The 86,976-nt window shown below is 67.7% G+C and carries 118 protein-coding genes, 33 tRNA genes and 1 other RNA gene; 129 read left to right on the plus strand and 23 right to left on the minus strand.

The features are described 5' to 3' along the window. The 35 genes from BLR68_RS18055 to BLR68_RS16620 form a co-directional block, all read left to right on the plus strand. Positions 1–250, plus strand: a 250-nt coding sequence (locus BLR68_RS18055; RefSeq protein WP_176770698.1) for a hypothetical protein, incomplete at its 5' end; no start/stop codon positions are given. Between the two features lie 41 nt (positions 251–291). Then, positions 292–1,344 carry a hypothetical protein gene (locus BLR68_RS16460; protein WP_018186170.1) on the plus strand — a complete coding sequence of 351 codons (1,053 nt, stop codon included), beginning with the start codon at positions 292–294 and terminating at the stop codon, positions 1,342–1,344. Between the two features lie 51 nt (positions 1,345–1,395). Further along, positions 1,396–2,397, plus strand: coding sequence for a hypothetical protein (locus BLR68_RS16465; RefSeq protein WP_018186171.1), 1,002 nt, complete (start codon positions 1,396–1,398; stop codon positions 2,395–2,397). A gap of 41 nt (positions 2,398–2,438) precedes the next feature. Continuing rightward, a complete protein-coding gene (locus BLR68_RS18060; protein WP_018186172.1) occupies positions 2,439–3,221 on the plus strand; it encodes a PA14 domain-containing protein in 783 nt (260 codons plus the stop codon). 42 nt (positions 3,222–3,263) lie between these two features. Further along, positions 3,264–4,346, plus strand: coding sequence for a hypothetical protein (locus BLR68_RS18065; protein ID WP_018186173.1), 1,083 nt, complete (start codon positions 3,264–3,266; stop codon positions 4,344–4,346). 306 nt (positions 4,347–4,652) lie between these two features. Next, entirely contained in the window at positions 4,653–4,796 is a 144-nt protein-coding gene (locus tag BLR68_RS18070; RefSeq protein WP_018186174.1) for a hypothetical protein, read from the plus strand. 88 nt (positions 4,797–4,884) lie between these two features. Further along, positions 4,885–4,957 (plus strand) — tRNA-Trp (locus BLR68_RS16480). A gap of 174 nt (positions 4,958–5,131) precedes the next feature. After that, positions 5,132–5,213, plus strand: a tRNA-Tyr gene (locus tag BLR68_RS16485). Positions 5,214–5,217: 4 nt separating this feature from the next. Continuing rightward, positions 5,218–5,292, plus strand: a tRNA-Lys gene (locus tag BLR68_RS16490). A 52-nt stretch (positions 5,293–5,344) separates the two neighbouring features. Continuing rightward, a tRNA-Asp gene (locus BLR68_RS16495) sits at positions 5,345–5,417 on the plus strand. A gap of 23 nt (positions 5,418–5,440) precedes the next feature. Continuing rightward, positions 5,441–5,513: transfer RNA gene (locus BLR68_RS16500), tRNA-Gly, on the plus strand. 68 nt (positions 5,514–5,581) lie between these two features. Then, a tRNA-Ser gene (locus tag BLR68_RS18075) sits at positions 5,582–5,677 on the plus strand. A gap of 136 nt (positions 5,678–5,813) precedes the next feature. Beyond that, a tRNA-Leu gene (locus BLR68_RS16505) sits at positions 5,814–5,896 on the plus strand. A 161-nt stretch (positions 5,897–6,057) separates the two neighbouring features. Beyond that, positions 6,058–6,130: transfer RNA gene (locus BLR68_RS16510), tRNA-Asn, on the plus strand. A gap of 109 nt (positions 6,131–6,239) precedes the next feature. Continuing rightward, positions 6,240–6,311: transfer RNA gene (locus BLR68_RS16515), tRNA-Thr, on the plus strand. Between the two features lie 91 nt (positions 6,312–6,402). Further along, positions 6,403–6,474, plus strand: a tRNA-Thr gene (locus tag BLR68_RS16520). Positions 6,475–6,505: 31 nt separating this feature from the next. Further along, positions 6,506–6,874, plus strand: a transfer-messenger RNA (tmRNA) gene (gene ssrA, locus BLR68_RS16525). Between the two features lie 192 nt (positions 6,875–7,066). Continuing rightward, positions 7,067–7,139 (plus strand) — tRNA-Ala (locus BLR68_RS16530). Between the two features lie 63 nt (positions 7,140–7,202). Then, positions 7,203–7,278, plus strand: a tRNA-Ala gene (locus BLR68_RS16535). 25 nt (positions 7,279–7,303) lie between these two features. Next, positions 7,304–7,377, plus strand: a tRNA-Pro gene (locus tag BLR68_RS16540). A gap of 208 nt (positions 7,378–7,585) precedes the next feature. After that, a tRNA-Val gene (locus tag BLR68_RS16545) sits at positions 7,586–7,660 on the plus strand. Between the two features lie 38 nt (positions 7,661–7,698). Then, a tRNA-Val gene (locus BLR68_RS16550) sits at positions 7,699–7,770 on the plus strand. Positions 7,771–7,841: 71 nt separating this feature from the next. After that, a tRNA-Ser gene (locus tag BLR68_RS16555) sits at positions 7,842–7,925 on the plus strand. Between the two features lie 277 nt (positions 7,926–8,202). Beyond that, positions 8,203–8,287 (plus strand) — tRNA-Leu (locus BLR68_RS16560). A 166-nt stretch (positions 8,288–8,453) separates the two neighbouring features. Further along, positions 8,454–8,525, plus strand: a tRNA-Ile gene (locus tag BLR68_RS16565). 14 nt (positions 8,526–8,539) lie between these two features. Continuing rightward, positions 8,540–9,094 (plus strand): HD domain-containing protein, encoded by a 555-nt coding sequence (locus tag BLR68_RS16570; RefSeq protein WP_018186175.1) that lies wholly within the window; start codon positions 8,540–8,542, stop codon positions 9,092–9,094. 711 nt (positions 9,095–9,805) lie between these two features. Further along, positions 9,806–9,877, plus strand: a tRNA-Gln gene (locus BLR68_RS16580). A 176-nt stretch (positions 9,878–10,053) separates the two neighbouring features. Next, positions 10,054–10,126, plus strand: a tRNA-His gene (locus BLR68_RS16585). Positions 10,127–10,291: 165 nt separating this feature from the next. After that, positions 10,292–10,366, plus strand: a tRNA-Glu gene (locus tag BLR68_RS16590). A 37-nt stretch (positions 10,367–10,403) separates the two neighbouring features. Then, positions 10,404–10,483: transfer RNA gene (locus BLR68_RS16595), tRNA-Glu, on the plus strand. A gap of 29 nt (positions 10,484–10,512) precedes the next feature. After that, positions 10,513–10,586: transfer RNA gene (locus tag BLR68_RS16600), tRNA-Met, on the plus strand. 58 nt (positions 10,587–10,644) lie between these two features. Continuing rightward, complete coding sequence (locus BLR68_RS16605) at positions 10,645–10,956, plus strand: hypothetical protein (protein ID WP_018186177.1); 312 nt, start codon at positions 10,645–10,647, stop codon at positions 10,954–10,956. A 74-nt stretch (positions 10,957–11,030) separates the two neighbouring features. Further along, a tRNA-Phe gene (locus tag BLR68_RS16610) sits at positions 11,031–11,103 on the plus strand. 21 nt (positions 11,104–11,124) lie between these two features. Then, positions 11,125–11,196: transfer RNA gene (locus tag BLR68_RS16615), tRNA-Pro, on the plus strand. A 65-nt stretch (positions 11,197–11,261) separates the two neighbouring features. Next, positions 11,262–11,336, plus strand: a tRNA-Thr gene (locus BLR68_RS16620). A gap of 21 nt (positions 11,337–11,357) precedes the next feature. Here the strand turns inward: BLR68_RS16620 and BLR68_RS16625 are convergent. Next, a complete protein-coding gene (locus tag BLR68_RS16625; RefSeq protein WP_018186178.1) occupies positions 11,358–11,579 on the minus strand; it encodes a hypothetical protein in 222 nt (73 codons plus the stop codon). 47 nt (positions 11,580–11,626) lie between these two features. Between BLR68_RS16625 and BLR68_RS16630 the strand changes: the two genes are divergently transcribed. From BLR68_RS16630 to BLR68_RS16720, 21 genes are all read left to right on the plus strand, one after another. Beyond that, positions 11,627–11,698, plus strand: a tRNA-Lys gene (locus BLR68_RS16630). Between the two features lie 29 nt (positions 11,699–11,727). Beyond that, positions 11,728–11,800: transfer RNA gene (locus BLR68_RS16635), tRNA-Gly, on the plus strand. A gap of 27 nt (positions 11,801–11,827) precedes the next feature. Further along, positions 11,828–11,904: transfer RNA gene (locus tag BLR68_RS16640), tRNA-Arg, on the plus strand. A gap of 22 nt (positions 11,905–11,926) precedes the next feature. Continuing rightward, positions 11,927–12,001: transfer RNA gene (locus tag BLR68_RS16645), tRNA-Gln, on the plus strand. 60 nt (positions 12,002–12,061) lie between these two features. Next, complete coding sequence (locus BLR68_RS16650) at positions 12,062–13,288, plus strand: RtcB family protein (RefSeq protein ID WP_018186179.1); 1,227 nt, start codon at positions 12,062–12,064, stop codon at positions 13,286–13,288. Between the two features lie 40 nt (positions 13,289–13,328). After that, positions 13,329–13,400, plus strand: a tRNA-Arg gene (locus BLR68_RS16655). 57 nt (positions 13,401–13,457) lie between these two features. Next, positions 13,458–13,775 carry a hypothetical protein gene (locus BLR68_RS16660; RefSeq protein WP_026302798.1) on the plus strand — a complete coding sequence of 106 codons (318 nt, stop codon included), beginning with the start codon at positions 13,458–13,460 and terminating at the stop codon, positions 13,773–13,775. Between the two features lie 5 nt (positions 13,776–13,780). After that, positions 13,781–14,254, plus strand: coding sequence for a hypothetical protein (locus BLR68_RS16665; RefSeq protein WP_026302799.1), 474 nt, complete (start codon positions 13,781–13,783; stop codon positions 14,252–14,254). Continuing rightward, positions 14,251–14,436 (plus strand): hypothetical protein, encoded by a 186-nt coding sequence (locus tag BLR68_RS16670; RefSeq protein WP_018186181.1) that lies wholly within the window; start codon positions 14,251–14,253, stop codon positions 14,434–14,436. Before BLR68_RS16665 ends, BLR68_RS16670 begins: the two co-directional genes overlap by 4 nt. A gap of 53 nt (positions 14,437–14,489) precedes the next feature. Beyond that, positions 14,490–14,566, plus strand: a tRNA-Arg gene (locus tag BLR68_RS16675). A 28-nt stretch (positions 14,567–14,594) separates the two neighbouring features. Beyond that, entirely contained in the window at positions 14,595–14,927 is a 333-nt protein-coding gene (locus BLR68_RS16680) for a hypothetical protein (protein WP_018186182.1), read from the plus strand. A gap of 26 nt (positions 14,928–14,953) precedes the next feature. Beyond that, positions 14,954–15,027 (plus strand) — tRNA-Cys (locus BLR68_RS16685). Between the two features lie 153 nt (positions 15,028–15,180). Next, positions 15,181–15,717 (plus strand): HNH endonuclease, encoded by a 537-nt coding sequence (locus BLR68_RS16690; RefSeq protein WP_018186183.1) that lies wholly within the window; start codon positions 15,181–15,183, stop codon positions 15,715–15,717. A gap of 73 nt (positions 15,718–15,790) precedes the next feature. Then, a complete protein-coding gene (locus tag BLR68_RS16695) occupies positions 15,791–15,943 on the plus strand; it encodes a hypothetical protein (RefSeq protein WP_176770699.1) in 153 nt (50 codons plus the stop codon). Positions 15,944–16,119: 176 nt separating this feature from the next. After that, positions 16,120–16,533 (plus strand): hypothetical protein, encoded by a 414-nt coding sequence (locus tag BLR68_RS16700; protein ID WP_018186185.1) that lies wholly within the window; start codon positions 16,120–16,122, stop codon positions 16,531–16,533. Positions 16,534–16,551: 18 nt separating this feature from the next. Continuing rightward, positions 16,552–16,971 (plus strand): hypothetical protein, encoded by a 420-nt coding sequence (locus BLR68_RS16705; RefSeq protein WP_018186186.1) that lies wholly within the window; start codon positions 16,552–16,554, stop codon positions 16,969–16,971. A gap of 20 nt (positions 16,972–16,991) precedes the next feature. Next, positions 16,992–17,441, plus strand: a complete 450-nt coding sequence (locus BLR68_RS16710) for a hypothetical protein (RefSeq protein WP_018186187.1) — start codon at positions 16,992–16,994, stop codon at positions 17,439–17,441. A 20-nt stretch (positions 17,442–17,461) separates the two neighbouring features. After that, a complete protein-coding gene (locus tag BLR68_RS16715) occupies positions 17,462–17,908 on the plus strand; it encodes a hypothetical protein (protein WP_018186188.1) in 447 nt (148 codons plus the stop codon). A 1-nt stretch (position 17,909) separates the two neighbouring features. After that, complete coding sequence (locus tag BLR68_RS18080) at positions 17,910–18,053, plus strand: hypothetical protein (RefSeq protein WP_018186189.1); 144 nt, start codon at positions 17,910–17,912, stop codon at positions 18,051–18,053. A gap of 2 nt (positions 18,054–18,055) precedes the next feature. Beyond that, positions 18,056–18,232: a hypothetical protein gene (locus BLR68_RS18085; RefSeq protein ID WP_018186190.1), complete on the plus strand. Its 177-nt coding sequence runs from the start codon at positions 18,056–18,058 to the stop codon at positions 18,230–18,232. 3 nt (positions 18,233–18,235) lie between these two features. Further along, positions 18,236–18,592: a hypothetical protein gene (locus tag BLR68_RS16720; RefSeq protein WP_018186191.1), complete on the plus strand. Its 357-nt coding sequence runs from the start codon at positions 18,236–18,238 to the stop codon at positions 18,590–18,592. Between the two features lies 1 nt (position 18,593). Here the strand turns inward: BLR68_RS16720 and BLR68_RS18240 are convergent, their stop codons facing one another. From BLR68_RS18240 to BLR68_RS16730, 3 genes are all read right to left on the minus strand, one after another. Next, positions 18,594–18,722, minus strand: a complete 129-nt coding sequence (locus BLR68_RS18240) for a hypothetical protein (protein WP_256335413.1) — start codon at positions 18,720–18,722, stop codon at positions 18,594–18,596. 62 nt (positions 18,723–18,784) lie between these two features. Beyond that, positions 18,785–20,437: a hypothetical protein gene (locus tag BLR68_RS16725; protein WP_026302800.1), complete on the minus strand. Its 1,653-nt coding sequence runs from the start codon at positions 20,435–20,437 to the stop codon at positions 18,785–18,787. A gap of 63 nt (positions 20,438–20,500) precedes the next feature. Beyond that, the gene (locus tag BLR68_RS16730; protein ID WP_143015821.1) at positions 20,501–21,715 is read right to left on the minus strand and encodes a hypothetical protein; all 1,215 of its coding nucleotides are present in this window, start codon (positions 21,713–21,715) and stop codon (positions 20,501–20,503) included. 142 nt (positions 21,716–21,857) lie between these two features. On the opposite strand from BLR68_RS16730, the gene BLR68_RS16735 reads away from it, so the two are divergent. The 12 genes from BLR68_RS16735 to BLR68_RS16790 all read left to right on the plus strand — a co-directional run bounded on the left by BLR68_RS16735 (position 21,858) and on the right by BLR68_RS16790 (position 27,943). Next, positions 21,858–22,088, plus strand: a complete 231-nt coding sequence (locus BLR68_RS16735) for a hypothetical protein (protein WP_018186194.1) — start codon at positions 21,858–21,860, stop codon at positions 22,086–22,088. A 143-nt stretch (positions 22,089–22,231) separates the two neighbouring features. Further along, positions 22,232–22,759: a hypothetical protein gene (locus BLR68_RS16740; protein WP_018186195.1), complete on the plus strand. Its 528-nt coding sequence runs from the start codon at positions 22,232–22,234 to the stop codon at positions 22,757–22,759. 62 nt (positions 22,760–22,821) lie between these two features. Continuing rightward, positions 22,822–23,067: a hypothetical protein gene (locus tag BLR68_RS16745; RefSeq protein WP_018186196.1), complete on the plus strand. Its 246-nt coding sequence runs from the start codon at positions 22,822–22,824 to the stop codon at positions 23,065–23,067. Beyond that, entirely contained in the window at positions 23,064–23,435 is a 372-nt protein-coding gene (locus BLR68_RS17795; protein ID WP_040570489.1) for a hypothetical protein, read from the plus strand. Before BLR68_RS16745 ends, BLR68_RS17795 begins: the two co-directional genes overlap by 4 nt. A gap of 23 nt (positions 23,436–23,458) precedes the next feature. Then, positions 23,459–23,851 carry a hypothetical protein gene (locus BLR68_RS16755; RefSeq protein ID WP_018186198.1) on the plus strand — a complete coding sequence of 131 codons (393 nt, stop codon included), beginning with the start codon at positions 23,459–23,461 and terminating at the stop codon, positions 23,849–23,851. Further along, on the plus strand, positions 23,844–24,137 hold the full coding sequence (locus tag BLR68_RS16760; RefSeq protein ID WP_018186199.1) for a hypothetical protein: 294 nt from the start codon (positions 23,844–23,846) through the stop codon (positions 24,135–24,137). Before BLR68_RS16755 ends, BLR68_RS16760 begins: the two co-directional genes overlap by 8 nt. A 69-nt stretch (positions 24,138–24,206) precedes the next feature. Next, positions 24,207–24,608 (plus strand): hypothetical protein, encoded by a 402-nt coding sequence (locus BLR68_RS16765; RefSeq protein ID WP_018186200.1) that lies wholly within the window; start codon positions 24,207–24,209, stop codon positions 24,606–24,608. Between the two features lie 14 nt (positions 24,609–24,622). Continuing rightward, a complete protein-coding gene (locus BLR68_RS16770) occupies positions 24,623–25,213 on the plus strand; it encodes a hypothetical protein (RefSeq protein WP_018186201.1) in 591 nt (196 codons plus the stop codon). A 7-nt stretch (positions 25,214–25,220) separates the two neighbouring features. Continuing rightward, positions 25,221–25,652, plus strand: coding sequence for a hypothetical protein (locus BLR68_RS16775; RefSeq protein WP_018186202.1), 432 nt, complete (start codon positions 25,221–25,223; stop codon positions 25,650–25,652). 2 nt (positions 25,653–25,654) lie between these two features. Next, the gene (locus BLR68_RS16780; RefSeq protein ID WP_018186203.1) at positions 25,655–26,200 is read left to right on the plus strand and encodes an NUDIX domain-containing protein; all 546 of its coding nucleotides are present in this window, start codon (positions 25,655–25,657) and stop codon (positions 26,198–26,200) included. A 46-nt stretch (positions 26,201–26,246) separates the two neighbouring features. Further along, complete coding sequence (locus BLR68_RS16785) at positions 26,247–27,101, plus strand: endonuclease/exonuclease/phosphatase family protein (protein WP_018186204.1); 855 nt, start codon at positions 26,247–26,249, stop codon at positions 27,099–27,101. Beyond that, entirely contained in the window at positions 27,098–27,943 is an 846-nt protein-coding gene (locus BLR68_RS16790) for an endonuclease/exonuclease/phosphatase family protein (RefSeq protein WP_018186205.1), read from the plus strand. The genes BLR68_RS16785 and BLR68_RS16790 overlap by 4 nt, the downstream gene beginning before the upstream one ends. A 54-nt stretch (positions 27,944–27,997) precedes the next feature. Here BLR68_RS16790 and BLR68_RS16795 read toward each other — a convergent pair whose 3' ends face one another. Next, entirely contained in the window at positions 27,998–28,192 is a 195-nt protein-coding gene (locus tag BLR68_RS16795) for a hypothetical protein (RefSeq protein ID WP_176770700.1), read from the minus strand. 182 nt (positions 28,193–28,374) lie between these two features. On the opposite strand from BLR68_RS16795, the gene nrdF reads away from it, so the two are divergent. From nrdF to BLR68_RS16810, 3 genes are all read left to right on the plus strand, one after another. Continuing rightward, a complete protein-coding gene (nrdF, locus tag BLR68_RS16800) occupies positions 28,375–29,331 on the plus strand; it encodes a class 1b ribonucleoside-diphosphate reductase subunit beta (RefSeq protein WP_018186207.1) in 957 nt (318 codons plus the stop codon). 152 nt (positions 29,332–29,483) lie between these two features. Beyond that, positions 29,484–30,023: a hypothetical protein gene (locus BLR68_RS16805; protein ID WP_018186208.1), complete on the plus strand. Its 540-nt coding sequence runs from the start codon at positions 29,484–29,486 to the stop codon at positions 30,021–30,023. After that, positions 30,023–30,493 (plus strand): hypothetical protein, encoded by a 471-nt coding sequence (locus BLR68_RS16810; protein ID WP_018186209.1) that lies wholly within the window; start codon positions 30,023–30,025, stop codon positions 30,491–30,493. Before BLR68_RS16805 ends, BLR68_RS16810 begins: the two co-directional genes overlap by 1 nt. A 51-nt stretch (positions 30,494–30,544) precedes the next feature. Here the strand turns inward: BLR68_RS16810 and BLR68_RS16815 are convergent, their stop codons facing one another. Continuing rightward, complete coding sequence (locus BLR68_RS16815; protein ID WP_018186210.1) at positions 30,545–32,014, minus strand: hypothetical protein; 1,470 nt, start codon at positions 32,012–32,014, stop codon at positions 30,545–30,547. Positions 32,015–32,197: 183 nt separating this feature from the next. Continuing rightward, complete coding sequence (locus BLR68_RS16820) at positions 32,198–32,464, minus strand: hypothetical protein (RefSeq protein ID WP_143015822.1); 267 nt, start codon at positions 32,462–32,464, stop codon at positions 32,198–32,200. A gap of 123 nt (positions 32,465–32,587) precedes the next feature. Here BLR68_RS16820 and BLR68_RS16825 point away from each other — a divergent pair, with 123 nt between their 5' ends. The 9 genes from BLR68_RS16825 to BLR68_RS16860 all read left to right on the plus strand — a co-directional run bounded on the left by BLR68_RS16825 (position 32,588) and on the right by BLR68_RS16860 (position 41,091). Next, on the plus strand, positions 32,588–33,670 hold the full coding sequence (locus BLR68_RS16825) for a DUF475 domain-containing protein (RefSeq protein ID WP_018186212.1): 1,083 nt from the start codon (positions 32,588–32,590) through the stop codon (positions 33,668–33,670). 63 nt (positions 33,671–33,733) lie between these two features. Next, entirely contained in the window at positions 33,734–34,318 is a 585-nt protein-coding gene (locus tag BLR68_RS16830) for a TerD family protein (RefSeq protein WP_018186213.1), read from the plus strand. 31 nt (positions 34,319–34,349) lie between these two features. Beyond that, positions 34,350–34,994, plus strand: a complete 645-nt coding sequence (locus BLR68_RS16835) for a TerD family protein (RefSeq protein ID WP_018186214.1) — start codon at positions 34,350–34,352, stop codon at positions 34,992–34,994. A 66-nt stretch (positions 34,995–35,060) separates the two neighbouring features. After that, entirely contained in the window at positions 35,061–36,218 is a 1,158-nt protein-coding gene (locus tag BLR68_RS16840) for a toxic anion resistance protein (protein ID WP_018186215.1), read from the plus strand. Next, positions 36,215–36,679, plus strand: a complete 465-nt coding sequence (locus tag BLR68_RS18090; RefSeq protein ID WP_018186216.1) for a hypothetical protein — start codon at positions 36,215–36,217, stop codon at positions 36,677–36,679. The genes BLR68_RS16840 and BLR68_RS18090 overlap by 4 nt, the downstream gene beginning before the upstream one ends. Positions 36,680–36,732: 53 nt before the next feature. After that, positions 36,733–37,290 carry a TerD family protein gene (locus BLR68_RS18095; RefSeq protein WP_018186217.1) on the plus strand — a complete coding sequence of 186 codons (558 nt, stop codon included), beginning with the start codon at positions 36,733–36,735 and terminating at the stop codon, positions 37,288–37,290. 131 nt (positions 37,291–37,421) lie between these two features. After that, a complete protein-coding gene (locus tag BLR68_RS16850) occupies positions 37,422–37,886 on the plus strand; it encodes a hypothetical protein (protein ID WP_018186218.1) in 465 nt (154 codons plus the stop codon). Between the two features lie 32 nt (positions 37,887–37,918). Further along, positions 37,919–40,318, plus strand: coding sequence for a phosphoribosyltransferase domain-containing protein (locus tag BLR68_RS16855; RefSeq protein ID WP_018186219.1), 2,400 nt, complete (start codon positions 37,919–37,921; stop codon positions 40,316–40,318). Further along, complete coding sequence (locus tag BLR68_RS16860) at positions 40,315–41,091, plus strand: HAD family hydrolase (RefSeq protein ID WP_018186220.1); 777 nt, start codon at positions 40,315–40,317, stop codon at positions 41,089–41,091. Before BLR68_RS16855 ends, BLR68_RS16860 begins: the two co-directional genes overlap by 4 nt. Positions 41,092–41,093: 2 nt before the next feature. Here BLR68_RS16860 and BLR68_RS16865 read toward each other — a convergent pair whose 3' ends face one another. Then, complete coding sequence (locus BLR68_RS16865) at positions 41,094–41,414, minus strand: helix-turn-helix domain-containing protein (RefSeq protein ID WP_018186221.1); 321 nt, start codon at positions 41,412–41,414, stop codon at positions 41,094–41,096. An 88-nt stretch (positions 41,415–41,502) separates the two neighbouring features. On the opposite strand from BLR68_RS16865, the gene BLR68_RS16870 reads away from it, so the two are divergent. The 3 genes from BLR68_RS16870 to BLR68_RS16880 are packed head-to-tail and all read left to right on the plus strand — an operon-like array spanning position 41,503 to position 42,718. Beyond that, on the plus strand, positions 41,503–42,045 hold the full coding sequence (locus BLR68_RS16870) for a PH domain-containing protein (RefSeq protein ID WP_018186222.1): 543 nt from the start codon (positions 41,503–41,505) through the stop codon (positions 42,043–42,045). 4 nt (positions 42,046–42,049) lie between these two features. Beyond that, positions 42,050–42,211 (plus strand): DUF4236 domain-containing protein, encoded by a 162-nt coding sequence (locus tag BLR68_RS16875; protein ID WP_018186223.1) that lies wholly within the window; start codon positions 42,050–42,052, stop codon positions 42,209–42,211. Positions 42,212–42,271: 60 nt separating this feature from the next. After that, complete coding sequence (locus BLR68_RS16880) at positions 42,272–42,718, plus strand: hypothetical protein (RefSeq protein WP_018186224.1); 447 nt, start codon at positions 42,272–42,274, stop codon at positions 42,716–42,718. Between the two features lies 1 nt (position 42,719). On the opposite strand, the gene BLR68_RS16885 is transcribed toward BLR68_RS16880, so the two are convergent. Both BLR68_RS16885 and BLR68_RS17800 read right to left on the minus strand, forming a co-directional pair. Beyond that, a complete protein-coding gene (locus tag BLR68_RS16885; RefSeq protein ID WP_026302805.1) occupies positions 42,720–43,613 on the minus strand; it encodes a hypothetical protein in 894 nt (297 codons plus the stop codon). Further along, positions 43,610–43,912 (minus strand): hypothetical protein, encoded by a 303-nt coding sequence (locus tag BLR68_RS17800; protein WP_143015824.1) that lies wholly within the window; start codon positions 43,910–43,912, stop codon positions 43,610–43,612. Before BLR68_RS17800 ends, BLR68_RS16885 begins: the two co-directional genes overlap by 4 nt. Before the next feature lie 59 nt (positions 43,913–43,971). Here BLR68_RS17800 and BLR68_RS16895 point away from each other — a divergent pair, with 59 nt between their 5' ends. The 8 genes from BLR68_RS16895 (at position 43,972) to BLR68_RS16930 (ending at position 49,112) form a co-directional block, all read left to right on the plus strand. Further along, complete coding sequence (locus tag BLR68_RS16895) at positions 43,972–44,529, plus strand: hypothetical protein (protein ID WP_018186226.1); 558 nt, start codon at positions 43,972–43,974, stop codon at positions 44,527–44,529. 8 nt (positions 44,530–44,537) lie between these two features. Next, a complete protein-coding gene (locus BLR68_RS16900; protein WP_018186227.1) occupies positions 44,538–45,107 on the plus strand; it encodes an exonuclease domain-containing protein in 570 nt (189 codons plus the stop codon). Beyond that, a complete protein-coding gene (locus tag BLR68_RS16905; protein WP_018186228.1) occupies positions 45,104–45,391 on the plus strand; it encodes a hypothetical protein in 288 nt (95 codons plus the stop codon). Before BLR68_RS16900 ends, BLR68_RS16905 begins: the two co-directional genes overlap by 4 nt. 1 nt (position 45,392) lies before the next feature. Beyond that, positions 45,393–45,746, plus strand: a complete 354-nt coding sequence (locus tag BLR68_RS16910; RefSeq protein ID WP_018186229.1) for a Clp protease N-terminal domain-containing protein — start codon at positions 45,393–45,395, stop codon at positions 45,744–45,746. A gap of 44 nt (positions 45,747–45,790) precedes the next feature. Continuing rightward, complete coding sequence (locus BLR68_RS16915; RefSeq protein WP_018186230.1) at positions 45,791–46,327, plus strand: class I SAM-dependent methyltransferase; 537 nt, start codon at positions 45,791–45,793, stop codon at positions 46,325–46,327. Positions 46,328–46,389: 62 nt separating this feature from the next. Further along, positions 46,390–47,448, plus strand: a complete 1,059-nt coding sequence (locus BLR68_RS18100; protein ID WP_018186231.1) for a hypothetical protein — start codon at positions 46,390–46,392, stop codon at positions 47,446–47,448. Positions 47,449–47,460: 12 nt separating this feature from the next. Then, positions 47,461–48,507 (plus strand): hypothetical protein, encoded by a 1,047-nt coding sequence (locus BLR68_RS16925; RefSeq protein WP_018186232.1) that lies wholly within the window; start codon positions 47,461–47,463, stop codon positions 48,505–48,507. Positions 48,508–48,569: 62 nt separating this feature from the next. Next, positions 48,570–49,112 (plus strand): hypothetical protein, encoded by a 543-nt coding sequence (locus BLR68_RS16930; RefSeq protein WP_018186233.1) that lies wholly within the window; start codon positions 48,570–48,572, stop codon positions 49,110–49,112. Between the two features lie 21 nt (positions 49,113–49,133). Here the strand turns inward: BLR68_RS16930 and BLR68_RS16935 are convergent, their stop codons facing one another. Together BLR68_RS16935 and BLR68_RS16940 are read right to left on the minus strand one after the other, a co-directional pair. Further along, a complete protein-coding gene (locus BLR68_RS16935; RefSeq protein WP_018186234.1) occupies positions 49,134–49,625 on the minus strand; it encodes a dihydrofolate reductase in 492 nt (163 codons plus the stop codon). Then, the gene (locus BLR68_RS16940; RefSeq protein WP_018186235.1) at positions 49,625–50,437 is read right to left on the minus strand and encodes a thymidylate synthase; all 813 of its coding nucleotides are present in this window, start codon (positions 50,435–50,437) and stop codon (positions 49,625–49,627) included. The genes BLR68_RS16935 and BLR68_RS16940 overlap by 1 nt, the downstream gene beginning before the upstream one ends. A gap of 38 nt (positions 50,438–50,475) precedes the next feature. Between BLR68_RS16940 and BLR68_RS16945 the strand changes: the two genes are divergently transcribed. Further along, positions 50,476–51,135 carry a SprT-like domain-containing protein gene (locus BLR68_RS16945; RefSeq protein WP_176770701.1) on the plus strand — a complete coding sequence of 220 codons (660 nt, stop codon included), beginning with the start codon at positions 50,476–50,478 and terminating at the stop codon, positions 51,133–51,135. Positions 51,136–51,138: 3 nt separating this feature from the next. Here BLR68_RS16945 and BLR68_RS16950 read toward each other — a convergent pair whose 3' ends face one another. Further along, positions 51,139–51,951 carry a hypothetical protein gene (locus BLR68_RS16950; RefSeq protein WP_018186236.1) on the minus strand — a complete coding sequence of 271 codons (813 nt, stop codon included), beginning with the start codon at positions 51,949–51,951 and terminating at the stop codon, positions 51,139–51,141. Positions 51,952–52,036: 85 nt separating this feature from the next. On the opposite strand from BLR68_RS16950, the gene BLR68_RS16955 reads away from it, so the two are divergent. The 3 genes from BLR68_RS16955 to BLR68_RS16965 all read left to right on the plus strand — a co-directional run bounded on the left by BLR68_RS16955 (position 52,037) and on the right by BLR68_RS16965 (position 53,630). Beyond that, complete coding sequence (locus BLR68_RS16955) at positions 52,037–52,849, plus strand: GIY-YIG nuclease family protein (RefSeq protein WP_018186237.1); 813 nt, start codon at positions 52,037–52,039, stop codon at positions 52,847–52,849. Between the two features lie 64 nt (positions 52,850–52,913). Next, positions 52,914–53,282: a hypothetical protein gene (locus BLR68_RS16960; protein ID WP_018186238.1), complete on the plus strand. Its 369-nt coding sequence runs from the start codon at positions 52,914–52,916 to the stop codon at positions 53,280–53,282. 63 nt (positions 53,283–53,345) lie between these two features. Continuing rightward, a complete protein-coding gene (locus BLR68_RS16965) occupies positions 53,346–53,630 on the plus strand; it encodes a hypothetical protein (protein WP_143015825.1) in 285 nt (94 codons plus the stop codon). Positions 53,631–53,640: 10 nt separating this feature from the next. Here the strand turns inward: BLR68_RS16965 and BLR68_RS16970 are convergent, their stop codons facing one another. The 3 genes from BLR68_RS16970 to BLR68_RS16980 all read right to left on the minus strand — a co-directional run bounded on the left by BLR68_RS16970 (position 53,641) and on the right by BLR68_RS16980 (position 55,074). Beyond that, positions 53,641–53,958, minus strand: a complete 318-nt coding sequence (locus BLR68_RS16970) for a hypothetical protein (protein WP_018186240.1) — start codon at positions 53,956–53,958, stop codon at positions 53,641–53,643. 75 nt (positions 53,959–54,033) lie between these two features. After that, positions 54,034–54,285 (minus strand): hypothetical protein, encoded by a 252-nt coding sequence (locus BLR68_RS18105; protein ID WP_018186241.1) that lies wholly within the window; start codon positions 54,283–54,285, stop codon positions 54,034–54,036. Between the two features lie 69 nt (positions 54,286–54,354). Further along, positions 54,355–55,074: a hypothetical protein gene (locus BLR68_RS16980; protein WP_018186242.1), complete on the minus strand. Its 720-nt coding sequence runs from the start codon at positions 55,072–55,074 to the stop codon at positions 54,355–54,357. Between the two features lie 32 nt (positions 55,075–55,106). On the opposite strand from BLR68_RS16980, the gene BLR68_RS16985 reads away from it, so the two are divergent. Further along, a complete protein-coding gene (locus BLR68_RS16985; protein WP_018186243.1) occupies positions 55,107–57,836 on the plus strand; it encodes a CRISPR-associated helicase/endonuclease Cas3 in 2,730 nt (909 codons plus the stop codon). Here the strand turns inward: BLR68_RS16985 and BLR68_RS17805 are convergent. After that, a complete protein-coding gene (locus tag BLR68_RS17805) occupies positions 57,759–58,247 on the minus strand; it encodes a hypothetical protein (protein ID WP_143015826.1) in 489 nt (162 codons plus the stop codon). The genes BLR68_RS16985 and BLR68_RS17805 overlap by 78 nt on opposite strands. Before the next feature lie 86 nt (positions 58,248–58,333). Between BLR68_RS17805 and BLR68_RS16990 the strand changes: the two genes are divergently transcribed. The 10 genes from BLR68_RS16990 to BLR68_RS18110 are packed head-to-tail and all read left to right on the plus strand — an operon-like array spanning position 58,334 to position 65,180. Then, on the plus strand, positions 58,334–59,854 hold the full coding sequence (locus BLR68_RS16990; RefSeq protein ID WP_018186245.1) for a type I-E CRISPR-associated protein Cse1/CasA: 1,521 nt from the start codon (positions 58,334–58,336) through the stop codon (positions 59,852–59,854). 8 nt (positions 59,855–59,862) lie between these two features. Then, positions 59,863–60,078, plus strand: a complete 216-nt coding sequence (locus BLR68_RS16995; RefSeq protein ID WP_018186246.1) for a hypothetical protein — start codon at positions 59,863–59,865, stop codon at positions 60,076–60,078. Beyond that, entirely contained in the window at positions 60,075–60,683 is a 609-nt protein-coding gene (locus tag BLR68_RS17000; RefSeq protein WP_143015827.1) for a hypothetical protein, read from the plus strand. Before BLR68_RS16995 ends, BLR68_RS17000 begins: the two co-directional genes overlap by 4 nt. After that, positions 60,680–61,180 carry a hypothetical protein gene (locus tag BLR68_RS17005; protein ID WP_018186248.1) on the plus strand — a complete coding sequence of 167 codons (501 nt, stop codon included), beginning with the start codon at positions 60,680–60,682 and terminating at the stop codon, positions 61,178–61,180. The genes BLR68_RS17000 and BLR68_RS17005 overlap by 4 nt, the downstream gene beginning before the upstream one ends. Continuing rightward, on the plus strand, positions 61,177–62,232 hold the full coding sequence (locus tag BLR68_RS17010; RefSeq protein WP_018186249.1) for a type I-E CRISPR-associated protein Cas7/Cse4/CasC: 1,056 nt from the start codon (positions 61,177–61,179) through the stop codon (positions 62,230–62,232). The genes BLR68_RS17005 and BLR68_RS17010 overlap by 4 nt, the downstream gene beginning before the upstream one ends. Further along, complete coding sequence (gene cas5e / locus BLR68_RS17015; protein ID WP_018186250.1) at positions 62,229–62,927, plus strand: type I-E CRISPR-associated protein Cas5/CasD; 699 nt, start codon at positions 62,229–62,231, stop codon at positions 62,925–62,927. Before BLR68_RS17010 ends, cas5e begins: the two co-directional genes overlap by 4 nt. Beyond that, on the plus strand, positions 62,924–63,475 hold the full coding sequence (locus tag BLR68_RS17020) for a type I-E CRISPR-associated protein Cas6/Cse3/CasE (protein WP_018186251.1): 552 nt from the start codon (positions 62,924–62,926) through the stop codon (positions 63,473–63,475). The genes cas5e and BLR68_RS17020 overlap by 4 nt, the downstream gene beginning before the upstream one ends. Then, a complete protein-coding gene (locus BLR68_RS17025; RefSeq protein ID WP_018186252.1) occupies positions 63,468–64,511 on the plus strand; it encodes a Fic family protein in 1,044 nt (347 codons plus the stop codon). The genes BLR68_RS17020 and BLR68_RS17025 overlap by 8 nt, the downstream gene beginning before the upstream one ends. After that, positions 64,504–65,007: a hypothetical protein gene (locus tag BLR68_RS17030; protein WP_143015828.1), complete on the plus strand. Its 504-nt coding sequence runs from the start codon at positions 64,504–64,506 to the stop codon at positions 65,005–65,007. Before BLR68_RS17025 ends, BLR68_RS17030 begins: the two co-directional genes overlap by 8 nt. Further along, a complete protein-coding gene (locus BLR68_RS18110) occupies positions 65,004–65,180 on the plus strand; it encodes a hypothetical protein (RefSeq protein WP_155904710.1) in 177 nt (58 codons plus the stop codon). The genes BLR68_RS17030 and BLR68_RS18110 overlap by 4 nt, the downstream gene beginning before the upstream one ends. Positions 65,181–65,655: 475 nt before the next feature. On the opposite strand, the gene BLR68_RS17035 is transcribed toward BLR68_RS18110, so the two are convergent. Continuing rightward, the gene (locus BLR68_RS17035; RefSeq protein WP_143015829.1) at positions 65,656–66,618 is read right to left on the minus strand and encodes a hypothetical protein; all 963 of its coding nucleotides are present in this window, start codon (positions 66,616–66,618) and stop codon (positions 65,656–65,658) included. Positions 66,619–66,757: 139 nt separating this feature from the next. Here BLR68_RS17035 and BLR68_RS17040 point away from each other — a divergent pair, with 139 nt between their 5' ends. Then, positions 66,758–67,051 (plus strand): hypothetical protein, encoded by a 294-nt coding sequence (locus tag BLR68_RS17040; protein ID WP_018186256.1) that lies wholly within the window; start codon positions 66,758–66,760, stop codon positions 67,049–67,051. A 53-nt stretch (positions 67,052–67,104) separates the two neighbouring features. On the opposite strand, the gene BLR68_RS17045 is transcribed toward BLR68_RS17040, so the two are convergent. Continuing rightward, on the minus strand, positions 67,105–67,959 hold the full coding sequence (locus BLR68_RS17045) for a hypothetical protein (RefSeq protein ID WP_018186257.1): 855 nt from the start codon (positions 67,957–67,959) through the stop codon (positions 67,105–67,107). A 140-nt stretch (positions 67,960–68,099) separates the two neighbouring features. On the opposite strand from BLR68_RS17045, the gene BLR68_RS17050 reads away from it, so the two are divergent. Genes BLR68_RS17050 through BLR68_RS17060 form a run of 3 tightly spaced genes read left to right on the plus strand, consistent with a single transcriptional unit; the run spans position 68,100 to position 69,326 of the window. Then, positions 68,100–68,411, plus strand: coding sequence for a hypothetical protein (locus BLR68_RS17050; RefSeq protein WP_018186258.1), 312 nt, complete (start codon positions 68,100–68,102; stop codon positions 68,409–68,411). Then, a complete protein-coding gene (locus BLR68_RS17055; protein ID WP_018186259.1) occupies positions 68,408–69,025 on the plus strand; it encodes a hypothetical protein in 618 nt (205 codons plus the stop codon). The genes BLR68_RS17050 and BLR68_RS17055 overlap by 4 nt, the downstream gene beginning before the upstream one ends. 40 nt (positions 69,026–69,065) lie before the next feature. Beyond that, a complete protein-coding gene (locus tag BLR68_RS17060; RefSeq protein ID WP_018186260.1) occupies positions 69,066–69,326 on the plus strand; it encodes a hypothetical protein in 261 nt (86 codons plus the stop codon). Here BLR68_RS17060 and BLR68_RS17065 read toward each other — a convergent pair. Together BLR68_RS17065 and BLR68_RS17070 are read right to left on the minus strand one after the other, a co-directional pair. Then, positions 69,323–69,700 (minus strand): hypothetical protein, encoded by a 378-nt coding sequence (locus BLR68_RS17065; RefSeq protein ID WP_143015830.1) that lies wholly within the window; start codon positions 69,698–69,700, stop codon positions 69,323–69,325. The genes BLR68_RS17060 and BLR68_RS17065 overlap by 4 nt on opposite strands. 43 nt (positions 69,701–69,743) lie before the next feature. Further along, positions 69,744–69,989, minus strand: a complete 246-nt coding sequence (locus BLR68_RS17070; protein ID WP_018186262.1) for a hypothetical protein — start codon at positions 69,987–69,989, stop codon at positions 69,744–69,746. 495 nt (positions 69,990–70,484) lie between these two features. On the opposite strand from BLR68_RS17070, the gene BLR68_RS17075 reads away from it, so the two are divergent. The 13 genes from BLR68_RS17075 to BLR68_RS17135 all read left to right on the plus strand — a co-directional run bounded on the left by BLR68_RS17075 (position 70,485) and on the right by BLR68_RS17135 (position 81,290). Continuing rightward, the gene (locus tag BLR68_RS17075; RefSeq protein WP_018186263.1) at positions 70,485–71,234 is read left to right on the plus strand and encodes a hypothetical protein; all 750 of its coding nucleotides are present in this window, start codon (positions 70,485–70,487) and stop codon (positions 71,232–71,234) included. Continuing rightward, positions 71,231–72,208, plus strand: coding sequence for a ParB/RepB/Spo0J family partition protein (locus BLR68_RS17080; protein WP_143015831.1), 978 nt, complete (start codon positions 71,231–71,233; stop codon positions 72,206–72,208). Before BLR68_RS17075 ends, BLR68_RS17080 begins: the two co-directional genes overlap by 4 nt. Beyond that, complete coding sequence (locus BLR68_RS17085) at positions 72,205–72,645, plus strand: hypothetical protein (protein WP_018186265.1); 441 nt, start codon at positions 72,205–72,207, stop codon at positions 72,643–72,645. Before BLR68_RS17080 ends, BLR68_RS17085 begins: the two co-directional genes overlap by 4 nt. After that, complete coding sequence (locus BLR68_RS17090; RefSeq protein ID WP_018186266.1) at positions 72,638–73,804, plus strand: GspE/PulE family protein; 1,167 nt, start codon at positions 72,638–72,640, stop codon at positions 73,802–73,804. Before BLR68_RS17085 ends, BLR68_RS17090 begins: the two co-directional genes overlap by 8 nt. Beyond that, on the plus strand, positions 73,797–74,978 hold the full coding sequence (locus tag BLR68_RS17095; RefSeq protein ID WP_018186267.1) for a type IV pilus twitching motility protein PilT: 1,182 nt from the start codon (positions 73,797–73,799) through the stop codon (positions 74,976–74,978). The genes BLR68_RS17090 and BLR68_RS17095 overlap by 8 nt, the downstream gene beginning before the upstream one ends. Then, positions 74,975–77,428: a type II secretion system F family protein gene (locus BLR68_RS17100; protein ID WP_018186268.1), complete on the plus strand. Its 2,454-nt coding sequence runs from the start codon at positions 74,975–74,977 to the stop codon at positions 77,426–77,428. The genes BLR68_RS17095 and BLR68_RS17100 overlap by 4 nt, the downstream gene beginning before the upstream one ends. Beyond that, entirely contained in the window at positions 77,425–77,904 is a 480-nt protein-coding gene (locus BLR68_RS17105) for a prepilin peptidase (RefSeq protein ID WP_018186269.1), read from the plus strand. The genes BLR68_RS17100 and BLR68_RS17105 overlap by 4 nt, the downstream gene beginning before the upstream one ends. Before the next feature lie 84 nt (positions 77,905–77,988). Next, complete coding sequence (locus tag BLR68_RS17110) at positions 77,989–78,468, plus strand: hypothetical protein (protein ID WP_018186270.1); 480 nt, start codon at positions 77,989–77,991, stop codon at positions 78,466–78,468. Between the two features lie 96 nt (positions 78,469–78,564). Beyond that, a complete protein-coding gene (locus tag BLR68_RS17115; RefSeq protein WP_018186271.1) occupies positions 78,565–78,990 on the plus strand; it encodes a hypothetical protein in 426 nt (141 codons plus the stop codon). Positions 78,991–79,139: 149 nt separating this feature from the next. Beyond that, positions 79,140–79,586, plus strand: a complete 447-nt coding sequence (locus BLR68_RS17120; protein ID WP_018186272.1) for a hypothetical protein — start codon at positions 79,140–79,142, stop codon at positions 79,584–79,586. After that, complete coding sequence (locus BLR68_RS17125; protein WP_018186273.1) at positions 79,583–80,113, plus strand: hypothetical protein; 531 nt, start codon at positions 79,583–79,585, stop codon at positions 80,111–80,113. Before BLR68_RS17120 ends, BLR68_RS17125 begins: the two co-directional genes overlap by 4 nt. Further along, positions 80,113–80,775, plus strand: a complete 663-nt coding sequence (locus tag BLR68_RS17130; protein WP_018186274.1) for a hypothetical protein — start codon at positions 80,113–80,115, stop codon at positions 80,773–80,775. The genes BLR68_RS17125 and BLR68_RS17130 overlap by 1 nt, the downstream gene beginning before the upstream one ends. 56 nt (positions 80,776–80,831) lie before the next feature. Further along, a complete protein-coding gene (locus BLR68_RS17135) occupies positions 80,832–81,290 on the plus strand; it encodes a hypothetical protein (protein ID WP_018186275.1) in 459 nt (152 codons plus the stop codon). Here BLR68_RS17135 and BLR68_RS17140 read toward each other — a convergent pair. Continuing rightward, positions 81,280–82,308: a sugar-transfer associated ATP-grasp domain-containing protein gene (locus tag BLR68_RS17140; protein ID WP_018186276.1), complete on the minus strand. Its 1,029-nt coding sequence runs from the start codon at positions 82,306–82,308 to the stop codon at positions 81,280–81,282. The genes BLR68_RS17135 and BLR68_RS17140 overlap by 11 nt on opposite strands. Positions 82,309–82,409: 101 nt before the next feature. Here BLR68_RS17140 and BLR68_RS17145 point away from each other — a divergent pair, with 101 nt between their 5' ends. Further along, positions 82,410–83,048 (plus strand): metallophosphoesterase, encoded by a 639-nt coding sequence (locus BLR68_RS17145; protein ID WP_018186277.1) that lies wholly within the window; start codon positions 82,410–82,412, stop codon positions 83,046–83,048. Positions 83,049–83,294: 246 nt separating this feature from the next. Here BLR68_RS17145 and BLR68_RS17150 read toward each other — a convergent pair whose 3' ends face one another. After that, positions 83,295–84,086 carry a hypothetical protein gene (locus tag BLR68_RS17150; RefSeq protein WP_018186278.1) on the minus strand — a complete coding sequence of 264 codons (792 nt, stop codon included), beginning with the start codon at positions 84,084–84,086 and terminating at the stop codon, positions 83,295–83,297. Between the two features lie 151 nt (positions 84,087–84,237). On the opposite strand from BLR68_RS17150, the gene BLR68_RS17155 reads away from it, so the two are divergent. Genes BLR68_RS17155 through BLR68_RS17175 form a run of 5 tightly spaced genes read left to right on the plus strand, consistent with a single transcriptional unit; the run spans position 84,238 to position 86,737 of the window. Then, positions 84,238–84,981, plus strand: coding sequence for an exonuclease domain-containing protein (locus BLR68_RS17155; RefSeq protein ID WP_018186279.1), 744 nt, complete (start codon positions 84,238–84,240; stop codon positions 84,979–84,981). After that, the gene (locus BLR68_RS17160; RefSeq protein WP_018186280.1) at positions 84,981–85,319 is read left to right on the plus strand and encodes a hypothetical protein; all 339 of its coding nucleotides are present in this window, start codon (positions 84,981–84,983) and stop codon (positions 85,317–85,319) included. The genes BLR68_RS17155 and BLR68_RS17160 overlap by 1 nt, the downstream gene beginning before the upstream one ends. Beyond that, entirely contained in the window at positions 85,319–85,501 is a 183-nt protein-coding gene (locus BLR68_RS17165) for a hypothetical protein (RefSeq protein WP_018186281.1), read from the plus strand. The genes BLR68_RS17160 and BLR68_RS17165 overlap by 1 nt, the downstream gene beginning before the upstream one ends. Further along, positions 85,498–85,821 (plus strand): hypothetical protein, encoded by a 324-nt coding sequence (locus BLR68_RS17170; RefSeq protein ID WP_018186282.1) that lies wholly within the window; start codon positions 85,498–85,500, stop codon positions 85,819–85,821. The genes BLR68_RS17165 and BLR68_RS17170 overlap by 4 nt, the downstream gene beginning before the upstream one ends. A 49-nt stretch (positions 85,822–85,870) precedes the next feature. After that, the gene (locus BLR68_RS17175) at positions 85,871–86,737 is read left to right on the plus strand and encodes a hypothetical protein (RefSeq protein WP_018186283.1); all 867 of its coding nucleotides are present in this window, start codon (positions 85,871–85,873) and stop codon (positions 86,735–86,737) included. The last annotated feature ends 239 nt before the right edge of the window (positions 86,738–86,976 follow it).

Consider the following 86,976-nt stretch of genomic DNA (forward strand, 5'->3'; position numbering starts at 1 on the left):
CACCGAGACCCCCTCCCAGGTCACAGCAAGCTTCAACCCGGACACAGGGTCGACCCGTGTCGCCGCGTACTTCATCTCAACCGTGTCCCCCGGGCAGTACATCGAAGCGACGGACCTCGTTGTGGAACGTTCGAAGACGCCCGGCCCGTTCTTCTACGGCGACACGGCACCGGCAAACTCGAGGCAGCAGATCACCTGGGCAGGAGAGCCCGGCAAGAGCGAGAGCATCCTCTCCACTCGCCCGCGCTGACCGCAGGGTAACCGGAAGACCCGACTACTCAGCGAGGACCCATGGCCAACCCCTTCATGGTGCTCGGCGGCATCGCCGTCGGCATCATCACCGCCACATTCGGTGTGCTCGCCGTCCCCGGCTGGGTCGCCTCCGCGCAAGACGCCTCCACCCTCAACGACCTCAGCAGCATCCGCGCAGCACAGTCCGCCTCCGTCTCCCAGAGCGGCAGCTACTTCACCGACCTCACCGCCCTCACAGCCGGTACGAACGGCGTGAAGGGACAGCTCGCCACCAGCACGGACATCCTCGGCATCACCGCCGACGGGGCGAACGCCTGGTGCGCTGCGGCCCAGTCCGGATCCGGCAGCTACCTCGCCGCCAGCAACCGAGGCATCACCCGCGCGGTGGACACCGACCCCGCCACAGCGATGACCGCCGCGCGCTGCAGCCCGGCCAGCATCGAAGGCATCCTCGATCGCGCCTACGGAGCGCCCACCGAAGCTCGACGGAACCTCGCCACCCACACCGACGGCACCAGCTTCAAGGACTACCGCCGCTCGGGGTTCGGCATCGAGCTCAGCCGTTACCCCGCGCAGGGCACGTACTCCCTCGTCGGCGGGTGGGCTCGGTACGACATTAGGGACACTCAGCGCGGCTACGGCTTCCACCTGGCGCACAACCCCGAGAACGCGGAAGCCACCCTCAGCCAGATGGCACCCGTCACCGCCGGGGCAACGTACTCGATCAGCCTGTCGATGCGATCCGACTACCCCGGTGCAGCGAAGATCTGCTTCCGCTTCGGGAACGCCTCCGGGTGGTCATCCACCAACGACTGCAACGTCCCCCCAGTGGTGCTGACCACGGACAGTCAGCGGCTGAGCCGGACCTTCACGGTCCCGGCGGGGAGCACCCACGTCGCCGCGTACGCGACCGCGCAGACCCCGCAGGACAAGTACCTCGAGGCGAAAGACCTCCTGGTCGAGGAGTCCGCCACGGTCGGCACCTACTTCGACGGCAACACCACGCCCGCGAACGCGTTCGAACGGTTCCGCTTCGTAGGTACCCCGGGCCAGTCCGAAAGCATCATGCTCATCAGGCCGCGCGCTCGCTGACGCCGCAGGGTAACGGGAGCACCGCCCGAAGCACCGAAGGACCTCCACGACATGGCCAACCCCTTCCTCGTCCTCGGTGGGATCGCCGTCGGCATCATCACCGCCGCGTTCGGGGTGATCGCTGTACCCGGCTGGGTCGCATCCGCGCAGGACGCATCGGCGACGAACGACGTCAGCCAGGTGTCTCTCGTGCAGGCAGCCCTGAGCGCTGAATCGGGCCGGTACGCCGCCTCCATCACCGCGCTCGAGACGGCACCTGCGACGAGGGTCACCGTCGCCTCCGCGCAGAACATCGCGACCGCCACGGACCGCACCGGGAAGCATTCCATCACCGTCGCACGCTCCGACTCAGGCCGCTACTTCGCGCGCCTCAGTGGGAAAGCAGCCATCGCCACGGGCGCCACCGCCGAAGCTGCAGTGGCGTCCGCCGGAACAACTGTCACCGGTGGCGTCACAGCAGAGGGCGTCACTATCCCACCCCTCGGGCCGGGCATCGTCGCCAGGAACCTCTTCAAGAACCCGACGGCGACGAGTCTGTACGCCGTCAGCGCATCGCCATGGTCAGAGCTCGCGCTCGTCAACGACTTCCCCGGCGAGGTCAAGACCGCCATCAGGGCGACCCGCACCTCCGACGAGAACACCCGCGACCTCGACCTCATCACCGGACTCGACACCCCCTTCGGCAAGGACACCCGGGTCACCCTTGCCATCCGGGTCAGTCAAACCACGAAGGTGCAGCTCTCGCTCCGCCGACAGGTACACGACTACGTCGCCATCGGCGCTCCTGACCAGTCGTTCACGCTCAGTCCCGGCGTGAACGAGATCGACCTCGTCTTCCGGGACACCGCCCCGCTCGTGCCCACCATCACGTCCGGGGTCACCATCCGCAGCGACAGCGACTGGGTCGGCCGGACGATGGAGGTGACCCGCATCAGCATCACCGAAGCCAGCGACGGCATCGGTTTCTTCCACGGCGGCTCCGGGAAGGTCGGGAACGCAACCTCGAGCTGGCTCGGCGCACCCGGGGAGTCCATGTCCGTCCTCCGCCGCTGACCGCAGGGTATCCGGCGTACTGACCTGCCCGGAGGACTTCGATGGCTAACCCGTTCCTGGTGCTCGGCGGTATCGCCGTCGGCATCATCACCGCAGCGTTCGGTGTGCTCGCCGTCCCCGGATGGGTGGAGAGCGCTCAGGACGCCTCGACGATGAACGACCTCGCCAACGTCCGTATCGCGCAGGCGGCGACGGTGAGCGACACCGGCAAGTATGCCTCGTCCCTCTCCGCGCTCCGCGATGCCTCCGACGTCCGGCTGAGCGGGAGCGGACTGGACACCGTCGCCGTCGATACGCGCGGGGATGGGTGGTGCGCGACAGCACTGTCCGACTCCGGCTCGGTGTACGCCGTCTCTAACCGTGTTTCCGCCGCGCAGAAGGGCACCACGCGCCTCACCGCGGAAGCTGCCGCGAGCTGCGCGCCCGTCCAATGCCCGACGACCTCATGGGATGCGACCTACTACGACGGCATCTCCTGGGCGGGGGCGCCCATCCTCCGCGGCTGCCTTCCCGAACTCAACTGGTCCTGGTCGGTCCCGTCGACCAAGACGAACCCTGTCGTCGGCCTCCCGATGAGCAACTACTCCGCCGTCTACAAGCGGACCATCAACGCCGGCGCCGGCACGTACACCTTCACGCTCCGCCGTGATGACATCGCCTTCGTCTACATCGACGGTGTCAACGTCCCCTACGAGCCGGTGAACCACACCGTGGACGTCACCCTCACCGTGCCCCTCAGTGCAGGACCCCACGACATCGAAGTTCGCTACGCCCAAGGCGGCGGGGGAGCGCGCCTCAACCTCAGCTGGACGATCGCCCCCTGACCGCAGGGTATCCGGCGTACGCTCGACCGAAGTGAGACCACCATGGCCAACCCGTTCCTCGTTCTCGGAGGCATCGCTGTAGGCATCGCCACGGCCGCCTTCGGGATCCTCGCCGTCCCCGGCTGGGTCGCCTCCGCGCAGGACGCGGCCGCGACCAACGACATCGCCCAGGTCACTGCCGCACAGAACATCTCGCTCAGCGAGTCGGGCCGGTACGCCACCTCACTTGCCACCCTCGTCAGCGACTCCGCTCGCATCGTCACCAGCGGCGGGGTGAAGAACTTCACTGCGACCGACCCCACCGGCAAGCACCAGCTCACGGTCTCACGTTCTGCCAGTGGCACCTACTTCGCCCGCACCAGCGACAGCGCGAAGATCGGCTCCGGGAAGACCATCGAGGCCGCCGTCACCGACAGCGGAGCCACCGTCACCGGCCCAAGCGCCGCCCGTGTCACCGACCGCGGCGTTCGCCTCCCCGACGTCGCCGCGGGACTCGCCGAGGAGGTCTACGAGAACCTCCACCCCAACCCGAATGGGGCGATCGACGGGTTCCGTGGCTACTACCGATGGAACGGCACCTCGAGCGCCGGCAACGGGCTCGGCGCGAACGGCGCAGTCACAGCATCCGTCGTCAGCGCCCCGTGGTCACGCTCAGGCACCGCGGTGCGAAGCACGTGGCCAACCGTCGCCGTGGACTCCGGGGACTTCGCCGTCCTCGCTGGCGACTACCTTCCCGGATCCACGAAGGCCACCGTTCGCTTCCGCTTCGTCAGCAACCAGGACATCACGCTGCAGCCCATGCGGGTCTGGAAGTCCGTCAACAGCACATCCGATGGCCGGCTCATCGCTACCTCAAACCCGGGATACACCCCGGTAAAGGCAGGCGTCCCCGTAGATGCCTGGGCCACCATCGTCACGCCCGAGGACGGCCACGCCGGCTTCCGGCCCGGGTTCAACATCCGCGGTCACCGCGACGGCCTCACCATCGACGTCTCCGAAGCAGACATCTACCTCGGCGACTACGACCCCGACCGTCCCTGGTTCTCCGGGAACGTCGCACCCGAAGGGCTCCTCGTCGACTGGGCGGGCGGCACGCACAACTCCGCCTCCCGCGCCTACCGGTGAGCCCCGCGAAGGCCATGTCCGAGACCCGCCGTAGGGTACTCGTCGAGTCGCCGCAGGGTAACTCATGAAGGTCGCCGTAGGGTGCTTCGTGAAGGTCGCCGCAGGGTGACTGGATGAGTCGCCGCAGGGTGACTCACGTAGGTGTCATCACTTTTTCTGCGCGCCGCGCATATGGGTAGTGACCGAGTGACATCCGCACCCGCGGATCGAGCTCAAACACATTCGTTCTAGGTGAATCCCGGAACCGTGTGTATCCTGAAAGGCTTTGCTCCCACTGGGGGAGCGGCCACGACGAAAGGTACGACCGTGAGGTCTCTGAACTGCATCGAAGGGACGCTGTCGGCATATGCCGGTCACAGCGCCATCGACGCTGCGCAGAAGCCGATGAACCGCCAGTGGACCGAGAACCCCTCGGATCTCTTCGTCGGCGGACAGGTGGGCCTCATGTAACGGGACAGGATCTCGTAACACGAGCCCACCGAAGCCAGCTGGCACTCGGTGGGCTTTCTCTTTGCCCATCCACTTCAACTCAACACATAGGGGCGTCGCCTAGCGGCCCAAGGCTCCGGTCTCCAAAACCGGCATCGCAGGTTCAAATCCTGCCGTCCCTGCTCGAATGCCCGTCTGATGTAGGCGGCGCGCAAGAGCCCTCCGGCCGGAGGGCGTTACAAGACAACAGCGGAAGATGACCTTCGAGAAGGTCCAGACCATCATGGCGAGGACCTTCTCGGAGATGAGGCGTGGGGCACCATCCCCGCGCCGAAGCCTGCCCTCGGGCAGGTCACGGGAGGGTCGCGTAGCGGCTATCGCAGCGGACTGTAACTCCGCCGCCTTCGGGCACCGCGGGTTCGAATCCCGCTCCTCCCACTCTGGGCCTCGAGCATGATGGCGAATGCACCGGACTCTTACTCCGGGGACCTGGGATCGATACCCAGGGGGCCCACCAGCGCGTCTTCGGACTGCGCGACTCGACGTCGTCGTGGCGGCGTCGAGCGAATGGCCCTGTAGCTCAATCGGGAGAGCACCGCCCTGTCGAGGCGGGGGTAGCCGGATCAAAACCGGTCAGGGTCGCGACGAGCTCCATGAGCTCGTACGGGAACGTCGTCTAGAGGCCTAGGACCTCACTCTTCCAAAGTGATGACGCGAGTTCGAATCTCGTCGTTCCCTCTCTCAGCACGCCTGATGAGCCCATAGGGGCGAAACGCGGATCCGTCCGCGTCGCGTGAGAACGCAACGGAGGGGCAAGCCGAGTTTTGGCCTGGCGGCAGCCCTCTCGAAAAGGGAAGGGGGCACGTGAGTGTCCCGTGTGGGTTCGAGACCCACCCTCTCCGCAACGCCTGACGAGTCCGCTGCTGCAGCGGACGAAACGACCAGCCTCGGTGGACGCGCACGCTGGGACTGGTCGTCGCGACTCGCAGCACATCGAAGATGATCTTCGAGCCGTACGCCGGCCACCGTGCCGGTGATGCCCGTCTGGCGGAATGGCAGACGCACTGGTTTCAGAAACCAGGGTCCTTCGGGACGTCCGGGTTCGACCCCCGGGGTGGGCACAAGAAGTCGGAACCGCCGCGCATAGGGGTGGTACCGGCCGCCACGCACGACGACGCGTCCGGTGACGCGGGCACTCTGATAAGGCGCTGCAGCGTAGGTTCAACTCCTCGGTCGTGCACTTGCAGTACCAGCAGTACCCGCGTCTCCGGGCGCGGCTTGATCCCCTGTAGCTCAGCTGGCAGAGCGAATCGCTGTTAACGATTGGGTCCCTGGTTCGAGCCCAGGTGGGGGAGCAGATGTCGCCGAAGCGCAGGGCGCAGAGGTGGCAGATGGGTGTCGAGTCGTGCACGGCTCGATGTCCGGCCTCGTGCTGTTTCCGGGAATGTCCCGGCCGGGGCGAACGCCGCCGTAGCTCAGTGGTAGAGCACTTCCTTGGTAAGGAAGAGGTCCTGGGTCCGATTCCCAGTGGTGGCTCGTGTCGCACGGTTTCCACTCGGGCCGCGCATATGGATAGTGCGGGGCTCCGGCCGAACGGTTCGGGGCTCCGCGCGCCAACTTCTTCAACGCCTCCTTAGCTCAGTGGTAGAGCGTCCGCCTTGTAAGCGGAGGGCCGCCGGTTCGAACCCGGCAGGTGGCTCGACGAACGTCGTGAGACGTCCATCAACAACGGGCCTGCCTGGTTTCGACGGGCTCAGATTGCTTCATGGTGAAGCGTGCCGAGGTCTGTGTGCCGACCTTGTAAAAACGACACTCAACCCACAACTGCCAACTACAAGCAGTCCGACCTCGCCCTCGCGGCGTGAGTCCTCGGGGGAGGCCCTGCAAGGCCTTCGCACCCTCTCCCGCAGTCAAATCGAGTAGGGCCATGATGACCGCCACCGCTGCGGAACGGTCGTCGAGATCAAGCAGCTAGACCCGCCTGGGGATGCCGTCCGGCGCAAGATCCAGGGGTCGAGAAAGGGACAAGACGGACTACGCACGTAGAAGAACAGGAAGCCTGAGCTCGGACGAGGGTTCGACTCCCTCCAGGTCCACAAAGGGTGTCAAGACCGTGTAACACCCCACAACTGAACACACCACGCGCCCGTCTTTCACGTTGGGAATGCCGCCGGCCATAGCTAGCAGCGGAGCGGGTTCAACCCCCGCCGTGCGCTCCACCATCAACTTTTCTTGATGACGCGATCGCAAGTTTTCTTGGCGACGCATCACTTCGTGAACAGCACGTTCATGGGCCCTTAGCTCAGCTGGAAGAGCGCCGCCATGGCATGGCGGAGGCCGCGAGTTCGAGCCTCGCAGGGTCCACACGGTGGGATGTCGCGGCATACGGCCGCCGAGGGAAGATCCACCTCGCCACGCAACGGACATGGGGGCATAGCTCAGTTGGTAGAGCGCCTGCTTTGCAAGCAGGATGTCGCAGGTTCGAGCCCTGTTGCTTCCACCAGGTCAGCCTTCGGGCTGGTCTTCATCGGGGTGTAGCTCAGCTTGGTAGAGCATCCGCTTTGGGAGCGGAGGGTCGCATGTTCAAATCGTGTCATCCCGACAGGCAGATGCAGGTGCCCACGGCACCTGCATCTCGAAAGGTCCGTCACGTCACGGAGGGGAACGCAGTTCGGCTGCACCTCCTGACCTCTCACGGTCCGCGCACCACGAGTGCGGAATGCCTCGCTCCGGCGGGGAAGCGCGATGGACGCCAAGTCCGGAACGCACCACGTCTGCCGACGAGTGATGCTCTCGCCGGTGGGCGTCGCGGTCCTCTAGCTCAGCGGTAGAGCGCCTGCCCGACATGCAGGAGGTCCGAGGGTCAGCACCTCGGGGGACCACCACAGAGGCGAGGGGAAGATTATCTTCACCTGCCTCTCACGCACTTCTAGCTCAGTGGCAGAGCAGCTCGCTTACATCGAGTTGGCCGGGGGTTCGAGTCCCTCGAGGTGCACATAGTCCCGCCGGCAGATGCCGGTGGGTTTGGAGGCGGTCGCAGCTCACCGGCGCGGCCCCTCACCCCCCGGAGGGGTGGCCGAGTGGTAAGGCAGCGGCTTGCTAAGCCGTCGAGGTGAAAGTCTCTCGCAGGTTCGATCCCTGTCCCCTCCGCAGCTCCCCATCACCGTGGTCACGATCCGGTCGCGGACCGCGCATGAAGGGGATGGAGGCACGAGCGGCAGACATGCCGCGCTCCCTCCGAGGAAGTGACACAGAGCCGAAGCGGCTGGACCGCAGGCGTGGGTCACCCTAGCGTCCGACGGTGATGATCGAACGGCGCGGGTGGCTTGAGACATGTCGGAGGATGCGCCGCCAGGGGAAACGCTGGCGGATGCTGACCTCTAGCGGGTTCGATTCCCGTCGGCTCCGTGTCATGACCGACTTCTACGCACGTGTGGCGGAATGGTAGACGCGCCAGCTTGAGGTGCTGGTTCCCCGAACGGGGAGTGTCGGTTCAAGTCCGACCATGTGCACGTACCTGCCCGGCAGGGGTTGCTCCCCGCTGCCGGCTGTGTCCTCCGCCTAGGTCCAGGCCGACCCAGGCTCGGAAAGCGAGGACGAGACGCGGGGATAAGGTCCCGCAGAACGACCGAGAGGGTGGCGCCGGTGAGCAAGCCGGCGTCCTCCTCGCACCACCACGGCGGGATAGCTCAGTGGTAGAGCACCGGGCTCATAATCCGGAGTGCGCTGGTTCGAGCCCAGCTCCCGTCACGCATAGAGCAGGCGTGAAACTGACCTTCGAGGACTGGAACCGCCTAGCCCGCCTATACCGCATCTTCGACGAGCTCGACCTGCCGCACTCCGCGATCGTCGCGCTTCTCGAAGCGAACACCGCCGCCGGTCTCCCGTACCACGGAGCAGCGCACGGCATCTCCGTCGCCCTCCGAGCGCACGACTTCGGAGCGGAGCTCGGCGTCAGCCGGTTCAGCGCGAAGACCCTCGTCATCGCCGGTCTCCTCCACGACGCCGACTACGTCGTCGGTGAGAGCGAGACGATCAACCTGGCACGAGCCGCGGCGTTCGCCCGCTGGCATGGCGGCCTTCACGGCGACCCCGCGGCGGAGCTCATCTACGAGACCGAGTTCCCCCACCACGAGCCTGACACTCTGCTCGGCGCCATCATCCAGGACGCGGACCTCCTGCAGTGCCAGGACCGCGACCGAGACCGGTGGCTGAACGCTCTCGAACAGGAGACCGGTCGGCCCGCGCTCGCGGACTTCCCTACCGCCTCCATGCTCAACACGAGCCCAGGACGCACGTACCTGGCGCTCTCCCGCTGACCCCGGTCAGCACACGGCCAGCCGGATGGTCTGTTGGCAGTCCGCCGCCGCGCATGGAGGAAAGATGAGCGGACAGGCTTGCGTTTCATGTGACAGGGCGATGCCGGATGGCTCGCACCCGTTGGCCAAGACATGCTCTCCCGAATGCAAGGCTCTGCACGTGCGGCGCAGGCGGCTCCGGTCGTTCAACTGCACATGGTGCGAGAACACTTTCGAGTCGCCAGAGCCGAGGGCTCGATACTGCACGAAGAGCTGCGCCGCGAAGTCGACCCGCAACAGGTTGAACACCGGATCCAATCCGTCGCGAACCTGCGAAGGCTGTGGTGACCCGACGCGGAACAAGCGCTTCTGCTCCGTCGAGTGTTCCCGCGAGGCGCTCTCAGTCCGGATCAAATGGCTCGACGACTGGTCAGCAGGACTGGTATCGGCCAGCGGGTCGAATGGGAAGCTGAAGGGCCGCGCGAAGGACTACCTGATCGAGCTTGCCGGCAACAAGTGTTCGGAGTGCGGTTGGGGAACTCCGAACCCCGTCCTCGGTCGGCCCATCCTTGCCATCGACCATATCGACGGGAACAGGGCGAACAACTTCTTCAGCAACCTGCGCGTGCTCTGCTTTAACTGCCACACGCTCACCGAAACATTCGGCACCTTGAACTGGTCATTCCAGCAATCACGTGTGTCGCGATAGGGGCCGCTCAGCGGCCTCGATATTCCCCCGTGGTGTAACTGGCAGCACGTCGCGTTCTGGGCGCGGTAGTCGAGGTTCGAATCCTTGCGGGGGAGCTCACACAGAAAGGCACCTGCAGCCAGGTACGAGCAGGACACAGGGTGACGACCAAATCCCCGCGGCCGCGACGGCGACCGCACCAGGGGACACGAGCAGCGGCTCGTGCGTCTGCTCGCGGGCGTGGTGCCACGGTGAGAACTGGCGGGGAGGACCGAGTCCCGCGGCCAGCATGGTGGATGTAGCTCAGCTGGTAGAGCGTCCGGTTGTGGTCCGGAAGGTCGCGGGTTCGAGCCCCGTCATTCACCCGAAGCGCCCCGGTAGCGGGCGCGCACCGCGCTCTCCGTGAGGACCCCGTCGCCCCGATCATCGGGCACGGAGAGCGTGGTGCGAAGGGGTAACGCCCGAGCTGCCAGCTATCGCCCCCTGGCCGCCCCGGCTTCGTGCCGGGGCCGTCGGGGCGACAGCTTCACGGCCTCATCGTTTAGCGGCTAGGACGTCGCCCTTTCACGGCGATAGCACGGGTTCGAGTCCCGTTGGGGTCACCATCATCATCACGCCGCCGGCTCCGCGCCGGCGCGCTCTGGCCGGGTTGCTCTGTTGGATATGGGCAGCTTCGCTCTCACCGAAGAGACTCGCGGGTTCAATTCCCGTCCCGGTCACCAGACGCCGCGATCCCGCCGCGTCATCACGCCGCAGAGTGGGGTAGCGGTCAACCCGCCGGGCTCATAACTCGGAGAATCGCCAGTTCGAATCTGGCCTCTGCAACGACGCGTGCGCCGGCCGGCGCGCGCGCACTCACCTGAGCCGAAGAGAGGAGAACGCCATGGCTCACGTCATCACCCTGCCCGCCGAGCTCACCAGCCGCGCCGCAGCCCGCCACCTCATCCCGAAGGGGACGAGCGAATCCGACATCGTCATCGCCGCCGACTCCACCCTCCGTGCGAGCACCGGCGCCCTCGACGAGCTCGTGAAGACCGTGCTGGCCACGGGCTGCGAGCGGGTCACCATCGTGAACGCGACCGACCGGCTCGAGCGCGCCCTCCGAGTGGTCCACCGTGCCCGCACGAAGCCGGAGCGGACCTTCCTCCTGCTGTTCCGCGAGGTGCCCGCCGAGGCGCTCCTGCGAGCAGTCTGACCGACGTCGTCGCGCCCACCGGCTGGGGGAGCGGGCGCGACGACGTCACCACTGAGACCTCCGGGTCTCGACACGGCGATGTAGCTCAGTTGGAAGAGCGCAGGCGTGAAAACCCTGAGGCCACCGGATCAAGACCGGTCATCGCCACTCATTCGCACACGCGGATAACCGGATGTAGGGGAGCGGTACCCCGCCGTGTTCGGGACACGGAAGTCGTGGGTTCGATCCCCACCATTCGGACTCGCATGGCGCACAGGCCATGCTCGTGCAGCTCGCACCGCCGGCAGCCGGCGGCGCTTGCTCGTGCCCTCGTAGCTCAGCGGTAGAGCATCCGCCTCGTAAGCGGAAGGTCGCGGGGTCAGCACCCGCCGAGGGCTCCACGCTGACCGCGGCGAGCGTGGTCAGTCTCGGGACAGCTGCTCGAGGCAGGCGATGTTCGCGTCGAGGCTGTCACCGGTGTCGACGATCGGGCCGTAGGTGTCGTTGCAGATCTGCACCTTCCGGTCCCACTCGGCCTGCTCGGCAGCCTGGTTGTTCTGGTTGATCACGACGACCAGCAGCACGGTCACACCGACCAGGAGCACCACCACCGCGGCCATCAGGCCGACCATCCACCGCTTCATGATGTGAGCGTATCGAAAGCCCACCCCACGGCCTTCGCGCGCGCCACGGGCCTCTAGCTCACCGGTAGAGCAGCGGGCTTTTACCCCGCGGGTACTGGGATCAACACCCAGGGGGCCCACAACGGTCACGCCGACCGCAACGGCGCACGCGGACATAGCTCAGTTGGTAGAGCGCCACCTTGCCATGGTGGAGGTCGCCGGTTCGAGACCGGCTGTTCGCTCTGACGCCACTATCGGTGCGCGTCCATGCCTTCGTAGCTCAATCGGATAGAGCACCTGTCTACGGAACAGGAGGTTGGGGGTTCGAGTCCCTCCGGAGGCGCCACCGCCGCGCACCACGGCGCTGATCCCCGCTGGTGTATCGGCAGCACGCCGGCCTTTGGAGCCGCGAGGACTGGGTTCGAGCCCTGGGCGGGGAGCCACCGCGCATGTAGACCTCGGCGCTGCGCGCGCCACACCACTCTCACCTGAAAGGACGTCTCATGACGCACACGACTTTCCCGGTCGCACTCTCCGGGACCACCGCCGAGACGCTCATGTGGGCGCACGAGCACGAGGTGGAGCAGTCCGCCCTCACCCAGCTGCGTAACGTCAGCGAGCTCCCGGGCCTCCACGGCCTCCGGGTGATGCCGGACGTTCACTGGGGGAACGGAGCGACAGTGGGATCAGTTATCGCGATGGAGCAGGCCCTCGCACCGGCCGCCGTCGGCGTCGACATCGGCTGCGGCGTGAACGCCGAGCGCACGAGCCTCCACGCCACCGACCTCGACGACCGCGACCTGAAGGCGCTCCGCACTCGGTTCCAGAACGCCATCCCCGTCGGCAACGCCATGCACCAGGACTCGGTCAACATCCGCCGTCTCCTCGGTGCGGACGCCGACCGCAAGCACGATGCGTTCATGGAGCGCTTCCTCGACCTCTACGCACCCGTAGGGAACGAGGAGGACCGGGCCTGGCGGCAGATGGGCAGCCTCGGCAACGGGAACCACTTCATCGAGCTGACCACCGATTCCACCGGCCGCATCTGGGTCACCCTCCACAGTGGGTCCCGCGGAATCGGCAACAAGATCGGCACCAGGCACATCGAGAAGGCGAAGAAGCTCGAGGTGAACCAGGACCTCCCGAAGCACCTTCAGGAGCTGTCCCTGTTCTACAAGGGCACCGCCGAAATGGACGAGTACCTCCACGACCTTCACTGGGCGCAGGAGTACGCGATGCGTTCGCGCACCGTCATGATGGAGCTCGTCAAGCGGGAGCTGTCCGCCTACCTCGACGAGCGCCGCGGCGTCGCCGTGACGTACGACGAGTCCATCAACTGCCACCACAACTACGTGGCCGAGGAAGTCATCGACGGACGGCAGATGATCGTGACCCGCAAGGGCGCCATCTCCGCGAAGAAGGGTGAGCTCGCGCTCATCCCGGGGTCGATGGCCACCGGCTCGTACATCGTCCGGGGGCTCGGGAACGACGCCTCCTTCCAGTCCGCCAGCCACGGCGCCGGGCGGAAGATGAGCCGCGCCGAAGCCAAGCGCCAGTTCACCGTCGCCGACGTCGAGCGGACCATGAAGGGCATCGAGGCACGCACCGACCAGGGCGTCGTCGACGAGATCTCCCTCGCCTACAAGTCGCTCGACGACGTCATCAGCGCGCAGAAGGACCTCGTGGAGGTGGTCCAGAAGCTCGACACCATCCTGTGCGTGAAGGGCTGACGCACAGCGAGCCGCCGGCCACCGCGCCGGCGGCTCGCACGCGTCCGTAGCTCAGTGGAAGAGCATCCGCCTCCGGAGCGGAAGGTCAGGGGTTCGATGCCCCTCGGGCGCACGCGCACCGCGCATGGAGGAGCTGACGCCGCCAGTCGAGCGGCACGAGAGGACCACCATGGACCGCGGCTTCGCGTACGACCGGCTGACCGCCGCCAGTGACGAGCGCGTCGAGGCGGTCCGCGACAAGCTGTACGCCGCCCCGTGCGGCATGGGCACCTGGGTCAGCGTCAACGACGGCACCATCGTCCGAGGCAACGGCGGCAACGAGCGCGAGCAGTGGCACTGGCAGAAGCTCGGCCCCTGGATCCTTCTCGACGAGACGAAGGTCGCCCACTCCTACCTCGGGGAGCCCGCACGTGAGCTCCAACGCGTCAGCCAGAAGCTCGACGCCCTCCGCAGCTCACTCCGAGACCTCGTCGAGGGCGAAGAGTGAACCCCATGTCGGACGCGCCCACTGACGGCACCGTCATCGAGGCGCTCATCGACGGAGAGTGGCACCTCGTCTACTGGTCCGAGAACGCGGACGACATGAGCCCGTACGGAACGCCCGGGTGGGCGCGCGAGGCTGACCGGCTCCTCATGCTCGACCTCGAAGGGTGGCGCGAGCTCCCCGAAGGCGAAGACCGCACCATCGACGACAACGGCGAACGAGAGGCCGCGGCCGCGTCGGCCGCGGCCGCTCGGGAGCAGATCGCAGCCGCCGACGCCCGCGACGCGCGGCGAGCATCCCGCGCCAGAACCGCCCAGCGTCGCACCGTCCTCGAAGCGAAGTACGCCGCCCTCACCGGCACAACGGCCCCGAAGCTGTTCCTCCGCGGTCTCCGCGCCGAGGTGCGTGCTCTCGACCGCGCAGACAGCCTCCGCCGCCTCACCGAGGTGCTCTCCACCCTCCAAGACAGGACGACAACGTGAGCCACAACGCGGACGACACCGCCAGCAAGATCTCCGCCAGCATCCACCTCGGTATCTACGCCGAGGAGGGTGACCCCGCGATGACCGACATCGTCAGCACTCTCACCAAGGACCAGGTCTCATGGATCGGGCTGTGGCTCGCGAGCGAGGGGTTCCGCGCACCGGCACCGCGAAGGCGCTGACGGCTGCAGCCGCGCGACCGTCCGGTCTCGACGACCCTGGCCGTCACCATCACGCCCTCGTAGTTCAGTGGAGAGAACGGCGGTTCCCTACACCGCGTCGTCGCAGGTTCGAATCCTGTCGAGGGCTCCACTCGCGACCTCTCGCGCATAGGAGAGGCATGGCTGACACGACGACGCAGAACACCGAGAAGCGCTTCAACCGCTGGGTCTACATCCTCGGCGGCGTCCTCATTCTGCCCCTGGCCGCCCACCTGGCAATCGCCATCAGCACCTCCGTGCAGATCGCGGACGGTGAACGTGAGCAGCTCACCGGCTGCACCGTCGACAACGTCGTCGAGCACCACACCCGGATGGGTGAGTACACGGTTCTCCACACCTCCTGCGGCGAGCTCCGCGACGACGCGAACCGCACGTGGCAGGTCGGTGAGGTCCTCGACTTCTCCGTGCTGCGGTGCGACTTCCCCCTCTGTATCGGCGGCGACCGGATCTGACCGGTCGCCTCGCCGGTGCCCAGCTTGGTGCTGTGGCCGAGAGGCGAGGCAGCGGTCTGCAAAGCCGCGTACACGGGTTCGAGTCCCGTCAGCACCTCCATCGGGTCATCTTCCGCTGCGCCGCCGCGCCCGCCCCAGGCCGGTGGCGACTGAGAACTTCACACCGAAGAGCGACCGCCGGCACCCTGCCGTGGTTGCTGACGACGGCTCCCGCCGTCGTCATCGTGCACATGACCAGAGAGGAAGGGAGACCATGCACACCCGAATACCGCGAGAGGGAGTTGTCGTTCTGAACGCCAGCTTCGAGCCGCTCGGCGTCGTACCCGTCGCCCGGGCCATGGTCTACCTCATGCGCGAGCGCGCCACCATCGTGGACGCCATCCCCGGCCGGACCCTCCGCTCTGCCGAGGGTGAGTTCCCGTTCCCCCGCGTCGTCCAGTTCCGCGAGATGATTCGCGTCCCGTACCGTTTTGGGGCTGTTGCGTGGAGCCGGCAGCGGATGCTCGAGCGCGACAACTTCGAGTGCTGCTATTGCTCGGGCCGCCGCGCGACCACCGTCGACCACGTCTTCCCGCGCTCGCGCGGTGGGCGAGACACATGGGAAAACACGGTCGGCAGCTGCGGACCCTGCAACTCGAAGAAGGCGGACCAGACGCCCGCTGAGGCTGGGATGACGATGCGGTACCAGCCGAGGATCGTCACCAGCAGGGAGACCCTCGTCCTCGCGATCGCCGCAGTCGGAGCCGACCTCGAGATGCTGGGCCTCGGCCCGGCAAGGGTCGCGGTATGACCAGGGGGGGGGGGTGCCGCCGCGCATGAAGAGCGCGGCGGCACTTTCCGCCCCGACCCAGAAGGACAAGACCGTGTCGCACCGCAACACCGCCCTCCCCGAGTTCCAGCGCGCCATGCACGGGCTCGGCTCATCGTCGGCGACCGAGAAGCACCAGGACCGCCGCACCCGCCGGGCACGCACCCGCTCCGCCGACCGGGACCGGTCCATTCGCGACTACTCGTGAGGCACCTCGGGGCCTGACAGTGCGGCTCGTCACATCACCTGGCGGGCCGTTTCTGCGCGCTCAGGCGGCGGCGTCGTCGTCGTCGTCGTCGTCGTCGTCGTCGTCGTCGTCCGACGGGAGTAATGCGCGGCGCGCACGTGTCACCCCGACTACCGGTGACCGCGCATGTACGTCGCATGCCGCAGCTCACCGCTCCCGACCAGACCGCCACCGTGATCCTGCTCATCACAGGCGCCGTCTTCCTCATCGTCGCCATGGCGACCGCCGCGGTCGTTCGTCGCCTGGTGACCTTCCTGCTCCTACTCGCGTCCTGCGCGACACTCCTATTCAGCTTCGCGAACTCGGCCGCACTCGCCAACGAGTTCCGTGGCCTCATCTCCGAAACCATCGAGACCCGCTACGGCCTCACCCTCGACCGCGGCGACATCGACGCACTCGACTACCCAGACGCCGCGCCGGACACCGCCCAGACCGTCGAATACGGGACCGCCACCGTCACCGCCGACGGCACCGACCTCCGCGTCACCCTGGTCTGGGACGGGTCCCGCTTCATCCTCGAGGGCCCCGGCGCCGAGCTTCCCGTCCGCTGAGCGGCGCATAGGGCGGGCATGGACTTCATCTCGCCCGGGCCCGCCGGCACTGTCGCCGACGCGGTCGCCATCGCCGGTATCGCTCTCTTCGTGGCCGCCTACGCGCTGGCGGCGAAGTGGGAGAAGCATCGCGCAGCCGCTCTCACCGGGATCGCGGGCCTGCTCGTCGTCATCTTCGCGGTGACTCTCGCCATCGTCACCGTCTTCGGGCAGCGCGATGACGTTGCGGCTCGGGTAGGCAAGCACTACGGGATCGCCCTGACGACCGACCACGTCAATGACCTCCGATACCCCGTCAGCGAGCCGGACAAGGGGGAACCCGCCTCCTACGGCACGACGACCATCGACATCGACGGGCGACCCACGCAGGTGATGCTCGTTTGGGACGGCGAGCACCTCATCCTGAACGGTCCCGGCACGGAGCTCGAGCGCCGCTGACCACCGCGCATAGCGCCACCATGGACTTCATCTCAACCGCACTGCCCCCGGCCTACACCATTGTGGTCCTGGCCGCCGGTGTCGTCGCCGGCTTGGGCGCCGGGTTCGCAGCGCTAGGCCACCTGACATGGGATAACCGGCTGCTCGTAAGCGGCGCGATTGCCGCGGTCGTCGGCATCATCGGTGTTGGGACAGGTGTCTACCTCAGTGTCAGTCAGCTCGCCGATGGGCAGCTTGCCGTCATTGCCGCCGTCGAAGACCGGTACGGCCTCACTCTCGAGATCAGCGACCTCGCCGAACTGAACTACCCCGAGAGCGAACCCAAGTCGGGGACGACAGCCACCTACGGCACCGCGAACGTAGACATCGACGGCGTCAGCACGCCGGTGACGCTCGCGTGGTCTAAGGACGGAATGCTCCTCCTCGACATGACCGCCGCGACTGCCGGCACCGAGCTCCCGCGTCGCTAACCGTCGCGCATAGGGCCGACATGAACCACATCACGATCGGCCTTGACCCAGGGCTCAGCGTGCTCGTGCTCAGCGGCATTCCGATTGCGCTGGCGGGCTTCTTCACCTTCTTCCTCGCATTCAATCGCCGGTGGCTCGCAGCCCTCGGGGCGGCCTGCATGGTTGCAGGGTTTGCGACCTCCTTCACAACTCTGGGCATTCATGCGCCCAAGGGTGAGGAGGCGAAGGCGGCAGCGATCGACGCGTTCGAAGTCCGATATGGCGTGCAGCTCACCGAGGAGCAACTCTTCACCGAGCTTGGATACCCCTTCTACGCGCCGGAGTCCGGCACCTCGCAGGTGTACGGGACGGTCACCCTCGACGTCGGTGACGGATGGCGACAGGTCGCCCTCGCCTGGAAGAACGACAAGATGCTCCTCGTCGCCGTTGACGACGCCGGAGCCGGACAAGAACTGGAGCGTCGCTGACATGGCGAACACCGCACTCAAGGCCCTCGGCATCACCCTCCTCTCCGCGGGCGGCATCATCGTCGCCGCGCTCGGTGGGGCGGCCATCATCGCCCTCACTGCCGGCGTCGGCTACGTCGCCCACATGATCTCCCTCGTGAGCTGACCGTGAACCTCATCATCACCGTCGCCATCCTCGCTATCGGGGCGCTCCTGCTCGGTTACAGCATCGGTGCGCTCGTCCGCGCGAAGAAGGCTAAGACCCCGGTCCTCCATCACGTCGTCGCCCTCATCGCGGGCGGCATCATCGTCGAGCTCTCCATCGTCCAGCTCGCCACAGGCTGACACGTGAAGCCGCTGACCGTTCTCGTCCCGCAGCGAACCGACCGCGGGATCCGCGAGTACGGCCTGGTCAGACGAGACGATGTCCACGCCGGGTTCCCCATCACGCGTTTCGACGCTCGAGCAGCGGACGGCGCGTTCGCATCCTGGCTCGAGAGATGGCTCGTGGAGGCCGACACCGCGGTCACCGTCGGGCACATCAACGGGGTCACGTCCGTCCTGGCCGTCACCGCGCAGGCGGACGCCGCGGATGCCACCTGGGCGGATGCGCGCGAGGTGAATCGCCTTATCGCCCTCGGGCGCGTGAACGACTCGCTCACCTTGTCAGCGTGGGCGATGGTGCAGGCGCAGAGCCGGCGCTGAGTCAGTCGGCTTTGAGGTAGCCGAGGACTCGCATCTCCTTGCCGGGCTCGATGAACTCGAACTTGCCGTCTGCCTGCTGGATGAGAACGAACTCGGAGCCTGACCGATTGAAAACGCGACGACCGTTCATCGCGATGCGCGGCCCGTGCACGAAGAAGGGCCCGGCGTCGTGCCGGGCCCTTCGTGGTGTTGTCAGCGGGTGAGGACCGTGCCCCGCCACAGCGCCTTCACGAACCGCTTCTCCGCGGACGTCTTGCAGCTGGTCGCGCGGCTCGGGTACTTGTAGCCGGCGACCTCAGCCATGCAGTTGGCGACTCGCTCGTAGTTCTGCCGGAAGGACTTCTTGTAGATGGGGGAGGCGGCCATCTTCCCCCAGACGGCGAACTGCTTCTGGTGGGCGAGCTCGTGAGAGGCCATCCAGTCCCGCATCTTCGGGGACCACTTCGTCACGCCCTTGGCGATAGAGATCCGTCCGGCCTTGCCGGTATACGGGTCCGGGTGCGAGCACGCGACGGCCACCTTCTTCCCGCACTTGCCGTCGAAGATGACCAGGGGGGTGTCCTTGCCGCCGACCTTGTCGAGGCGCTTGCGGATGTCCTTGAACCACGCCGGCTTCTTCGCGTACGACCGGTCGTACTGCGTCACGTATCCCTTGAGCGTGCGGGTGAGCTGCTGGACACGCTTGGTCTCCTTGTCCAGCTGTGCTGCGGTCTTCGTGGCCGCCGCGCGCTTGTACGCGCCTGCCAGCGCGTTCTTATGGCCGGGGAACTGGATCTTGCCGGTCGCGATGCTCGTGAGCTTCTTCGCGGCTTTCGCCGCGGCGGCGTACCGTGTCTTCGCGCCGTGCATGTCCACGCGAGCCTTCACCTTGGAGATGTCGGTCCGAAGCGCCGTCGTGTACTTCGCCACCTGTGCCGGGTCGCTCGACTTCTTCACCGCGGCGAGAGCGGCCGTGAGCCGCTTCACCTCGGCGGAGACGGTGACCTTCCCCTTGGCGGCCTTCTCGACCTTCTTCCACTCGGCGACGGCCTTGGTGAATGCTGCCTTGACGTCGTGGAGCTTCACCGAGGCGAGGGCGGCCTTCGTGGCGGCCTCCACGACCTTCGTCTGAGCCTGCACGACAGCGGGGTCCGTGGACGCCGCTGCCAGCTTCTGAGCGGCGGTGACCTTCACCGACCAGGCGGATACCGACACCTTGCCCTTGGCTGCCTTGACGGCGTTCTGCCACGCGCTGCTCGCGTGGGAGAGGGCACCCTTCGCGGCGGCCAGGTACTTGCTGGCCACGGCGGTCACCGCGGCGTTGACGACGTCGATTTCTGCGAGGACGCCGTCCACGTCGGTGGCGGCTGCCGCGCGGGCCTTGGCCTCGGCGATGGTCGAGGCCAGCGCGGTGATGTCGACCTTCGCGGCCTTCGCGTCAGCGAGTGCGCGCTCGGCGGTGGCGAGGACCTTGTCGAAGCTGCTCATGACGTCGATGAGAGCGACTTTGCCGGTGACCTCGTCGATGATGTCCTGCAGCTTCTGCGACTGGGCCTTGATGAGCTCGAGCGGGTCAGATGCCTCGAGAGCCTCTTCCGCGGCGGCCGCGGCGTCGAGGAGACGCTGGCGGTACGGGCCCGGGTCGATCGTTGCGGCGTACGACTCGATGTGGTGGGTGGCCGCTGCCAGGACCTCCTGGAAGTGCGTGTACGCGCCCTCGATGGTGTCGAGGGCGACCTCATCCTGGGTGAGAGGTAGCGGGCCAGGTGGCGTGCTGGCCTGCGCGGCAGCGGTCGGGACGACACCGACGATGAGGCCGGAGGTCATGGCGAGGGCGATGGTGAACTTGATCTTCTTGGAAGGCACGATGGGTACCCTGCGACGCAGAAAGCCCCGGCCGCGGCCGGGGCTTTCATCGGGTGCGGGCGCTCAGCGCTTGACGGTGTTCTTCCACAGTTCCTTGGCGAACAGCTCCCCGGTCTTGTTGCCGCAAGGCTTGTACGACTTCTGCGGGTAGGCATACCCGCGCACCTGCGCCATGCAGTTCGCGGCGCGCTCCACGTCGGACTTGAAGACCTTCTTGTAGGTGGCGGACTTGGTCATCTTCGTCCAGTTCGCGAACTGGTACATGTGCGCGAGCTCGTGGGTGACGAGCCAGTTCTTCGTCTTCGCGTCGTACTTCGCGGCGCCGGCGGCGAACGCGATCTTGCCGTTGTGCTTGTCGTACGTCCCCCACGCGCAGCCGGTCTTGCCCTTGGCCTTGCCGCAGGTGCCGTTGAAGGTCTCGATGGGGATGTGCGAGCCGCCGACCGCGTTGAGGCGCTTGCGGAGGTCCTTGAACCAGGCGGGCTTCTTCGCGAAGTCCTTGTCGTACGCCTTCACCCGGGAGTTGACCGTCGAGGCGGTCTTCTTGAGCGAGTCGGTGAGGTAGTCGAAGGTCGCGGCGACCTTCGCGGTCTTGGCGGAATCCTTGATGTAGGCGAGGGTCTGACGCTCATTGAGCATGTGGACCTTGCCCTGGTTCTTGCTGACGAGCGCCTCGACGCTTTTGAGGGTGGAGGCGTACGACTGCTTCGAGGTGAACAGCTTCACGCTGGCGTTCACCCCGGAGGTCTGCTTCACGATGCTGTCACGCTGGGCTGCGATGACCTTCGTGTCAGTTGAGGACCCGGCGAGCTTCTTCGCCGCGGCGACGTTCGCTGCCCAACCGGTGATGGTGACCTTGCCCTTGGCGGATGCCGCAGCCTTGTCCCACGCGGCGTACGTCTTGGTGACCGCGGCGCGAGCATCGTGGACGTCGATCGCGTTCTTGAGAGCGGCAGCGGCGGAGTAGACCTTGTCGCGGTGCTGGACGAGAGCGGCCTGCGACGTCGGGGAGGTGAGCTCGGCCTTGGCGGCGTCGATGACCGACGACCACGGGCTGATGCTGACCTTGCCGGTGGAGCGCGTGACCTGCTCACGCCAGGAGTTCAGCGCACCGTTCAGGGCGCTTATCGCGGCATCGAGCGCGGTGCCGTCAGACGACGAGGTTGCAGGTGAAGGGGCCGTCGCGGCGAACGCGGCACCTCCGGCGGGGGCAAGCCCGAAGGCCAGCCCAGCGGTGATGGCCACAGCGATGACCTTGGACGAAATGGGTGTGCGCATGCTGCGTACCCTGCGGTCGGAGGCGGCGGTCATGAGGGGTCCTTTCGGGTGGGGTGTACCCCTCTCATGCGCGGGCGCGCGCTCGCGCGCGACCACACGCGGGCACGCATAGGGCAGAGCCCGCCCCCGTCTTAGGAGACCCATGTCCAAGCGCCGCCCTGCTGCCCTCAATCAGGCCAACGTCCTCAACCGCGAGGCGTCCAAGGCCGCCAAGCTCATCGACGCGCAGCTGCGCGAGAAGGTCGGACCGAACCCGACCGAGGAGGACGTCCTCGCCGTGTTCCCCGAGTTCTTCCCCGGCTCTCACGCCAACGAGCGTCAGATCCGTCAGTACGCGCGGAGCGTCATCGCGGGACGTCCACACTTCGTGTGACCTCGCGCATAGGGCCATCGCACCGTGGTTGGTGCGGTCCCTGAATGGGTGTTCATGCTCGAAGCCCCCGCCCGGTGTTCTGCCGGCGGGGGCTTCGGTGCGTTCGCCGCAGGGTAACCCCTGAACATGACCCCGGAGGATCCATGACCACCACGCCCAACGCCCTGTCCGACGCAGTCAAGACCGACTACGACGAGCTGGTCACTCCGCTGACGGCTCGTCAGCAGTTCGAGCGCTGGCGCGCTGTCCTCCTGGTCGCGACGCTCGTTCTCGTAGGCATCGTCATCGGCGGGGTGGTGTCCACGATCTTGTTCACCTTCGCCGGGCCGACCGGTGGGATCGTCGCGGCGATCGTCACTGGCGTGGAACCGCTCCTGCTGGTTCCCGCGTTCGCCGTCTGCCTCTACGCGCTCAAGCAGACCAAGCGGTATCGCGCGCAGGAGCGGGAGACGATGTTCACCCTTTACGGTATCTCCGTTGACGCCAGCACCACCCCGCACATCTACTCGATCGGTGTCCCCGAGAGCTGGGTCAAGCCCGCCCTCGTGAACACCCGCAAGGCCCTGCGCGACGCGCCGGTGCCCGCGGCTCCCGATGACGTCAAGGCCGAGCCGGCTGCCGCGGTCGAGCCGTCGACCAAGCCCGGAAAGAAGTCCCCGAAGGACGACTGACCGCCCCTCGCGAAGGCCCCGCTCCGGCGGGGCCTTCGTCGTTCCCAGCGCATAGGAGCCCCGTGACCGACACCACCCCTCGCGCGCGCACGCGAACCCCCTACGCCCTGCTGTCGCCGGCAGCCAAGAACCTCCTGCTCGCGCGCATCGCCGCGGCAGGCATCGTGTTCTTCGTCCTGTCCGCAGGGCTCCTCGAGAACCTCGGGGTGCTCACGACGGGAATCCACTGGGTGGTCGGGGTGGTCGTCTCCCTCCCCGCCTACGTCGCGGTGACCATCGCGTACCGGCAGGCGGAGAAGCGCTCGTGAGTCGCTTCCGCCGGAGCCCACTGTCGGGAGCTTCCACCCAACAGGTCGCCGCACTCCGGGGCCTGGTCGCCGCTCACCTGAGATGGGAACGAGCTGCCGGCACCGCCGCCCAGACCATCACCCCTGACCTCACGGGCGTACGCACCCATGTGCTGTCCATCGAGGTGGAGGTGGCCGTCGAGGAGCGCAGCCGCGCCCGTCTCGCGGCGCGACCGAACGCTGGCCAGATCCAGCAGGCGGACCGAGACCTGCGTGCAGCGGTACGGAACCCCCGGAAGTGGCGACAGGAGCGCACCCTCGCAGCCCTCGAAGGCATTCACACGGAGCTCACCCGCATCGTCACCGCTTCTCCCCGCGGCCGCGCATGAACATGGTGATCTGAGGAGACCCCATGGCACGCAAACCCCACTCGCCCTTCCGCGGCGCCACCGAGCAGCAGCTCGCAGCGCTGCGCGCGTGCATCGTCGCCACCCAGCACTGGGAGCGGGCTTTGGGGACTCCTGAGCAGTACCTCGAGCGGAAGCTCCCCATGATGGTGTTCGACAACCTCGGGTTCTCCGTGCCGCTCCGCGTCGAGCGTGCCGCGATTCGACGCTGGGAGGCATCTGCGCACTACCCCCAGTCCCGGGTGGTCTACGACGACCAGCACATGCAGAAGTACAACCGCAGAGCGTGGGAGGTCAATCAGCTCCGCCGTGAACTCGCCGCAGCCGAAGAGCGGTGGGCTGATCTCTCCGCACAGCTCGACACTCTGATGAGCGAGTGCGGAGAACGCCGTGCCTAGCTACCGCATCAGCGCATCCCGCACCGGGGGTACCTGCCGGAACGAGTTCTTCCACCCCGTGACCATCGACCCCGGCGACCGGACCCTCGTCACGACGCACTTCCCCGGGGAGGAGGCCGTCCGAGACTTCGGAGTGCCCGCCCTCAGCCGGTACCGCGTGTGCTTGTTCTGCACAGCCAGCAAGCTCACCGAGTTCGCCCGCACCGGTCATCTCCACTTCATCCACGGGATCACGAGCGCAGACCTCGAACGCGCAGGCATCCCCATCCCCGCCACGGCGCCGTAACGCCGGCACACTGGCGCCGGCTGACCGCGCATGACATCGTCGACCAGCCCTCGACGAAAGCAGGAAGCCATGTGGACCACCGGACAGACCGAGCAGCTCACCGCCAGCGCCCCCGAGGGTAAGAGCTGGATCGGCCCGAAGCTTCTCGAAGAGTGCGACCGCGTGGCCCGTGAGCTTCGCATCACAGGGACCCAGACCTACGACACGCGCTTCCCGGCCGACGAGGACGTGGACTACCTTGCGTTCAGCGTCGAGCTGCACAGCACGCTCGCCTCGAACGTGAAGGGCGGTTTCGTCCTCGCCAGCGACACCCCCTACATCTCCCGCATCACGACCATCAGCGAGGCCATCGCCGACCTCACCCACGGCGCAGCGTTCGGGGACACGGAGATGGACGCCACCCTGCGCACCCTCGTCGGGGACACCTGGCGCGACCACCTCGTCGACGTTGAGCTCAGCACGCACCCGTAACGCATAGGCGGGACATGACCGCCGCTGCTGCCGCTCTGCTCCGCCACATCGCTCACGACTTCGAAGCGACCACTTCCCGTCACGCTGTGACGGGGGAGGACGCCAGCGAGGACTACTGGCGGGGTGGGAACGACTCGATCGCGTGGGTCATCGCACGCCTGCGCGGCCAAGCCGAAGGTCTCGCCGCCGAAGCAGAACAGCGTGAGCGCCTCCGCCAGCTCGCCACCCACGCCAGCACGGGGGAGTGGTGCGCGCGCGGTACGGCGAACGGCCCGAAGCTGTACACCGCAGACGGCACCCGCCTCGGGGAGCTCACCGACCCGGCCGTCGCCCGCTACGTCATCGCGGCCCAACCCGCCACCGTCCTGCGCCTGCTCGCAGCGTGCGATGACCCAGCCGCGCCGACGGGCCCGATCGACGAGCTCGAAGAAGCCGCACACGCCGCCGCCAGCACCCCCTGGTCTCACGTCGGCGTCGTCCTCCAAGCCGGCAGCCGCGACCTCGGATGGCTGCACTTCAGCCACGACATGGACTTCGTCGTCGCGGCCGACCCCCGCGTGCTCATCCGCATCATCCGCGGCCTCCGCGACGCCCGAGGCGCATAGGCCAGCCATGGGCATTCTGTTCTACACGAGCGACGTCAAGGTCGCGCAGACCGTCGGTGAGGTCCAAGGCGTCCTCGCGCGCCGCGGCGTCAGCCGCATCTCCACCCTCTTCGACGAGGACGGCACCCCCAGCGGCATCGGGTTCACCCTCGCCACCAGCTACGGCATCCGCGACTTCGAGATGCCGGTCCGCATCGACGGCGTTCACGCAGCGCTGGAGGCGGACACCTCCATCCCGACCAAGCACCGCACCCGCGAGCAGGCCGTCCGCACCGCGTGGCGCATCGCCCTCGGGCTCCTCCAAGCGCAGGCCGCCCTCGTCGACGCGGAACTGGCGACGATGGACGAGCTCATGCTCCCGTTCATGCTCGATGGTCAGGGGCGCACCGCGTACGCCGTGTACCGCTCGAACCAGCCTGCGCTCGAGGCCAAGACCTGACCATGGGGCACCTGAACACCGCACACGGCGACCACGACGCCTGCGTGTCCTTCTTCATCATCCGCACCGACCTCGGTGAGCCCCGCATCACCTTCCACCGGCACAAGAAGACCGGGAAGCTCGCCATGTTCGGCGGGCACGTCGAACTCGACGAGTCGCCCATCGCAACGCTCCGTCGTGAGCTGACCGAGGAGTCCGGCTACCGGCCCGACCAGGTGTGGATCCTCCAGCCCCGCCGGCGGCTGCGCGTCGTCGAGGGGCTCGCCCTCCACCCCATCCCCGCCGTCTCGACGACAGGGCAGTTTCCCGTCTCACCGGATCACTTCCACACCGACCTGCTCTACGCACTCGTCACCTCCGAGGAGCCCGCCGGCGAGCTCGCGGCGGGGGAGTCGGAAGACATCCGGCTCCTCACCACCGAGGAGGTCCGCGCAATCCCCGACGCGGAGACCCACCCCGCGTGGAAGCAGATCGCCCTCTACCTGCTGACCGACATGATCCCTGACCGGGACACCTTCGAGGTCGTCCCACTGGACACCTTCGACTGACCGCAGGGTACCGGGCGACCCCGCCCCACTCTCACGGAGGTGCCCTGTGCTCCGCGTCGCGACCCTGAACCTGCTCCACAGCCCGTACGCCATCGGGGAGCGCGTGCAGCACCTCATCACCGAGCTCATCACCGAAGAGCTCGACTTCCTGCTCATCCAAGAAGTGCTCACCCCCGACCAGGCCGACGGCTACGACATCGTCGCCACCCTCTCCGCCGCCCTCGGAATGCGTCACGTCGTCGTCTCCCTGGGCGCAGGCCACCGCTCCGGGAACGCCATCCTCTCCCGCCACCACATCCAAGGTCACCCGCACCCCGCGTTCTGGAACGGAGTGCCGCCCGCGATCGGTGAAGCGGCCATCGGTGGCCGCCGCGTCATCGTCATGAGCCACCACGGTGCATGGGGCGCGGGAGCCACCACCCAGCGCCTCGAGCAGCTCAAAGCGCTCGACGACATCGCCCTCGCCGCCTTCACCCATCAGGGTGAACACCTCGACCATCGCATTCGGCCCGTCGTCATCCTCGGCGGAGACCTGAATGCGACACCCGACTCGCAGCCCGTCCGCTACCTCACCGGGCTCGAGCACGTTCAAGGGCACTCGACCATGTGGGTGGACGCTGCCGACTGGGCGGGCGACCAGGGCCACACCACCGGCTGCGAGACAGCCCTCGCAACCTTGACCGCTGCGCACATGCCCGGCGGCAGCTACCGACCAGGCCGCGCGCCGCGCCGGCGCATCGACTACCTCTTCGTCTACGAGTGGGCCTACGGGCAGGCGGGGGAGCCTCACGCCTGCCGCCGCTTCGCGATGAGCACCTTCACCGCCAGCGACGGGCACGAGCTCACCGTCAGCGACCACTATGGCGTCCTCGCCGAGCTCTGGACACCGGAGGCCGCATGATTCGCGTCGCTACCCTGAACCTTCTCCAGAACCCGCTACTCATCCAGGAGCGGGTCTCCGCTCTGGTTGCCGAGCTGCTGCCGGCCAAGGTGGACTTCCTCCTGCTGCAGGAGGTGCTGCCACCGGAGAACGGGTTCGACATCGTCTCCCACCTCGCCGGAGCGCTCGGGCTGCCGCACACCGCCTACGACAAGTGCGACGACCGGATCTCCGGCACCGCTGTCCTCTCCCGCCACCCGTTCCAGGCGCTCCCCGTCCCCGACGGGTGGGTGGGCACCCGGCCGATCATCGCCCAGTCGGAAGTCGACGGACGCCGGGTCGTCGCCATCAGCCACCACGGCGAGTGGGGCTCCCGGGCAGTGGAGACCAGGATGAGCCAGCTCGCGCTGCTGAGCGACGTCGCCCACGACCTGTTCACCCGCGACGGCGCGAACCTCGACCGGCGCACCCGCCCCATCATCATCCTCGGCGGTGACCTGAACGCGGAGCCCGGATCCGGACCGCTCCGGTTCCTCCGCGGCGAAGACGCCTGTCACGGGAAGTCCGCCCTGTGGGTAGACGCCGGCGAGCACGTCGGCGAGACCGGGCACACCACCGGCGGGCCGATGGAACTGTGCGTGGCCACCGCGACAGGGAAGGCGGGCGCGCCCTACCGCCCCGAGCGGACACCGCTGCGGCGTATCGACTACGTCCTCGTCTACGAGTGGGCGTACGGACAGGCAGGAGAACCGGTGGCAGCCCGACGCTTCGCGACCGACACGTTCCCCACCAGTGACGGCCGCGCCTTCACCGTCAGCGACCACTACGGGGTCGTCGCCGACCTGTGGTCACCGGAGGGATGACAGCGCTCGCGGACCCAGACCAGCTCGGACAGGCCCGCGAGCAGCCTGAGCGTATCAGCGGGTCAGGGCGAAGACGGCGATGCCACCAACCGAACCCCAGAACCCCACGCTGAGAACCAGCGCGCTCACGATGCCGCGCATCGCGGACACGCTCTCGCGGTAGTGGAACTCGGCGATGGTCTCGGCCGGGCTGAGCGCCTGAGCGGTGCCAGCGTAGGTGACAGCGGGGGCGGGTGCGGTGGTCTCCATGGCCGGCCTATGCGCGCGGACAGGGAACAGGCGGGCGGGGGCTGCAATCGCGATCGTCGTCATGGCGAGTTCATGCGCGGCCTAACCCGGGAACGTGACCACGGCGCATAGGCGGGGGAGGTCACGGGGCGCGCCGCGCACATGACCTTCACCCCCGCTTTCGCCCACTCCCAAGGAGCCCCATGACCGCCATCGTTCGCCCGGTGAACTGGAACCGCATCGAGGACGAAAAGGACCTCGAGGTCTGGAACCGTCTCACCGCCAACTTCTGGCTGCCCGAGAAGGTGCCCCTCTCCAACGACATCCAGTCCTGGGCGACCCTCACCGACGCCGAGAAGCTCGTCACGATGCGGGTGTTCACCGGCCTCACGCTCCTCGACACCGTCCAGGGCACCGTCGGCGCGGTCTCTCTCATCCCGGACGCGCAGACCCCGCACGAGGAGGCCGTCCTCACCAACGTCGCCTTCATGGAGTCCGTCCACGCCAAGAGCTACTCGTCGGTGTTCTCCACCCTCTGCTCCACCCAGGAGATTGACGACGCGTTCCGGTGGTCGGAGGAGAACGAACACCTGCAGCGCAAGGCGCAGATCATCCTCGAGCGCTACCACGGCGACAACCCGCACAAGCGGAAGATCGCCTCGGTGTTCCTGGAGTCCTACGCGTTCTACTCCGGCTTCTACCTGCCGATGTACTGGTCCGCCCGAGCGAAGCTCACCAACACCGCCGACCTCGTCCGCCTGATCATCCGCGACGAAGCTGTCCACGGCTACTACATCGGCTACAAGTTCCAGCGCGGCATCGAGAAGCTCACCGCCGCCGAGCGCGACGAGCTCCGCGAGTACGCCTACGAGCTGCTGTTCGAGCTGCACCAGAACGAGCTGGAATACACCCAGGACCTCTACGACACCATCGGGTGGACCGAGGACGTCAAGAAGTTCCTCCACTACAACGCGAACAAGGCCCTCATGAACCTCGGCTACGAGCCGATGTTCCCCGCCGAGACCACGAACGTGAACCCCGCCATCATGTCGGCCCTCTCGCCCGGCGGAGGGGAAAACCACGACTTCTTCAGCGGGAGCGGGTCGAGCTACGTCATCGGCAAGGCCGAGGCCACCAGCGACGACGACTGGGACTTCTGAGGTCACCTAGCCCTGCTTCGCGCGGGGCCTGGCCGCGAAGATCTCGTGGCCAATTCGCTCACAGTTCATGCCGGAGGGCGCGTGCCACGCACGGTACGCCCCTCCGGCTCCCCACACAAGACCACCCGTTACCGGACACTCGAAGGGCCCTCATGAAGAAGATCATCGCCGCCGCGGCCGCGCTCTGCGTCACCGCGCTCCTGCTCGCCGGATGCACACCCGATCCCGCCGGCAAGATCCCCCACGGACCCCCGACCTCCACCCCGAAGGCGACATCCGCCCCGGTGGCCACCGCCCCGACCCCCACAGTGACCGTGACGGTCACCGCGACACCGGCGCCGCAGCCGAAGCCGAAAGCCGCGCCGAAGCCTGCTCCCGCCCCACACGCAGGCGAGGCGTACGCCACCCCGACGATGAGCAGCGCCGAAGCCATCGACGAGTGCCTCGCAGCGCAGAAGCGCTCCGCGCTTGGATCGAAGACCACGGGCGAGAAGTACGCGTTCCTCATGAAGGACGGCGGATGGTGGGTCGTCCTCGAAGGTGAGAACGAGCACGGCCCACTGATCGGCGACTGCTCCGTCGGCGGCGCACCGAAAGAGTGGCAGACCGAAGTCGGCTACGGGGAGACCAGCGTCGAGTACTTCACCCCGAACCTCGTCGACACCGTCGTGAACGGGAAGGGCGGACTCTGATGGGCCGCCCAGCCATCAGCCTCGCATCCCTCGCCGTCGCCGCTGCGCTTCTGACGGCGTGCGCCCCAGCAACCGAACCGACGAAGACGAACCCGACTTCGGCACCTGCCGCCGAAGCATCCCCGTCTTCCACACCGGCAAACGTCACGCCCCGGCCAGAGGGCACCGCGCCGGCCGACGGCGGAGCCGCCCTCACGAAGGCGACAGCGCTCGCCGCGTGCACGGACACCCTTGCGACGTCGTACCTCGTCGCCGCAAGCGACATCACCTCCGTGAAGTCCTACCCCCTCACCTACACCGACGGGTGGCTGTTCACCGCGGAAGCAACCGAAGACGGCGAGACCAGCTACCTGTTCTGCCGCATCGTCGGGACCGAGGAACACCCCGACGCCGACGCGCACTCCGCCTCCGTCGAGCCCATGACAGCCGCCGACATCAAGGCGTTCCTGGACAGCGAAGGCGGCGCCTGACCCCCTCTCACACTTCGGTGTACCGCGCTGTCGCTGCCTACGGGTGTCACCTCACCGGCGCCGACGCCACGGCTCGTAGGCGTTGACGCGCAGGGGTGACGGCAGGCCGGCCACGGTGGCCAGAGGGGAGGCGATGTCCCTCGTCAGTCCGTTCTCCCGAATCCCGCGCGTCATAGGAGTGTCCCGCGCGAGCTCGGTGGCCACGGCTTCCGAGAGTGCGATCGCGTCAGCGTCACGCACCTCACCGATGCGGACGCTCTCGCCCCAGAACGCGGCCAGCGCGTGCTCAGGGGCGGCCATCACCTGCAACGGCCAGTCCCGGGTGTACCGACCACCGGGTGCACGACGCACGAGGGGCTCCAAGATGGGACGCACGGCATAGGTGATGTCCGCCCCGTGGTGTCCATCGAAGACGACGAGAACGGTGGGGGAGGTCGCGGCTACTCGAGCGAGATGGGTGCGGTACGCGAACGTGACCCGAACAAGGGTCTGAAGCGCGGTCGCACTGCGCCGGATCGTCATCCGATCGTGCCAATTGTTGATAGGGAAGCTGTCGGTCTGGCCGCCCTCGAGGTAGTCGAGGATGATGCGAAGGTCATCCCGGTGCGGGTGGTTCATGACGACGACGAGCCAGTAGAACAGGAACCCCTTCTGCCCGCCGTGATACAGAACGTCTCGCAGCGCGTTGCGGCCCATCCAGGTGAGGTCGGAAGCGGAGTCGTCATCGTCGTCGAGCTCATCAAGGTACAGGCCCGCACTTTCCTTGAGTTGCTGGAATGCCGGCCCGCCGAACCTGTGGTGGTACTGATCGAGGCAGACCGCCGCAGCGAGGGCTTCCGCGAGGCGGCCAGCGCGCAGAAGCGGCAGCCCACCAGATGTGACCTCTGATTCCAGCTGGCAAGTGAACACGGTCCAGCGAGCGTGGGTCTCCTCGCCGAACGCTGACAGCGCCGGGTACTCGCCGTCCGCTCGTCTCCGGTAGGGACCGTCGTCGCGGTGGAAGTGAGACCTGCGAAGCGCATCAGCGGTCCACTCCCAGTCGAGGCTCCAGGCGTCCTCGCCCGCGATGACTCGGGGTGCGTCCGACATCGACGGAACAGCCAACCGGACCTCTGACACGGCAGCCGCGGCCCGAGCGTAGTGGGCGAGGTCGATGACCTCGTCGGGTTGGAACACGTCACCGTCAACGTCGACGTAGACCTCGCCCTCTCCGATTGCGGCGGCCGCGGGATTGTGCTCAGACAGGTCCGACCAGTACAGCTGAGCTTCTTTCCCCTCAGCGGTGACCCGGTATAGCTCGGGTCCGCAGTGAAGCCCCTTGGGCCACCCGAGATCGTCGAGGGTTGGTCCCGCACCGAGGGTGACGCTCTCCCCAGTCTCGTTCTTTCGGACCTGAGAGCATCGCCTCCCGTGACGGCCGCCGTAGCGACCCGGGTAGACCTCGAACGTCGCCCCGGCCAGGGGTCCCGCCGGTGCCGGTCCTTTCACGACCGCGGGCGCACAGTCCTCCGCTTTGGCCATGGTTTGCTCCTTCGCTCATGCCTCCGCGCTCAAGGTATGGCACGGCCCAGACCGGTAAGGCCTCACCGAGCGCGTTATGCAACATCGGATCGGCCGACCTGCTGCACGTCGTGCCCCGGCGCTCCACCGTACGCAGGAGGCGCGAGGGCTATGGCCTAAGCGGTGTGGCTTTTTCGGCCGACTTCACCACCGCGTCGGCTGGATGCCGGCGCCCTCGCCGTGCTCAGCTTCGAATGCCTCGAGCGCGCGGCGCGCGCGGCGCCGGAACCAGAGGGCGTAGATGAGGCCGCCCGCGCAGATGAGCGCACCAGCAGCCCGCACCGGCGACGCGCCGCTCACGAGGACCATGGTCACCCACAGCGCGGTCATCAGCGCGGTGAGAGCGATGAGAACCAGCGACTGCACCCGCATCCGCTGGATCCGTATCCGCTGCATCGTGAGGGATTCCACGAGCTGAGTCTGCCCGAGGCAGGCCGAACAGTCACGCGTACAGGGCTCGCGCATACATGGACCGCAGCCGCACTGCGGATGCCCCACCCGGGAACCAACCACAACGGAAAGCCCACTCTCACCATGATTGCCCTCCGCCACTTCAAGTGGTCCATGCTCATCTCACTGGTGGCCATCGCCGCCGGCTACTTCTACGGTGGCTGGGCCGCCGTGTTCCTCGTCGTCATCCTCGGCATCATGGAGGTGACCCTCTCCTTCGACAACGCCGTCGTCAACGCTCGCGTGCTCGAGAAGATGAGCCTGTTCTGGCAGCGGATGTTCCTCACCGTCGGCATCGTCATCGCCGTCTTCGGCATGCGCCTCATCTTCCCGCTGGCCATCGTGTCGGTGACCACCGGACTGTCGTTCGCTGAGGTCATCACCCTCGCCCTCGAAAAGGGCGACCCGCACCAGGTCGGCACGTTCGGTCACTACCTCCACGACGCACACCCGCAGATCGCCGCGTTCGGTGGCGTGTTCCTCCTGATGCTGTTCCTGGACTTCATCTTCGAGAAGCGCGAGATCACCTGGCTCAGCTGGCTGGAAAAGCCCCTCGGCAAGCTCGGCTCCGTCCCCAACCTCAGCTACGTCGTCGTCCTCGGTGCGCTCCTGGCAGCAACGGCCGTCGCGCACGAGCCCCTCGTCGTCCTCACCGCCGGCATCTTCGGTCTCATCACGTACGTTCTCGTGGGCGGCCTGGGCGAACTGTTCGATACGGGCGATGACGATGAGGATGAGGCCGCTGAGCCGGCCGTCCGCGGTGTCGGCAAGCAGGTCGGCAAGGCCGCCTTCTTCTCGTTCCTCTACCTCGAGGTCCTCGACGCGTCCTTCTCGTTCGACGGTGCGATCGGTGCGTTCGCTATCACGGCTGACCCCATCCTCATCGCCCTGGGCCTGGGCATCATCGGCGCTATCTTCGTCCGTTCGCTGACGGTGTTCTTCCTGCGCCAGGGGACCCTCGACGAGTTCCCGTTCCTGGACCACGGCGCGCACTGGGCCATCGGCGCACTCGCGACGATCCTCCTGGTGTCCATCGTCGCCCCCGTCCCCGAGGTCATCACCGGCCTCATCGGCATGGCCTTCATCATCAGCGCCTTCGTCACCTCCATCGTCCGCAACAAGCGCGAGGCGAAGGCGTCGGCAGCCGCCGTTGAGGTCAGCGCATAGGTCACCCGACCCGCTCAGGGGCCGGGTGCCCGGCCCCTGAGCACCACTCACGGAAAGAACACCATGACCGCACTCACCCTCCAGAAGTCCCAGTCGCTCACGCTGGCTAAGGCTGACGGCTCCGCGCTTACGAAGGTCCGCCTGGGCCTGGGCTGGGACGCCGTTCGCAAGGGAGGCTTCTTCGGCTTCCTCGGCAGCACCGAGATCGACCTGGACGCCTCGGCCATCCTTATCAGCGGGACCCGCGAGGTGGACACCGTCTTCTACGGCCACCTCCGCTCCGGCGACGGCAGCATCCGCCACACCGGCGACAACCTCACCGGCGATGGTGACGGCGACGACGAGCAGATCATCGTCGACCTCCAGGCCGTTCCCGCCAGCGTCGACAAGATCGTCTTCGTCATCACGAGCTACTCCGGCCAGACCTTCGACCAGGTCGAGAACGTCTTCGCCCGTGTCGTGGACCTCAGCGGCGGCCGCGAGGAAGAGGTCGTCCGCTACGACCTCGGAACCGACGGCGGCAACGGCACCGCGAACATCATCGCCAAGCTCACCCGCACCGGCTCGGGCTGGGACTTCACCGCCCTCGGCACCCCCGCCAAGGCGAAGACGCCCTCCAAGCTCGTCCCCGCCGCCATCAGCGCCTGACCACCCCTCACCGATCGGAAACAACCACATCATGACCGCTTCGCTCGACATCTTCGCCACCACCTCTCCCGCCTTCACCGAGGTCGCCCCCGCCGCACCGCAGGGCCCGACGCTCTCGCTGAGCAAGGGTCAGGCGCTCTCGCTCGCCAAGGCCGCACCCGCCCTCACCAAGGTCCTCGTGGGCCTCGGCTGGGACGCGCGCCTGACCTCCGGCGCTCCGTTCGACCTGGACGCGTCGGCCATCCTGCTGACGGCCGGGCGCCGGGTCCGCGGCAACCAGGACTTCATCTTCTACAACCAGCCCCGCCACGAGTCCGGCGCCGTCGTCCACCAGGGCGACAACCGCACCGGCGCCGGTGACGGTGACGACGAGCAGATCATCATCGACCTGACGCTGGTCCCCGCCGACATCGAGAACATCGTCTTCCCGGTCTCCATCCACGAGCCCGGCCAGAACTTCGGCCAGGTGCAGAACTCGTACGTCCGCATCGTCGACACCTCGAACGACAAGGAGCTCGCCCGCTACGACCTCCGCGAGGACGCGTCGACGGAGAACGCGGTCGTGTTCGCCGAGCTCCACCGCGAAGGCGGCGCCTGGCAGTTCCGCACCCTCGGCCAGGGTGACGCCGGCGGCCTCCTCGGCGTCGCGACCGGCTTCGGCGTCCAGCTCGGCTGACACACCTGAGAGGGGCGAGCTACGGCTCGCCCCTCTCGCACTCCCACTTCGACACGAAAGGTCCCGATGACCACCCCCGCATCCCCGTCGCAGTCGCTCAGCCTCTTCATCGAGAAGGTGCCCGAGAGCCGTGAGGTCGTCCTGTCTTCGCAGGCTCAGGGCTTCGCCAGCGACATCGTCCAGTACCACCCGCACTCGGCTGAGTTCGCTCAGCGCGCCAACGACGTCCGCGCTCTCGCTTCCAAGGAGGTCGTCGCCGCCAACGCCGGTTCCAGCCGCCTCCTCGAGCGCACCGTCGCCCAGGCGAACCGTTCCGGTGGCGACACGACGAAGAAGGTCGCGAACAACCTCGCGGACCTCCGCACCATCGTCGGTGACCTCACCCCGAACGGAGCGGACAAGAACCCGTTCCAGAAGGTGCTCGCAGCCCTCCCCGGCGGCAAGAAGATCGGCCGCTGGCTCCAGCGGTATGAGTCCCAGAAGGACCAGATCGACGCCATCGTGAAGTCGCTGGAACAGGGCAAGCTCGAGCTCCAGAAGGACAACGCCGCCCTGCAGGTCGAGCAGCAGAACCTCCGCGAGAACATGAGCCGGCTGCAGGAGTACATCCTCTTCGCCGACCAGCTGGACGCTGCCGTCGCCGCCGAGGTGGAGCGCCTGCGCGCCGCCGGTGACACAGAACGGGCCACCGCGCTCGAACAGGAGATTCACTTCGAGATCCGCCAGAAGGCACAGAACCTCCGCATCCAGCTCGCCGCCGCCGACCAGGGCTACCTGTCGATGGACCTGACCCGCAAGAACAACATCGAGCTCGGCAAGGGCGTCGATGACACCCTCTCGGTCACCATCAGTGCGATGCGCACCGCGGTCATGGTGGCCACTGCTCTCGAGAACCAGGCGCAGGTCCTGGAATCTATCCATGCCACCCGTCACACTACCGAGCAGGCGATGCTCCGCAACTCGCAGATGCTCCGCCAGCAGGGTGCTGCCATCCAGCAGCAGGCCGCCGCGCCGGTCATCTCGCTCGAGGTGCTGCACGAGTCGTTCGCGAACATCCGTGCCGCCATCGACGACGTCGAGACGTTCCGCGCCCAGGCGATTGTGGAGATGGCGGAGAACAACGCCAAGCTCGACGCTCAGCTCGAAGAGGTGCGCCCGTTCGTTGAGCGTGCCGCCGCCATCGAGCAGGCACGCGGCGGCGACCAGGCGGCCATCACGCGATGATCGCCCGTCTGTTCGGCCGAGGCGAGCGTGCTGTCGCCTCGGCCGTAGCCACCCTCACTGCGCCCGAGCCCTTCCCGGCTCGGGCGCAGCGGCAGCTCGACGCGCTGAGCGTCACCAACCGGGCCGCCGGAGCGGACCTGGAACCGGCCGCGTACTCGCAGCTTCGGCGCACCGAAGACCTCCTGCGCCCGGTCATCCTCGACGCCGTCGAGCACCCCATCCTTCCCGAACGAGAGTTCGCGATCGAGACGATGCTCACCGACCTCATCCCCTCCACCGTCACCGCGTACTGCCGGATCCCCGAACGGGACCGCCAGCCCGGCTCCGCCGCCTCAGCCTCCCTACTCACCCAGCTCGGGATGCTCTCCACCAGCGCCACGGAGATCGCCGAGAACATCAAGACCGACGCGGTCACCGCCCTCCAAGCCAACGCCATCCTGCTGCAACAGCGCCTCCGGTAACCGGCGCGCATATCGGTAGGGAACACCCACCACGCCCGTTGAAAGTGGACCCCGTGACCAGCCCCCGCATCCTCGAACTCGGCCAGAACATCGCCCTGAGCACCCTCGCCCCCGGCCTCGACGACATCACCGTCGGCTTCGGATGGGACATCACCCAGCCCACCGGGCCTCAGGTCGAGCTCGTCCCCGCCGTCATGCTCCTGGACCAGGACGGACGCGCGTATGCCGCAGACGCCCTCGCCTTCCACAACCAGATCGCCGCAGCCGACGGGGCGGTCCTCGTCACCGGCGACGACCAGGAGCAGATTGACGTCGCCCTGACCGCCATCCCGGAGCAGGTCGCCAAGCTCGTCTTCGTCGCCTTCGTGGACCCCGACACCAGGAAGCCGGGGACCTTCGACACCGTCCGCGCCGCTCACGTGCGCCTCCTCGACCGCTCCGGGGCTGAGCTCGTCCGCTTCACCCTCCCCACACAGGCGTTCGGGACGACGGCTACGAACTTCGGTGAACTGTATCGCCACAACGGGGCGTGGAAGTTCCGCGCGCTCGGCGACGGTTACAAGGGCGGTGTGGCGGAGATCGCCGGCAAGTACGGGTTCACCCTCGCATGAGCACCGACCTGTCCTTCCTCCGCCGACGAGTGCGGCCCCGGCCGCCCGCCCCGGAACCTGTCGCACAGCCCGCCGCGCACCCCGTAACGCCCGCTGCTCCGCCGCAGCCGGTAGCACCCGCTCGTCCTGCTGTGCCGCGCCCCGAGTACGTCGAACCGGCCGGTTCCCCCGTGCCGGTCACCACGGAGAACGTCATCCTCACCGCAGAGGAGCCGGTCACCCGGCTCAGCCGGTACGCCTCCGGCCTCGGGAACCTCCTCATTCGCGGGGCAGATGAGGTGCACGTGGAGACCACCGATCGCATCGCGTACCGACTCGGCCGCGACCAGGTGCCAGCCCCCGGGAACCGCCCCCTCATCGAACTCGATGAGGACGGTGTCCTCGTCGGACTCCGACACCTCCGCCAGATCCGCCGGCTCATCGCCGCGGGCCGCGACGTGACGATCGTCACCTCCACCGGGACGCTCATCCAGGCCGCCAGGGATGCCGACGTGTGTCTGCATCTGGTCGCTGGTCACTGGGAGATCCGCCGCGACACCCGCACCCCCGACCTCGCCGCCACGTACGCACTGCAAGCCCCCATCCTCCACCGCTGAGGTGTTCACGCGCGTCGCGCATAGGCGCGAACATGAACACCACCGCCACCACCTACGTCACGCGCGCCATCGGCCTCGACATCGACGCGAAGCCGCAGCCCCTCGAACTGGACAGCGCCGTCGGCGTCGCCCTCCGCCACAACAAGAAGCGCGCGCACCTCCTGGTGAGCAACCTCCTCGGCAAGCACACCCCGCAGCGCCCCGGCATCATCGACGCCGGCGCCCGCATCCTTGCCGTTCGCGCAGCCGCAGCCCTCACGGGTGCGGACACCACCGCCACTGACGCCCTTCTCGCCGACCTGAACACCGCCATCATCAGCGGCACGAACGCGCCCTACGTGCATCCCGTCGGCACCCACGAGGCCATCGTCATCGGGTTCGCTGAGGCAGCCTCCGCTCTCGGAGGCACCGTCGCCGACCACCTCGGCGCCTACTACCTCTGCTCCACCCGCACCCCGCAGCGCGAGGAGTACAGCCGGTTCCTCGAAGCGCACTCCCACGCCTCCGACCACTTCCTCACCCCAGCAGACCCCGCCCGCCTGAACGACTCTGCGCGCCCGGTCATCCTCGTCGACGACGAACTGACCACAGGCCGCACCGCCATGAACACGATCCGTGCTCTCCACGCCATCGCCGCCCACCCCGCGTACGTCATCGCCACCCTCGCCGACCTTCGCACCGAGGACGGCCACCGCGAGCTCGCCGCTTTCGCAGACGAACTCGGCGTGCCCGTCCGCGTGGCATCCCTGGTGACGGCATCCGTGACCAGCCCCACCGACGTGTTCGAGCGCGCGCAGACGACCATCGAAGCTCACGCCGCCCCCGCCAGCACGCCCGAGGTCCGGGAGGGCGCCGCCACCACGTACGCCACCCACCCGTTCGCCTATGTCGCCGCACACCAGGCCCGGGACGGTGTGCCCTGCGACGGAGGCATCCGCCGCGCCGCCGAAAGCATCGCCGCCAGCATCGACACGGCGGGGGAGCGCGTGCTCGTCCTCGGCGTCGAAGAGGACATGGCACTCGGCTTGAACACCGCGCTCGTCCTGCAGCGCGCAGGCCACCAGGTGGACTACTCCTCCACGACCCGGTCACCGGCAGCCATCATCGACCAGGATGGCTACGCCCTCCGCGACGGCGTCCGCATCGACGGCCCGTGGGAGGAGCCCCGCTTCATCTACAACGTCACCGGCCGCTACGACCACATTGTCATCGTGACCGCCGACCCGCTCTACGCGCGCGCCACCAGCGGTATCGCCGCCTCCCTCGAAGGCGTCGCCGCACGCGTCACCGTCGCCCTCCCCAAGCACCTCGCCGCCCCGCTGGTCGGCCCCGGGTTCGGCTCGTACGCACCCGACGACGTGCAGTGGCTCCTCAAGGACCTCTCCGACGTGCAGCTGGAAGTCTCGCTCGAGGACCGCGAGGAGCTCGTGCAGTCGGGCGCGCACTACGCTGAGTCCCTCCCGCAGGAGTACCAGCCGTCCGAGGAGTACATGACCTTGTTCTGGGACGCCCTCGACGCGAACGCCGAACGAGTCGCCGGCGACATCGCCACCGTCGCGCACCGCATCATGCGAGCGCGCCGTAACCGCCCGGTCCTGGTCAGCCTCGCCCGCGCCGGGACGCCCGTCGGGGTGCTGCTGCGCCGGTACATGCGCGGCTACCTCGGGTACGAGGCCCCGCACTACGCCGTCTCCATCGTCCGAGGCCGCGGCATCGACGCGAACGCACTCGCCTACATCGCCGCCCGCCACGACCCCGAAGACGTCATTTTCGTGGACGGGTGGACCGGCAAGGGCGCCATCACCGCGGAGCTCCGCGACGCCCTCGCTGTGCACGAGGAACGGACCGGCCAGGTGTTCAGCTCGGAGCTGGCCGTCCTCGCCGACACCGGCGACTGCACCACCATCTACGGCACCCGCGACGACTACCTCATCCCCTCCGCCGCCCTCAACAGCACCGTGTCAGGCCTGGTCTCCCGGACCGTCCTCAACGACACCCTCATCGGTGAGGACGACTACCACGGCGCGAAGTTCTACGCCGAGCTCGCAGACGCCGACGTCAGCGTCCGCTTCATCGACGAAGTCGCCCGCCACTTCACCACCATCAGCCCCCGGAACCTGCCGCCGGTCACCGAGCCGGCGTGGGCGTCGTGGGCGGAGGTCGAACGCCTCAGCGAGCAGTACGGCATCGGGCAGGTCAACCTCGTCAAGCCGGGCGTGGGGGAGACCACCCGCGTGCTGCTGCGGCGCGTGCCGTGGCGCGTGCTGCTGAACCCCGACGCAGGCGAAGCTGTCGTACACATCCGAGCGCTCGCCGAAGCGCGCGGGGTCACCATCGAGGAGGTGCCCGGCCTGCGATTCAACGCCGTCGGCCTCATCCACCCGAAGTTCACCAAGGGCGCCACCGGCGCCGACGGGAAGGCCGCAGCGTGACCGTCGGAGTCTTCTGCGACCTCGACGGGAACCTCATCTACTCCGGGCGCCGAGTCGCGAACCCCGAGGGCCTCGTCATCGCGCAAGCCAACGCGGGCGTCCCGAAAGCGTGGATGACCCCCACCGCTGCCCGCGGGCTGCAGGAGATCCGTGAGCGTGCTGTCTTCGTGCCGACCACCACTCGGTCCCTCGAGCAGTACCAGCGGGTGAGTCTCCCCGGTGGCGCCGACCAGGTCGCCATCATCGCCAACGGTGCACGGCTCATCATCGACGGCGTCGAGGACAGCGAGTGGGCGCAGGCTCGCCTCGACCCGTCCTGGGGCGCGTCGCCCGCAGCCACCGTCATAGGCACATTCGACCGGGTGCTGGGCGAAGCCAGCTGGTACGCCAAGTCGGAGAACTACGACAGCATCATCTCCGTCAGCGCAAATCCCGGCCAGCCATTCCCGGACGCGGCGCTCGAGACCGTCACCGACATCGCCACAGACCACGGGTACACCGTCTACCTCCGCGGCAACAAGGCGAGCGTGTTCCCCTCTCACATCACGAAGGAAGCCGCCGCCGAAGAGATCCGCACCAGACTCGGACTCACCCGCACGATCGCCGCCGGCGACTTCCACCACGACACCGGCATCATGACGTGGGCCGACGACGCCATCCAACCAGCACACGGGGTCGCTGCTCCCGGCATCCGCCAGACCCGCGCGCACGGGGTGGAGGCGGGGGAGGAGATCGTGGACGCGTTCCTCGCCTTCTTGAACGCGAGCCAATGAGCTCAGCGGTGTGACATCGCCCGCCGGCGAAGCTCATCGAGCAGAGCGATCGACGGGTAGTCCGCCAGCGAACCGCCATCGCCCCTTTCGCCGCCGAGGCTCACCACGTCACCTGGGTTGAGGTACCCCGCGGCGACGAGAGCTTCCACCGGCGGTTGGCCGAACGCGCGCGCCACACGGACACACTCGGCGGGCAACGGCGCGCGGGTCCCCTTGAACCAGTAGGAGACCTTGGACTCCGAGACCTCGACAGTCCGCGCGATCACCGCGCCGGAGACACCGCGCGCGATCTTGCGCAGGTAGTCGGGCCACCGGTTGTCCATATCCACACCTCCCAGCGGCCCACGAGTCTACGGGAGCCCGGCGGCGCCGCAGGGTGAAGGGGGACCGCCCGCTCTCAGGAGGACTCCGATGTCCCGCACCACTGCGCCCGAAGAGGTGCTCCTGCGCCTTCGCACCCACCCGAAGGTGCTGTTCCAGCCCTTCATCGTTCAGATCGCGCTCGCCGTGGCGCACATCGCCGTCTACCTGTACTTCCCGGAGAAGACCGGTATCGAGCTCGTCGACGAGTGGGGACAGCTGGCCGTCCACGTCATCATCGGCCTCATCGAGCTCGTCTACGTCGTAGCTCCCGCCCTCCGCTGGTGGAACGCGCAGTTCGTCGTCACCACCCGCCGCCTCGAGGAGCACTGGGGCGTCCTCTACCGCAGCGCGCGAGAGATCCCCCTCGACCGCATCGCCAGCGTCACCGTCGAACGCGGCATACTCGACCGCATCTTCGGGTGCGGCACCATCGTCTTCCTCGACTCCGCGATGACCGACACCACCAACACCCGCGGCGCTGGCCTCGCCCGCCGCTCAGGCGAAGGTGACGCCGGCATCCGCTTCCACGACGTCCCCAAGGTGATGGCCGTTCGCGCCGCCATTGACGACATCCGCTTCAACCGAAAGTGACCCCATGGGCCTCATCTTCCGCCGCTCCATCCGCGCCGGCCGCAACAGCCGAGTGAACATCTCAGGGACGGGGGCATCTGTCTCCCACCGCGCCGGGCCCATCACGATCAACTCCCGCGGCCGCATCACCATCCGGCTCGGCAAGGGCCTGTCCTTCCGGCTCTGACGCCGCAGGGTGAGGGGCAAGCAGCACAGGAGGTGCTGCGGCCATTCACAGGAGGTGGACGTGGCCACGAACATCCGCGACGATCGCGCCGTCCACCCCGCTCGCATCGCCGAGTACGACCGGCTGCGAGGCTCCGTCGGCCCAGCGTTGCACCTGACGGCGTGGGGCATCCTGGGTCTCATCGGCCTCATCACAGGGTTCACCGTCGCAGCCCCGTGGGCACCGCTCGCGGTCGCCGCAGGCCTCGCATTCATGGCCATAGGGGTGGCCCTGTGGTCCTCAGCTGCCAAGCGCATCGACGCTCAGCTTGCCGCGATCAGTATCGACCTGTGGCCGCTTCGCGCGATGCAGAAGGTGGACGAAGCAGAGGTCAGCAACGAAGCTCTCTGGCTGGCCGCACACGTCGGCCCGAAGGGCGGTGCGGCCCCTGCGCCGGGGTCACCCGCTGAGGACATCGACGTCGTCCTTCACGGTCTTCACGACCTGCTCGGCGCTCGCCGCCATTGACTCAGCCGCGGACGTTGCCCGCCCAGATGCCGGCCGCCCAGGCGGTGCGCTCGGGAGTGCAGCGGTTCCCACCCCACCCTTGGCCGCGGTGCTTGGCCATGCAGTTGGCGAGAAGCTCGATCTCGCCGTTGAACAGCCGCTTGTAGGTCGGGGAGGCGTGGATAGCTCCCCATGCCTTCCGCTGATAGCTGTGTGCGAGCTCGTGCATGATGACCCAGTTGCGGTACGACGCGCCCTTGGTGGCCCAGGACGAATGGATTCCGATGTCGGTGGCGGAGAAGTTGCAGCCGATGTGGAAGCTGCCTCCGCAGTTGCCGTCGTAGCTGCGGAGCTTCACCCATGAGCCCCCGTATGAGTCCAAGGTCCGGCGAGCGTCGCTGAGCCAACCCTTGGACGACGACGACGACTCCCGGGCAGCCGCCGCTTTACGAGCGGCCTCCTCCGTGACCTTCTTCTCGTGAGCGGCCACCACCGAGGTCACCTCGGTAGTCAGCTCGTCGAGGATGACCTTCTGGGCGAGCACGATGCTGGCATCTCGCTTCACCCCGAACGCCTTGGCTTGGGCCGTCTGCGCCCTCTTCCGGAGCGCGGAGACATCGACCTTCCCCTTCGCTGAGTCGAGGGCGGCCTGCGCCTTCGACGCTGCGGCAGTGAACACCTCCTGGGCCTCCAGGACCGCCGAGTACGCGCTCACGGCCTCGGCGAGCTCATCGCGTTCTTCGAGGGCCTCGTCTCGCTCCATGACGGCGAGGGACGCGTCGATGCCAGCTGCACGGAACTCCGCCTGGGCTTTCCGAAGCTCTGCATCAGCCGTCGGCTGCGGCACGCACACCATGTACGTGCCCCCGGCGAACGCCAGGCAGACCAGCCAGACGAGGATGAGGCGCCGGGTCACCGGATGACCCCCTTTATCCCATCCAGCTCCGCCTCCAGCGCAGCCGCTTCCTTCTCGAGCTTCGCAGCCTCCACTTCAGCAGCTGCCTTCTCGGAGCGCGCCATCTTCTCCGTATCGCGCTGCCGCTGCGTGTCGCCTGCCACCGCGGCGGCCTGATGGCGGGTGGGTTCGGTCATCGCATTCCCGATCGTGAACAGCGCGTAGCCGGTGACGACGGTCAGCAGGACCAGAACGGCACATGTGAGGGCGACACGGGCGCGGGCAGCACGAGAAGGTGCGGGTGGGAAGTGGGTGGTCATGGTCCCGGCTATGCGCCGCGCATGGAGAGGATGCCCGCCCCACTCACCGAGAGGACCTCATGCGCGACATCACCATCAAGGTGCCCGGCAAGCCGGAGTACGACCTGCGTCCGCTGCAGCTGGCGCTCGAGGACTACGTGCGCCTCCAGGTCAGCTTCCGCCAGCGCGTGATGGACGTGGCGACCATCGTCCGAAACGTCTCCCGCAAGTACCGTCCCGAACATCTCCCCGCCGGGTTCGAAGCCCTGCTGACCGGCAACCTCCACCGGGCTGTGTTCGTCCCCGCCGTTGGGCGAGAGATGATCAGCGTCCAGTTCCAGCGCGGCTCGAACCTTGAGTTCCCGACCGAACTTCTCGGGTCCAGCGACCGCGACGTCGCCGTGTGGGCCCGAGAGCGTATCCGAGCGTCCCGCCACGTCGCGTGGCAGCGAGCGCGGAAGATCATCCGGGACGACATCGACCGCCTCACCGGCCTCATCGCCAGCAACGAGAAGTCCACCGCCAAGGCTCAGGTGTCGAAGGAAGAGGCTGAGCGGCGACTCGCGAAGCTCGGCGCGTCCCCCTCCTACGTCGCCCCGACCCGGTACCCGAAGAAGCGGCGTCCCACCCGCGCATAGAAGCGGGCATGACCCTCACTGCCGTGCCTGACTTCGTCTGCATCGACTTCGAGACCGCGAACTCCTCGCGGTCCTCGCCGATCCAGGTGGGCCTGTCCCGTGTCGTCGGCGGTGTCGCCCGTGCGCCGCAAGTGGCGACCATCATGCCTCCGATGGGCAAGCGCGAGTTCGCCCCCGCCAACACCCTCGTCCATGGCCTCACCGCCCAGGACATCCACGGCGCTCCCGAATGGCCGGAGATCCACCACCGCCTGAGGGTGTACGTCGGCGACCTGCCCCTGGTCGCTCACAACGCGTCCTTCGAGCGGTCCGTCATCGTGCAGACCTCCCAGGAGCACGCGATCGCGCCGGAACCGTTCGCGTACCACTGCACCCTCCACATGGCCCGGACCCTGTTCCCTAAGAGCGCTGGGATCCTCGCCAACCACAAGCTCGACACCGTCGCAGCCCACCTCGGTGTGCAGCAGCTGAACCATCACGACGCCGGTGACGACGCGCTCGTGGGCGCGAACATCGCCCTCGCCCTCATGGCCATGCCCGGCGGGCTCGCCGCGTTCGAGAAGGCACTCCTGCGATGACCGCCCGCCGGCCTCCCACCCCGCTTACCCGAGAGCGAGCCGCCTACCTCGCCCGGCAGGCCCGCACCCGCGAAGCGTGCGACCGCGCTCTCGCCGACGGGTTCGCCATCAACCCGGTGTACGCGCTCCCGGCCGACAAGGAGCTTCTCCTGCGGTCGGTGCTCGCGTTTCGGAAGGACAAGCTCACCGAGCACATCATCGAAGTGGACGCTACGTTCATCAGCGAATGGCGTGACGCGTCCCCCTACGAGCGCTGGTACGCCGCGCAAGAGACACGGGTCTGACATGTTCGAGAACTTCTCTGCCGACTCCCGCCGTGCCGTCGTCATCGCCCAGGAAGAGGCGCGCGGTCTCCGCCAGGAGCACATCGAGGTCACCCACCTCGTCCTCGGCGTCACCTACGTCGGCCCCGGCGTCCTCTCCGCCTACGGGATCACGCCTCGTCATGCACGGATGGTGGCCGCCCGGGCCACGCCCCGTCTCGAGCAGCAGCGAATTGGACACATCCAGTTCAGCACCGGCACCCGCGAAGCCATCCGCGTCGCATCGTTTATCGCTGACGCGACCGGCTGCCCGACCGTGGAGCCCGAGCACCTGCTCGCCGGCATCCTCTCCATCGGAGCACTTGAGAGAGTATGACCAGCAGACACCGAGCCATCCCGCCAAGAGGAGACCAGTTGACGATGTCAGGGCACGCCGTCGACGATTACCTCGCAGAGCGCACCGGCACCTACGAACGCCGCGCTGTCCGCTACCGAGCCGCGCTCGGCGAGATGCAGCTGCGTGGCCTGTCCGACGACGACACGGTCTTCGACATCGGCGCCGGCTACACCGAACTCGACGTTGCACTCCGAACCGACGGGAAGTGGCGGGGCAGGTACATCCCCATCGACATCGGCATCGACCCCGCCCATGACCTCGAACAGTGGGAGCCGCCGCGGTCAGCCCGATTCGCCGTGGCCTTGGAAGTCCTCGAGCACCTTGCCGACCCCTGGCGGCTCGTCTCAGCGTTGCAGGAGGCGGTCGAGACGATCATCGTCTCCGTGCCGAACCCGCGCACGGTGGACGTCCTCGGTATCGACCCGACCCACCGGACTATCCTCACCGCGGCGGAGCTCACTACGCGCGGGTTCACCGTGAGTGAGCGGACCTTCTACGGCGGCGTCTACTCCGCAGGCGCCCCGGACGCCCTGTTCGGCGTCTGGCCACCTGCCAGCTAGAGCCAACAGCGACGAGGCCTTCCGCAGGGTACTCAGCACAGCCCCCACTCTGCGAGGTCCCCATGGCCAACCCGTTCCTGGTGCTCGGCGGTATCGCCGTCGGCATCATCACCGCCGCCTTCGGCGTGCTCGCCGTGCCCGGATGGGTAGCCTCCGCACAGGACGCCTCGGTAGCCAACGACATCGCGCAGGTCGGTATCGCTCAGGCTGCCCACCTCAGCGCGAACGGCAAGGCGGCGACCAGCGTCACCGGTCTCAACGGTGCAGGCGTGCAGGTCACCCTCGGAACGGACAGGGTCAACGTCGCCGCAGACAGCACCGGCAAGCACTGGCTCGCCGTCGCACGATCGGACAGCGGACGGTACTTCGCTCGCGAGAGCGATCGCGCTCGCATCGGGGAGGGTGACACCGTCGAGGCAGCGGTCACGAACTCCGGTGCCACCGTGACCGGCACCGGCAGCAACCTGGTCACCGCTCGCGGCATCGGGCTCCCCAAGCCCTGGGCCATGGAGGAGGTCGTCGCACGGAACCTCTTCATGGACCCCTCCTTCGAAGGGCCAGCGCTCCCCGGCGTGAATCGGGTCACCGTCGCCCACAACACCGGCTGGGCCGCAGGCGGATCCCGCTCCGTCGCCGCCACTCGCACCGCCGATGCCAGCAACGACGCCTACGTCGAGCTGATGCCACACCTCGCCGGCGGTATCAGCTCACTCAAGCCGAACACCAGGTACACGTTCATGGGCACATACAACCTCAGCGCACCCTTCGACTCCGTCCCCGTCGGCAGCTCAGACTCGGCGCTGCTCGGGCAGAAGCTCTCGATCTTCGCGCACCTCGGTGGGACCACCGTCCTCACTCAGACAGGCGTGAACACCGCAGGCGTTCGCACCCTGGTCGGTACCTTCACCACCCCCGCCAGCTTCTCCGGCTACAACACCATCCGCCTGTACGCCGGTGACAACCCGAACACCCCCAACCGCATCCGATGGGACAAGGTCGGTCTCTTCGAGGGCGAGAAGACAGCGAGCGAGTGGATCTCCGCCGACTCCGCAGCCCCAGCCGGAACGCGCGTCGCCTGGGAAGGCGCCCCGTACCAGTCCGCCACCGTCCAGTACCGCTGAGCGGGGCACCCCATGGCTAACCCCTTCCTCGTGCTCGGCGGCATCGCCGTCGGCATCATCACCGCCGCGTTCGGCGTGCTCGCCGTCCCCGGCTGGGTAGCCGCGGCGCAGGACGCGTCGGCGATGAACGACGTCGCGCAGGTGTCGATCGCGCAGGCCGCGAGTCTCAGCAAGACCGGGGCGGCGGCATCGGCCGTTGCGGGTCTCAGTGGAAGCGGGGTCGAGGTGTCTCTCGGCAACACGGAGAAGACGTTGACGGCGGCGGACCCGACCGGAAAGCACTGGCTGGCCCTGTCGCGCTCAGCGTCAGGCGCGTACTTCGCGCGCACGAGCGACGCTGCCACCATCGGGGAGGGCAAGACCGTCGAGAGTGCGATCGAGAACACCGGGGCCAGCATCTCCGGGGCCGCCGGCGCACGCGTCACCGGGAAGAACGTACCCGTCCCCGCCAAGCACGCCCTCGCCGACATCCTCCACACGAACCTGTTCGAGAACCCCGATGCCCGAAGCGTCACCGGGTTCGGCGAGTTCTGGGGCGCTGGAGGTGGAGCGGGCACCATGCAGGTCGTCGACGCTGCGTGGACCGAAAGCGGCAAAGCGGTCCGCTTCACTCGCACCCGCCTCGCAGCTGACCCCGGCCGGGGCAACTGGGGCCACTTCGACCTTCGCCCGTACCGGTGGATGAAGCCGAGCACTCGATACACCGTCGTGTGGGAGTTCGTCGGGTCAGGTGGCTACAACGTGGTGGGCGCGGTTCAGGGGTATCCGTCCCCGCTGCAGAACGTTGCCGGCTCCCCGGCCGACCCCAAGCCCGCAGGTGCAACCCCTCGTCGGGTGTGGGCGACCTTCGACATGGGGCCGACAATCGACCCTGCCTGGCAGGCCTACGTCTCCAACAACATGGTCGTCGGTGAGTGGATCGAGTTCGGGAACATCGACATGTACGAGGGCGACTACGACCCGAACCGGCCGTTCATCTCCGGCGCCCGGAACGCTGGCGACTTGCAGACAGCGTGGCTCGGCACGCCGGACGCATCGAAGACCGTCGCGTTCCGCTAAGCGGCGCCAGCACTCACGGCCGCGTACATGCGGGGTATCTGCCCCAAAGCGAAACGAGCCGCATGCACCTCTCAAAACACCTCCCGTCGGCCGCGCCCGGTGCCGTCGCCGCGCGGGAGGAAGCGCGCGAGCAGACCGGCCGTTTCGGCGTGCAGAAGCATTCAACGCCTGAAGTCGCCCTGCCCGCGAACAGCGACGTGGCCACTTGGGGGACCTGGGACCCTGACGAGGGGTTCTACTCGATCGACATCTCCGAGGTCGGGCTGCGCCACCTCTCCCGGCAGCGGACCTTCACCGTCACCCGCGCGGTGGACCGGTGGATGGCGGGCGACCGGGAGTTCCCGTCGGCCACTTCCGTTCCCATCGGCCAGGTCACCACGACCATGCAGCCGATCCTGCGCCGAGATGCGCTCCTCTGGTACACCGAGCAGCTGCGGGCAGAGAAAGACACGTTCGATGACGTGGTCTCCTTCTACGGCGCCGACGGCCCGCTCGGTGTCCGCTGGCCTGATGGCACGATCACTCTCCTCGACGGGAACCACCGGTTCGCCGCCGCGGTCGTTCGTGGAGATGAGGCGTTCACCATGCAGGTCATCGACCTGTGAGCCGGTAGACGGGCGAGCTGCTCAGCGCCGGTAGGTCAGGAACCGGTAGCGCAGGCCCTTCTTCGACTCCTGCCAGACGCCCTCATCGCCGGGGTACAGGACCCACGACTCATCCAGCGCGGGCGCGCGGGTGTCGCCTTCGATGTCGAGGTCGATCTCGGTAACCCACGCCTCGTCCAGCAACGGGAGGGCGAGCTCGTAGAGCTGCGCGCCGCCGATGACCCACGCGTCATCCGCCAAGGAGGCAGCGAGGGTGAGAGCGGTCTCGAGCGTGTGTGCGGCGGAGGCGCCAGCGTCCATGAATGACCGGTCGCGGGTGAGGACGATGTTCGCCCGCCCCGGGAGCGGTCGATGCGCGGCGGGGAGCGACTCCCACGTCCGCCGGCCCATGATGACCGGGGCTCCTGCTGTCGCGTTCTTGAAGTGGGCGAGGTCTTCGGGCAGGTGCCACGGCATGGTGCCATCTGCGCCGATGACCCCGCCGTGGGCCTGCGCCCAGATGCCGGCGAGCATCAGACGGCGACCGGAGCCTTGATGGTGGGGTGGTGCTGGTAGCCGACGAGCTCGAAGTCCTCGAACTGGTAGTCGAAGATCGACTCCGGCTTCCGGGTGAACTGCAGCTGCGGGTACGGGTACGGCTCCCGGGAGAGCTGCTCCGCGACCTGCTCCTGGTGGTTGTCGTAGATGTGGCAGTCGCCGCCTGTCCAGACGAACTCGCCCGGTTCGAGACCGACCTGCTGGGCGAGCATCATCGTCAGCAGCGCGTACGAGGCGATGTTGAACGGGACGCCGAGGAACAGGTCCGCGGACCGCTGGTACAGCTGGCAGGAGAGCTTCCCGTCGGCGACGGAGAACTGGAACAGTGTGTGGCAGGGCGGCAGCGCCATGTCGTCGACTTCGGCGGGGTTCCACGCGGTGACGATGTGGCGGCGGGAGTTCGGGTTGTGGCGAAGGTCTTCGACGAGGCGAACGATCTGGTCGATGGTGCCGCCGTCGGCATCCGGCCACGACCGCCACTGCGCGCCGTACACCGGTCCGAGTTCGCCGTTCTCGTCGGCCCACTCGTCCCAGATCGTCACGCCCCGCTCCTGCAGCCACCGCACATTCGTGTCGCCGCGGAGAAACCACAGGAGCTCGATGGCTAGGGAGCGGAAGTGCACGCGCTTGGTGGTGATGAGTGGGAACCCCTCGGCGAGGTCGAAGCGGATCTGGCGGCCGAAGACGCTTGTGGTCCCCGTCCCGGTTCGGTCACCCTTCTTCGTGCCGGCGGCGAGAACGTCGCGGAGGAGGTCTTCGTAGGGGGTCGCGATAGCGTCTGCGGTCATAGGGACGCTATGCGCGCGAGGCCGCGCACATGGGAGGCATGACGATATCGACCGACGGCACCCGTGAAGCTCACCGACGCCGCAACGGCGAGTTCGGCACCCAGGACCACTCCGCACCCGAAGTGACCCTCGGCGGACGGGACAAGACCGAGCAGGCACGCGTCCTCGCGCGCGAGCTGATGGACGAGCACGGGCTCACCGACTGGCGCATCCGCATCGACAACACCACGCGGCGTCTCGGCGCCTGCGATCGCAGCCGGAAGACCATCCTGCTCAGCCGTCAGTACATCACCGCCGGCAGCGCTCAGCAGACCCGGGACACCATCCTCCACGAGATCGGTCACGCGCTCGCCGGCCCCGGGGAAGGTCACGGGCAGAACTGGAAGAGCATCGTCGCCAGCATCGGGGGCGACCCGTCCCGGCTCGCGCACGCACCGGAGATGCAGGACGCCCGGGCTCGCCGACAGGAAGAACTCATCTACGCGTCCGCCCGCCCGTTCAGGATGGGGGAGCGGATCCCCATCGGGTCAGAGGTCATCGTCATCGAGGGCCAGAAGTACCTCCTCGGCATGCGCGCGTCCGTCCTCAGCGTTGGCACCACCCGCTACCTCGTCGAGACAGAGGACGGGCAGCGCTTCCGCGCCGGCCGCGAGTTCTTCGGCCGTGCACCGCAGGACCAGGACACCGGCGAGGCGTGAATCTCAGTAGTGGATGCCGAAGGTGACCTCGTACCGCTCGATGGTCGCGTTCGGCTTCACGGTGTGCGTGGTCACCTTGACGCCGATCTGCACGTCCTCGGGGACGGGGCGGGTGACGGTGACCAGCGCCTTCGACAGCTTCCCGCCCTCTCGCTCCCGCACGATGACAGCTTCGACGGCGAGGTTCGGGAGAGCCGGGTGGGCGGTGAGGAGGTCCACCGCGACGGTGCGCGCCTCAGACTGTGACGAGTAGGTGGCATTGAGCGCGTATTGCGCTGCGGGAATGTGGGCCCGGATTGGGTCGATGGGCACGATGCGGTAACGGGTGACCGCCTTCCCTTCCGTCGCCTTCGCGACGGGCTTCGAGCGCTTCGGCAGGGTGACTACTGTCACATCTCCGAGCGTGGACGCCGGGAACATCTCTGTGAGCAGCCCCCGGATCTCGTAGGTCCCGTAGCCCTCGCCAGCATGCAGCGTCGTCAGAAGGTGCCCGGGCACGGTGAGCTTCACCGTCTGCGTCTGCGTGACTACCGAGTCGGCCGAGGCGATGGGGAAGACGTGCGCTGCGTAGGCGGGCTCCGCGTCCCAGTCGATGCCACGCTCGCGGACGGCTTCGGCAACGGCGGAGTGCAGTTCGATGCTCTCGACGACCGCATCGTCGTACGCGTCTTTTCGCGTGCTCCACTGAGCGATCGCCTCGTCGACGAGCTTTGACTCGAACGACGCAGCACTGCCCCAAGCGTGGGGGACACGCTGAGCTCGGACCTCCCCAGCGCGCTCGGTGGAGATGGCGACGGTGGTGCTCGTACTTCCCATGCCCTGTTCATGCGCGGTGCCACGGGGCTGATCGGCCACGAGCGCCCGAGGGTTCCCCATTCGATTCGTATGCAACGCTGGGCGCGTGACTCTCACGCTTGGCCCTCTCCTCATCGACGCAGGCATTGACCCCGCGAATGCCCAGGTCATCCGACACGCCTACGTTCACGTCCACGAAGAAAGTGGCCTTCGCGGCATCCATGCAGACTCCACCGACGCCGAGATCCTCGAGTACACCCGTACGCAGTCCTCAAACACTCGACTCTTCCCGGTCGCGCCGCCGCCCCTGTGGGTGGTGTTCATACGAGAAGGCGGCGACCAGGCCCGGCTCTGGTCCGTTGTCGAGAACAGGGGTGAGCTCACCAACGACGGAACTCTCCGCACGTTCGATGTGGCCCAGACAGCCCACATGGAAGACCTCAGACGCCGATTGGTGGTTCGGTGGCGCTCCCCTCGCACCTGGCGTATGAGCGCGTCCACAGCGGCCGCGTACCCCGTCATTGGCATCGCCGACGCCGAGCCGGTGCCATTCCCGGGGTTCGACCGCCTCACTCTGAGCTACACCGAACTCCAAGCCGTGATGCGAGAGCACCGGTACGCTTCGTGGCGGACCGCGTTGGCGTCGGTGATCGGGATCTACCTCATCACGGACACGTCAGATGGCCGGCACTACGTCGGGAAAGCCGACGGCACCGAAAGTATCCGCCAGCGGTGGGCGGAGTATGCGGCGAACGGCCATGGCGGAAACGTAGAGCTGCGCAGGGTTGACCCCGCGCACTTCCGATTCTCACTACTGCGCGTGTTCGACCCGTCCGCACCGACCCACCAGGTGGATGCCGCCGAGAGCCACTTCAAGTTCGCGCTCGACAGCCGGCGGCATGGGCTAAACCGGAACTGAGCTCCTCGGCGCATGGGTGATGGGCGGGCGCGGTAGCGGCCGCGCGAGATGGAAGGATCAACCCATGCTTGACGGTGTCGTCACCATCGCCGGTGAGCTCCTGAACATGGTCTTCAGCGGTGTGCTCGCAGGAGACCACCGCATCCACTCGCGGCTCACGCTCATCGACGGGTACGCCGACGGCCTCGAAGTCGGCGACCCGGTGGAGGGGGAGACGGTCGTCAGCCGTGGGCATATCCGCATCGGCGGAGTCACGCTCCGCGATGCCTCGCTCGCCTTGGACGGCTGGGCGGTCTCCGAAGCAGACCTCGCGGTGCGCGAGGAGGGCGACGCCCGAGTGCTCCTCGTGGAGTTCGCCACCGGCACGGCGGAGTGGACCGTGATGGCCCACCGCGTCCGCGACGTCCGGAAGTGGCTCAGACCGAAGAAGTGACCCTCGCGTCACTGTCGTGGGATGCCACGATGAGCCATGAGCTACCACGACAGCATCCGCGAGATGACCGAACGGATGAAGAACAGGACGCTCGCGCAGGCGATAGCCGACGTCGAGCGGCAGCATCAAACGACATACGCCCCGGACACGATCGACCAGGGGAACCATCCCGCCTTCATCGCGGGTGCCCGGGCCGGCATGGAGTGGATCGTGAGCGCGATGTTCAGCGAGGAAGGCCTGCAGCGAGCTGTCGATGCCTACGAGGCGCGAGCCGACCTTCCTCCGCTGGACCGAATGGAATGGGCGATGGCGGCCGCCCTCAATGCGACCGACTACATCATCGAGTAGGAGCGATCGCTCAGAGGTTGTGCTGCACGTAGATGAGGCGCGCGGCCAGGTAGTCGGGGGAGTCCAGGTCGTAGCGGGCGACGACAGAGGTGGGCTCACCTGATTCGAGGTCGTCATTGACGTACACACGGCCGCAGTCGTTGCAGACCGAGTAGCCGGCATCGGGCGACAGGCGCGGCTCCGGGGCAAGCATCTGGTTCGACAGGCGACCGTCCGGACCGGCAGCCGAGCTGTCATCCATGACGTAATTCCCGCAGACGCACTTGCCGTCGCCAGTGGTGACTTCGTGCGCAGTGGGGAGGGTCAGGTAGGCGGGGGCGAAGGTCACAGTCGGTCCTCTCGTCGTGTGTGCAGCGGGTGCGCCGGCGGGGTCAACACTCACATGCGCGGTCCACCTTCGGGCTTAGCCCTCCTCGAGGAGGTCGCGCTCTTCCTTCCACCGCTTGCTCGCCGCGGCTATCTCCGCCTTCGATGCTCCGCGTTCCACCATGTCAGCGAGCTGTGCGGTCTGCCTACCCATGACAGAACGCTCCTCGGGCGTCAACGGCGGCTGGTTCTTGAGCTCGTGGGCCCTCTCACGCCTGTCCAGCTCCGCCTTCGTCGGAGGGAGGGAGGTGGGGCGACTGCCAGAGCGGGCACGGGAGCTTCTCGTCATGCCGACATCATGGCAGCACCCAGCGACGAGGTGAACAGTATCGTTCCGTCGGCGGAACGATACTGTCGATCAGAGACCGGGTCGGGCCGTGCCCGGGTAGCGGTACTTCTGCGCCTCGACCTCCCGGGCCCATATGTCGAACTGCTGGCGCTCGTCGATCGGGCGCTGCGCGATGCTGACGCTCCGGTCGACCATCGCCATGTAGTCCACCGCGGTGACCTTCCCCATCCGGATCTCGCCGGCGAGGGCTTCGCGGTCTCCGAAGAACTCGGTGATGGTGGTCTCGACGTTCTCGTTCACACCTTCCGGGTGGTGGGGGCTGTTCCGGAACGTCGCGCTGCGCAGGTAGCCGACGAGAGTGTCCATGGCGCCGGGGTCCTTCCGGAGACGGCGGAGGGTGCGGGCGAGGTCCTTCTCGTCGTCGAAGCCGTCCGTCCACGCAAGCATCCGCCGCTCGGCCAGCTCACGGTTCCCGAAGTCGGAGACGGCGGCCGCGGCGCGGTGCTTCTGCGCACGACGAGCGCGAGACGCGGCGGTGCTGAATAGGTCGAGCCGGCCGACGGCAGGAACGGCGGGCTCTGCGACGTACGCGCGGCGGGCATCCCAGAGTTTCGGGTCGCGATCGCGCGCCCGCTCCTTCGCCTGCTGGACCGAGGCTGACGGGTCGCCCGGTTCCGCACGACGCGCACCGAGGGTGACCTCCGGCGCACTGCGGCCGTGAGTACCGAACCACCCGGACACCCGGTCCCGATGCTCGGCGATGTTCCGAAGGCGCTGCTGCTCATCCATGACCTCGATGTACGCGGCGCATAGCCGCCCACATGAGCACCGCCCGCACCCCGTTCTGGGGGAAGACCTACCGTGACGACACCGGCAAGGCCCACGCGTACGACCTGCGCAAGCACCTGCTGGACACCACCGGTGCTGCCGGAGCCGCCTGGGACCAGTGGCTCCGCCCAGGTCTCCGCGACATGCTCACCGAGGCGTTCGCCCCCGGCGACCCGACGACGGCGCGCGCGATCGTGATGGCCGTCGCCGGTCTCCACGACATCGGGAAAGCGAACCCCATCTTCCAGTCGCAGTCATCGAGCACCCGGGACCTGCCGATCGCACTGCGGGACATCGTCCGAGACCTCACCGCTGACGGTCTCAGTATGGCCACGCCCGCTGGCACCGCTGCCGACGAGAAGACCGCAGCTCGCCACGAAGCGGTCTCCCACGCCGTTCTCACCGAGTTCCCCGCCGAGGCGACAGAGAAGGTCGGCGACCGGTGGTCCGGGGCGGTCGTCGGCGGTCACCACGGCCGCTACCACCCGGGACTTGCTGGGGACTGCTCCCACACCCGCGACGCGCTCGCCGCCCTCACCGCTGACCCCGAGTGGGCCGCGCGCCGGGAGGAGATCATCACCCTCGTCACCGGGGCGGTCGGGCTCACCGCAGACGACCTTCGCTTCCGTCTCCACGCGCACGAAGGCGCCGCCGTCATCCTGCTCACCGGGTTCACCGTCGTTGCCGACTGGCTCGCCTCCGACGCCCTCGGCCTTGTCGCCACACGCCCCGGGGAAGAAGCGTTCCCCACCGTCCGTGCCGCCGCTGCCTACGTCCGGAAAGCAGAGCGCGCGTACCGGAGGACCCTCCCGTCCACCATCGGCGTCTACCGTGCACCCGCGAACCCGCGAGTGGCCGTCATGGGCACCTCCACCCTGCCGCTGTACCCGCTGCAGGACGCCGCCACCAAGACCGGCCGCGGACTGTGGATCGTGGCGGAGACCACCGGGTCGGGGAAGACGGAGTCGGCGATGCTCCGACACATGTGCGAGCCGGGGGAGTCGGTCATCTGGGGGCTTCCGACCCGTGCGACGGCCGACAAGATGTGGAACCGGATCCAGTGGATGTACCGTCGCACTCGCAACGTCGGGGCGCTCATGCACGCCCACCGGTCCCTGAACGGCTTCTACCTCGCCAAGAACACCGACGGGCCGGGCCTGCGGTACAGCCCGTGGGCAACCGAGGTGCTCGGCAACGTCAAGCCGCTCCTGTCCCCGGTCGCTGTCGGCACCGTCGACCAGGTGCTCCTCGGCGCGCTCCGCCAGAAGTGGACGCCGGTGCGCCTGCTCGCGATCGCCAACGCGCACATCATCCTCGACGAGGTGCACCTGATGGACGAGTACGGGACGAAGCTCGCCGAGGAGCTCCTCGCATGGTGGGGCCTGACCGACACGCGCGTCACGATGCTCTCCGCTTCCCTCCCCAAGGCTCTCGTACAGCGTTACGCGGACGCGTACGCCGGTGACCTCGTCGAGCTCGAGCCCGCATACCCGGCGCACACGCTCGTCAGCGGGGGAGGCGAGGCGACCGTCACCGAGATGGAGACCGCCCGCGAGTACGACCTCGACATCGACCTGCGCACCTTCCACTACCGGCAGGGTGAGCGCCCCGACACGACGATGGCCTCCCGGACCGTTGAGCTCGTCCTCGAAGCACGCACGGAGAACCCCACCGCCCGCATCGCGGTCATCATGAACCGTGTCGGCACCGTCCAGAACATCGCCGACGACCTCCTCCACGCAGGCCTGCCCGACGTGACCACCATGCACTCCCGCATGAGCGCCGCCCACCGCACCGCCCTGTCCGCCGACCTCGAACAGGTCGCCGGGAAAGGCAGCCGCGTCGAAGGGTGCGTCGTCGTCGGCACGCAGGTCATCGAAGCGTCCCTCGACCTCGACTTCGACATCATCATCAGCGAGCTCGCACCCGCCGCCGCACTCATCCAGCGTGCTGGCCGCCAGTGGCGTCACTCCCGCGTGACCGCCGGGGAATGGGGGACACACTGGCACCGGCGCCCCACCCAGAAGCCAAAGCTGACCGTCATCAGCCTCCTCGAACCCGACGAGCACTCCACCGGCCGGCCCAGCGAAGCGATGGCGCTGCCGTACTCGTACGGTTCGCTCTCCCGCACCTTCCGGGCCCTCAAGGCCATGCAGGGCACCCTCGCCATCCCCGCAGGAGTCCAAGCCTTCGTGGACGCCGCACACTACGACCCAGATGACGACGCCGAGGAAGCGACCACCGACGAGCTCATCGCCGCGAGCATCCGCCGAAGCGCCGCCGACGAAGTCACCATCCGCGCCGCTGACCGGCAGGGACCCTTCCACGGGCCGCTCACCTACGGGAAGCTGGGCCGCCTGACCCACCCGGACGAGCTCACCGAATCCGCCACCCGGTACACCGACTACGCACAGGTGCCCGTCCTCATCGTCGACCAGTTCTCCAACGGCTCCTGGGCCTGGCGCGGGAACCTCGACGATGAGACCGTCGCCCGCCACCTCGCCAGCAGAGCGCCCCGCGACGTCGCCGTGATGCTCGGACTCACCGTGCAGGTCCCCCTCGACAAGGTCGGACCCGGCCTGCCACTCATCCCGCTCATCGAGATCAACAAGCGCTTCGACCGGGACGAGAGCCCGTTCGCCGCGTCAGAGCTTCGAGGTGTCGTCCCCGTCCGTCTCGCCGCCGGCACCCACTACGACGGGCGGCTCGGGCTGCGTGTTTGAGGGATCTTTCGCCATATCGAAATAGCCGCGGCCCGCCCGGATCCCCTGGACGATGAGAGCCAGGGAGAACGGAACGAGGGTCACGGCGATGGCGGCGATCCAAAATCCCCAGGGGGCCAGCGGCCAGATCGCCAACATGGAGCCGAAGAACGCCGTCGCGCTCGCAGCTGTGGCGGTTTGACGGACGGTCAGATTCGCTTTCGGGAGGTCCCGAGCGTCTACCACGTCGTACGTCACGCCGGTTAGCGCAATCAAGGCTCCGAGGAGGACGGCAAGCCCAACCCCAGCCTCGATCGGCTTCTCCCAGCTGGCCCACTTCGGGAAGAGCGCACTCAGAGCTCCGACGACAAGTCCCGCCGCGAGCGGCGTGATCGCTCGCTTCCAACCGCCAAGTCGGACGTTGCTGCTCATGTTGCCCCTCGTCGCGTACCGCCGCAGCATCCCCCGCCACGGCATCCCGCTCACCCTATCCATTCCGGTGAGCGCATAGGCCTCGGGTGAGCACGCCCTCCCATGACCTCCGCCGCGACATCCCGTGGATCCCCGTCGCCTACCTCGACGGCACGACGGCCACCCTCGCGTTGCAGCCTCTCCTCGAGCAGGCGCACCGCATCCGTGAGGTGCACGCCGAGCCGCTGACGTGGGCTGCGCTGATGCGGTTCCTTCCCTCGGTGACCGCCCTCATCGCCCGGGAAGACCGCCGAGCTGACTTCGACGAGTGGGCAGACACCGGCATCCCCGCCTCCCACATCGACACGGCCCTCGGCAGTATCGCCAGTCACCTCTGGCTCTCCCACCCGGACACTCCGTTCATGCAGGAGCCCCTTCTGATGGACAAGAAGCCTTCGTCACTGGAATGGCTGCACCTGGCTCCAGGCGTCGACAGCAAGGCATGGTGGGGCAAGGAGGGAGACACCGTCCACCGCGACGCCGGCACCCTCTCCCGCATCGTGCAGGGGCTCGTGGTCAGCTGGTACTTCTCGCCCGGGATGGGCGGCATGGCCGTCGGCGCGTACAGCGACCGACCTGAACAGACATGGCGGCCCAGGGGGACGCTGGGGCTCTACAACCACGGGCTCCGCGTCTTCGCGCGAGGGCGGAACCTCGCCGAGACTCTCCTGGCCAACACGATGGAATCACACCTGGCCGGCGGACGTACAAAGAACCTGCCCCTGTGGGCAACGACCGGTGAGGTACTCCCCACCGCACCTCTCACGACCTCCACGTGGACCGGCTCGGTCTACCGGCTCGCGTGGGAGAACGGCGTTCCCGTCGGGGTCATGGTCGGTGGTCGGCGCATCCCCGGCGCCCCGCAGGAGAAGCCGAGCCCTTACGCCTCGAGCATCGAGAAGGCGTTCTGGCGCGCCGACCCGACCATCCCGCGCCGCGCGATCGTGAAAGCGGGGGAGGAGACGAGCGAGGTCACTCCCATCCGAGCACTTCACCCTTCCGCGTCCACCTTGCAGTGGATGGTCCAGTGGTACGCCGCCGACCAGAAGCACACCGGCGCTCGGCCCATGGAGCCGGGGCTCATCGAAGTCCCCTCCCGTGACGTCCTCGCCATCCGCGTGAGCGGGACCAAAGCCCCCGAGTTCGATTACGTCGCCCGGGTCACCGAAGCGTCGGAGGTCACCGGAGCGTCGGTCATCTCCCGGTTGAACTCTCTCACCGCGACCACCATCCTGCCCATCAAGACGACCCTGTACGTCGGGCTGAAGATGGCCCTCGGGAAGAAAGCAGCCGACCCCCTCCACGACCGGCTGTTCGCGGCGTTCTGCCAGGAGGCAGAGCCCGTCCTGGACGAAATCATCCACGCGCCCGCCTTCGAGCGCGCCCACGCGGAAGCCTTCGCCGCAGTGGCCGCATCAGCGTTCTCACGGTTCGTTAGCCCCTACCTGAACAGCCGCACCGTCCGGGCCCTGGACAGCAGTGACCCCGACACCAAGCGGGACGGCATCGCCGCGGCGATCGCCCACGTCGAACGGCGCGTCGCCAACACCGCCCGCAGTAGCGCATAGGCGACGGCGTGAACCCCCGAGACCTCAGCACACGCAAGCTCCAGCGTGCGTACACGCGAACCCTCCACCGCGTCTGGCGGTGGCAGAAGAAGGCGAACCGGCTCCCGAAGAGCAAGGTGTCCGGCCCTGCCGGGTACGACACCCCTCAGGCACACCTCGGTCACGTCGTCCCTCTCGCTCGGCAGATGCGCGCCGAGCTCGAACGTCGGGAGTGGTTCGCGTGAACACACCCGTGAAGCAGTACACCGAGATCCGCCTCGGCGAAGGGGTCCGCGCGTTCCGCCTCGGTAACCTCGCCCGCGACGGACGACAGATTCGTGTCGAGTTCGCAGGCGGTGCGCGCACAGCGGAGGTCACCGCACGGGAGGCGAAGTTCCTCCTGGACACCTCGCCGGCTAGGCCCCTCATCGCGCCGTCCCACGCGGTCACGGAGATGCTCGGTCGTATGTGTATCTCCGGGGCGATGACCCTCCTACCCCTCGACGTCGAGCTGCACCACTTCGCGAACATCATGCCTGTCCCGCACGGCATCCTTGACGTCCTCAGCGTTGCGCCCGCCGGCTACCAGGTGGCCACGAGCACCGGCACCGTCTTCCAGCTGTCTGAGACCGGGATGCGTCTCCACCGCACCGCGTACAACGGGCTGTCCCTTCCGGAGATGGCAGCCGCTGTCCAGCGGGACTACCTCTACGAGCCGGGCACCCGCGACACCGTCCAGCAGGTCCTCGATGCTCAGGAGATCACCCTCGACGAGCTCCTCGCCCTCGAGCTCGTCGAGTACTGCGGGGCGACGCTGCTCTCGGGCGCGAACCACTTCGAGGTCGCATGAACGCCGGCCACCTTACGCACTGGCTCCTTGCTCTCCGCGAGTCAGGCCATGCCCGAGGCGTCGTCGCCGCGATCGCCAGAAGCAGCGACCGGCAGATGGCGGCGCACGCCGCGGCCCACCCCACCCTCGTTCGGAAGCTCAGCACGACCCCGGAGCACCTGCGGGTCCCCACCCTCGTCGCCCTCAGCTACATCGCACGTGCCCGCGACACCCGCCACGACCCCACCGTCACTGTCGGACGGGCACTGACGACACTCGATGCGGCATCTCCCGCGGATGCCGTCGCCGCCGCCATCGGGCTCGACCAGCAGGGCGCAGCACGCATCCTCGGCGGGCTACTCATGCGGACCCCCGCCTGCAACCTCGTCGCTTTCGCTGAGCTGATCACCAGCTGGGATGAGACCCCGGTCGCTCAGCGCGCACGTCTGCTGGTCGACTTCCACGCCGCCGCCGCGCATGGAGAAGACACCCCCGCCCGACCCCGGAAGACCCCATGAGCACCCACCCGTACCTGACCGTCCATACCCTGACCGCCCTCCCGTCGCACAACCTGAACCGGGACGAGAACGGAGCGCCCAAGCAGGTCGTCGAAGGTGGCGTCACCCGTGCCCGCCTGTCCTCCCAGTCCCTCAAGCGCGCCGCACGTGTCGAGTTCGAGCGGCAGGTTGAGCGGGACGCTCAGAGCGTGCGCACCAAGGTCGCCGCCGACGTCGTCATCGCCCGCGTTGAAGAGCTGATGGGGAAGTCGGTACCGAAGAAGACGGCCGAAGCGATCGCCACACGCGTCGCCGTCCTCACCCGTGACACCGAGAAGGACGACCGGAAGGACACCATCGTCTGGCTCAGCGCTGATGAGATCGAACGGGTCGCGCACGCGTTCGTGAACGGCCGCGAAGACGCCGACGTCGTCCAGGCCACCTCCACCCGGTCGCTGGCCATCGCCGCGTTCGGGCGGATGTTCGCCAACGCCCCGGGCCTGAGCACCCCTGCTGCCATCGCCGTGAGCGATTCGACGACCACCCATGCCGCGACCATCGAGCTGGACTACTTCGCCGCCGTCGACGACGTTGCCGGCCACGGCGGGGCAGGGCAGCTCGGCTTCACCATGCAGACCACCGGCGTCTACTACCGGTCGTTCACTATCGACCGTGCCCAGCTCGCCCGGAACTGGGACCTGGACCTGGCCACCGCAGAAGCCGAGGCGGAGCTGCGCCACCTCATCCGCGGCCTCACCCTCGCCCTCCCGAGCGGGCGGGCAGCCGGAAGCGCGCCGTACACCCTCCCGGCCCTCGTCATCGCTGAACCGCAAGCTCACCGTGTCGCCTACGACTTCCACGCGCCCGTCACCGCCTCCGAGACCGGGTACCTGGACGCGAGCATCACCGCTCTCCTGAACAAGGCCGCTGACGCCGAGGCGTTCGACCCGGACCTGTTCGGCGAACGGTTCTACACCGGCACCGAAGCCGCCCGCCACCTCCCTGGTGTTGTGACGGGAAGTCTGGCCGGGTTCACCGACTTCGTGCTCGGCCACATCCGGGCAGGAGCATGACCCGCACCCTGCTGCTGCGGCTCGCGGCGTCCCAGCAGTCGTGGGGTGGCCCTGCAAGCCACCGCTGGCGGCCGACGGAGAAGCTTCCCACTCGCAGCGGCATCACCGGCCTGCTGGCAGCCGCGCTCGGCGTCCCCCGCGGGGAACACGAGAGCGCCCTGGAAGACCTGACGTTCCACGTCAGGGTGGACCGTGCGGGCACGGTGATGGAGGACTTCCACACCGTGACCGGGCCGCCGGCGGATGTCGCGGAGACTCGCGCGCGGACGAGGATGATCGGTGAAAGCGCGACCAAAGTACCGCGAACCGACTTCGTGGTGCCGCTCATGAACGGCCGAGTGTGGCTGAGCTCGAAGAAGACCGTGGAGTCTCTCGTCACCCGCCGCCTCTACCTCGCCGATGCAGAGTTCATCCTTGCCGTCTCCGGCGCCCCAGCCCTGGTGGAGCGTGTCGCCGCGGCGGCCTACCGGCCGGTGTTCCCCATGTACCTCGGGCGGGCCAAGTGTGCGCCAACGTTCCCCTTCCATCTGGGGACCCGGGACGGTGACGGTGTCGACGTCCTCACCGCGCTCCCCTCCACCGCGGGCGCCGGACGCGCGCTGCCGGTGTTCCGGGTGGAGCAGTACCGAGCAACCCAGGTTGCCCGCATAGACGTGCCGCGCACCCTCGAACCTCTGAAGGACTGGAAACCATGACCGTCACTGTCACTCGCCACGGCGCCATCCTGCCCGGCGCCACCGGGGATGCAGACGACATCCACCGCTTGACGATGAGCCTGTGGGCGTCCGCCGACCTTCCCGGAGAGGCGGGGGAGAAGCGCGCCGGCGCGAACATCCTCTGGATGCGGTCGCAGAACGGGATCCTCGTCACCGGCGACACCGCCCCCACCGACCTCCCCGAGGATGCGGCGGAGCTGAACGTCGAGCTGGTCTTCTCCAAAGGGGACACCATCTCGGTGACCGTCGTCGCCGACACCGTCGCGCGCGTTCGCGGCCGCGCTGTCCCCGTCAGCGACCCGATCCAGTGGCTGCGCGCACGGAGTGCCCACGCCGCGGAACTCGTGGGAGCGGAGGTCCTCGGCCAGTACCGGGACCGGCGCCGCGGGGCGGGCCTGAGCCAGGTCGCCATCCTCGCCCAGTTCACCGTCACCGACGAGAACGCGTTCGCGGAGCTTCTGCGCACCGGCGTCGGCCGGTCCAAAGCGTTCGGGTGCGGGATGATGTGGATGAACCCCTATGGCTGACGTCATCCCCCGCAGGCCCACCCTCCTCGAGCGTGTTGAGCGCATCCCGACCGCCGTCGTGCCACCCCTGGCCGGCCAGCCGCTGCCGCCGGTGACGTTCCCCCTCGACGGGGTCGATGTTCCGGTACTCAGCTTCGGGGCGATCCTCGTGGACGCCGTCACCTCCAGTGCCATCGAGAGCATCCGCGCTTCGGTCACGCAGGCGACCCTCGCGTTCTGGCAGCCGCGGCATCCGCTGGTCACCCCCGCCGGTCGCGCGGTCGCTGCGAACATCCGTGCCATCACCGACGCCCGCTTCGGCCGGGCGACCTACGGGGACCACCGTCTCGCGCACACCCGCCTCATGAGGGGGCAGGGGACCGCGTCCTACGGCGGCGGCTACCGGCAGGTGAACGTCCGCATCAGCGACCACGTCGCACCCGCACCGCCGCGCATCAGCGCACTCATGAACGACCTCGTCGAGTTCGTGCACTCTCACCGGACCACAGTGCTCACCGCGGCGATCGCTCACGCTCAGTTCGAGAGCATCCACCCGTACCCCGACGGCAACGGCCGCATCGGGAGAGCGCTGCTCTCTGGCCACCTGGGCCTACCCATCTCCCCGTTCCTGCTCCGGCACCGACAGTCGTACTACGACGCGCTGCGTGACATCCGACTCGGGGACGCCGGACCGATCGTGGACCTTGTCGCCGGGGCCGCGGCCGCCGGGTGGGATATCGCCGAGGAGACCGGTGACTACTGGTCCGCGCACGAACACCTGCTCGACGGGATCCCCGTCTACACGACCGCAGCTGGGCGCGCGTACAACGTGCCCATCGGAACGCGCGCACGCATCCTCCGTTCGAACGCGAAACGACTGCATGCCGAGTTCGATGAGCTCATCGCGGGCGGCACCATCATCGCCGTCTCCGAGAACCTTGGGACCGACACCGTCTACGGGTATGTCCCCATCCTGAGCACCTGGCTGCGCATAACAGAGGACGGAACCCTCGGCACCCAGTACGAGGGCAAGTGGAAGGACGACCTCCGTGTTTAACTGCAGCGCCTGCGGGCACTCCGAGATGGTGCACACCAACTTCGCTGGCTGCTGTCACCACGCCGGCTGCCCCTGCCTGGGCGCCGACGGCCTCGGCCCGTACTGCGAGGCGGAGACGCACGCCACCGAGCACAACACCTTCACACCCCGGCCGGAGCCCCGCAACGAGCTCGAGCGCCTGTGTCGCCGGAAGGGTGTCGACTACGAGAAGCTTGACGTCAAGGGCGTCCTCAAGCGCAACCGCAGGGGCGAGAGCGCCCGAGACATCGCCCGCAGCATGGACCTCACCAGGACGATCGTCCGGGAAGTTCTCCACGCCAACGGCATCAAGGGTCCGGCGGAGCAGCCCCGCACCCGCCCCCGGCAGGAAGACCGTGCGCGAGCACTGGACGCCGGCATCAGCCCAGAGGATTTCCAGGCCGAACGCCGCGGGGGCGGCCGGGCGCAGAACATCGCCTCCCTGAACGCGTGGATCGCGGAGCGGACCGCGGCGTGACGCACATGGACGACACCGAGACGACCGAGCAGGCCATCGCCCGCCTCCACGTCGAGGGGTACGGGAAGCGCCGCATCTGCGGTGAGCTCAGCATCCGCGCCATCGAGGTCATCCCCGTCGTCCGTGAGCACCACCGGGTGCACGGTCGCGAGTGCTGCAGGAACCGCGCATAGAGGATGAGCACGCACGACATCGAGGTGTCGTGGTGAACCTGCCTGGGGCGTTTGGGCCCCGGACCGTGGAAGCCGGCCTCTGCCACTGGCGGCTCGCTTCGGCCGGCTGCCGGTTTACCTAACCCGCGTGGGGGCTTGTGCTCCTGCGACGCCCCGACGTATCCGAGAAGGAGCAGAGGGGGAGAATCCCGGAACTGCTGACCGGGGACGAGGAGAGCACCCGAACGCCAGCCAGCGAAGGGCCTCACGTAGCCGACCGTCGGCGAAGACCTGCGGAGGCGCCAGGCGGTGGCACCGCCTGCCAGCGGCGAGAGGCCGAGTGAGGGAATACCTCTCCGGCTTCTCGTCATCACATCCCGCTCCGGACGGAGCGAACGCAGGCCTCATGGGCCCGCAACACGAAGACCCCGCCTGGGCCCAGGCGGGGTCTTCGTCGTGTCAGAACCGTACCGATTCCGGTACGGATCTGGCAGCGTCACGGGGTGTAGTCGTCGTGGAGCACCACGCGGGACAGTTCGATGCCGCCGCCGGGAAGCCGCCAGAAGTGCAGGCGTCGGGCGCTGGCAGTGGACTGCTCCACGTACGAACGCCAGGGCACAGCGCCGTCCTCGCGGGTGCGACCAGACAGGTCGAGCTTGTGACCGTCACGGTCCTGGCCGAGGAGGATGCGGAGGATGCACCGGGCGACCTTGTCGAACAGGACGGGGCTCGTGGCGGCGAGGGTCTCGAGGGAGGAGGCGAACTCGTCCCCGAACGTGTAGCGGGGGAGGGGTGCGTCGATCTTCTCCTGCGGGGTGGTCTGCTCCGCCCACAGTGCCATGACTCGGAAGCGGACCTCGTCGCTGGCATCCATGAACATCCGCCGGTCAGTCCTAGCAGCGGGGGCGATGGGCCGGCCGACCCGCGCCTTGGACGTCTTCGCTCGGAGGGAGTCCAGCTCGTTCGTGAGGCGGGTGACTTCTGCCTGCAGCGCGGTGTTGTCGGCGTGGAGCGCAATGGCCCGGATGGTGTCGCTCTCACGGTGGACGGTATCGGCGGCGTCACCGGTGGTCGTCGTGTACGAGGTGGAGCCGCGGTTCTGCTTCGCGTTGCGGAGGTAGCGGGCGACCTTCTGGACCGTGCGGGCACCGTCGTCGGGGTCGCGGGAGATGAACGGACCGGACGTGTCACCCATGCCTGCGGGGTACACGCGGGTCGCTCCGCCGTAGATGTCGAGGGCGTGCCGGTCGGCTTTCAGTTCCCGGAGGACATCGCGTGCGTCCACGGGGGCGTCGAGGAAGTAGACGTCGGCGAGGTCGCCGACAGCGTCGAGAAGGTCAGCCAGGGGCACGAAGGGCTCGGGGGCGGTGGAGGCGCGGGTGACGACCACCGCCGGGTAGGGGAGCCCGTGTGCGCTGGCGAGCTCGAAGAAGTCGGTCACCGCCCGCTTGGACGTCAAATACCGGACTCCATCGACCGTGCGTGTCGTTGACTGGTTCATCTCGTGGTGCCTTCCGTGCATGAGGGGCGGTATGCCACATCCATGCGCGGTCCATCCATCGTGGCATGCCCGTCTCGGCCGGGCGCATAGGGCGCTCATGCTCGGCTTCTTCCAACCGGCCGCGGACCGGTACCGCATCAGCGACCAGTCCGTCCGCGGCACCTGGCTGCAGCTGGTCGAAATCGTCGTGTGCGGCGTCGTCGGCCATCGCGCGGGCGTCTTGCACTACGACACGTTCTTCCTCGAGGAGCGGTACGACGAGGACGACGACGAGATCTACGAGCACCCCGTGGACACCGAGACTCCCTACCTCGGATGCCTCCGCTGCCTCGCAGAGGTTGAGCTCGCCCTCCCGCCGGCGATCCCCGTCGACATCGTCGACTGGCGGTAGCGGAAACACAGAAGGCCGGGGGCGAACCCCGGCCTTCTGTTGCGTGTGTCAGGTCACTTCACGGCGACGAACACCTTGTCGGCGACCATTCCGGGGCGGATGGCGATGACGCCGTCCACCGGAAGCGGCACCTGCATGGTCTGGTTACCCGTTGCCGATGCGCCCTCGTAGAGTACGTTGAGCGAATCGAGCTGGCTCGGGCCGACGACGAGCTTCGCGTACGGGTCGACAGTGACGCCCGCTGCGGTGACGTAGTCGATGCCGATCATTGCGGGGTACTGGCCCTCCTTGTCGGTGCCGGTGTACGTGGCCGTCACATTCACGGTGATGTACACGGACCCGTCGTCTGCGGCCTCGTTGAACTCGTTCTCCGCAGCGACCTCCTGGGTCGCGTCGAGGTCGACAGAGTTGACCACGACGGTCCAGTCGTTGCTCTTGATGGGCGCACCCAGCGGTGCAGGGTTCTCGCGGGTTCCCACCTCGGCGGCCGGCTCCTCAGCGGGCTCTTCCTCGGCGGCCGGGGCGGCCTCGTCCGTGGTCTCTTCCGTCGTCGACGAACCGACAGTGGTGTCAGTGCCGCCGAACGCGTCGTCGATCGCGGTGCTGACGCCGACGACGAAGACGAGGATGCCGACGATCGTCCCCACGACCGACACGATGATCGCGGTGATGGCCTGCCACTTCGTCTTCCCCGCGAGGAACACTCCGACAAGGCCCAGGATGAACGCGATGGGCAGCAGGATCCAGCCGATGATGAGTGCACCGGGGATGCACGCGAAGATGAACCCCACGACAGCAGCGACCAGGGCGATGATGCCGACCGGGTTCGCGCCCTTCTTCGGGACGGGAGGAGCAGGCGGTGCTGACGGTGCAGGCGGGCCGGCGTACGGGGGAGGTGCTGTGGTCATGAGGTCCCTCAGAATGGTGCGGTGGCACAGCGATGAGTTGGCGCGGACTGGATCCCCTGCAGCCTCGCGTGCCATGTGATTCAGTCAACCTAGCGGCTAGTGGCGACATGCGCACCTCATAGGCCGCGCATGGGAGAGGCATGGACTCATTCGCCATCCCGGCCACCGTCATGCTCATCGCCCTGGCTGTCAAACCCGTCGTGGACATCGTGAAGCTCCACGCCGGCCTCGACCGTGCCACGGCGGACAGCATCTTCTACGAAGCCGCGCCCCACCTCGTACTCATCGGGGTCATCTTCGCCATCCTCAGCTTCACCACGGCCGTCACCAGCGGATCCACCGCCGGCGCCACTGTCGCCGTGACGATGGCCGGAACGTACCTCCTCGCCGCCCTCGCCTGGCGCCGGGGCCTTCGCGGTATCCGCGATCGGGAGAAGGGGGCGACGTCGTGAGCCGCACCGATAAGCACGCGCCGCACTACGTGCAGCTCAACGACATCGGAGCACCCGCTCTCGCCAGACACGACCACACCCTGTTCGGGAAGCCGAAGGTGCAGACCCGCGTCGTCCGCGACCGGTCCGGGAAGGTGAAGTGGCAGGACGAGCCCATCGTCATGCAGATCGCCATCATCCTGCGCTGGCGCCCCGACCTGGTCACCGGCACGCTCCGCTCTGAGATGCTCACCGCGCAGAAGATCGCACATCAGGCGCTCGCTAAGGGCTCGTCCCCGAAGGACTACATCGACACCGGCCGCACCCGCCGAGCGAAGGTGACCCGGGAGGTCACCCTCGGGCGCTACGCGGACTACTGCACTGCCGGGGTCGCAACGCACCGTGACGGGCGCATCCGTGGGCAGCGAAAGCTCTACGCCCCGTGCGAGAACGAGCTCACCCCGGAGGACTGGGGAACCACGTGGGGGAGGGGCCGGTTCGAGCGGAAGTACCGTGTGAACGCCGACGGGCGGCTCAGCTCCCGCACCGCGGTGCGGGCAACGCGCGGCAGGCTCACCCGCCTCGCCGACAGCGGCGAGGACCTCGACGACATCGACTACGACATCTCCCACTGAGCTCACCACCGCGTGCGGGCGGCCCAGCGCATAGGCGAGCATGGCCTGGATTCGCACTGACTGGACGAACGACGACATCGTCGAAGACGACTTCGCCGGCGGCACCCGCCTGCGACTGAGTTTCCCCGACGGTTCCGTCGTCATCGGCAAGCTCACTGTCGCACCGAACCTCCGCCCCACCCGCACGAGCTACATGGTCCGCCTGATGACCTCGTTCTCCGGGGACACGTGGGTGCACGCCGACGAGGCGGACGTGGACATCTGGGTGACCGACGCGTTCCCCGCGTCCAGCGCCGACTAGCGTTCCGGCTCGACTGCTTCCTTCTCCACCGGCGCGCTCAGCGTCCGAAGCCGGGCCGCGAGCGCGGCCACCAGCGCCACCCCTTCGGGGTCAGACGCCCGCTTCTCGCGGGTGACGTACCGGTCGGCGGCGTTCAGGAGCTCGCACGTGCCGAGGGCCGCATGCTTGCCGTCGGTTGGTGCAGGGTCGGGCAGGGGGACTGTGCCATCGCTTAGGGCCGCGCGGACGGTTTCCACATCCTCGAAGGCGGCCGCGGCTTCCGCCCCACCGTCTCGAAGGGGACCGAGGTCCACCTTGAAGCGACCTGCTGCGGCGAGAGCGCGAGATGCCACCCGGTCAAACGCCTGACGGATCCGATGTTGACGTTCCGGCATGGCGCTCCCCTGTGCTGTCAGGTCAGCATGCACTCGCTAGCCCTCAACGCTCCGGAACCGGAGCCGTGGCGTTCTGGCCACCGGCGGCTTCGCGGTCTTGGATGAACGCGGTGATGGACTCCACCAGCGGCGTCATGCTCTGATGTCGAACGCCGTCGGTGACGGTGACGGGGCAGCGAGCGATGCCTTTCATCACCAGCGCCGCGACCTGGTCGTGGAGCGGGGTGATCCGTGCATCACCGGCGCCGCGATAGGGGACGGATGCGGCGGCCTGGTCGATAGAGGTCATGGGTCTCCTCGGCGGATGGGGCTCCCGAAAGGGTACGGGGTAGCTCCCCCATGCGCGGCGGGTTCTCCACAGGCGGCCCGTTTGGGGCTCTGTGAGGTCGAAAATGCCAACGTCAACCAGCCTCTGCCAAGGTCTACTTGGCTGGCTCGAGCCCTTGTAAACACTGGGATCGGGAGGCTGCACCAAGGCTGCCAAGTAGTAGTTGTAGTACATGAGAAGAAAAAGTAAGTAGTAGAGGTATAGGGCCCTCAGAGCACTCTCTTTTCCCTCTATGGATACCCTCCTGCGCTTGGACATCTTGGCAGCAGCGCTAAGAACCCGTCCTGACCTGGGTAAAGCAGGTCAAATCTGCTTGGTTTCGGGCTTGGTTCAGCCTTGGCGTGCCCGCCAATGACGGGTGACGTCGCGGGGCGGCGGGGCGCATAGGTGAGCACCTGTTCCTGAGGGCATTTCGCCGCAGGGTACAGGGCGACCCGCCCGAAAGGTCCTGCCCACATGCCCACGCCCGCTGTCCCCGATCTGCGGACCGCGCTCGATAGCGCGACCCGTGAACCACGCTGGTGGTCTACTCCCGCAGCGCGACTCGTCCTCGAAGACGCCCTCGCAGCGCTCACCCCGCTCGCACGCCACTTCCAGGCCGACCCCGCCGACGCGCTCTCCTACGCGTTCGAGGTCTGGCACACCATCGCCCCTGAGCTCATCGTCGACGAGAACGTCGACCTGTGGGCCTATACCCGCACCGCAGTGCACCACGCTCTCGCCAGGGAGGTAACCGCCGCCAAGAAGGTCACCTCCACCACCGCCGCCCGCCGGACCGACGCCACAGCCCTCGACCTCATCGTCGGCCTCGACGGGTTCGACCGAGGTATCGACCCGTTCGAAGACACCGACGACGCGCCCGTCCAGCTTCCCGCCCAGGGGGCACGGGCTCTCGCCGCCCTCGAGCAGGTGCTCGTGGCTGCGGGGCTCTCCGCGGACGACCGTGCGATCTTCGTGGACGTCTTCGCCGACATCGTCGCCAGCACCGACAACATCCGCACCCGACTCTCCCGCGCCGAGGCCGTCCGGGACCTTCTGGGCACCCACCTGAGCGTGGGGCAGTGGAAGGCCCTGTGCGAGATCGTTCTCGGCACCCCTGGCGGACGCGCTGGCATCCTCCGCCTCACCGCGGACGGGCACCCCGCACCCGTCATGGAACCCCACGTAGCGACCCGCCTCATGCAGCTGCTGCAGGTGAGCCCGTGAGCGCCGTTGCCGTCCGGGTACGCCCTACCCGCACTATCGACTCCACCAGCATCCTCATTCGCGACCGGGTTCGCCCCGTCATGGAGGACGCCCTCCCGGAGCTCGTCGCATCCATCTGCGACCTCGGGCTCATCTACCCGATCGTCATCGACGAGCACGACGTCCTGGTGGACGGGCTGCAGCGTCTTGCCGCACTGTCCCAGCTCGGTGTCACCGACATCCCCGTCATCATTCAGGCCGCCACGGACTGCGACGCAGACATCGACCGTCTCCGCCACGAGCTGGCCGCCAACGGGGTCCGAACGAACTTCACCCCCGTTCAAGCCGCCGCCGCCCGTCGGCGCCTGCGCGACCTTGCCGAGCGCACCATCCACCACCGCAACGGCATCCCCCTCGCCGAGCGACGGAAGAACTGGACGAGCGAGCTGGCGACGAAGGAGACCGGCGTCAGCCGCTCCACCATGGACCGCGTCGACAAGATTTTCACGATCGCCGAAGACGCCGCCCGCCCCCTCATCGTCCGCCGGGCGGCCGCCGAAGGACTCACCCGCATCGACATCGACCACCTGCCGGTGGACCGGGTGCTGCGCGAAGTGCAACTGGTCGCTGAGGCTACGGCAGCCCTCGAGCGCTACCCGGCGCTGGTGTCCGTCCCCGGCGAGGGCGCGCAGCTGAACATGGCCCGCCACCTCGACTCTCTCCCCGAGGGTGAGCGTGCCGCGCAGCTGGAATCCATCGCCGCGCTCTGGTCCCGATCCGCTGACGCCGTCGCCGCGTACGAGTGCCTACGCGACACCTCGCGCATAGAAGACCTGCTCGAAGCGGGAAACCGCGCAGCCGCGGCTGCACGCTCACTCCGCGAAACCGAAAGCCTCACCGCCGACATGCGTCAGGCATGGGGCGCCTATGCACACCAGATGGCTGAGCTTGCCCGCAACCTCAGCGACGCCATCACAGAGGGGACCCCCGAATGAACCGCGTAAAGCCGACCGAGATCACCGCCGACATCTACACGGCGTTCGCCGAAGCGACCATCGACACGTTCGACGCCCTCTACAAGGGCCTCGCCGGCACGGACGCTCAGGTCCACATCGAGGTGCTCCGCGACCTGAACCCCGCCTACATCCACCTGTCCCAGGTCACCGACTACCCCGCGCAGGTGCTGCTGGACAACATCTCGCTCGGCGCGAAGCACGTCGTCGACGACAGCGACCACCGCATGCTCGTCTCCGGCACCACCCCACGGGAACTGCGCTGCGACACGTGCCAGAAGCTCCTCTCCTCCCACGCCAAGGGCGCCGGCGTCTTCGACGTCCTCCTCGTCGCCGTGCAGGACATCGAAGCCGTCGCCGCGCTCCATGAGGCATCCGCCCAGGCGGAGCAGCTCTCGGCCGGGGCGGACCATGGCTGAGATCGACTTCCGGAACACCAGCAACTCCCAGGAATGGCTCGCGCTGCTGTTTCGCACAGCGGTCGAGCAGGGCTGGTCGGACCTGAAGTTCCGCTTCACCCGCGACCCGGAAATCACGGCAACGGGCCAGGGCGGAGAAGGCCACGTCCTCCACGTCCACGCACGCGTCAACCGGACCATGCGCCCCATCGCCGCCCTCAAGGGGCGCGGCGCAGAGACGGTCATCACCAACATCAAGGCGAACTCCGGCATCGGCTCGGGTAAGGCCATCAAGAGCGAAGACGGCCTGTACACGTTCGTGGACGGCGGTAAGCGCCACGACGTTCGAGTCGCCGTCTTCCCGACCCACATCGGCGAGACCCTGTCGCTGCGTATCCCCTCCACCGGTAGGGCCCTCACCCTCGACGACTTCCACATGACCGGGCACACCCGCGCGGCCATCGACCGCATCCTCGGTTTCGCCAACGGCCTCACCGTCGTGGCCGGTCCCATGGGCTCGGGAAAGTCCACCTTCCTCCGAGCGATGCTCGAAGCGCTCGGCGGGCCCGACAAGAGCGTCTGGGCCGTCGAAGACCCGGTGGAGCTGACCATCGACGGTGTCGAGCAGATCTCCATCAACGCCGACGCGAACAACGGCTGGCCGGACGTGCTGACGGCCCTTCGACGCTCCGACCTCGAAGTCCTCATGATCGGTGAGATCCGGAACTACGACCAGGCCTCAGCGGCACTGGAAATCGGTAACGCCGGAGCCCAGGTCATCTCCTCCATCCACGCCAACGACTCCGTCGGAGCAGTACTCCAGCTCATGGATCTGGCCGAATCTAAGCCCTACACCCTCGGCGCTCAGCTGCGCTCCGTCGTCAGTCAACGACTGGTCCGCACGTACTGCAAGGTGTGCGGCGGCAACCCCAAGAGCACTCCGCAGGGTAGTTGCGAGAACTGCCTGAACTCCGGCTTCGCCGGCGTTCGGCCCGTGCACGAAGTTCTCATCCTCGACGAGACGTTCACCATGGCGCTCGCCGATCACAAGTCCACCTCCGAGTTGACGGCGATCGCGCGGGAGGCGGGCATGCGGACGCTCCGGGAGTCCGCACAAGAGCTCATCAACGAGGGCGTCACCTCGAAGGAAGAAGTGGAAAGGGTCCTCGGCCATGACTAACGGCAAGCCCACAAAGGAAGAGCTCGAGAAGCTCGTCGCTCACTCCCGCCTCGAAATGGAACGCATCCTCACCGAGGCTCGCCAGAAGTACCCCGACGGCTCCGACATCCAGTTCGTCGGCGGCGACCAGGTCTGGGTCCACGAGAACGACCACGAGAACCGGACGAAGATCCCCATGAGCGACCAGATGCTCATGCTGTGGGCCGAAGCGTACGGCGCCTCCCGCGGCGGCGCGACCCAGCTCCTCAAGGGCAAGGAAGGCACCCTCGAAATCGCGCGAGACATCACTGACGTGCGCCTGCGCATGACGTGGCGTCGTCAGCGCGGCAAGAACGGGAACTACGCCCTGAACGTGCGAATCCTCCCCACCGAGCCGCCGGCGCTTACCAGCCCCCGGTTCAAGAACAACCCCGTCCCACAAGCACTCATCGACATGGTGCTCAAGAACAAGGACGGCCTCATCATCGTGGAAGGTCCGACCGGTTCGGGTAAGTCCACGCTGATGGCCGCGCTCATCAACGAGATCAACAAGACCCAGTCCCGGCACATCTACACGCTCGAGGACCCGGTGGAGTTCATCCACACCTCGGCCGAATCCCTGGTTACCCAGCGCGAAATCCACACGGACGTGGACTCGTTCTACCAGGGCCTGCAGACCGCGAAGCGTTCCAAGCCCGGCGTCATCCTCCTCGGCGAGCTCCGCGACCCCCTCACCAAGCGCGCCGCCCTCGAATCGGCCGGTGAGGGACACCTTGTCATCGGCACGAGCCACGCCTCTGCCGTCCCGGAGGCCATCTCCACCTTCATCGGAGCGTTCCCCTCCGACGAGCAGAACGACGTCGCCCAGCGGATGGCGACAAGCCTCAAGGGTGTCATCGTGCAGCAGCTCATCCCCTCCACCGACGGAAAGGTTGTCCCCGTCCGCGAGATGCTGACGGTCACCCCCGTCATCCAGGGAAAGATCCGCGACCGCGAGACCGGAACGGGCGGTGACCTCCGCTCGGTCCTTATGTCGAGCGAGATCCGCCGCGCCGAAGGCACCTTCTCCAAGGACGACGACCTCCTCAAGCTCGTGACGGCCGGGTTGGTTACGCGTGAGGTCGCACTCGACAACGCGATCAACGCTGAGGAGCTCGACGCCCGCATCACGAACTCTCTGGGGCTGCCCGCATGAGCGACACCACAACCCGTACCCGCCGTGAGCAGCGCGCGCACCTGACCCGCCGGCAGTACCGGCAGGCTGCCGGTGTCGAGCGCTTCAACTACGTCGAGCATGACCCTGAGGTCGCCCCCGGCCAGTGGGTGTACCTCGCCGACCCCACCAAGGTCGTCGAGATTCCCGCCGCACCGCCGGCGCTGTCGAACCCCCTGGGGCCGGTAGCCCCGTCGGAGCGGATTCGCACGGAGCTGAACGACCTCGCCCAGGAGAACGCGGCACCGCCCGCGCCCATCCAGGTCGTCGTCGTCGACGCGGCCGAAGCTGCCCCCGTCGCAGACCCTGACGCACCTCCCGTGGCCGTCGTCGTGGTGCCCCCGGCAGAGCAGGCAGCACCTGTCGCACCGTCCGCGCCGGAGCCGGCGGAGGAAGATGAACCTGCATGGGATGGGCTCGCCAGCTTCCTCGACCAGGCTGCGACCCCGGCCGAGGCGGACCTCCCGGTCACCCCGGAGCCCGTCGCGGAGACGGAAGAGCCCGCCGCTGAGCTCGTCACGCCGTGGGACACCACGGAACTCGACGCCGACGACACGGTCACCCCCGAGGTGCCCGTCGAGACCCCGGCGCCCGCCGAAACCGACGGTGACGATGTCTCCTGGTGGACCGATGTCGAGGCCGCCACAACTCCCACCGAGTGGGCGGCACCTGCCGTGGACGCGCCCGCCGAGATCGACTCCGCTGACCTCGCCTGGGACGACATCGAGCCCGAAGCAGCGCCCGAACCTGCCCCCACGGCTGATGCCGACGAGGACGCGCCGGCCGACGTCGAGCTCGACGACCCGCTCCCCGAAGTTCCCGCCTCCCTCACCAAGGCGAACACCTGGTTCAGCAAGCTCGGCAAGAAGCTCGGACGGGGGACCGAGACCGTCGACACTCCCGACGGCACCGACGCGCCCTCGGAGGAGATCCCCAACGACCAGCCCAACTGGGACGGCGCCGTCGTCGCAGAGACGCCCTCCTGGGCGGAGACCGCCGACGCGGTCGAGACCGTCGAGGGCGAGTCGGAGCGCAAGCTCACCGCCGCTGAGAAGCGCGAAGCGAAGAAGGCAGCAGAGAAGGCCGCCAAGCTCGCCGAGCAGGAGGCGATCGCATCAGCCGGCCGCGGACTCGACAAGAAGGCCGCAGCCAAGGCCATGGCCGCCGAGCGCAAGCGCAAGGCAGAGCAGAAGAAGCTTGACGTCGCCAAGAAGAAGCAGGAGAACCGGGACGCCCTCGAAGAGGAGAAGATCGAGCAGGCCGACGTCAAGGGCAAGGCCAAGCGAGAGAAGAAGGCGCAGGCCGAGTGGGCGAAGAAGCAGAAGCGCCGCGACGCCATCAAGCAGAACGGCGGCAAGGAAGGATTCTGGCAGGGCACCAACAAGCCCAAGCCGCTGGAAGTCACCAACGCCATCCGGTCGCTGGCCATCATCCTCGAGTCCAGCCCCTCCGAAATCGACGCCGTCAAGATGATGGCCGAGGAGTTCGCCGGCAACCGCATCGGCGACTCGTTCGACCGGATCTACGACCGACTGGTCAAGGACAACATGACCCTCGTCGAGGCGTTCGCCCCCGAAGAGCTCTGGCCCGCCGTCGTCCACAACATGCTCAAGGTCGGCGCGACCACCGCGAAGCCCGCACCCTCCCTCCGCACCGCCGTGGACCTCATGGACGCCGGCAACAACAACTCCCGGGAGCTGCGCAACGCGATCATCTCGCCCATCGCGCTCGGCATCGCGTCCCTGGTCACCCTGCTGGCCGTCGCCTGGTTCGTCGTCCCCGCCTTCCTCGGCATGTACGAAGCGATGGACATGCCCGTCGGCCCGTTCACCCAGTTCATCGTCGTGTTCAGCGCCGTCGTCCAGTACATCCTCATCGGCCTGTTCGCCGCCGTCGGCCTGACGACCATCTGGTGGTTCGCGCACGGCCGCTCGTCCCTGCGAGTGCGCCTGGCCATCGACCGGTACAAGCTCCACGCGCCCCTCATCGGAAAGCGCGAGTCCACCGGGGCAGCGTTCGAGATGTTCAACACCATCGACAGCTACCTCTCCGTCGGCTCCACCGAACGTGAGGCGCTCATCTCCACCGCGACGGCCCTCAACAACCGAGCCGTCAAGCGGCACCTGCGTATCGTCGCGAACGGTCTCACCCGAGGCGAGAAGACGTTCGCGCAGTTCCTCGACGACGACATGTTCCCTCGCATGGCCCGCAGCATCCTCGCCACCGGTCAGCGGTCCGGGCAGACCGTCCAGGTCGTGAAGAACCTCCGGAAGATCTACCAGGACGAGTCGAAGGTCGAAGGCGAACAGTCCGTCAAGAAGACCGCCGGCACCATCTCGTCCATCTCCTCCGGCCTGTTCATGCTCATCGGTGTCATCGTCTCCGTCCCCCCGCTGGAGATCTTCGGCGCCACCCTCGGCTACAAGGGATGAGCGAACGCACCACCGCCACAGCGAGCGCAGCAGTCACCACGACCGCTGCGCTCGCTGCGGGTTTCCACCCGACCCTCGCCGTCCTCCTGAGTGTCACCGCGGTCGCCGCGGTCACCGACGCCTACCGGCACACCATCCCGAATCGCATCTCACTCCTGGCCGCCGTCGCCGCGGCCGGCGTCTGGACAGCCGCCGGCGCACCCGTCACCGCGCTCCTCATGGCCGCTGTCCTCGCAGCTGTCCTCCTGACCCTGTGGACGGCCGACCTGATGGGCGGGGGAGACGTGAAGCTGATCCCGTCCCTCGCCCTCGCCGCCGCCGCCACAGGGCCCGCAGACGCCGCCACCGCCCGCCTCGGAGTGCTGCTCATCCTCCTGTGGGGCATCTCCTCACTGTGGGCCGCCGGGCAGCGCTCGAGCGACGTGCCGCTCGCTGTCGGCGCCGCGTTCGCGTTGGCCGCCGCCGTCGTCATCTGACGCGCTAACGCACCCCAAAGAGGTGCGTGCTCGGGCCTGGCCTTTACCAGGTAGAGCCCGTTCACCTTCCTCTTGGAGCCCATCATGGCAAACCCCTTCCTCGTCCTCGGTGGTATCGCCGTCGGCATCATCACCGCCGCCTTCGGTGTCCTCGCCGTTCCCGGCTGGGTCGCATCCGCACAGGACGCATCCGCCAAGAACGACATCGCCCAGGTCACCATCGGCCAGGCAGCGTCGCTCAGTGCGACCGGTTTCGTGAAGAGCGCAGTCCAGGCACCGGCCGGTGCCAGCCCGACCGTCCTCGCTGACACCATCAACGGCGACGCCGCTGTTGGCGTCAGCGTGACGACCGGCAAGACGGCAAGCATCTTCCGCTCGACGGACAAGAAGAACTACATCGTCATCGTCGAGTCCGACTCGAACAAGGCGTTCTGGCGCCTCAACGGTGGAGCCATCAACGAGGCGGCCTCCCGGACCGCCGCCGTGAGCGCAGCCAACGCGGCCGCCATCGCCGCCTACCCGGGCGCCACGGCCCCCGCCGACCGCCCCGCTACCGCGTCGTGACCCCACCCTGCTGAGGTGAGCGGGCAGCTCACCTCAGCAGGGCCTTCCCTCTGCCCCCAGACCGGATAGGCCGGTCACACGCCAAAGGAGCCCACAATGGCAAACCCCTTCCTCGTCCTCGGTGGTATCGCCGTCGGCATCATCACTGCTGCTTTCGGTGTCCTCGCTGTTCCCGGCTGGGTCGCATCCGCACAGGACGCGTCTGCCAAGAACGACATCGCCCAGATCACTATCGGCCAGTCGGCATCGCTGTCGGCCACCGGCGCACCGAAGGCAACCATCGCCGCGATCAACAGTGATGGCCGCGTCGGCGTGAGCATCACAACCCAGGCGACGATCGACGCTGACGCCCGAACCGCCGTCAACGGCCAGGACTTCGCCACGGCCGTGAAGTCCGCCTCAGGCAAGGTGTTCATCCGAATGGGCGGCGGCCCGATCCGCGTTGCGCTCAGCAGCGTCACGGCGACACCTACCACGCACGCGGCGATGCTGACCGCGTACAACGCCGGCTCCGCAGGCTGATACTTCCCGGCCTGGTTCAGGGGCGCCCGACGCCCCATCCTGAACCGAGCCGGTGCCATACCCCACCCCTCTCTGTGGTGGCTTGGGCCAGGTGAGAACGGGCACTCACCTGGCCCCCTTCTGTTTTCCTGACGCGCATAGGAGGGACGATGATCCGTTTCTTCCGTCAGCTGCGCGCCGATGAGCGGGGCAACAGTCCCTGGCTCCTCATGGCGTCCCTCGCGCTGTACACGATCGTCAGCGTCGGCCTCGTCGCCGGTCTCATCGGCGCTCTCGTCGCGTCGAGCTCACTCCGCGTCAACGCGTCCCTCAAAGAGAACGCCGTCGCCCGCGTGCAGATCGACGCGCAGCGCGGGTACGCGTACGTCGCTGCCCTCCCCGCCACCAGCAACGTCACCCTCTCCGCCAGCGGTCTCCCCGACGCGATCGCGGTCCGGACGGTCACCATCGCCCCGTCGGGCCTGGCTGCGAAGGTGACCGTCTCCGTCGGCGCTCACACTGGGGCGGGTCGAGCCGATTCGAGCACGTGCGCCGCGACCCCCGCGAACTGCATCATCACCAGCGAGGTCGTCACCCGACCGAGGACCGCACCGTGATCGCCCGGCTTCGCGCGCGGATGCGCCGAGACGAGCGAGGCAACGCCGGCATGGCGCCGGTGTTCGTCATCATCTCCATCATCATCATGAGCACCGTCGCGGGATCCGTGGTCGCCAGCACCGTCGCAAGCGCCCGCACGAACACGCGTATGGACGTTGACGCCGCCGCGCGAAGCGCGACCGCACTCATCGGGGCGGAGTTCACGAAGAACACCCCCGCCACCACCGCCACGAAGATCGCCGCCGGCGGCTTCCAACCGACCGTCGGTGCGACCGCTGCGGGCACACCGGACATCGCGCCGGACGTGGCTGTCGAGTACACGAAGGCCGTAGCGTCCGGGGCGAACTACGTCGTCACGTTCCTCATCCGCTCCCCGAACAAGTTCCTCAACGACGACACCACCTTCACCGTCGAGTACGAACCGCAGACCCTCGAATGGGACGGGTACTCGTGGGTGACACCGGTGGACTCCGCCCGCCCAGACCGCACCATCTGGGTCCCCATCTCCCTCAAGGCGGTCAGCTGATGTTTCTCGCCCTCCGCCGCGACGAGCGCGGGCTCATCTTCGCTCAGATCGCTGCGCTCGTCGCCGGCCCCATCGTCGCTCTCACCATCGCGATGGCAGCGATCACCGTGATGCGGACCGGAGCGGGCCTCACCGAGTCCCTGTCCCGCGACACGACCGCGACCTCGCTCGTCGCCGACTTCAAGCGCACCGTCGGGCAGGCCACCGTCCTCGAGAGCCGGACCGACGGGTCCATCGTCGTGAGCGCCGACCCGCTGAAATACAAGCCCGGCTCCGCTGTCTCTGAGTTCGCGACGCTTCCCACGGTCTGCCTCACCACGAAGTGGCAGTTCGTGAAGGAAGGGTCGCTGTACTCACTCGTGCGGACCATCCACTACCGCTCCAACTCGAACTGCACCTCCACCATCGTGGACACCGTCACCACGAAGCTCACCGGCTTCTCGTCCGGGAAGATCAACGCGTTCAACAAGGCCAGCCGCCCGGGAACCGTCGCCGTGAAGGACGAGCTGACCCTCGCCTCCGAAACTCGCCCTGACGGGGTGGCGCCGGCGGACTGGAACGACACCCGCCCGGCCGCGTACCGCCTCGACGCGGTCATGCAGCAGCCCATCGGCACGCGCGTTCTCACCTCAATCGCCCTGGCACCGTCGGGCCTGTACTGACCCGCGCCGCAGGGTAGAGGCAGAAGCCCTCACCCTCGCCCCCGGAGGCACCCCTCATGCACCCCATGCTCGTCCTCGGCAGCATCGTCATCACCGTGTCCGCCGCAGCGTTCACCGTCGCGCAGGTGCCCGGGTGGATCACGAACAGCCAGGACTCCACAGCCGTGGCGACCCTTGACCGCATCTCCGCGCTGCAGGAAGACCAGCTCAGCGGCGGGTCCCGCACCTTCATCAACGGGAAAGACCTCGCCGCGTACGCGAAGTCCCTCGGCGCCCCCATCAAGGGGTCCGGCGTCACCGGGTGCGTCGCGAAGTCCACCGCCGGCACCGGGTGGGTTGCTGTGGTCCGCTCGGCGAGCGGGAGCTACTTCGCTCGCACGTCCGAGTCCACGAAGGACGGGAAAGGCCGCATCGCCGATGAGGCCATCATCGACGTCGGTTCGATGCCCGCGTCGCTGAAGAACCCGTACACCGGCAACGCCTGCACCTACACCGGCTACAGCATCACCGCGTGATGCCCTCGCCGATCGCGGCGAGGAAGCGAGCCTTCGTGCCCGTGCGGATGCCGGTGGCGGAGGCCTTGTTCTCGTAGACGCCTGCCGCCCAGTTCCCCTCCACGAGGATGGGGCCGGCGTCGGTGACAGCGATGTCCCAGCCGACGTACCGGACGGTGGGCACGACCCGGGCGACCCGGTCAACGAACGCGGTGACCTCATCCCACAGCGGGAGGGTGAAATCTGCGACGGGCAGGCCGCTGTCGGGGTGGGTGTCGTAGACGTTCCCGCGGGAGTCGTACCCGGCGCCGGTGGCGCGTCCGTGCTCGTCGAGCATGACGTAGAACCCGCCGAACGCGTTCTGGTCGCTGACACCGCCGCGGCCGAACTTCTGGGCGGCGGAGAGGATGTGGGTGGTTTCCCCGTCGAAGTACGCCGTCACGCGCGTGGTGTTCACCGTGCCGGGGCAGAACGCCGCGAGCTCGTGGTGCTGGTCGATGACCTGCTCCACGAGGATCTCCCCACGCTCGAGGAGGCCGCGGTGGAACGCAGACCAGTCCACGATGGGCTCCACGTTGTAGCGGTGGACACCGTTGCCGGCGCGGCCGTTCGGCTTCTTCGTGATGATGGTGCCGTGCGCGATGGCGAAGTCCATCAGCTGCTCAGCGTTGCCGGGTTCGACGACCATCCAGTCACGGCCGAGGTGCCCGCGGAAGACCTTGTTGAAGGCGACCTTGTCGTGGAACAGGTGACGGAAGGCGGGGTCATCGAGCTTCTGGGCAAGCTCGTGGGAGAACGGACTGGTCATGTACGTCGCCCGTTCCCGACGAGTCAGGAGAGCGAAGTCGTAATCGACGTAGTCCTGGAACCCGACGCCGTGGAACCCGGCCTGCCAAAGCATGTCCACGGCGACCGCCGGCGTCCACTTGTGGTGCGTCTGCGCGGCGCCGCGCGCGCGGTGGAGGACGGACCCGACATTGATGCGGCGAGCGCGGTCGGCGAGGAAGCGGAGGCGGGTGGAGCGGGGGAGTCCGGGCATGGCGGGTCCTTCGGGGGAGAGAGGTGTTCGACCCGGCTATGCGCGACACCGCGCATGGGAGGAGGGCCGCGGACGCTCCGGCTGTGAGGAAGAAGACCGCCATGCCCGCTCCGTTCGCCGTCCCCGACCGGCCTGAGTTTGTGATCCCGCACGTCGAGCTGCCCGAAGGGTTCGTGACCCTCTCGAGCGACCATCACTTCGGTCACCGGCTGGTGCAGGAGGAGCGAGGGTTCCCGACCATCCAGGAGATGAACGAGACGCTCGTGGCGCGTCACAACGCGCTCGTGAAGCCGACGGACGTCTTCATCGCCCTCGGCGACCTGTGCATGGGCGACTTCGCGGACTCCCTCAGCTATGCCGCGCGTCTGAACGGCATCAAGTTCCTCGTCCCCGGCAACCACGACCGGGTCAGTGAGGCAGGCCGGTTCAAGCCCGACTACCGGGAGAAGTTCCGCGCCCGCTACGAGGAGGCAGGGTTCACCATGCTCCCCGAACTAGGGGTCACCGTCACCATCGGTGGTGTCCGGTTCGCACTGTCGCACTACCCGTACACCGGTGACCACACCGATCGGGACCGGCACACGTTCTTCCGCCCGCAGGACAACGGTCTGCACCTCCTGCACGGGCACATCCACGGGAAGCGTCGCATCGACGGTCGCATGTTCAACGTCGGTGTCGACGTCAACGACTTCGCCCCCGTCACCCAGACCGCCATCCTCGAATGGGCGCTCGCCGCGTGAGTCGTCTTTCCCGTGTGTGGCGGCGAGCGCGCCCGAACCGGTCTCGGCCGGGGGAGGTGGCGATCGTCGCGCTTCGCGGGGATGGGACGCCGGCGGAAGGTGCGTGGCGGCCTTTCCGGGCGTGGCAGCTCATCGGTGGGCGTCGCTGGTCGCTGAGCGTCATCGTCACCGATGAGGTGACTACCGGCGAGCAGCAGGACGCCCGAGGGGCCGGGGCCGCGCTCGGGCGTTCACTGCGGGGTTGACTCAGCCTTCGGTGCTGAGCGGGTACTCCCTGCCGTCAGGGGAGGTGAGGGCGCCACCCAGGAACGTTCCCGCCGGCTGCCCGTCAGGTCCGAGCTCTCGACCTTCGAGGGCGTAGGTCACTCTCATGGTGGCGTCGACGCCCCACGTCTGTCCGTCCGCGGTGCGGTAGTCGCCGGTGAGGTCGGCGTACAAGACGACGTAGGGGAGGACCTTTCCGCCGTCTTCGGCGGGCTTCGCCTTGGTGAAAGTCAGGTCATTGACCTGCAGGCGGGGTTCCCCATCGCGCGCGAGCTCAACCTTTTCACCGGTGGTAGCGAAGGTGATGACGCTCGCGGTTGTCTTGGTCTCATCCCACAGGGCGACGTAGTCCTCGATGTACGTCGGGTCGAATACGCCGGACTCCTGGAAGTACGTCCGGACCTCGTCACCGGTCTTCTCCAGCGCCGGGCCATCGGCGACCTCTTCGATGAACCACGAGGCAGCGCGAGCCTGCGCTTCCTTGATCGTGTCGTCGCTGACCCCCAGATCCAGGGTGAGCCGCTCGTCGATGTCCGTCGGGAAAGTCAGTGTGTCCGGGTTGGCGGACACGTGGCAGTAGGAGCCGCGCTCGTCCTCCACGACCTCGAGGTAGAGGACGGCACCGTCCACCTCACCGGTCGGACACGTCTCCGGCGCGGTCGTCGCCGACGGCGTCGCAGCAGCCGGAGTCTCGGGAGCTGCAGCTGTGCAGCCGGCGAGTGCGATGGCGGTGATGGCGAGCGTGAGCGCGCAGAAGTGTCGATGCTTCAGCATCTGGTTCCCCCTTGAGTTGTCGAGCAGAGCCTAGCGATACGTGCAGGTCATGCGCGGTCCGCGCACGTTGCTGCGCCATGTCACGCATAGGGACAGCTGACCCCGACGCTGTGCGCGACCGCGCATGGGGAGGGCAGCCCGAAGGAACACCATGACCACTCCCGTCCCCGCTGTCGGCGTCTTCGACCTGGAGACCACCGGCGTTGACCACGCCACCGAACGCATCGTCACCGCCTACGTTGGCGCGCTCGACGACACCGGCGCTGTCATCTGGGGGAAGGACTGGATGATCCGCCCCGACGGGTACGTCATCCCCGACGGCGCTGCGGCCATCCACGGCGTCACCACCGAGCAGGCGCTCGCCGAGGGTCGCCCGTTCGCTGGGGTCATCCCCGAGATCCTCGACGCGTTGACCGTCCTCGCAGGGCTGGGGGTCCCGGTCGTCACGCACAACGGGTCGTACGACCTGTCCCTGTTTGTGCACGAGCTTGACCGGTCGGGTCACCCTGACCCGGTCGCGGCGGTGGAACCGCTCGTCCTTATCGACACGTTCCTGCTCGACAAGCAGTTCGACAAGTACCGTCGCGGGAAGCGCACCCTCACCGCCATCGCTCCGCTGTACGACGTCGTCCTCACCGACGAGGAAGCCCACGGCGCGAAGGCCGACGCGATCGCCGCTGGCCGTATCGGTCTCGTCTTCCTCGGCAAGTTCCTCACCGGGGTCACCCCCGAGAACCTCACCCGGCTGCAGCGTCAGTGGGCCAGGGAGCAGCGTGCGTCCTTCGTCGCGTACCGCCGGAGCCAGGGCGATACGGACTTCGAGGTGGACCGCAACTGGCCCCTCTACGACTCGGCGCTGGCTCTGCGCGCCCCCGAACCGGAGTACACGTTCTGATGCGCACCCCGAAGCTTCTCGCCACCGTCCTCGCTGTCGCAGCCGCCGTCGGCGCGCTGGCCGGATGCTCCGCCATCTCCTCGGGCACCATCACCGACAAGCACTACCGGGCCGCGTACCAATCGTCGTACTGGACTACGCACTGCATGTCGTACGACAGCGAGCACAACTGCACGATGTCGATCCCCGTGGAGCGGAAGCAGCACCACCCGGACCGGTGGACCTTCGACCTGCGCGCCGGCGACAAGGACGGCTGGGTGGAGGTGTCCCAGGCGACCTACGACATGTACAAGATCGGCGACTACTACGGCGACAGCGCCGGGGGAGGCCGATTCTGATGGACCTCCGCATCGGAGACCACGTGCGCGTGCTTCGCACCCGCGTGCACGTCCACCCGGGTGTCATCGTCGGCATCCTGCCCCGACGCGTGCGCGTGGAGTTCCCCCACGGCGGCTACGGGAACAGCCCATACATCGAAGACTTCTACCCCGACAAGCTCGAGAAGGAACCCTCCGCATGAGCACCATCAACATCTCCACGCCCGCCGGCGACGGCACCATCGAGGCGGAAGCGGTTCACATGAGCCCCCGCGGGCTGTACGCCGCGGTGAAGCTCACCGGCACCGACCACAAGGGCACCGTGGACGTCTTCCATGTCGGGACCGGCAAGCGTGCGACCCCGCCCCGCTGGTGGCAGCAGGTGCGGACCGCGACCGCCGCGAAGACCCTCGCCGACCAGCTCGACGAGTTCGACCCGGTGGAGGATGACGGCACGCTCCGTGTCACCCGTGAGGAGTACCACACCCGCTACGACCAGCTCGTGAAGGCCCTGCACAAGTAGGTCGGCACCACCCGATACGGTGAAACCAGGATCCAGGGGGAGTGAAACGATGGGGCTGTTCAGCAGGAAGCCGAAGGTGAACCTGGCAGGTCACGAGGTCTACACCCGCATGAAGCGGGAGGAAGCAGAACGACAGCAGCGATTCCGCGACGAACTCGACGTCCAGGACGACATCGAAGCGGAACGTCACTACATCCGCGGGCTCGAAGCGTACGCGCGCTCCCGCACCGCGCCGGGCACCACCATCGAGCACATGGACCCCGAACCATTCGAGACCTCCGTCGCCATCGGCGGGCTCGGCCCCATCCTCGTCGGGACGGATGACTGGGCCCTGCGGGATCAGCACGGCATCCGCGGTCACTTCGGACACCCCGCCCAGTTCATGCTCGGCGTCCTCGCTCACGACCGTGGCGACTGGAACGCCAGCAGCCCCTGGATCAAGCAGAGCAACGAGTACGGACTCGGCAAGGCCGGGTTCCACATTTCGCACTGGGCGGAGAAAGCCAAGGACGGCTCCGACGACGACGAGCTCACCCGCGCCCGCCGAGCGCTCCGCCGACTCATGGACGACCGGGTGGACATGGAACTCGCACGCTTCCACATCCCCACGGACCCGTGGAACGCCGAACGCACCCGCGAGATGCAGCTGCAGGTGTGGAAGGACATCGGCGAGACCTACTACCAGGAGGAGGCCGCCAAGCTCGACGAGTACCGCGGCCGCGTCTTCGACAAGAACTACCGCTCGATCGTCGAGCGAGCGAAGAGCTACCTGAACGACGGCAAGGAGGGGTACTTCGTCTACTCCGACGCCGCCCGCATGTTCGACGCGTACGCAGACATCCTCGTCGACGACTGGCGCGACGCGGACCTCGCCGTCAAGGGCCAGCGTCGCATCCCCCTCCGCACCGCCGCATAGCGGGCGCGCTCTCGCGCATCGGGCCGAGTATCAACGTCTTCGCTGGCTGGGCGGCACAGCGGGCTGGCCTACGATCGGCACTCTCGCCCCTTCCCACCGCGCATAGGTAGGTCATGCCCGAAATCTCGCGCCGTCGCGCGTCTCAGACCGTCACCATCGGGGTTGTCGCAGCCCTGGCCGCCACCCTCACCGGATGCGGGGTGGGACAGGGCGTCGATGAGGACTACGCACAGATCTGC

The sequence above is a fragment of the Microbacterium sp. 77mftsu3.1 genome (assembly GCF_900100525.1).
GTDB classification, from domain to species: domain Bacteria; phylum Actinomycetota; class Actinomycetes; order Actinomycetales; family Microbacteriaceae; genus Microbacterium; species Microbacterium aquilitoris.

Bases quoted from the DNA above. Each gene is read 5' to 3' on its own strand.
- BLR68_RS16460 (WP_018186170.1), top strand. From the start codon at position 292: ATGGCCAACCCCTTCATGGTGCTCGGCGGCATCGCCGTCGGCATCATC.
- BLR68_RS16465 (WP_018186171.1), top strand. From the start codon at position 1,396: ATGGCCAACCCCTTCCTCGTCCTCGGTGGGATCGCCGTCGGCATCATC.
- BLR68_RS18060 (WP_018186172.1), top strand. From the start codon at position 2,439: ATGGCTAACCCGTTCCTGGTGCTCGGCGGTATCGCCGTCGGCATCATC.
- BLR68_RS18065 (WP_018186173.1), top strand. From the start codon at position 3,264: ATGGCCAACCCGTTCCTCGTTCTCGGAGGCATCGCTGTAGGCATCGCC.
- BLR68_RS16605 (WP_018186177.1), top strand. From the start codon at position 10,645: ATGGCTCACGTCATCACCCTGCCCGCCGAGCTCACCAGCCGCGCCGCA.
- BLR68_RS16625 (WP_018186178.1), bottom strand. From the start codon at position 11,579: ATGAAGCGGTGGATGGTCGGCCTGATGGCCGCGGTGGTGGTGCTCCTG.
- BLR68_RS16650 (WP_018186179.1), top strand. From the start codon at position 12,062: ATGACGCACACGACTTTCCCGGTCGCACTCTCCGGGACCACCGCCGAG.
- BLR68_RS16660 (WP_026302798.1), top strand. From the start codon at position 13,458: ATGGACCGCGGCTTCGCGTACGACCGGCTGACCGCCGCCAGTGACGAG.
- BLR68_RS16665 (WP_026302799.1), top strand. From the start codon at position 13,781: ATGTCGGACGCGCCCACTGACGGCACCGTCATCGAGGCGCTCATCGAC.
- BLR68_RS16680 (WP_018186182.1), top strand. From the start codon at position 14,595: ATGGCTGACACGACGACGCAGAACACCGAGAAGCGCTTCAACCGCTGG.
- BLR68_RS16690 (WP_018186183.1), top strand. From the start codon at position 15,181: ATGCACACCCGAATACCGCGAGAGGGAGTTGTCGTTCTGAACGCCAGC.
- BLR68_RS16700 (WP_018186185.1), top strand. From the start codon at position 16,120: ATGCCGCAGCTCACCGCTCCCGACCAGACCGCCACCGTGATCCTGCTC.
- BLR68_RS16705 (WP_018186186.1), top strand. From the start codon at position 16,552: ATGGACTTCATCTCGCCCGGGCCCGCCGGCACTGTCGCCGACGCGGTC.
- BLR68_RS16710 (WP_018186187.1), top strand. From the start codon at position 16,992: ATGGACTTCATCTCAACCGCACTGCCCCCGGCCTACACCATTGTGGTC.
- BLR68_RS16715 (WP_018186188.1), top strand. From the start codon at position 17,462: ATGAACCACATCACGATCGGCCTTGACCCAGGGCTCAGCGTGCTCGTG.
- BLR68_RS18080 (WP_018186189.1), top strand. From the start codon at position 17,910: ATGGCGAACACCGCACTCAAGGCCCTCGGCATCACCCTCCTCTCCGCG.
- BLR68_RS18240 (WP_256335413.1), bottom strand. From the start codon at position 18,722: ATGAACGGTCGTCGCGTTTTCAATCGGTCAGGCTCCGAGTTCGTTCTC.
- BLR68_RS16730 (WP_143015821.1), bottom strand. From the start codon at position 21,715: ATGCGCACACCCATTTCGTCCAAGGTCATCGCTGTGGCCATCACCGCT.
- BLR68_RS16735 (WP_018186194.1), top strand. From the start codon at position 21,858: ATGTCCAAGCGCCGCCCTGCTGCCCTCAATCAGGCCAACGTCCTCAAC.
- BLR68_RS16740 (WP_018186195.1), top strand. From the start codon at position 22,232: ATGACCACCACGCCCAACGCCCTGTCCGACGCAGTCAAGACCGACTAC.
- BLR68_RS16755 (WP_018186198.1), top strand. From the start codon at position 23,459: ATGGCACGCAAACCCCACTCGCCCTTCCGCGGCGCCACCGAGCAGCAG.
- BLR68_RS16765 (WP_018186200.1), top strand. From the start codon at position 24,207: ATGTGGACCACCGGACAGACCGAGCAGCTCACCGCCAGCGCCCCCGAG.
- BLR68_RS16770 (WP_018186201.1), top strand. From the start codon at position 24,623: ATGACCGCCGCTGCTGCCGCTCTGCTCCGCCACATCGCTCACGACTTC.
- BLR68_RS16775 (WP_018186202.1), top strand. From the start codon at position 25,221: ATGGGCATTCTGTTCTACACGAGCGACGTCAAGGTCGCGCAGACCGTC.
- BLR68_RS16780 (WP_018186203.1), top strand. From the start codon at position 25,655: ATGGGGCACCTGAACACCGCACACGGCGACCACGACGCCTGCGTGTCC.
- BLR68_RS16790 (WP_018186205.1), top strand. From the start codon at position 27,098: ATGATTCGCGTCGCTACCCTGAACCTTCTCCAGAACCCGCTACTCATC.
- BLR68_RS16795 (WP_176770700.1), bottom strand. From the start codon at position 28,192: ATGGAGACCACCGCACCCGCCCCCGCTGTCACCTACGCTGGCACCGCT.
- nrdF (WP_018186207.1), top strand. From the start codon at position 28,375: ATGACCGCCATCGTTCGCCCGGTGAACTGGAACCGCATCGAGGACGAA.
- BLR68_RS16805 (WP_018186208.1), top strand. From the start codon at position 29,484: ATGAAGAAGATCATCGCCGCCGCGGCCGCGCTCTGCGTCACCGCGCTC.
- BLR68_RS16810 (WP_018186209.1), top strand. From the start codon at position 30,023: ATGGGCCGCCCAGCCATCAGCCTCGCATCCCTCGCCGTCGCCGCTGCG.
- BLR68_RS16815 (WP_018186210.1), bottom strand. From the start codon at position 32,014: ATGGCCAAAGCGGAGGACTGTGCGCCCGCGGTCGTGAAAGGACCGGCA.
- BLR68_RS16825 (WP_018186212.1), top strand. From the start codon at position 32,588: ATGATTGCCCTCCGCCACTTCAAGTGGTCCATGCTCATCTCACTGGTG.
- BLR68_RS16830 (WP_018186213.1), top strand. From the start codon at position 33,734: ATGACCGCACTCACCCTCCAGAAGTCCCAGTCGCTCACGCTGGCTAAG.
- BLR68_RS16835 (WP_018186214.1), top strand. From the start codon at position 34,350: ATGACCGCTTCGCTCGACATCTTCGCCACCACCTCTCCCGCCTTCACC.
- BLR68_RS16840 (WP_018186215.1), top strand. From the start codon at position 35,061: ATGACCACCCCCGCATCCCCGTCGCAGTCGCTCAGCCTCTTCATCGAG.
- BLR68_RS18090 (WP_018186216.1), top strand. From the start codon at position 36,215: ATGATCGCCCGTCTGTTCGGCCGAGGCGAGCGTGCTGTCGCCTCGGCC.
- BLR68_RS16855 (WP_018186219.1), top strand. From the start codon at position 37,919: ATGAACACCACCGCCACCACCTACGTCACGCGCGCCATCGGCCTCGAC.
- BLR68_RS16865 (WP_018186221.1), bottom strand. From the start codon at position 41,414: ATGGACAACCGGTGGCCCGACTACCTGCGCAAGATCGCGCGCGGTGTC.
- BLR68_RS16870 (WP_018186222.1), top strand. From the start codon at position 41,503: ATGTCCCGCACCACTGCGCCCGAAGAGGTGCTCCTGCGCCTTCGCACC.
- BLR68_RS16875 (WP_018186223.1), top strand. From the start codon at position 42,050: ATGGGCCTCATCTTCCGCCGCTCCATCCGCGCCGGCCGCAACAGCCGA.
- BLR68_RS17800 (WP_143015824.1), bottom strand. From the start codon at position 43,912: ATGACCACCCACTTCCCACCCGCACCTTCTCGTGCTGCCCGCGCCCGT.
- BLR68_RS16895 (WP_018186226.1), top strand. From the start codon at position 43,972: ATGCGCGACATCACCATCAAGGTGCCCGGCAAGCCGGAGTACGACCTG.
- BLR68_RS16900 (WP_018186227.1), top strand. From the start codon at position 44,538: ATGACCCTCACTGCCGTGCCTGACTTCGTCTGCATCGACTTCGAGACC.
- BLR68_RS16905 (WP_018186228.1), top strand. From the start codon at position 45,104: ATGACCGCCCGCCGGCCTCCCACCCCGCTTACCCGAGAGCGAGCCGCC.
- BLR68_RS16910 (WP_018186229.1), top strand. From the start codon at position 45,393: ATGTTCGAGAACTTCTCTGCCGACTCCCGCCGTGCCGTCGTCATCGCC.
- BLR68_RS16915 (WP_018186230.1), top strand. From the start codon at position 45,791: ATGTCAGGGCACGCCGTCGACGATTACCTCGCAGAGCGCACCGGCACC.
- BLR68_RS18100 (WP_018186231.1), top strand. From the start codon at position 46,390: ATGGCCAACCCGTTCCTGGTGCTCGGCGGTATCGCCGTCGGCATCATC.
- BLR68_RS16925 (WP_018186232.1), top strand. From the start codon at position 47,461: ATGGCTAACCCCTTCCTCGTGCTCGGCGGCATCGCCGTCGGCATCATC.
- BLR68_RS16930 (WP_018186233.1), top strand. From the start codon at position 48,570: ATGCACCTCTCAAAACACCTCCCGTCGGCCGCGCCCGGTGCCGTCGCC.
- BLR68_RS16935 (WP_018186234.1), bottom strand. From the start codon at position 49,625: ATGCTCGCCGGCATCTGGGCGCAGGCCCACGGCGGGGTCATCGGCGCA.
- BLR68_RS16940 (WP_018186235.1), bottom strand. From the start codon at position 50,437: ATGACCGCAGACGCTATCGCGACCCCCTACGAAGACCTCCTCCGCGAC.
- BLR68_RS16945 (WP_176770701.1), top strand. From the start codon at position 50,476: ATGACGATATCGACCGACGGCACCCGTGAAGCTCACCGACGCCGCAAC.
- BLR68_RS16950 (WP_018186236.1), bottom strand. From the start codon at position 51,951: ATGGGAAGTACGAGCACCACCGTCGCCATCTCCACCGAGCGCGCTGGG.
- BLR68_RS16960 (WP_018186238.1), top strand. From the start codon at position 52,914: ATGCTTGACGGTGTCGTCACCATCGCCGGTGAGCTCCTGAACATGGTC.
- BLR68_RS16965 (WP_143015825.1), top strand. From the start codon at position 53,346: ATGACCGAACGGATGAAGAACAGGACGCTCGCGCAGGCGATAGCCGAC.
- BLR68_RS18105 (WP_018186241.1), bottom strand. From the start codon at position 54,285: ATGACGAGAAGCTCCCGTGCCCGCTCTGGCAGTCGCCCCACCTCCCTC.
- BLR68_RS16980 (WP_018186242.1), bottom strand. From the start codon at position 55,074: ATGGATGAGCAGCAGCGCCTTCGGAACATCGCCGAGCATCGGGACCGG.
- BLR68_RS16985 (WP_018186243.1), top strand. From the start codon at position 55,107: ATGAGCACCGCCCGCACCCCGTTCTGGGGGAAGACCTACCGTGACGAC.
- BLR68_RS17805 (WP_143015826.1), bottom strand. From the start codon at position 58,247: ATGAGCAGCAACGTCCGACTTGGCGGTTGGAAGCGAGCGATCACGCCG.
- BLR68_RS17005 (WP_018186248.1), top strand. From the start codon at position 60,680: ATGAACGCCGGCCACCTTACGCACTGGCTCCTTGCTCTCCGCGAGTCA.
- BLR68_RS17010 (WP_018186249.1), top strand. From the start codon at position 61,177: ATGAGCACCCACCCGTACCTGACCGTCCATACCCTGACCGCCCTCCCG.
- cas5e (WP_018186250.1), top strand. From the start codon at position 62,229: ATGACCCGCACCCTGCTGCTGCGGCTCGCGGCGTCCCAGCAGTCGTGG.
- BLR68_RS17020 (WP_018186251.1), top strand. From the start codon at position 62,924: ATGACCGTCACTGTCACTCGCCACGGCGCCATCCTGCCCGGCGCCACC.
- BLR68_RS17025 (WP_018186252.1), top strand. From the start codon at position 63,468: ATGGCTGACGTCATCCCCCGCAGGCCCACCCTCCTCGAGCGTGTTGAG.
- BLR68_RS17040 (WP_018186256.1), top strand. From the start codon at position 66,758: ATGCTCGGCTTCTTCCAACCGGCCGCGGACCGGTACCGCATCAGCGAC.
- BLR68_RS17045 (WP_018186257.1), bottom strand. From the start codon at position 67,959: ATGACCACAGCACCTCCCCCGTACGCCGGCCCGCCTGCACCGTCAGCA.
- BLR68_RS17050 (WP_018186258.1), top strand. From the start codon at position 68,100: ATGGACTCATTCGCCATCCCGGCCACCGTCATGCTCATCGCCCTGGCT.
- BLR68_RS17060 (WP_018186260.1), top strand. From the start codon at position 69,066: ATGGCCTGGATTCGCACTGACTGGACGAACGACGACATCGTCGAAGAC.
- BLR68_RS17065 (WP_143015830.1), bottom strand. From the start codon at position 69,700: ATGCCGGAACGTCAACATCGGATCCGTCAGGCGTTTGACCGGGTGGCA.
- BLR68_RS17070 (WP_018186262.1), bottom strand. From the start codon at position 69,989: ATGACCTCTATCGACCAGGCCGCCGCATCCGTCCCCTATCGCGGCGCC.
- BLR68_RS17075 (WP_018186263.1), top strand. From the start codon at position 70,485: ATGCCCACGCCCGCTGTCCCCGATCTGCGGACCGCGCTCGATAGCGCG.
- BLR68_RS17085 (WP_018186265.1), top strand. From the start codon at position 72,205: ATGAACCGCGTAAAGCCGACCGAGATCACCGCCGACATCTACACGGCG.
- BLR68_RS17090 (WP_018186266.1), top strand. From the start codon at position 72,638: ATGGCTGAGATCGACTTCCGGAACACCAGCAACTCCCAGGAATGGCTC.
- BLR68_RS17095 (WP_018186267.1), top strand. From the start codon at position 73,797: ATGACTAACGGCAAGCCCACAAAGGAAGAGCTCGAGAAGCTCGTCGCT.
- BLR68_RS17100 (WP_018186268.1), top strand. From the start codon at position 74,975: ATGAGCGACACCACAACCCGTACCCGCCGTGAGCAGCGCGCGCACCTG.
- BLR68_RS17105 (WP_018186269.1), top strand. From the start codon at position 77,425: ATGAGCGAACGCACCACCGCCACAGCGAGCGCAGCAGTCACCACGACC.
- BLR68_RS17110 (WP_018186270.1), top strand. From the start codon at position 77,989: ATGGCAAACCCCTTCCTCGTCCTCGGTGGTATCGCCGTCGGCATCATC.
- BLR68_RS17115 (WP_018186271.1), top strand. From the start codon at position 78,565: ATGGCAAACCCCTTCCTCGTCCTCGGTGGTATCGCCGTCGGCATCATC.
- BLR68_RS17120 (WP_018186272.1), top strand. From the start codon at position 79,140: ATGATCCGTTTCTTCCGTCAGCTGCGCGCCGATGAGCGGGGCAACAGT.
- BLR68_RS17130 (WP_018186274.1), top strand. From the start codon at position 80,113: ATGTTTCTCGCCCTCCGCCGCGACGAGCGCGGGCTCATCTTCGCTCAG.
- BLR68_RS17135 (WP_018186275.1), top strand. From the start codon at position 80,832: ATGCACCCCATGCTCGTCCTCGGCAGCATCGTCATCACCGTGTCCGCC.
- BLR68_RS17140 (WP_018186276.1), bottom strand. From the start codon at position 82,308: ATGCCCGGACTCCCCCGCTCCACCCGCCTCCGCTTCCTCGCCGACCGC.
- BLR68_RS17145 (WP_018186277.1), top strand. From the start codon at position 82,410: ATGCCCGCTCCGTTCGCCGTCCCCGACCGGCCTGAGTTTGTGATCCCG.
- BLR68_RS17150 (WP_018186278.1), bottom strand. From the start codon at position 84,086: ATGCTGAAGCATCGACACTTCTGCGCGCTCACGCTCGCCATCACCGCC.
- BLR68_RS17155 (WP_018186279.1), top strand. From the start codon at position 84,238: ATGACCACTCCCGTCCCCGCTGTCGGCGTCTTCGACCTGGAGACCACC.
- BLR68_RS17160 (WP_018186280.1), top strand. From the start codon at position 84,981: ATGCGCACCCCGAAGCTTCTCGCCACCGTCCTCGCTGTCGCAGCCGCC.
- BLR68_RS17165 (WP_018186281.1), top strand. From the start codon at position 85,319: ATGGACCTCCGCATCGGAGACCACGTGCGCGTGCTTCGCACCCGCGTG.
- BLR68_RS17170 (WP_018186282.1), top strand. From the start codon at position 85,498: ATGAGCACCATCAACATCTCCACGCCCGCCGGCGACGGCACCATCGAG.
- BLR68_RS17175 (WP_018186283.1), top strand. From the start codon at position 85,871: ATGGGGCTGTTCAGCAGGAAGCCGAAGGTGAACCTGGCAGGTCACGAG.